This window comes from Mesorhizobium sp. L-2-11 (assembly GCF_016756595.1).
In the GTDB taxonomy this organism is placed as follows: domain Bacteria; phylum Pseudomonadota; class Alphaproteobacteria; order Rhizobiales; family Rhizobiaceae; genus Mesorhizobium.
The window spans coordinates 1,305,955-1,418,275 of record NZ_AP023257.1 but is presented as its reverse complement, the minus strand read 5'-3'; the positions used below and the strand labels follow the sequence as shown (position 1 = coordinate 1,418,275).

The 112,321-nt window shown below is 63.0% G+C and carries 112 protein-coding genes, 2 tRNA genes, 1 pseudogene and 1 riboswitch (1 of these 116 cut by a window edge); of the genes and pseudogenes, 56 read left to right on the top strand and 59 right to left on the bottom strand.

From position 1 onward, the window contains the following. From JG739_RS06850 to JG739_RS06825, 6 genes are all read left to right on the top strand, one after another. Positions 1-1,324: the 3' portion of a lipopolysaccharide biosynthesis protein gene (locus JG739_RS06850; protein WP_202365810.1), read on the top strand. 77 nt of this gene lie to the left of the window's left edge; only the last 1,324 of its 1,401 coding nucleotides appear in the window; its start codon lies beyond the left edge, outside the window; the stop codon is at positions 1,322-1,324. Then, the gene (locus tag JG739_RS06845) at positions 1,324-2,604 is read left to right on the top strand and encodes a GNAT family N-acetyltransferase (protein WP_202365809.1); all 1,281 of its coding nucleotides are present in this window, start codon (positions 1,324-1,326) and stop codon (positions 2,602-2,604) included. Before JG739_RS06850 ends, JG739_RS06845 begins: the two co-directional genes overlap by 1 nt. A 64-nt stretch (positions 2,605-2,668) precedes the next feature. Continuing rightward, the gene (locus JG739_RS06840) at positions 2,669-2,923 is read left to right on the top strand and encodes a type II toxin-antitoxin system Phd/YefM family antitoxin (protein ID WP_202365808.1); all 255 of its coding nucleotides are present in this window, start codon (positions 2,669-2,671) and stop codon (positions 2,921-2,923) included. Then, complete coding sequence (locus tag JG739_RS06835; protein ID WP_202365807.1) at positions 2,920-3,174, top strand: Txe/YoeB family addiction module toxin; 255 nt, start codon at positions 2,920-2,922, stop codon at positions 3,172-3,174. The genes JG739_RS06840 and JG739_RS06835 overlap by 4 nt, the downstream gene beginning before the upstream one ends. 70 nt (positions 3,175-3,244) lie before the next feature. After that, positions 3,245-3,424, top strand: coding sequence for a hypothetical protein (locus tag JG739_RS06830; protein ID WP_202365806.1), 180 nt, complete (start codon positions 3,245-3,247; stop codon positions 3,422-3,424). A gap of 205 nt (positions 3,425-3,629) precedes the next feature. Further along, positions 3,630-4,238 (top strand): hypothetical protein, encoded by a 609-nt coding sequence (locus JG739_RS06825; RefSeq protein ID WP_202365805.1) that lies wholly within the window; start codon positions 3,630-3,632, stop codon positions 4,236-4,238. Positions 4,239-4,350: 112 nt separating this feature from the next. Here JG739_RS06825 and JG739_RS06820 read toward each other — a convergent pair. After that, positions 4,351-4,435, bottom strand: a tRNA-Leu gene (locus JG739_RS06820). Between the two features lie 285 nt (positions 4,436-4,720). Between JG739_RS06820 and JG739_RS06815 the strand changes: the two genes are divergently transcribed. Then, on the top strand, positions 4,721-5,308 hold the full coding sequence (locus tag JG739_RS06815) for a YqaA family protein (protein WP_202365804.1): 588 nt from the start codon (positions 4,721-4,723) through the stop codon (positions 5,306-5,308). 146 nt (positions 5,309-5,454) lie between these two features. Beyond that, positions 5,455-5,973: a disulfide bond formation protein B gene (locus JG739_RS06810; protein ID WP_202367365.1), complete on the top strand. Its 519-nt coding sequence runs from the start codon at positions 5,455-5,457 to the stop codon at positions 5,971-5,973. A gap of 253 nt (positions 5,974-6,226) precedes the next feature. On the opposite strand, the gene JG739_RS06805 is transcribed toward JG739_RS06810, so the two are convergent. Together JG739_RS06805 and JG739_RS06800 are read right to left on the bottom strand one after the other, a co-directional pair. After that, positions 6,227-6,784, bottom strand: a complete 558-nt coding sequence (locus JG739_RS06805) for an HNH endonuclease (RefSeq protein ID WP_023797250.1) — start codon at positions 6,782-6,784, stop codon at positions 6,227-6,229. Between the two features lie 128 nt (positions 6,785-6,912). Beyond that, complete coding sequence (locus JG739_RS06800; RefSeq protein ID WP_202365803.1) at positions 6,913-7,554, bottom strand: DNA-3-methyladenine glycosylase family protein; 642 nt, start codon at positions 7,552-7,554, stop codon at positions 6,913-6,915. Positions 7,555-7,644: 90 nt separating this feature from the next. On the opposite strand from JG739_RS06800, the gene gluQRS reads away from it, so the two are divergent. Together gluQRS and JG739_RS06790 are read left to right on the top strand one after the other, a co-directional pair. After that, positions 7,645-8,520, top strand: coding sequence for a tRNA glutamyl-Q(34) synthetase GluQRS (gluQRS, locus tag JG739_RS06795; RefSeq protein WP_202365802.1), 876 nt, complete (start codon positions 7,645-7,647; stop codon positions 8,518-8,520). A 660-nt stretch (positions 8,521-9,180) separates the two neighbouring features. Further along, a complete protein-coding gene (locus JG739_RS06790; RefSeq protein ID WP_202365801.1) occupies positions 9,181-10,056 on the top strand; it encodes a DMT family transporter in 876 nt (291 codons plus the stop codon). A gap of 70 nt (positions 10,057-10,126) precedes the next feature. Here JG739_RS06790 and JG739_RS06785 read toward each other — a convergent pair whose 3' ends face one another. After that, positions 10,127-10,978, bottom strand: coding sequence for a YihY/virulence factor BrkB family protein (locus JG739_RS06785; RefSeq protein ID WP_202365800.1), 852 nt, complete (start codon positions 10,976-10,978; stop codon positions 10,127-10,129). A gap of 56 nt (positions 10,979-11,034) precedes the next feature. On the opposite strand from JG739_RS06785, the gene JG739_RS06780 reads away from it, so the two are divergent. The 7 genes from JG739_RS06780 (at position 11,035) to JG739_RS06750 (ending at position 16,560) form a co-directional block, all read left to right on the top strand. Then, a complete protein-coding gene (locus JG739_RS06780) occupies positions 11,035-11,901 on the top strand; it encodes an SDR family oxidoreductase (protein ID WP_202365799.1) in 867 nt (288 codons plus the stop codon). Positions 11,902-11,924: 23 nt separating this feature from the next. Beyond that, a complete protein-coding gene (locus JG739_RS06775) occupies positions 11,925-12,116 on the top strand; it encodes a twin transmembrane helix small protein (protein WP_023797244.1) in 192 nt (63 codons plus the stop codon). A 22-nt stretch (positions 12,117-12,138) separates the two neighbouring features. After that, positions 12,139-12,720 carry a cob(I)yrinic acid a,c-diamide adenosyltransferase gene (locus tag JG739_RS06770; protein WP_202365798.1) on the top strand — a complete coding sequence of 194 codons (582 nt, stop codon included), beginning with the start codon at positions 12,139-12,141 and terminating at the stop codon, positions 12,718-12,720. 24 nt (positions 12,721-12,744) lie between these two features. Beyond that, on the top strand, positions 12,745-13,548 hold the full coding sequence (locus JG739_RS06765; protein ID WP_202365797.1) for a rhomboid family intramembrane serine protease: 804 nt from the start codon (positions 12,745-12,747) through the stop codon (positions 13,546-13,548). Positions 13,549-13,866: 318 nt separating this feature from the next. After that, positions 13,867-14,616, top strand: coding sequence for an electron transfer flavoprotein subunit beta/FixA family protein (locus tag JG739_RS06760; RefSeq protein WP_202365796.1), 750 nt, complete (start codon positions 13,867-13,869; stop codon positions 14,614-14,616). A gap of 19 nt (positions 14,617-14,635) precedes the next feature. After that, complete coding sequence (locus tag JG739_RS06755) at positions 14,636-15,565, top strand: electron transfer flavoprotein subunit alpha/FixB family protein (protein ID WP_202365795.1); 930 nt, start codon at positions 14,636-14,638, stop codon at positions 15,563-15,565. A gap of 116 nt (positions 15,566-15,681) precedes the next feature. Next, on the top strand, positions 15,682-16,560 hold the full coding sequence (locus JG739_RS06750; protein ID WP_202365794.1) for a 3-hydroxybutyryl-CoA dehydrogenase: 879 nt from the start codon (positions 15,682-15,684) through the stop codon (positions 16,558-16,560). A gap of 132 nt (positions 16,561-16,692) precedes the next feature. Here the strand turns inward: JG739_RS06750 and JG739_RS06745 are convergent, their stop codons facing one another. From JG739_RS06745 to JG739_RS06720, 6 genes are all read right to left on the bottom strand, one after another. Then, entirely contained in the window at positions 16,693-16,896 is a 204-nt protein-coding gene (locus JG739_RS06745; protein WP_202365793.1) for a hypothetical protein, read from the bottom strand. Positions 16,897-17,001: 105 nt separating this feature from the next. Beyond that, positions 17,002-18,501, bottom strand: a complete 1,500-nt coding sequence (locus JG739_RS06740; RefSeq protein WP_202367364.1) for an ABC transporter substrate-binding protein — start codon at positions 18,499-18,501, stop codon at positions 17,002-17,004. A 48-nt stretch (positions 18,502-18,549) separates the two neighbouring features. Beyond that, the gene (locus tag JG739_RS06735; protein ID WP_202365792.1) at positions 18,550-20,226 is read right to left on the bottom strand and encodes a dipeptide ABC transporter ATP-binding protein; all 1,677 of its coding nucleotides are present in this window, start codon (positions 20,224-20,226) and stop codon (positions 18,550-18,552) included. Continuing rightward, a complete protein-coding gene (locus JG739_RS06730) occupies positions 20,223-21,071 on the bottom strand; it encodes an ABC transporter permease (RefSeq protein ID WP_202365791.1) in 849 nt (282 codons plus the stop codon). The genes JG739_RS06735 and JG739_RS06730 overlap by 4 nt, the downstream gene beginning before the upstream one ends. Beyond that, positions 21,068-22,006, bottom strand: coding sequence for an ABC transporter permease (locus tag JG739_RS06725; protein WP_202365790.1), 939 nt, complete (start codon positions 22,004-22,006; stop codon positions 21,068-21,070). Before JG739_RS06725 ends, JG739_RS06730 begins: the two co-directional genes overlap by 4 nt. Before the next feature lie 51 nt (positions 22,007-22,057). Next, entirely contained in the window at positions 22,058-22,948 is an 891-nt protein-coding gene (locus JG739_RS06720) for a proline iminopeptidase-family hydrolase (RefSeq protein WP_202365789.1), read from the bottom strand. Between the two features lie 115 nt (positions 22,949-23,063). Between JG739_RS06720 and JG739_RS06715 the strand changes: the two genes are divergently transcribed. From JG739_RS06715 to JG739_RS06705, 3 genes are all read left to right on the top strand, one after another. Continuing rightward, positions 23,064-23,825, top strand: a complete 762-nt coding sequence (locus JG739_RS06715; RefSeq protein ID WP_202365788.1) for a LuxR family transcriptional regulator — start codon at positions 23,064-23,066, stop codon at positions 23,823-23,825. 34 nt (positions 23,826-23,859) lie between these two features. Next, entirely contained in the window at positions 23,860-27,057 is a 3,198-nt protein-coding gene (locus JG739_RS06710; protein WP_202365787.1) for an ATP-binding protein, read from the top strand. Positions 27,058-27,339: 282 nt separating this feature from the next. Further along, on the top strand, positions 27,340-29,184 hold the full coding sequence (locus tag JG739_RS06705) for a peroxidase family protein (RefSeq protein ID WP_202365786.1): 1,845 nt from the start codon (positions 27,340-27,342) through the stop codon (positions 29,182-29,184). A gap of 226 nt (positions 29,185-29,410) precedes the next feature. Here JG739_RS06705 and JG739_RS06700 read toward each other — a convergent pair whose 3' ends face one another. From JG739_RS06700 to JG739_RS36000, 4 genes are all read right to left on the bottom strand, one after another. Continuing rightward, positions 29,411-29,593: a hypothetical protein gene (locus JG739_RS06700; protein ID WP_027151090.1), complete on the bottom strand. Its 183-nt coding sequence runs from the start codon at positions 29,591-29,593 to the stop codon at positions 29,411-29,413. Between the two features lie 868 nt (positions 29,594-30,461). Further along, positions 30,462-31,100 carry an NrsF family protein gene (locus tag JG739_RS06695; RefSeq protein WP_202365785.1) on the bottom strand — a complete coding sequence of 213 codons (639 nt, stop codon included), beginning with the start codon at positions 31,098-31,100 and terminating at the stop codon, positions 30,462-30,464. 2 nt (positions 31,101-31,102) lie between these two features. Next, positions 31,103-31,654, bottom strand: coding sequence for a sigma-70 family RNA polymerase sigma factor (locus JG739_RS06690; RefSeq protein ID WP_202365784.1), 552 nt, complete (start codon positions 31,652-31,654; stop codon positions 31,103-31,105). 84 nt (positions 31,655-31,738) lie between these two features. Beyond that, the gene (locus tag JG739_RS36000; protein WP_274609426.1) at positions 31,739-31,861 is read right to left on the bottom strand and encodes a hypothetical protein; all 123 of its coding nucleotides are present in this window, start codon (positions 31,859-31,861) and stop codon (positions 31,739-31,741) included. Between JG739_RS36000 and JG739_RS06685 the strand changes: the two genes are divergently transcribed. The 3 genes from JG739_RS06685 to JG739_RS06675 all read left to right on the top strand — a co-directional run bounded on the left by JG739_RS06685 (position 31,860) and on the right by JG739_RS06675 (position 35,705). Continuing rightward, positions 31,860-32,867 (top strand): iron ABC transporter substrate-binding protein, encoded by a 1,008-nt coding sequence (locus JG739_RS06685; protein WP_202365783.1) that lies wholly within the window; start codon positions 31,860-31,862, stop codon positions 32,865-32,867. The two genes, JG739_RS36000 and JG739_RS06685, sit on opposite strands and share 2 nt — an antisense overlap. A gap of 178 nt (positions 32,868-33,045) precedes the next feature. After that, entirely contained in the window at positions 33,046-34,626 is a 1,581-nt protein-coding gene (locus tag JG739_RS06680; protein WP_202365782.1) for an ABC transporter permease, read from the top strand. Beyond that, positions 34,623-35,705 (top strand): ABC transporter ATP-binding protein, encoded by a 1,083-nt coding sequence (locus JG739_RS06675; RefSeq protein WP_202365781.1) that lies wholly within the window; start codon positions 34,623-34,625, stop codon positions 35,703-35,705. Before JG739_RS06680 ends, JG739_RS06675 begins: the two co-directional genes overlap by 4 nt. A gap of 48 nt (positions 35,706-35,753) precedes the next feature. Here JG739_RS06675 and ugpC read toward each other — a convergent pair whose 3' ends face one another. The 5 genes from ugpC to tlpA all read right to left on the bottom strand — a co-directional run bounded on the left by ugpC (position 35,754) and on the right by tlpA (position 40,886). Further along, the gene (ugpC, locus tag JG739_RS06670; RefSeq protein ID WP_202365780.1) at positions 35,754-36,821 is read right to left on the bottom strand and encodes a sn-glycerol-3-phosphate ABC transporter ATP-binding protein UgpC; all 1,068 of its coding nucleotides are present in this window, start codon (positions 36,819-36,821) and stop codon (positions 35,754-35,756) included. Positions 36,822-36,828: 7 nt separating this feature from the next. Then, positions 36,829-37,677 carry a sn-glycerol-3-phosphate ABC transporter permease UgpE gene (gene ugpE, locus JG739_RS06665; RefSeq protein WP_202365779.1) on the bottom strand — a complete coding sequence of 283 codons (849 nt, stop codon included), beginning with the start codon at positions 37,675-37,677 and terminating at the stop codon, positions 36,829-36,831. An 8-nt stretch (positions 37,678-37,685) separates the two neighbouring features. Continuing rightward, the gene (gene ugpA, locus JG739_RS06660) at positions 37,686-38,570 is read right to left on the bottom strand and encodes a sn-glycerol-3-phosphate ABC transporter permease UgpA (RefSeq protein ID WP_123148644.1); all 885 of its coding nucleotides are present in this window, start codon (positions 38,568-38,570) and stop codon (positions 37,686-37,688) included. Positions 38,571-38,653: 83 nt separating this feature from the next. Continuing rightward, positions 38,654-39,961: a sn-glycerol-3-phosphate ABC transporter substrate-binding protein UgpB gene (ugpB, locus tag JG739_RS06655; RefSeq protein WP_202365778.1), complete on the bottom strand. Its 1,308-nt coding sequence runs from the start codon at positions 39,959-39,961 to the stop codon at positions 38,654-38,656. Positions 39,962-40,199: 238 nt separating this feature from the next. Further along, complete coding sequence (gene tlpA, locus JG739_RS06650; RefSeq protein ID WP_202365777.1) at positions 40,200-40,886, bottom strand: thiol:disulfide interchange protein TlpA; 687 nt, start codon at positions 40,884-40,886, stop codon at positions 40,200-40,202. A gap of 33 nt (positions 40,887-40,919) precedes the next feature. On the opposite strand from tlpA, the gene argH reads away from it, so the two are divergent. The 3 genes from argH to lysA all read left to right on the top strand — a co-directional run bounded on the left by argH (position 40,920) and on the right by lysA (position 43,915). Further along, positions 40,920-42,320: an argininosuccinate lyase gene (gene argH, locus JG739_RS06645; protein ID WP_202365776.1), complete on the top strand. Its 1,401-nt coding sequence runs from the start codon at positions 40,920-40,922 to the stop codon at positions 42,318-42,320. A gap of 67 nt (positions 42,321-42,387) precedes the next feature. Continuing rightward, entirely contained in the window at positions 42,388-42,594 is a 207-nt protein-coding gene (locus tag JG739_RS06640; RefSeq protein ID WP_095493413.1) for a lipoprotein, read from the top strand. 52 nt (positions 42,595-42,646) lie between these two features. Further along, complete coding sequence (lysA, locus tag JG739_RS06635; protein WP_202365775.1) at positions 42,647-43,915, top strand: diaminopimelate decarboxylase; 1,269 nt, start codon at positions 42,647-42,649, stop codon at positions 43,913-43,915. Positions 43,916-43,946: 31 nt separating this feature from the next. Here lysA and JG739_RS06630 read toward each other — a convergent pair whose 3' ends face one another. Continuing rightward, the gene (locus JG739_RS06630; RefSeq protein WP_202365774.1) at positions 43,947-44,249 is read right to left on the bottom strand and encodes an ArsR/SmtB family transcription factor; all 303 of its coding nucleotides are present in this window, start codon (positions 44,247-44,249) and stop codon (positions 43,947-43,949) included. A 50-nt stretch (positions 44,250-44,299) separates the two neighbouring features. On the opposite strand from JG739_RS06630, the gene JG739_RS06625 reads away from it, so the two are divergent. Next, positions 44,300-45,241: a threonine/serine dehydratase gene (locus tag JG739_RS06625; protein ID WP_202365773.1), complete on the top strand. Its 942-nt coding sequence runs from the start codon at positions 44,300-44,302 to the stop codon at positions 45,239-45,241. A gap of 190 nt (positions 45,242-45,431) precedes the next feature. After that, the gene (locus JG739_RS06620) at positions 45,432-48,104 is read left to right on the top strand and encodes a TIGR02302 family protein (RefSeq protein ID WP_202365772.1); all 2,673 of its coding nucleotides are present in this window, start codon (positions 45,432-45,434) and stop codon (positions 48,102-48,104) included. Positions 48,105-48,491: 387 nt separating this feature from the next. On the opposite strand, the gene JG739_RS06615 is transcribed toward JG739_RS06620, so the two are convergent. Further along, positions 48,492-50,237, bottom strand: coding sequence for an adenylate/guanylate cyclase domain-containing protein (locus JG739_RS06615; RefSeq protein WP_202365771.1), 1,746 nt, complete (start codon positions 50,235-50,237; stop codon positions 48,492-48,494). Between the two features lie 536 nt (positions 50,238-50,773). Continuing rightward, a complete protein-coding gene (locus JG739_RS06610) occupies positions 50,774-51,631 on the bottom strand; it encodes a LysR family transcriptional regulator (RefSeq protein WP_202365770.1) in 858 nt (285 codons plus the stop codon). A gap of 266 nt (positions 51,632-51,897) precedes the next feature. Between JG739_RS06610 and JG739_RS06605 the strand changes: the two genes are divergently transcribed. Beyond that, complete coding sequence (locus JG739_RS06605) at positions 51,898-52,848, top strand: DMT family transporter (RefSeq protein ID WP_202367363.1); 951 nt, start codon at positions 51,898-51,900, stop codon at positions 52,846-52,848. A 124-nt stretch (positions 52,849-52,972) separates the two neighbouring features. Here JG739_RS06605 and JG739_RS06600 read toward each other — a convergent pair whose 3' ends face one another. The 3 genes from JG739_RS06600 to JG739_RS06590 form a co-directional block, all read right to left on the bottom strand. Beyond that, positions 52,973-53,344 carry a response regulator gene (locus JG739_RS06600; RefSeq protein ID WP_202365769.1) on the bottom strand — a complete coding sequence of 124 codons (372 nt, stop codon included), beginning with the start codon at positions 53,342-53,344 and terminating at the stop codon, positions 52,973-52,975. A gap of 325 nt (positions 53,345-53,669) precedes the next feature. Then, a complete protein-coding gene (gene hpt, locus JG739_RS06595; protein WP_128181711.1) occupies positions 53,670-54,212 on the bottom strand; it encodes a hypoxanthine phosphoribosyltransferase in 543 nt (180 codons plus the stop codon). A gap of 27 nt (positions 54,213-54,239) precedes the next feature. Then, entirely contained in the window at positions 54,240-54,887 is a 648-nt protein-coding gene (locus tag JG739_RS06590; RefSeq protein WP_202365768.1) for a hypothetical protein, read from the bottom strand. A gap of 195 nt (positions 54,888-55,082) precedes the next feature. On the opposite strand from JG739_RS06590, the gene ftsE reads away from it, so the two are divergent. The 3 genes from ftsE to JG739_RS06575 all read left to right on the top strand — a co-directional run bounded on the left by ftsE (position 55,083) and on the right by JG739_RS06575 (position 57,522). After that, positions 55,083-55,742 (top strand): cell division ATP-binding protein FtsE, encoded by a 660-nt coding sequence (gene ftsE / locus JG739_RS06585; protein ID WP_202365767.1) that lies wholly within the window; start codon positions 55,083-55,085, stop codon positions 55,740-55,742. Continuing rightward, positions 55,735-56,721, top strand: a complete 987-nt coding sequence (locus JG739_RS06580) for a cell division protein FtsX (RefSeq protein ID WP_202365766.1) — start codon at positions 55,735-55,737, stop codon at positions 56,719-56,721. The genes ftsE and JG739_RS06580 overlap by 8 nt, the downstream gene beginning before the upstream one ends. Before the next feature lie 81 nt (positions 56,722-56,802). Beyond that, entirely contained in the window at positions 56,803-57,522 is a 720-nt protein-coding gene (locus tag JG739_RS06575; protein WP_202365765.1) for a YdcF family protein, read from the top strand. An 18-nt stretch (positions 57,523-57,540) separates the two neighbouring features. On the opposite strand, the gene JG739_RS06570 is transcribed toward JG739_RS06575, so the two are convergent. From JG739_RS06570 to JG739_RS06560, 3 genes are read right to left on the bottom strand one after another with little or no spacing between them, the layout of a single operon-like run. Next, positions 57,541-58,164 carry a pyridoxamine 5'-phosphate oxidase family protein gene (locus JG739_RS06570; RefSeq protein ID WP_202365764.1) on the bottom strand — a complete coding sequence of 208 codons (624 nt, stop codon included), beginning with the start codon at positions 58,162-58,164 and terminating at the stop codon, positions 57,541-57,543. A 12-nt stretch (positions 58,165-58,176) separates the two neighbouring features. After that, the gene (locus JG739_RS06565; protein ID WP_202365763.1) at positions 58,177-58,647 is read right to left on the bottom strand and encodes a nuclear transport factor 2 family protein; all 471 of its coding nucleotides are present in this window, start codon (positions 58,645-58,647) and stop codon (positions 58,177-58,179) included. A 36-nt stretch (positions 58,648-58,683) separates the two neighbouring features. Then, positions 58,684-59,235, bottom strand: coding sequence for a carboxymuconolactone decarboxylase family protein (locus tag JG739_RS06560; protein WP_202365762.1), 552 nt, complete (start codon positions 59,233-59,235; stop codon positions 58,684-58,686). Positions 59,236-59,342: 107 nt separating this feature from the next. Between JG739_RS06560 and JG739_RS06555 the strand changes: the two genes are divergently transcribed. Both JG739_RS06555 and JG739_RS06550 read left to right on the top strand, forming a co-directional pair. Next, positions 59,343-60,254 (top strand): LysR family transcriptional regulator, encoded by a 912-nt coding sequence (locus tag JG739_RS06555; protein ID WP_202365761.1) that lies wholly within the window; start codon positions 59,343-59,345, stop codon positions 60,252-60,254. 79 nt (positions 60,255-60,333) lie between these two features. Next, positions 60,334-61,128 (top strand): lysophospholipid acyltransferase family protein, encoded by a 795-nt coding sequence (locus JG739_RS06550; RefSeq protein ID WP_202365760.1) that lies wholly within the window; start codon positions 60,334-60,336, stop codon positions 61,126-61,128. Positions 61,129-61,154: 26 nt separating this feature from the next. On the opposite strand, the gene JG739_RS06545 is transcribed toward JG739_RS06550, so the two are convergent. The 3 genes from JG739_RS06545 to JG739_RS06535 all read right to left on the bottom strand — a co-directional run bounded on the left by JG739_RS06545 (position 61,155) and on the right by JG739_RS06535 (position 63,536). Further along, positions 61,155-61,772, bottom strand: a complete 618-nt coding sequence (locus tag JG739_RS06545; RefSeq protein ID WP_202365759.1) for a LysE family translocator — start codon at positions 61,770-61,772, stop codon at positions 61,155-61,157. A gap of 148 nt (positions 61,773-61,920) precedes the next feature. Then, positions 61,921-62,868 (bottom strand): aldo/keto reductase, encoded by a 948-nt coding sequence (locus tag JG739_RS06540; protein WP_202365758.1) that lies wholly within the window; start codon positions 62,866-62,868, stop codon positions 61,921-61,923. 116 nt (positions 62,869-62,984) lie between these two features. Beyond that, positions 62,985-63,536: a gamma-glutamylcyclotransferase gene (locus JG739_RS06535; protein WP_202365757.1), complete on the bottom strand. Its 552-nt coding sequence runs from the start codon at positions 63,534-63,536 to the stop codon at positions 62,985-62,987. Positions 63,537-63,656: 120 nt separating this feature from the next. Between JG739_RS06535 and JG739_RS06530 the strand changes: the two genes are divergently transcribed. Both JG739_RS06530 and JG739_RS06525 read left to right on the top strand, forming a co-directional pair. Further along, complete coding sequence (locus JG739_RS06530; protein WP_202365756.1) at positions 63,657-64,655, top strand: DUF2125 domain-containing protein; 999 nt, start codon at positions 63,657-63,659, stop codon at positions 64,653-64,655. Between the two features lie 53 nt (positions 64,656-64,708). Continuing rightward, positions 64,709-65,635, top strand: coding sequence for a PfkB family carbohydrate kinase (locus JG739_RS06525; protein WP_202365755.1), 927 nt, complete (start codon positions 64,709-64,711; stop codon positions 65,633-65,635). 21 nt (positions 65,636-65,656) lie between these two features. Here JG739_RS06525 and JG739_RS06520 read toward each other — a convergent pair whose 3' ends face one another. Next, positions 65,657-66,592, bottom strand: a complete 936-nt coding sequence (locus tag JG739_RS06520) for a prephenate/arogenate dehydrogenase family protein (RefSeq protein WP_202365754.1) — start codon at positions 66,590-66,592, stop codon at positions 65,657-65,659. 6 nt (positions 66,593-66,598) lie between these two features. Continuing rightward, positions 66,599-67,708 (bottom strand): histidinol-phosphate transaminase, encoded by a 1,110-nt coding sequence (gene hisC / locus JG739_RS06515; RefSeq protein ID WP_202365753.1) that lies wholly within the window; start codon positions 67,706-67,708, stop codon positions 66,599-66,601. A 173-nt stretch (positions 67,709-67,881) separates the two neighbouring features. Then, positions 67,882-67,959, top strand: a riboswitch (SAM riboswitch). Positions 67,960-68,079: 120 nt separating this feature from the next. Between hisC and metX the strand changes: the two genes are divergently transcribed. Then, positions 68,080-69,249, top strand: a complete 1,170-nt coding sequence (metX, locus tag JG739_RS06510; RefSeq protein ID WP_077372941.1) for a homoserine O-acetyltransferase MetX — start codon at positions 68,080-68,082, stop codon at positions 69,247-69,249. A gap of 58 nt (positions 69,250-69,307) precedes the next feature. Further along, positions 69,308-69,922, top strand: a complete 615-nt coding sequence (gene metW / locus JG739_RS06505) for a methionine biosynthesis protein MetW (RefSeq protein ID WP_202367362.1) — start codon at positions 69,308-69,310, stop codon at positions 69,920-69,922. Positions 69,923-70,010: 88 nt separating this feature from the next. Here metW and JG739_RS06500 read toward each other — a convergent pair. The 4 genes and pseudogenes from JG739_RS06500 to JG739_RS06485 form a co-directional block, all read right to left on the bottom strand. After that, a protein-coding gene (locus JG739_RS06500; RefSeq protein ID WP_446720497.1) for an IS630 family transposase occupies positions 70,011-70,954 on the bottom strand; the annotation gives its coding sequence in 2 pieces (ribosomal slippage) (positions 70,011-70,618 and positions 70,618-70,954; 945 coding nt in all). Positions 70,955-71,041: 87 nt separating this feature from the next. Next, positions 71,042-71,817: pseudogene (locus JG739_RS06495) on the bottom strand (DUF1194 domain-containing protein). 205 nt (positions 71,818-72,022) lie between these two features. Next, complete coding sequence (locus JG739_RS06490) at positions 72,023-73,849, bottom strand: ABC transporter ATP-binding protein/permease (RefSeq protein ID WP_202365752.1); 1,827 nt, start codon at positions 73,847-73,849, stop codon at positions 72,023-72,025. Between the two features lie 118 nt (positions 73,850-73,967). Next, on the bottom strand, positions 73,968-74,744 hold the full coding sequence (locus JG739_RS06485; protein ID WP_202367361.1) for a class I SAM-dependent methyltransferase: 777 nt from the start codon (positions 74,742-74,744) through the stop codon (positions 73,968-73,970). A gap of 220 nt (positions 74,745-74,964) precedes the next feature. Here JG739_RS06485 and gloB point away from each other — a divergent pair, with 220 nt between their 5' ends. Together gloB and JG739_RS06475 are read left to right on the top strand one after the other, a co-directional pair. Further along, positions 74,965-75,732, top strand: a complete 768-nt coding sequence (gene gloB, locus JG739_RS06480; protein ID WP_202365751.1) for a hydroxyacylglutathione hydrolase — start codon at positions 74,965-74,967, stop codon at positions 75,730-75,732. A gap of 39 nt (positions 75,733-75,771) precedes the next feature. Continuing rightward, positions 75,772-76,212, top strand: a complete 441-nt coding sequence (locus tag JG739_RS06475) for a cupin domain-containing protein (protein ID WP_202365750.1) — start codon at positions 75,772-75,774, stop codon at positions 76,210-76,212. Here the strand turns inward: JG739_RS06475 and JG739_RS06470 are convergent. The 3 genes from JG739_RS06470 to JG739_RS06460 are packed head-to-tail and all read right to left on the bottom strand — an operon-like array spanning position 76,187 to position 78,560. Further along, a complete protein-coding gene (locus JG739_RS06470; protein WP_202365749.1) occupies positions 76,187-76,858 on the bottom strand; it encodes a lysoplasmalogenase family protein in 672 nt (223 codons plus the stop codon). The two genes, JG739_RS06475 and JG739_RS06470, sit on opposite strands and share 26 nt — an antisense overlap. Next, positions 76,858-77,745, bottom strand: coding sequence for an aromatic amino acid exporter YddG (gene yddG / locus JG739_RS06465; RefSeq protein ID WP_202365748.1), 888 nt, complete (start codon positions 77,743-77,745; stop codon positions 76,858-76,860). Before yddG ends, JG739_RS06470 begins: the two co-directional genes overlap by 1 nt. A gap of 26 nt (positions 77,746-77,771) precedes the next feature. Further along, on the bottom strand, positions 77,772-78,560 hold the full coding sequence (locus tag JG739_RS06460) for a DUF3108 domain-containing protein (RefSeq protein WP_202365747.1): 789 nt from the start codon (positions 78,558-78,560) through the stop codon (positions 77,772-77,774). A gap of 255 nt (positions 78,561-78,815) precedes the next feature. Between JG739_RS06460 and rpmB the strand changes: the two genes are divergently transcribed. The 3 genes from rpmB (at position 78,816) to JG739_RS06445 (ending at position 80,608) form a co-directional block, all read left to right on the top strand. Beyond that, the gene (gene rpmB, locus JG739_RS06455) at positions 78,816-79,112 is read left to right on the top strand and encodes a 50S ribosomal protein L28 (protein ID WP_023797188.1); all 297 of its coding nucleotides are present in this window, start codon (positions 78,816-78,818) and stop codon (positions 79,110-79,112) included. Between the two features lie 83 nt (positions 79,113-79,195). Then, positions 79,196-79,876 (top strand): queuosine precursor transporter, encoded by a 681-nt coding sequence (locus JG739_RS06450; RefSeq protein ID WP_202365746.1) that lies wholly within the window; start codon positions 79,196-79,198, stop codon positions 79,874-79,876. Positions 79,877-79,906: 30 nt separating this feature from the next. Next, positions 79,907-80,608, top strand: a complete 702-nt coding sequence (locus JG739_RS06445; RefSeq protein ID WP_202365745.1) for a spermidine synthase — start codon at positions 79,907-79,909, stop codon at positions 80,606-80,608. A 31-nt stretch (positions 80,609-80,639) separates the two neighbouring features. Here the strand turns inward: JG739_RS06445 and JG739_RS06440 are convergent, their stop codons facing one another. The 4 genes from JG739_RS06440 to JG739_RS06425 all read right to left on the bottom strand — a co-directional run bounded on the left by JG739_RS06440 (position 80,640) and on the right by JG739_RS06425 (position 85,341). Then, positions 80,640-81,665 carry an esterase-like activity of phytase family protein gene (locus JG739_RS06440; protein ID WP_202365744.1) on the bottom strand — a complete coding sequence of 342 codons (1,026 nt, stop codon included), beginning with the start codon at positions 81,663-81,665 and terminating at the stop codon, positions 80,640-80,642. After that, positions 81,662-83,560 carry a cobaltochelatase subunit CobT gene (cobT, locus tag JG739_RS06435; RefSeq protein ID WP_202365743.1) on the bottom strand — a complete coding sequence of 633 codons (1,899 nt, stop codon included), beginning with the start codon at positions 83,558-83,560 and terminating at the stop codon, positions 81,662-81,664. The genes JG739_RS06440 and cobT overlap by 4 nt, the downstream gene beginning before the upstream one ends. A 47-nt stretch (positions 83,561-83,607) precedes the next feature. Continuing rightward, a complete protein-coding gene (gene cobS / locus JG739_RS06430; protein WP_202365742.1) occupies positions 83,608-84,594 on the bottom strand; it encodes a cobaltochelatase subunit CobS in 987 nt (328 codons plus the stop codon). Between the two features lie 117 nt (positions 84,595-84,711). After that, the gene (locus JG739_RS06425) at positions 84,712-85,341 is read right to left on the bottom strand and encodes a J domain-containing protein (protein ID WP_202365741.1); all 630 of its coding nucleotides are present in this window, start codon (positions 85,339-85,341) and stop codon (positions 84,712-84,714) included. 193 nt (positions 85,342-85,534) lie between these two features. Between JG739_RS06425 and JG739_RS06420 the strand changes: the two genes are divergently transcribed. Continuing rightward, complete coding sequence (locus JG739_RS06420; protein WP_202365740.1) at positions 85,535-85,837, top strand: BolA family protein; 303 nt, start codon at positions 85,535-85,537, stop codon at positions 85,835-85,837. 3 nt (positions 85,838-85,840) lie between these two features. Here the strand turns inward: JG739_RS06420 and JG739_RS06415 are convergent, their stop codons facing one another. The 4 genes from JG739_RS06415 to JG739_RS06400 form a co-directional block, all read right to left on the bottom strand. Beyond that, positions 85,841-86,644: an alpha/beta hydrolase gene (locus tag JG739_RS06415; protein ID WP_202365739.1), complete on the bottom strand. Its 804-nt coding sequence runs from the start codon at positions 86,642-86,644 to the stop codon at positions 85,841-85,843. Positions 86,645-86,744: 100 nt separating this feature from the next. Further along, the gene (locus tag JG739_RS06410; protein WP_202365738.1) at positions 86,745-87,638 is read right to left on the bottom strand and encodes an HlyC/CorC family transporter; all 894 of its coding nucleotides are present in this window, start codon (positions 87,636-87,638) and stop codon (positions 86,745-86,747) included. Beyond that, positions 87,635-88,798: a 3-dehydroquinate synthase gene (gene aroB / locus JG739_RS06405; protein ID WP_202365737.1), complete on the bottom strand. Its 1,164-nt coding sequence runs from the start codon at positions 88,796-88,798 to the stop codon at positions 87,635-87,637. Before aroB ends, JG739_RS06410 begins: the two co-directional genes overlap by 4 nt. Then, complete coding sequence (locus tag JG739_RS06400; protein WP_202365736.1) at positions 88,795-89,400, bottom strand: shikimate kinase; 606 nt, start codon at positions 89,398-89,400, stop codon at positions 88,795-88,797. The genes aroB and JG739_RS06400 overlap by 4 nt, the downstream gene beginning before the upstream one ends. 268 nt (positions 89,401-89,668) lie before the next feature. On the opposite strand from JG739_RS06400, the gene JG739_RS06395 reads away from it, so the two are divergent. The 5 genes from JG739_RS06395 (at position 89,669) to JG739_RS06375 (ending at position 93,615) form a co-directional block, all read left to right on the top strand. Continuing rightward, entirely contained in the window at positions 89,669-89,821 is a 153-nt protein-coding gene (locus JG739_RS06395) for a histidine kinase (RefSeq protein ID WP_202365735.1), read from the top strand. A 21-nt stretch (positions 89,822-89,842) separates the two neighbouring features. Further along, complete coding sequence (locus JG739_RS06390) at positions 89,843-90,760, top strand: site-specific tyrosine recombinase XerD (protein WP_202365734.1); 918 nt, start codon at positions 89,843-89,845, stop codon at positions 90,758-90,760. 99 nt (positions 90,761-90,859) lie between these two features. Beyond that, on the top strand, positions 90,860-91,810 hold the full coding sequence (locus JG739_RS06385) for an acetyl-CoA carboxylase carboxyltransferase subunit alpha (protein ID WP_202365733.1): 951 nt from the start codon (positions 90,860-90,862) through the stop codon (positions 91,808-91,810). Between the two features lie 195 nt (positions 91,811-92,005). After that, entirely contained in the window at positions 92,006-93,334 is a 1,329-nt protein-coding gene (locus JG739_RS06380) for a L,D-transpeptidase family protein (protein ID WP_202365732.1), read from the top strand. Positions 93,335-93,339: 5 nt separating this feature from the next. Continuing rightward, positions 93,340-93,615 (top strand): sulfurtransferase TusA family protein, encoded by a 276-nt coding sequence (locus JG739_RS06375; protein ID WP_202365731.1) that lies wholly within the window; start codon positions 93,340-93,342, stop codon positions 93,613-93,615. 181 nt (positions 93,616-93,796) lie between these two features. Here JG739_RS06375 and JG739_RS06370 read toward each other — a convergent pair whose 3' ends face one another. Then, a complete protein-coding gene (locus JG739_RS06370; RefSeq protein WP_202365730.1) occupies positions 93,797-94,891 on the bottom strand; it encodes a CobW family GTP-binding protein in 1,095 nt (364 codons plus the stop codon). A 4-nt stretch (positions 94,892-94,895) separates the two neighbouring features. Then, positions 94,896-96,080: a D-alanyl-D-alanine carboxypeptidase family protein gene (locus tag JG739_RS06365; RefSeq protein WP_202367360.1), complete on the bottom strand. Its 1,185-nt coding sequence runs from the start codon at positions 96,078-96,080 to the stop codon at positions 94,896-94,898. A 305-nt stretch (positions 96,081-96,385) separates the two neighbouring features. Between JG739_RS06365 and JG739_RS06360 the strand changes: the two genes are divergently transcribed. Next, positions 96,386-97,549, top strand: coding sequence for a M20 aminoacylase family protein (locus JG739_RS06360; protein WP_202365729.1), 1,164 nt, complete (start codon positions 96,386-96,388; stop codon positions 97,547-97,549). A gap of 185 nt (positions 97,550-97,734) precedes the next feature. Here JG739_RS06360 and JG739_RS06355 read toward each other — a convergent pair whose 3' ends face one another. Continuing rightward, entirely contained in the window at positions 97,735-98,034 is a 300-nt protein-coding gene (locus JG739_RS06355) for a DUF768 domain-containing protein (protein ID WP_202365728.1), read from the bottom strand. 149 nt (positions 98,035-98,183) lie between these two features. On the opposite strand from JG739_RS06355, the gene JG739_RS06350 reads away from it, so the two are divergent. The 4 genes from JG739_RS06350 (at position 98,184) to JG739_RS06335 (ending at position 99,931) form a co-directional block, all read left to right on the top strand. Beyond that, a tRNA-Arg gene (locus JG739_RS06350) sits at positions 98,184-98,260 on the top strand. Positions 98,261-98,636: 376 nt separating this feature from the next. After that, a complete protein-coding gene (locus JG739_RS06345) occupies positions 98,637-98,834 on the top strand; it encodes a hypothetical protein (RefSeq protein WP_202365727.1) in 198 nt (65 codons plus the stop codon). Positions 98,835-99,356: 522 nt separating this feature from the next. Further along, positions 99,357-99,578: a hypothetical protein gene (locus JG739_RS06340; protein WP_202365726.1), complete on the top strand. Its 222-nt coding sequence runs from the start codon at positions 99,357-99,359 to the stop codon at positions 99,576-99,578. Beyond that, entirely contained in the window at positions 99,575-99,931 is a 357-nt protein-coding gene (locus JG739_RS06335) for a hypothetical protein (RefSeq protein ID WP_202367733.1), read from the top strand. The genes JG739_RS06340 and JG739_RS06335 overlap by 4 nt, the downstream gene beginning before the upstream one ends. A 221-nt stretch (positions 99,932-100,152) precedes the next feature. On the opposite strand, the gene JG739_RS06330 is transcribed toward JG739_RS06335, so the two are convergent. Further along, entirely contained in the window at positions 100,153-100,386 is a 234-nt protein-coding gene (locus tag JG739_RS06330) for a hypothetical protein (protein ID WP_202365725.1), read from the bottom strand. 220 nt (positions 100,387-100,606) lie between these two features. On the opposite strand from JG739_RS06330, the gene JG739_RS06325 reads away from it, so the two are divergent. Further along, positions 100,607-100,777, top strand: a complete 171-nt coding sequence (locus JG739_RS06325) for a hypothetical protein (protein ID WP_202365724.1) — start codon at positions 100,607-100,609, stop codon at positions 100,775-100,777. A gap of 129 nt (positions 100,778-100,906) precedes the next feature. Beyond that, complete coding sequence (locus tag JG739_RS06320) at positions 100,907-102,517, top strand: alpha/beta hydrolase (protein ID WP_202365723.1); 1,611 nt, start codon at positions 100,907-100,909, stop codon at positions 102,515-102,517. 284 nt (positions 102,518-102,801) lie between these two features. Here JG739_RS06320 and JG739_RS06315 read toward each other — a convergent pair whose 3' ends face one another. The 7 genes from JG739_RS06315 to JG739_RS06290 all read right to left on the bottom strand — a co-directional run bounded on the left by JG739_RS06315 (position 102,802) and on the right by JG739_RS06290 (position 112,248). Next, a complete protein-coding gene (locus JG739_RS06315; RefSeq protein ID WP_202365722.1) occupies positions 102,802-104,061 on the bottom strand; it encodes an HlyD family type I secretion periplasmic adaptor subunit in 1,260 nt (419 codons plus the stop codon). A 59-nt stretch (positions 104,062-104,120) separates the two neighbouring features. Continuing rightward, on the bottom strand, positions 104,121-105,878 hold the full coding sequence (locus JG739_RS06310; RefSeq protein ID WP_202365721.1) for a type I secretion system permease/ATPase: 1,758 nt from the start codon (positions 105,876-105,878) through the stop codon (positions 104,121-104,123). 88 nt (positions 105,879-105,966) lie between these two features. After that, positions 105,967-109,578: a discoidin domain-containing protein gene (locus JG739_RS06305; protein WP_202365720.1), complete on the bottom strand. Its 3,612-nt coding sequence runs from the start codon at positions 109,576-109,578 to the stop codon at positions 105,967-105,969. 151 nt (positions 109,579-109,729) lie between these two features. Then, the gene (locus tag JG739_RS06300; protein WP_202365719.1) at positions 109,730-111,427 is read right to left on the bottom strand and encodes a calcium-binding protein; all 1,698 of its coding nucleotides are present in this window, start codon (positions 111,425-111,427) and stop codon (positions 109,730-109,732) included. Next, positions 111,387-111,926, bottom strand: a complete 540-nt coding sequence (locus JG739_RS36330; protein ID WP_446720560.1) for a hypothetical protein — start codon at positions 111,924-111,926, stop codon at positions 111,387-111,389. The genes JG739_RS06300 and JG739_RS36330 overlap by 41 nt, the downstream gene beginning before the upstream one ends. Next, positions 111,872-112,132: a hypothetical protein gene (locus tag JG739_RS36325; RefSeq protein ID WP_446720559.1), complete on the bottom strand. Its 261-nt coding sequence runs from the start codon at positions 112,130-112,132 to the stop codon at positions 111,872-111,874. Before JG739_RS36325 ends, JG739_RS36330 begins: the two co-directional genes overlap by 55 nt. Continuing rightward, entirely contained in the window at positions 112,075-112,248 is a 174-nt protein-coding gene (locus tag JG739_RS06290; protein WP_202365718.1) for a hypothetical protein, read from the bottom strand. Before JG739_RS06290 ends, JG739_RS36325 begins: the two co-directional genes overlap by 58 nt. Between the last annotated feature and the right edge of the window lie 73 nt (positions 112,249-112,321).

The following is a 112,321-nucleotide window of genomic DNA, read 5'->3' as shown; positions in this document are numbered from 1 at the left end:
CCGCATCGATGCTGTGCTGTTCACCGCCGACGAGCGCGGCGAAGCCAGCCGCATGTCGCTGATCGCCTTTTCCATCCGCATCGTCAGCGCCGTCATCGCCTTCGTCAGCCAGGTACTGATGGCGCGCTGGATGGGCTCGTTCGAATACGGCATTTTTGTCCTTGTCTGGGTGACGATGGTCATCGTCGGCAATCTCGCCTGCCTCGGCTTCCACACCTCGGTCATCCGCTTCATTCCCGAATATCGCGAGCGCAACATGCTGGCCGAACTGCGCGGCATCGTGCTGACCAGCCGCCTGTTCGTGCTGGTCGCCTCGACCGCGATCGCCGGGCTGGGCGCGCTCGGCGTCTGGCTGCTGTCGCCGTTTATTGAATACTACTATGTCGTGCCGTTCATTCTCGGCCTCATCTGCATGCCGATGATCGCCATGTCCGATCTGCTGCAGGGGCTGGCGCGGGCCAACTCGTGGGCGCTGTTTGCGCTGGCGCCGACTTATCTGGTGCGGCCGGTGCTGATCCTGGCGCTGATGGCGCTGATGCTTCTGGTCGGCTTTGCGCCCGATGCCAGGACGGCGATCTTCGCCTCGATCGCCGCCGCCTATGCCACCACGCTCGGCCAGCTCATCGGCATCACCGCGCGGATGAACAGGAATATTTCGGCCGGGCCGAGGAAGCTGCATTTCGCGCAATGGTTCTTCGTGTCGCTGCCGATCTTCTTGGTCGAAGGCTTCTTCTTCCTGCTCACCAATGCCGACGTGCTGATGGTCGGCGCCTATATGAATCCCAACGACGTCGCCGTCTATTTCGCCACGGTCAAGACGCTGGCGCTGGTGCATTTCGTCTATTTCGCGGTCAAGGCAGGCGTTGCCCAGCGCTACGCGCAATTCACCCATGGCGAGCCCGAAAAGCTCGCCGCCTTCGCCCGCGAAACCGTGTCGTGGACGTTCTGGCCATCGCTGTTGATGGCGCTGCTGGTGCTGGTGCTGGGCGAGCCGATGCTGAGCTTGTTCGGGCCTGAATTCGTTGCCGGCTACCCGCTGTTGTTCCTGCTGGTCTTCGGCGTCGTCGCCCGCGCCGCCGTCGGCCCCTGCGAAAGCCTGCTCACCATGAGCGGCAACCAGAACATCTGCGCCGCCGTCTACGCCATAACGCTGGCCTTCAACATCGGCCTCAATCTGGTGCTGATCCCGCTTTTCGGCCTGTGGGGCGCGGCGATGGCCACCGCCTTCGCGATGATCTTCGAGGCCGGCGCGCTGGCCTTCACGGTCTGGCGCAGGCTCGGCATCGTCATGGTCATTTTCGCAGCCGCCAAAGGAGCCGCGTGATGGCTGCCATCCCGTTGCTCGAGGAAACCAGCGGCGGCCCGGCCGGCGCCATGGTGTCCGGCCTCGCCGGGCTCGCCCGCGAAGCCGATCCCGCCCAAATCGAATTGTTGGCCAACCACCGGCCCCAGCGTAAGCTGGCTATTTACGCCGCCTCCGCCGGCTTCGACCTGGTCGAGGAACTGGACTATCTCTGCACCCGCACGATCGAGCCCAACGTGTTCTTCAACCCACGCTTCCTGGCGCCCGCCATGCCACGGCTGGAAGACCGCGAGGTGCGGCTGGCGGTCATCCGCGACGGCAACGAATACCGCAATCGGCTGCGCCTGCTGGTACCGTTCTCGGTGGAGCGGCCGGCGGTGCCGCTCGGGGTGCGGGTGATGCGCACATGGTCGAGTCCGTTCGGGCCGATCGGCACGCCGCTGGTCGACCGCGACGATCCCGTCGGCGTCATCGAGGATTTTTTCGCCATGCTGTCACGGCCGCATCTCAAGCTGCCGAAAGTCCTCGTGCTTCCCGACATCCGGCTCGACGGCCCGGTGGCCAGCCTGCTGGCCACCGTCGCCGAGACGCGTGGGCTGACGCTGGTCATCACCGGCAAGGCCGAACGCCCGATGCTCGAAAGCGAGATCGACGGCAATGAGTATCTAAAGGCCTCGCTGCGCTCGCACCATTATCGCGAGTTCCGCCGCCTGAAGCGCCGCCTCGCCGACCTCGGTAGGCTGGAGCATCAGGTGGCGCGCGGACCGGAAAACATCCGCCATGCCATCGAGCGTTTTTTGACGCTCGAGGCCGCCGGCTGGAAAGGCCGCGAGCGCACCGCCATGGCCATCGACCGCTACCGCGCCGCCTTTGCCCGCGAGGCCGTGCACCGGTTGGCCGAACGGGATCTGTGCCGCATCCATTCACTGACGCTCGATGACCGCACCATCGCCAGCCTGATCGTCTTCGTCGAGGCCGGCGTCGCCTACACCTGGAAGACGGCCTATGACGAGACGCTCGCCGCCTATTCGCCGGGCACGCTGCTGATGATCGAGGTGACCAGGCAACATCTCGACGATCCCAACATCATGATGACCGATTCCTGCGCCGTGCCCGACCATCCGGTGATGAGCCGGCTATGGATGGAGCGCCGGCCGATCGGCACGCTGGTGATCGGCCTGACGCCGGACGCCGACCGCCTCGCCCGCCAGGCGGCGTCGCAGCTTCACCTCTACAGCGAAACCCGCAACATGGCGCGCCTTCTGCGCAACCGGATGAAGAACTTGCTGGGACGGCGGTAGGGCAAAGGACACTCTGGGCGCAAAGAAACTTGCGATATTGTACGCAATCAGGTACAAGCACGCCATGCGTACCACATCCTACAGTGACCTGCGGCGCAATCTCGCCGCCATGATCGACCGCGTTAACGCGGACCATGAACCGGTTGTCATCACGCGCGACCGCGGCAAGCCAGCGGCAGTGCTGATGTCGGTCGAAGACTTCGCCTCTTACGAGGAGACGCGCTATCTGCTGAGAAGCCCAGGCAACGCCGCGCGGCTGCTCGAAGCGACGGTGGAGTTGGACCAGGGCGGCGGCAGCGAGCACGAGCTTGCCGAGTGAAGCTCGTCTTCCACGAGCGCGCCTGGGAGGATTATCTGCACTGGCAAGCAACCGACCCGAAGCTGCTCTTGCGCATCAATACACTCATCAAGGAATGCAGTCGCACCCCGCTAAGCGGCACCGGCAAGCCGGAGCCATTACGCGGCCCTCTGTCGGGCTGGTGGTCGCGGCGCATCACGCAGGAGCATCGCCTGGTCTACCGCGCCACCGAGGACAGCCTGCTCATTGCGCAGTGCCGCTATCATTATTGAAAGTAGCGTCACGCGAATGTGTCGCATTGTCCAAACAGAAAGATGGTTGGGTGAGGGAACACACACGAATGTGTTTCTGGCCGAAGGCGAATATGCGTCCGAACGAGTTGTCGTACCGGCGCTGAGACCGGACGCCGGCCGCCTCGCCTGCCAGGCGGCGTCGCAGCTTCATCTCTATCGCGAAACCCGCAACATGGCGCGCCTGCTGCGCAACCGGATGAAGAGTTTGTTAGGGGGCAGTAGATCGTGAATTCATCCATCTGATCGAAATGATGCGACGCTGAATGGGAAGCTGATCCGGTTGGGCTCTTCCCTGACCGGGGCCGCTCGGGGCCTAGGTCATCAGGATTAATTCTCCCAACCAGCGGAAAGGACTAGCATCGGCGACAATCTCGGCCGCGCAACCAGCATCATTGCCGCCTTGCACGGCCAGAACAAAAATCTGGGAGGAATGCATGACGAAAACAACTCACTTCAGGCGTCGCAGTATTCTCGCTTTGACTGCCCTCATCGGCGCCTGCCTGACGGCGGCCGCAGGTCAGGCCGCCGAGCCCGGCAAGGCCGAGATCGATACCCTGAAAGAATCGTTATCTAAGTACCAAGATTACAAGGCCGCCATTCGTGACCTCTATCTGTCGACGGTCGGATGCGTTTATTACAGCGGCGAAAAAGTGGCTGGAGCTATGGATTACCCTAAGGGCGCGATGGGCATTCATTTCGTCAACGTCGCGAGCGTCAGCCCGACACCAGATCCGACGCGCCCCAATGTCCTTATATATGAGCCGGTCGACGGCGGCTTGCGTCTGGTGGCCGTGGAATGGCTTGTTCCGCTGACGCCCGACACCAAGGAGCCGCCGAAACTGTTTGGACAGACATTCCAGGGGCCGATGGAGGGGCATTATCCGCTTATCCCGGTGGAGTTCTACCATTACGATCTTCACGTTTGGCTGTTCAAGGACAACCCGCTTGGAATGTTCAGCCCGACGAACCCCGACGTGAAATGCGACAATTACGCGTTTCCAATGCCAGAGCAGCCGACCAAGATGGTGCCGGGGCCGATGTAATGGCGAATTAGGCTAAGGAGGGCGAAGAACTGGCCTGGACCTTCAATTGGGTTATCCCAGGTGCGCCCGGGATAACGTCCCACCGAGCTCTCAATGTGTCTCGGGTGGAAAATGGTGCCCCTAGCCGGGATCGAACCAGCACTCCTTGCGGAACTCGATTTTGAGTCGAGCGCGTCTACCAATTCCGCCATAGGGGCTCAGGCCGGGCGGCCTGGATGGGCGCGGACTATACGGTTGGAGGCCGGTTCGTCAACTGGCCAATTCGGGGTGGCCAATTCCGGCATGTGGCCTTCGTTCGGCCGCGGCCTTTCGATGTCGTGAAGCTACGGCCATTGTGCGGCGCGAAAAATCTTTCTAGACAGGCAGCGCATTGAAGCGCGTCGCGTCTGGAGAGATCGATCTGGCGCGCTTTTGGTCTTGGTTTTTATGCATTGTTGTCCCAAAGCGCTGTGCTTTTTGGGCGACGTGCATCAGGAGTGCCGATGCTTCGCGGACTTTACGACTGGACCTTGTCGCTGGCGGCGAAGAAATCCGCCGAATGGTGGCTGGCCTTCATCGCTTTCGTCGAAAGTTCGGTGTTCCTGGTGCCGGCCGACGTGCTCTATCTGCCGATGGCGCTGTCGCGGCCGGATCGCGCCTATCGCTACGCGCTGGTCGCCACGCTGGCCTCCGTTCTGGGTGGCATAGCCGGCTGGTACATCGGCCACTACGCCTATGACACGGTGGCGCGGCCGATCCTTGAATTCTACGGCAAGTACGACGACTTCGAGACACTGCGCGTCTCGGCGGGCACCGGATTTATCGTCCTGATGCTGATCACCTCCGGCCTCGCCCATCTACCGCCGATCAAGGTGGTGACGATCCTGTCCGGCGTCATCGGCACGCCTTTGCTCCTGTTCATCGTGCTGGCGATCGTGGCGCGCGGCGCCCGCTTCCTGTTCCTTGCCTGGCTGCTGCGCCGCTATGGCGAACCGATCCGCGAGTTCATCGAAAAGCGCCTCGGGCTGATCGCCGGCGCTGGCGCCGCTGCCCTGATTTCGCTCTATATCGTCGTCAAATACGCGTTTTAGAGCATGATCCCGAACCGAAGGTCAGCGTAGCAAAAAGTCGGGACCGGTTTTCGGAGAAGATCATGCTCAACAAGAAGCATGATCCCGAAAAGTAGGAACCGGTTTTCGGAAACATCATGCTCAACAAGAAGGCGAACGGCAGATCGATGACAGCGACCGTGAATGCCGACACTGGACGCCAGCGCATGCGGACGGCGTTGTTCCTCGCCGCCGCCATGGCCGCCACCGTCGGTTCGGCGCTGGCCTTCCAGCATCTCGGCGGCTACATCCCCTGCAAGCTCTGCCTGGAGCAACGCACCCCCTATTACATCGGCGTGCCGCTGATGCTGCTGGCGGCGGCCGCGTCGACGTTGCGCGCCCCCGCATGGCTGACACGCGGACTGCTGGCCGTCGGCGGCCTGCTGATGGTCTACGGCGTCTATCTCGGCGTCTATCACTCCGGCGTCGAATGGGCATGGTGGCCGGGGCCGACCGACTGTGCAGCGGCTGCCGGACCGGTCGATACCGGCGGCAAGGGCGTGCTCGATGCGCTCGACAGGTTCGTCCCGCCCTCCTGCGACAAGGCGGCTGTACGCATCCTCGGCCTGTCGCTGGCCGGCTGGAACGCCATCGCCAGTTTGGTCCTGGCCGTCATCGCCTTCCGCGGCGCCTTGGCCCGGGGTTAATCTGTGCGGCGCGAGATCATCCAAGAATTCGGCAGGCTGAGTCGTATGGAGTGATTGTCGAGAACCGAAGCGCAGCGGACATTAGAGCGCTGCGTGTCCAGTTGGACGCGCAAAGGACGCTCTAACACTTTGCATTTGCGCATGATCCTTTCCGGAAACCGAAATCGGTTTCCGGGGTCATGCGCTGGTCCGTGAGCATCGGAAGCGCAGACAATCGCTTCAGACGGCCAGCCTCCCGAATTATCGGATGATCTCAAGGCTCCAGTTCGACATCCCAGTAGAGATAATCCATCCAGCTTTCATGCAGATGGTTGGGCGGGAACAGACGGCCATTGTTGTGCAAATCGTGCACCGTCGGCTGAAAAGGTTTCTGCAGCGGCCACATCTTGGCATGCGCCGGCATCATGCCGCCCTTCCTCAGATTGCAGGGCGAGCAGGCGGCGACGACATTCTCCCAAGTCGTTGCGCCGCCGCGATGGCGGGGAACGACATGGTCGAAGGTCAGATCCTCCGGCGTGCCGCAATACTGGCACTGGAAACGGTCGCGCAGGAAGACGTTGAAGCGGGTGAAGGCCGGATGCCGCGATGGCTTCACATAGGCTTTCAGGCTGACGACGCTCGGCAGTTTCATCGAGAAGGTCGGCGACGACACCGCGTGCTCGTATTCGGCGACGATGTTGACCCGCTCGAGGAACACCGCCTTGATGGCGTCCTGCCACGACCAGAGCGACAGGGGGTAATAGCTGAGCGGACGGTAATCCGCATTCAGCACCAGTGCTGGAAGCCCATCCGGAGATACGGCAACCGTCACGTCAATGACCTCCTTGGTTCTTAACCTGTCGGCGCGGATACTGTAAGCCCGACATGACAGGGATGTGAAGCGGCTTGTCGATTAAACGGAGCGCTAAAAGCGCCTGATTTCAATGCTTTTTTGCGAACTCAGGCCGGAGGCGTGGCGTCCCTGCCCTTCAATTCACGATAATACGCCCAAAAAAGCCGTGATGCGACACCGCGCCACGGGCTCCATGATTCGGCGAGCTGGATCAGCGTTTTCTCGGGCGGACGCGGGTCGATGCCGAGCGCGTGACCGACCGCGCTCTGCAGGGCAACGTCGCGTGCCGGGAAGACGTCGGGGTGGCCGGCGGCGAACAGAAGATAGACTTCCGCCGTCCATGGGCCGATGCCTGACACCCTGGTCATCGCCGTGATCGCCTGCGTGGCGTCGAGCAAGCAGAGTTGATCGAGGTCGAGGCCATCGACCACCGCCTGGGCGACGGCGATCAGCCCGCGCTGCTTCGGCCGCGACAGCCCGGCCTCGCGAAAAATGGCTTCGTCGGCGGCAAGGATGGCTTGCGGCGTCAGCGGATCGACGAGTTTTGTCAGCCGCCCGAAGATGGCGTCGGCGCTGGCGCGGGATACCTGCTGCGAGACGATGATCGAGGCAAGGCTTCTGAACCCCGGCTCGGACAGCCGAAGCGGCACCTGGCCGGCCATGCCGCGAACCTTTTCCAGACGCGGGTCGAGCAGGCAGAGCGCGTCGAGCCCTTGCGAGATGTCGTCGAGCGTGGCGATGCGTTGCATGTCTGCTTGTTCCCGGCGCAAATGGCAGATGTAATCAGGCGCAAATTAGCAACTGGCGAAAGCGCCGCACAACCCGATTGCCGCCGAACGATGACACTCCTGACATTCCGCTTCGCGCCGAGCCCTAATGGCGACCTGCATCTCGGCCATGCCTATTCGGCGCTGCTCAATCAAAAATTGGCCAGCGCAACCGGCGGGCGGCTGTTGCTACGCATCGAGGACATCGACACGACGCGCTGCACGCCGGAATTCGAGGCCGGCATTTTTCGCGACCTGGAATGGCTCGGGCTTGGCTGGGAACAACCGGTGCGCCGTCAGTCCGACCATTTTTCGGACTATCAGGCGGTGCTCGATCGGCTGATCAGGGAAGAACTCGTCTACCCGGCGTTCATGAGCCGTGGCGAAATCCGCGCCTTCATTGCCGACCGCGAAAGGCGCGGCCGCGACTGGCCGCGCGACCCGGACGGGGTGCCGCTCTATCCCGCCGTCGACAAGGCGTTGCCGATGAAGGAACGCCAGCGACGGATGGCCGAGAACGCACCCTTCGCCTGGCGGCTCGACGTCGATGCTGCGATGGCGCGCGTCGGTACGGGTCTGTCCTGGCTGGAATCTTCCGATGAAAGCCTTTCCGCGACACGCACGATAGAAGCCCGGCCGCAGGACTGGGGCGACGTGATCGTGGCGCGCCGTGAAATCCCGACCAGCTATCATCTCGCCGTCGTCGTCGACGACGCGCTGCAAGGCGTCAGCCACGTGGTGCGCGGCCAGGACCTCTATTCCGCCACCGGCGTGCAGCGCCTGCTCCAGGAGATCCTCGGCCTGCCGCAACCAGGCTACTTCCACCATCGTCTGGTCCTCGGCCCGGACGGACGAAAGCTGTCAAAAAGTCTTCAGGATACCGGCCTTGCCGCCTTGCGCGAGGCCGGCGCATCACCGGAAGACGTCCGGCGGCTGATTGGGATTTAGGGCCTCTGCACAGTAGATTTGACAGGTCGAGCCGATCGGCAGCGAGCGTCGACAATTCCGTCCAGTGGCAAATCACCAACCTTCGAGATTAGCCGAACCATCCCTCCACTTCGTCATCCCAGGGCGGAGCAAGGAGCGAAGCGACGCGGCGCAGACCCTGGGATCCATGCCGTTGCCTTGCGGCAGTGCTCCAGCGGACCAGAACCGAACGCCCACCACCCGCTGGCGAAGCGCGAGCCGTCGTCGGATTTAAGCTCCGTAATGCGGCGGCCGGCACCGTCGCGGATGCAAGCGCCGTTCTGAGCCGCTGCATTCCTCGGCTGATATCACGGAATGGATCCCAGGGTCTGCGCCGCGTCGCTTCGCTCCTTGCTCCGCCCTAGGATGACGAAGGTGTAGTGGCCTGTAGCAAACCGCCAGCGTCAGAGATGGTAGCTGGAGGCCGGCCGACAGCGATCGTCCACAGTCCCCTTCAGGCTCAGTCCAGAACCACATACTCTGTGCAGAGGAACTGGATCATGTTTCGATCCTCCCTGACCAGCGCCTCCTTCAATTCGGGTGAGCCCATGGATCAACCGTTTGGTTTTGCTTGCCAGGTTGAACCACATTAGAGCAGTCGCGACAGTCAACCCTCACCGACCACGCGGCAGCCTCCGGAACATGCGCAGTATCAAGCGGTTCATCCCCGCCTCCTTTGTCGTCCTGTGGGCGACCGGCTTCATTGGTGCGCGATATGCCATGCCGTGGGCCGAGCCTTTCACCTTCCTGGCCGCGCGCTTCGTGCTGGCCGCCGTCCTGTTGGCCGCCTTGATGGCAGCACTCGGCTCCAAGCGGGCGACGCGCAAGGAGGCGCTGCACGCGACCGGCGCCGGCATCCTGATGCATGGCGTCTATCTCGGCGGCGTGTTCTGGGCCATCCACAGGGGCATGCCGGCCGGGTTATCGGCCTTGATCGTCGGGCTGCAGCCGCTGATCACCGCGGTGATGGCCGGCCGGTTTCTCGGCGAGGCGATCCTGCCGCGCCATTGGGCCGGCCTCGGCGTCGGTCTGGTCGGCGTGGTCATCGTGCTTTGGCCGAAGCTCGGGACGCTCGGCGGCGGCGTGACGGCCGAGACGCTGGCTGCCTCGCTTGTCTCGGTGCTTGGCATGAGCGCCGGCACGATCTGGCAGAAGCGCTTCGCCTCCGGCGGCGATCTCGTGGCGGCCACCACTTGGCAATATGTCGGCGGCGCATCGGTGATGGCTTTGGCCTCGCTCGCTTTCGAAACGCGAACCGTCATCGTCAATGGCGAGTTGATCTTCGCCATGGCATGGCTGGTGCTGGTGCTGTCGATCGGCGCTATCTTCCTGTTGATGGTGATGATCCGCGACGGCGAGATGTCGAAAGTCGCTTCGCTATTCTATCTGGTCCCAGCCGTCACCGCGGTCATCGCCTGGCTATTGTTCGGCGAACAGTTGAACCTGGTCCAGATCGTCGGCATGGCGATCGCGACGCTCGGCGTCGGACTGGCAACCGCTCAGCCGACGAAAGCATGATCCCGAACCGAAGGTCAGCGAAGCAAAAAGTTGCGACCGGTTTTCGGAAAAGATCATGCTCAACCCAGCATCAGCCAACTCGGGCGCGTGCCTCCAGATAGCGGCTGATCGCGGCATTGAGTTCACCGCCGAGAATGAAGATCGCCGAGACCATATAGAGGAAGACGACCGCGACCATGATCGAGGCAAGGCCGGCATAGGTCGTCACATAGGACGAGAAACGGTCGAGATAGGCGGCGAAGATGGTCGACCCGATAAGCCAGGCAATCAGCGTGAAGATGATGCCCGGTATGATCGAGACGAAGCGGCGCTTGCCCGCAGGCAGCCAGTAATGCACCGCGAAGAGTCCGCCGACGATGACGATCGAGGCGATGATGTAACGCCACAGCGTGATCGTTCCCATATAGGGTTTTACCCATTCGAAATTGGCCTCGGCCAGCCGCGCCAGCAACGGCGCAAACACCAGAAGCACGCTGATCACCAGAAAGCCTGCGGTGGCGATCAGCACGAAGGCGATGCTTTGCACCCGGCGGTAGATGATGCCGCGCGTTTCGGAAACGCGGTAGGCGCGGTTGAGCGAGGTGCGCAGCGCCTCGATGCCGTTCGAGGCGAAGAAGGCGGCAAGCAGCACGCCATAGGTCAACAGGTCGGTGCGCTGCACGGTGAGCACGTTGAGCACTTCGCGCGCGATCGGCTCGGCGATCTGCTCGGGCCAGGTGTCGAAGACGATATGCACGGCGGTGTCGGCAAAAGCCTGTGCGCCGAGGAAGCTGGCCAGCGTCGTGGCGAAAATCAGAAACGGGAATAGCGCCATCAGCGCCGTGATCGCCAGATGGCTGGCCATCGCCCAGCCATCGTCTGCATCGAAATGGCCGAACGCGTCATAGAGCACGCGCTTGACGGCTACGATCTTCCGCAACAAGAACCGCGTCCCTTCGATTGTATCGACGCCGCGAATATGGGAAGGGATTGCGGCAAATGGCAAGCCTGGGTCAAACAACGCTTCCTCCCGGAGAAAAGTTGCGCACCATCATCGTCACCGGTGCTTCTTCCGGGATAGGCGCCCATTGCGCTCGGGCGCTGAACAGTGAAGGCTGGCGGGTGTTTGCGACGGCGCGCAAGCCGGAGGACATCGCCGCCCTCGAGGCCGATGGAATCGAGGCTTTCTATCTGGACTATCGCGAGCCGGGATCCATCGAGACGCTGGTGGCGTCGGTGCTGGATCGGACCGGCGGACGGCTCGATGCCCTGTTCAACAACGGCGCCTTCGCCCAGCCCGGCGCCGTCGAGGACCTGCCGGTGGCAGCGCTCAGGGAGCAATTCGAGGCGAATGTCTTTGGCTGGCATGATCTCACCCGCCGTGTCGTGCCGGTGATGCGCCGCCAGGGCCATGGCCGTCTTGTCCACTGCTCCTCGATCCTCGGCCTGGCGCCGCTGCCCTTTCGCGGCGCCTATTCGGCCTCGAAGCACGCGGTCGAAGGGCTGATGCTGTGCATGCATCAGGAACTCCAGGGCAGCGGCATCCATGTCTCGCTGATCGAGCCGGGGCCGGTGACATCGAAGATCGCCAGCAACGGCCTTGTCTGGTTTCTCAGGAATATCGACCGTGAGAATTCCGTCCACCGCCTCGCCTACGAGGCGCAGCTGCAACGGCTGCAGGCCGGCGGTAGCACGTCACGGCTGAAGCCCGGGCCGGAGGTGGTTCATGCCGCCTTGCGCCATGCGCTTCTGTCGCGGCGCCCGCGTCCGCATTATGTGGTAACGGTGCCGGCCAGGATCGGCGTTGTCCTCAAACGCATCCTGCCGGCATCAATGCTCTACCGCCTCCTTGCCAAACGCGCCTGAACGCAATCGACTGGAAACACACTATGGCAACCGTCTTCAACATCCTCGCTGTCCTCGTCATGGTCGCCGTGGTGATCGTGCTGATCCGCGGCCTCATCAACATGATGCGCGGCGGCTCCGGCATGACCTCCAACAAGCTGATGCAGACGCGCGTGCTGCTGCAGTTCGTGGCATTGGTGCTGATCATGCTGGCGGTGTATTTCACCCGCAAGTGACGGCGATTTCGGGAGGCGGAGCGTGGTCAAGCTCAACAAGATCTACACCCGCACCGGCGACGACGGCACCACCGGCCTCGGCAATGGTGAACGGCGGCTGAAATCCGATCTGCGCATCGACGCCTATGGCACGGTCGACGAAGCCAACGCCTGCATCGGCATGGCCCGCATCCACACCGCGGCAGCACACCCGGCGATCGACGCGATGCTCGGCCGCATTCAGAACGATCTTTTCGACCTCGGCGCCGATCTGGCCGTGCCCGACGACGGCAAGCCGCTCGGCTATGAGCCGCTGCGCATCACCGCTGTGCAGACCGACCGTGTCGAAAAGGACATCGACCTGCTCAACAAGGATCTGCAGCCGCTCAAATCCTTCGTGCTCAACGGCGGCACTCCGGCGGCGGCTGCGCTTCACCTCGCCCGCACGGTGGCGCGGCGGGCCGAGCGCATCATGGTGGCGTTGACGCAGGACCCGGGCGAGCATGTCAACCGCGAGACGATAAGATACATCAACCGCGTATCGGACTTTCTGTTCGTCGCCGCACGCGCGGTCAATGACAATGGAAACGCCGACGTGCTATGGATTCCGGGCAAGAACCGCTGAATCTGCCGAGGCGGAGAGGGGCCGATGTTCATCCCGCTTTATGACAGCAACCGGCTGCGCCACATCAAGCAGCAATATGTCACGATCGGCCTGATCGCGTTCAATACGCTCATCTACTTCGCCACCGCGCTCGGCGGCGAGCAGTTCACCAACGCCGCTGTGCTGGGCCTCGGCTTCATCCCGTCGGTCGTCCACGACAGCGCCGAACTGGCTCCGCAGTTTGTCGTGATCCCGGAGAGCCTGAGCTACGTCACCTATTCCTTCCTGCATGCCGATATTTTCCATCTCGGCGGCAACATGCTGTTCCTGTGGGTGTTCGGCGACAATGTCGAGGACGCGCTCGGTCATATCCGCTTTCTCGCCTTCTACCTGCTCTGCGCCATCGCCGGCGCTTTCTTCCAGGGCCTGATCGCGTGGGACTCGCAGGTTCCGCTGATCGGCGCCTCAGGCGCCATTGCCGGCGTGGTCGCCGCCTATCTGATCCTCTATCCCAGAGTGAAGGTATGGGTGCTGGCCTTCGCCCGCATTCCGCTGCGCATCCCGGCCTTCATCCCGCTCATCCTGTGGATCCTGTTCCAGATCGTGATGTTCGCCGCCGGTGGCGAGGATCAGATCTCCTGGGCCTGCCATGTCGGCGGCATCATCGCCGGGGCCGTGCTGGTGCTCATCTTGCGCAACCGTGCCGTACCGCTGCTTGCCGGTGCTGAGGAAGAGACCGCGCTGGTAGTCGGCCCGGCACCCGCTGTTGCAGAACCCACGGCAAGCGAACCGCTGCCGGCGCAGTCGGCGCCGCGCTGGGGACGGGGAACCGCCTCCGCTCCGGACTGAACCGATTTGAGTGCGGTCGCGGATGATTTGGGCGCAACCCGGATATTGACGTGCGGGGTCGCCGCAACTACGGAAGCTTTCCCACACCAATGCATGTCGCGCAAAACTGTGCAGCGGTTTTGCGGGTAACGACATGCATGAAACAAACAACCTGAAGCGCGTCGCGTGAGGTTGGTCAAATGCGACGCGCTTTAGGCGGTCGGAGACTAGAATTCCGTCCGGAATGTCGGCTTTCGACAATTCTGAAGAGGCGCACACTGCTATAGCGCGCCCGACTATCTTGAAAGAGGTGGCTATCGTGAAAGAGGTGACAGGCAAATGAAGATCCTTGTGCCCGTGAAGCGGGTTGTGGATGCGAATGTGAAGGTTCGTGTGAAGGCTGACGGTTCGGCGGTTGAACTCGCCAACGTCAAGATGGCGATGAACCCGTTCGACGAGATCGCCGTCGAAGAGGCGATCCGGCTGAAGGAGGCCGGCAAGGCGGAGGAGATCATCGTTGTCTCGATCGGGCCGCAGCAGGCGCAGGAGACCTTGCGCACCGCGCTGGCCATGGGTGCCGACCGCGCCATCCTGGTCAAGACCGACGAGCAGACCGAGCCGCTGGGCGTCGCCAAGGTGCTGAAGGGCGTGGTCGAGGCAGAAAAGCCCGGTCTCGTCATTCTCGGCAAGCAGGCGATCGACGACGATTCGAACCAGACCGGCCAGATGCTGGCCGCACTTCTGGGCTGGGCGCAAGGCACTTTTGCCTCCAAGGTCGTTATCGATGGCGACAAGGCCAAGGTAACGCGCGAGGTCGATGGCGGCCTGCAGACGGTGGAGCTGAAGATGCCGGCGATCGTCACCGCGGATCTTCGCCTCAACCAGCCGCGCTATGCCTCGCTGCCCAACATCATGAAGGCCAAGAAGAAGCCCCTCGACGAGAAATCTCCCGCCGATTACGGCGCCGACGTCAAGCCGCGGCTGAAGGTGATCAAGACCGAGGAGCCGGGCGGCCGCAAGGCCGGCGTCAAGCTCAAGAGCGTCGCCGAATTGGTCGACAAGCTGAAGAACGAAGCCGGCGTGCTGTAAGGCTGAGAAGGGAAAAAAGATGACAATTCTTCTGATTGCCGAACATGACAATGCGACGCTTTCCGACCAGACCGCCAAGGCGCTTTCGGCTGCACTGCAGATCGGCTCCGACGTGCATGTGCTGGTCGCCGGCAACGGCGCCAGGCCCGCAGCGGACGCCGCCACCAGGCTCAAGGGGGTAAGCAAGGTGCTGCTCGCCGAAGCCGACGAACTCACCGAGCGTCTCGCCGAACCGCTGGCGGCGCTCGTCGTCAACATGGCCGATGCCTATGACACGATCATCGCGCCGGCGACCTCGTCGGGCAAGAATGTCGCGCCGCGCGTGGCAGCCCTGCTCGATGTCGCGCAGGTATCGGAGATCATCGAAGTGGTATCGCCCGACACCTTCAAGCGGCCGATCTATGCCGGCAACGCCATCCAGACGGTGCAGTCGAGCGACGCCAAGAAGGTGATCACCGTGCGCACCGCCTCCTTCCAGGCCGCAGCCGAGGGCGGTTCAGCCCCGGTCGAGACGGTTCAGGCAGCTGTCAATCCCGGCGTGTCGAGCTTCGTCGAGAACAAGCTTTCAGAGACCGATCGTCCGGAGCTGACTTCGGCCAAGATCATCATCTCGGGCGGCCGCGCGCTGGGCTCCTCGGAGAAGTTCCAGGAAGTCATCCTGCCGATCGCCGATAAGCTCGGCGCCGCCGTCGGCGCCTCTCGTGCCGCAGTCGATGCCGGCTATGCGCCGAACGACTGGCAGGTCGGCCAGACCGGCAAGGTGGTCGCCCCCGATCTCTACATCGCCGTCGGCATCTCCGGCGCCATCCAGCATCTTGCCGGCATGAAGGATTCGAAGGTTATCGTCGCCATCAACAAGGACGAGGAAGCGCCGATCTTCCAGGTCGCCGACTACGGTCTCGTCGGCGACCTTTTCGTCATTCTGCCGGAACTGCAAAAGGCGCTTTGACGGCTTCTGCCAATGCGTATTAAATTGTGAGGGCGGGGTAGACGAAGTCGCCCCGCCCTTTTAGTTTGCACCGCACAAAAAAGCAGGCCGCAAAGGCCTTTGACGGGATCGGTGTAATGAACAAGATCGAGACGATCGGCATTATCGGCGCGGGCCAGATGGGCGGCGGCATCGCCCATGTGTCCGCGCTTGCGGGCTACAAGGTGCTGGTCTACGACATCTCGCCCGAGCGCATCGAAAAAGGCATCGCCACGATCAGCGGCAACATGGCCCGCCAGGTCGGCTCCGGCAAGCTTGAGGAAAAACTGCGCAACGAGGCGATGGCCCGCATTTCGGCAGCACCGACCATGGCCGACCTTGCCGGTGCCGATCTGGTGATCGAAGCAGCGACCGAGGACGAGACCGTCAAGCGCAAGATCTACGCCCAGCTCTGTCCGCAGCTCAATCCGGAAGCCATCCTGGCGACGAACACCTCATCGATCTCGATCACGCGTCTGGCCGCGCAGACCGACAGGCCGGAACGTTTCATCGGCATCCATTTCATGAATCCGGTTCCAGTGATGAAGCTGGTCGAACTGGTGCGCGGCATCGCCACCGAGGACCAGACCTTCGAAGCGGCAAAGGCCTATGTGAACCATCTCGAGAAGACGATCACCGTCTCGGAGGATTTTCCGGCCTTCATCGTCAACCGCATCCTGCTGCCGATGATCAACGAGGCGATCTACACGCTCTATGAAGGCGTCGGCTCGGTCGATGCGATCGACACCGCCATGCGGCTCGGCGCCAACCATCCGATGGGACCGCTGCAGCTTGCCGATTTCATCGGTCTCGACACCTGCCTTTCGATCATGCAGGTGCTGCATGACGGCCTGTCGGATTCGAAATACCGGCCCTGCCCGCTGCTGGTGAAATATGTCGAGGCCGGCTGGCTCGGCCGCAAGACCGGACGCGGCTTCTACGACTATCGCGGCGAGCATCCCGTTCCGACGCGCTGACCGGCGATACGAGCCAACGGCCGCGGTCGCGCTGAGTGAAGACCATGCGGCCACTTGGCGTCGCACAAATGCGGCCAAAACAAAAAGATAGAGCGGAATGCCGGTTCAATCCAACCGCATTCCGCTTTAGGGTCAAAACTCAATCAGCGGGATGCCGCCAATGGCGAGATGGGTGGAACGTTGCCGTTTGAGCCGTATGCCTGAACAGGTTGTTCGCGCCAGGAGCGGAGGCTTGGCACCGATGTGCCAAATGTCTTGATTGGCACGAGCGCGACCGTCCGCAATCAGCGCGGAACTGCCAGAAAGCGGAAGTAGCGACAGCAGCAGATCGTTCACCTTTCCCAACAAACAACGCGAGGTGAAAACGGGCGGCACGCCAAACGTGCTGTCAGGGCTGGGCGGAACGCCGCAGAGCGGCGTCCCGTGGCTTCGTTCACAAGTCTAGTTCTTGACCACGTCTTCCAGAAAGAACCGGCCCAGCGGATTCTGGTAGAAGTTCTGGATGTTATTACGCGAGACGTTGATGAACGGGCTGTAGTACAGATCAATCCAGTTGACGTCCTCTTTGGCCATCTTCTGCAGATCGATGTACATTTGCTCGCGATTGGCCGGATCCATCTCGATGCGCGCCGCCACGACCAGCTCCTTTACCTTCTCGTTGTTGTAGCGGGTCATGTAATTCATGTTCGCATCGTGGCCGAGAACGAAGGTGGTCTTCTGGTCTGGGTCGAGGATGTCATTGGTCCAGTAGTTGACACAGATGTCATAGTCGCCGGCCACCAGCATGTCCCATTCCTGGCTCGGGTCGACCTTCTGGATGTTGACGGTGACTCCGGCTTTGGCGAGCTGCTGCTGCAGCAGCACGGCCGTCTGCTCGACGATCTCGTCGCCGGCCCGCACGACGTAGTTGAGCGTCAGGTCCGAGGCCCCGGCGTCGGCCAGCATCTGCTTGGCCTTTTCCGGATCGTAGGGCCGCTTCAGATTGTCGGCGTAGTAATAGAGCGCGCCCTTCGGGATGTAGGAGTTTGCGACCTCGCCGTAGCCGAACGTCACCGTGTCGACCACAGCCTGCTCGTCGATGGCGATGTCGAGGGCCTGCCGCACCTCCTTCTTCGCCAGCGCGCCATGCTCGTGGTTAATCAGCAGGTGATCCTCGCGGGTCGACGGGTCGAGATGGACGGTGAGGTTGGAATCCTTCTGCAGTTCGGCGACGCGTGAGAACGGCACAAAGATCGCGGTATCGAGCTGGCCGGCCTGCACGTTCAGCATGCGGGTGTTATCGTCCGGCACGGAGATCCACTCGACGCCGTCGAGGCTGACACGATCGGCCTCCCAGAAATGCGGGTTTTTCGCCAGGATGACACGGTCGCCGCGCCTCCATTCCGTGATGGTGAAGGCGCCAGAGCCGATGGGTGTTTCGGCATATTTCTCCGGACCGAGCGTCTCGAAGCCCTTCTTCGAAAGAACCGAGGCGATCGGGAAGGCCAGCGTCGCCAGGAACGGCGCGGTCGCCTGCTTGAGTTTGATCGTGACGGTCTTTGGATCGGTTGCCTCGACCGTATCCATCACCTTGAAAGGATCCGCCCACAGCGAGCCCTCGTCATCCCTGATGCGGGTGAGGCTGAACACCACGTCGTCGGCCGTCAGGTCGGAGCCGTCCGAGAACTTCGCGTCGCGCAGCTTGAGCGTATAGGTGAGGCCGTCCGGGCTGACCTCCCAACTCTCGGCGAGACCGGGCTCCAGCTTGGTGCCCGTCTTGTCGACGCGGATCAGCACGTCATAGACGTTGGCGAACACCCACAGGTCGATGTTCTGGGCGGTCTTGATCGGATCGAAGGTGGTCGAGTCTTCGCGCCGGCCAATCGTGAGTACGCCGGCGGCTTCTGCGATCGTCGCCCCCAGGGACAGGCTGGTCATAACGGTGACCAAGCCGATGCGCATCCATTTGCTTCTTAACATCGGTATTCCCCTTCTGGTTTGCCTTTGGTTTCAGTTTGCGACCCCGTCGGCCTGCGGGGTCGCCATCTTCGAGGGAGCAAGCAGCGGCTTGTCCGGATCGATATGCGGAACGGCGGCAATCAGCGCGGCGGTGTAGGCATGCTTCGGCCGGGAGAACACTTCCTCCGACCGACCTTCCTCGACGATCACGCCGCGGTGCATCACCACAACACGCTGGCAGAGATTGCAAACGATTGCGAGATCGTGGGCGATAAATATCAGCGTGAGCGACATACGTTCCACCAGTTCGCGGAACAACTCCACGATCTGCGCCTGGATGGTGACGTCGAGGGCGGCCACGCACTCGTCCGCAATGATAAGTTTCGGGTCGACGGCGAGCGCGCGAGCTATGCCGGCCCGCTGGCATTGGCCGCCGCTCATCGAGCGCGGCTTGCGGTCGAGGAACGCGCGCCCCAAGCCGACCAGGTCGAGCAGTTCGCCGCAGCGTGCCGGGATTTGCGCGGTCTCGATCTTGCCCTGTACCCGCAGGACCTCCGCCAGCATCTTGCCAACGGTAAGATGAGGATTGAGGGCGTTGTAGGGGTCCTGAAAAACCATGGCGGTTTGACGTCGCAGCATGCCGAGGACTGCGCGACCCGATGCGATGTCCATACCATCGAACCGTATCGTGCCTGACGAGACCGGCGTAAGTCCAAGAACTGCGCGCGCCAGAGTGCTCTTGCCGCTTCCGGATTCGCCGACAATGCCGACCGTTTCGCCCGGCATGACACGGAGTGTGACCCCATTGACGGCATCGACCGCGCCTCGCCGGAAGAGGCCGCCCGTGGCGAAGCGCACGTGCAGCTTCTCGATGTCGACCACCGGCACCGCTCCGGGTGCCCGGAGCTTCTCAGCCTTTGCCGGCATGTCCTCCTCCGGCAGCGAGGGATGACTGGTGATCAGCGAACGGGTGTAGGCATGCGCCGGCGCCGCAAGCAGACCCCGCTTCTCTCCAATCTCCACCAGTCGACCTTGCCACATCACCGCGATGCGGTCGCAGACTTGGGCGACGATGCCGAGATCGTGGGTGACCAGGATCACCGAGAGTCCACGCCTGGCGCGAATGTCCATCAGAAGCCGCAGGATCTGCGCCTGTATCGTCACGTCGAGTGCCGTCGTCGGCTCGTCGGCGATCAGGATCCTGGGATTGCTCGATAGCGCCGCGCCGATCAGGGCGCGCTGGCGCATGCCGCCGGAGAATTCGTGCGGGTAGCTATCGTATTGCCGAGCCGGATCCGGAAACCCGACCTGGGCGAGGATATCCACCGCCGCGGCACGCGCCGCCTTGGCGTCCAGCCGCTGGTGAAAGCGGATGCCCTCGGTGATCTGGTCGCCGATCCTCATGACCGGGTCGAGATGGCTGCTCGGATTCTGAAAGATCATGCCGATTTCACCGCCGCGCACCGCGAGCATCTCGGCTTCCGGCGCGGTCGTCAGCTCACGCCCCGAAAGTGTGATCGAGCCACCGCTGATCCTGAGCCGGCTCGATGGCAGCAGCCTAACGAGTGAGCGGCAGAGCAGGCTCTTGCCCGACCCGCTCTCGCCGACCAGCCCGAGCACTTCTCCCGGGGCGAGATCGAGTGACACGGCATCAAGCAGCGTGCGCTCCCCGCCGTCACCGTCATGGACGACCGTCAGGTCGGCGACCTTGAGCAGCGCCGCGATCACTCGTGAACCCCGAACAAATCGGCCAGCCCGTCGCCGATCATGCTGAAGGCGAAGGCGAGCGTCACGATCGCCAGCCCCGGGAACAGTGTAATCCACCACGCGGAGGTGACGAAGGCTTGGCCTTCCGCCACCATCACGCCCCACTCCGCGACTGGCGGCTGCACGCCCAGCCCGAGATAGCTAATGGCCGCGCCGTTCAGCAGGACGAGGACTGCGTCGGACATCGCGAAGACGACCGAGCCGGCAGCGGCATTGGGCAGGAGGTGACGGAACATGATGCGCATGCGGCTGAAGCCGAGGCTGACCGCCGCGACCGCGTAGTCATGGTTCTTGAGCACGAGCATCTGAGCGCGGATGAGCCGCGCGTAGGAAACCCAGCCGACGAGGGCCATGGCGATGTAAAAATTGGCCAGGCCAGGCCCGAGGATCGCAATGATCGACAGCATCAATACCAGGAACGGGAAGGCCAAGATGACGTCGACCAGCCGCATGAAGATGGCGTCGACTATCCCGCCGAAGAACCCCGCTACCGTGCCAAGCGTGGTGCCGATGAGAAAGGGGAAGATAACGCCGATGACGGCGATCATCAGATCGATGCGCGTACCCCAGATGACGCGCGAGAAGATGTCGCGGCCAAAATTGTCGGTCCCGAACGGGTGCAGCCAGGCCGGCCCCTGGAGCCGTGCTGTCGCGTCCTGGGCGATCGGATCGTAGGGCGCGATCAGCGGCGCGCCGAGTGCGAGGACGACGAACGCCCCAAGCAGGAAGACGCCGGCCGCCAGCGTACCGCGGCGGCGAAAGCGGCCGTTCCTGCCGAGCGCGGGCGCGGCCAAGGGCTCGCTCACAGCTTCACCCTCGGATCGAGAGCCACCGTGACGATGTCAGCCAGGAAGTTGATCAGCACGGTGGCGCAGGCGAAGACCATCGCCACGCCCTGCACGACCATGTAGTCGCGCGAGAAGATGGCGCGCACCAGCAGCTGGCCCATGCCGGGCAGCGCGAAAACGGTCTCCACCACGACGGTGCCGCCTAGCAGCCAACCTATGTTTACGGCGAGAAGGTTGACGGTCGGCACCAACGAATTTGGCAGCACGTGGCGCCAGAACACGATGCTCTCCGGCATGCCGCGCGCGCGCGCGGCAGTCGCCACGTCGGACTTCAAGCCTTCGACCATCGCCGCACGCAAGCTGCGCGCCAGAACGGTCGACAGCGACAGCGAGACAGTGAGGCTCGGCAGCACGAGATGTGCAAGCTTTTCAGAAAGCGTGTTGCCGTAACCGGACACCGGGAGAATGGCGAGTTCGACGCTGAACAGGATGATCAGCATCAGGCCGAGCCAGAAGGGCGGGAAACCGATGCCGAAGGTGGAAACGATGCGGATAGCTTGGTCGGCCAGCCTGCCCTGATTGCGCGCCGCGATCGCCGCCACCGGCACGGCAATCAATACCGACAGCACAACGCTGCAAAGCACCAGCGTCAGAGTGGGCTCGATGCGCGTGGCGATCAGCTTCAGCACATCGATCTTGTAGAGGATCGAGCGCCCCATCTCGCCGTCCGCGAGGTTGCGCAGGAAATAGAAATACTGGACGAGCATGGGCTCATCGAGGCCGTACTGCGCGCGGATGCGGGCGATCGCTTCGGGGGTGGCGCGGGCGCCGAGCAGAACGCGAGCGGGGTCGCCGGGGATCAGCCGGACAAGGATGAACGTGATCACGCTGATGCCGAACAGCACCGGCAGGAACTGAAGCGGACGGTATAGAACGAACTTATAGCGGTGCATGGCCCTGAGGTGTTTCCCCGTCCGCTCCCTTTCCCCTGCATTCCGCCTGCATCAGCCTGCCTTGTTGCGCGAGAGGAACCCTAAAAGGATCGGATAGTATGCAGCTGGGTTCTCGTAGAAGGGCATGTGACTCGCATTCGGGATGATGTGCAACTCCGACTGCGGCAGGCCAAGCTTCATGCGCAGGCCACAGGCTGGTGTCAGTTCGTCGTGCTCGCCATGCGTGATCAGCACCGGCACCTTGATCCTCGGCAGGTCGGGCACCCGGTTCCAGTCCTTCAGATTACCGATGTAGAGAAACTCGTTCGGACCTTGCATGGTCGCGTAGGGTCCCATGTTCCAGTCGTCGAGCGAGCGGCGCACCGGCGCCGGCCATTCGGGCAGGCGGCAGACATGGCGGTAGTTGAGGATCGTCACCGCCGCCACGTATTCCGGATGATCGTAGGTTCCCTGCGCCTCGTGCTTCTGCATCATCGATACGGTTTCGGGTCCCAGCGAAGCGCGCAGGCGTTCCAGTTCCAGAACAAGATGCGGCATGTCGGCGACGGTATCCTCGAGGATCAACGTCTGCAGGTTCTCCTGGTAGGCAAGCGCATATTCGATCGCCAGCCAGCCGCCCCAGGAATGACCCAGCATGTGTACATTGCCGAGTCCCAGCGTCTTGCGAACCGTCTCGGTCTCCTCGACGTAGCGCGCTATAGTCCAGAGCGAGGTGTCCGTCGGCCGGTCGGAGGCGCCGGTGCCAAGCTGGTCGAACGCCACGACCCTGTATCCCTGGTCTACCAGGCAGGAGTGCGATTCACGAAGGTAGTCGCAGGCCAGGCCAGGCCCGCCGTTGAGGCAGAACACCGTCTCGGTGCTGGAGCCGAAGCTATAGGCGACGACCTTAAAGCCGTCGACATTTACCTCGATGCGATCGTCGGCCGCCATCTCACGCCACATGATACGCTCCGAATGCACAGATTTTAGGCATGCTCATATATTAAGCGAAACGTTGGGAGTGCGTCAGCTATAAGAAGTGATAGGGTGGTCCGGGAGGATGTCGGCGGAAGATCTCATGCTGGACGAAATCACAACGATCAGGCGGCGTTTCACTCGCCATGGCACCTTGGACGAATGCATCGACGAGGCGTTTACCGCCCTGTCCGGTCTAGGCTACGACGCGTTGGTCTACGACTACACGCCCATCCCGTACGATCTCGACGGCGCTATCATGATCCCGTCGATGCTCAAGCTGCGTAACATCGATGACGACATGCGCGACTATTGGTGCGATCGAGGTTACTTCCGCATCGATCCGGTGCAGATCGTGGCGGCGCGCAGCTCCACCCCCTTCGCCTGGAGCTACAACAAGGCGATCGACACCGAGATAGGCGCGCTCCTCGACGAGACTACGGAACCCGTTGCGCGCTACCTGCGCGAGCGCGACCTCACTAGCGGCGTCACGATCCCTATCCACATGCCGCGCGGCGGCTATGCCACGGTTACCGGCATCCGCCTCGGCGCGGACGAGATGGTAGATCGGGATGCGGGAACCATCGCGCGATTTAGCTTGCTGGCGCATGTCTTCCACGACACGGCCTACGCCCTCTACGACCGATCGGCTCTCAGTCCGCTCGTGCCGTCCTTGACTGAGCGCGAGCGCGAGTGTCTCCGCCATTCGGCACATGGGCTCTCTGCCAAGGAGATCTCGCGCGTCATCGGGCGCTCGATTCCTACGGTCGTCATGCACCTCACCGCCGCCGCCAGGAAGCTGGGCGCCAGGAACCGCACGCAGGCCGTCGTTCGCGCCGCGCATTTCCGCCTGCTCGACAACTGACGGAGAGACCCTATCTAAGACACGGAGTCGTGCCATGTCATCGGACAACCATCTCCGGCCGAATCCGAAGCGGAGGCCCAAGGTGGCTTCCTCGGCTCCAGCTAAGCCGGCAGCGCCGGCCGCGCGGCAGCCCGGGCCGGACGCCCGCAAGACGGTCACCATCCTCTTCGCCGACATCGTCGATTCCTCGCGGCTTAGCCTCTCCCTCGATCCCGAAGCGCTCCGGAACCTGCTCTCCCGGTACTTCGGCGAGTTGAGCGCCGTCGTTCAACGGCACGGCGGAATCGTGAACAACTATATCGGGGACGCGATCATGGCTGTGTTCGGCATGCCGTTCGTCCACGAAGACGACGCGCTGCGCGCGGTGCGCGCAGCGGTGGAGATGCGCGAAACACTTGCCATCCTTAACCACGAACTCGAAGCCGGTTGGGGCGTCCGCCTTATGAACCGAATCGGCATCAACACCGGCGAGGTGATCGCGGGCGACCAAACGCAGGGATATTTGTCAGTCGCCGGAGAGGCCGTCATTGTCGCGAAGCGGCTTGAGGAGGCAGCGACGGCGAATGAGATCCTGATAGGGGAGCCGACGCACAAGCTCGTGCGCGATGCGGTCGTCGTCGAGCCGAGCGGGCCGCGCGCACTCAAGCGCGGCGCGACCATCCGCGCCCTCGCCGTGTTAGAAGTCCTCGCCCACGCCCCCGGCGTTGCGCGCCGCTTCGACTCGCCTTTCGTCGGGCGCGAACGCCAACGAGCCTTGCTTGAGACCGTCTTCCGCAACGCGGTCGGCGATAGGACCTGCCACCTGGTCACCATTCTCGCCGACGCGGGTGTGGGAAAGTCGCGGCTCGTACGGGAGTTCACGAGCGGCCTTGCCGAGGATGTCACAGTCTTGCACGGCCGCTGTCTGCCCTATGGCGAGGGCATCACCTATTGGCCGCTGGCCGAGATCGTCCGGGAGCTTACCCGCGCGGAGGGACCGGACTCCGGCAGGCAGCTCGCAGCGGTGATCGAGGCGCGGCTCGCAGGCGACGAGAAGGCCCGGCTGATTGCCGAGCGTGTGACCGGGGCGCTCGGGCTTGGCGCGGGACAAGGGACGACCGAGGAGACCGCCTGGGCCGTCCGGAGGCTGTTTGAGGCGCTCGCGCGAGCGGGGCCGCTCGTCGTTGTGGTGGACGACGTCCATTGGGCCGAGTCGACATTCCTCGACTTAGTCGAGCACGTCGCCGACTTCTCACGCGATTTCCCGATCCTGCTCATCTGCATCGCGCGGCCGGAGCACTTCGACTCGCGTCCTGGCTGGGGGGCCGGCAAACGCAACGCGACGTCGATCGTCCTCGAGCGGCTCAGCGACGCGGAATGCCGCGAGCTGATCTCCAACCTGCTTGGCCCCGCGCCGCTGCCGCCCGCTGCCGAGTCGAGGATCGCGAGCGCGGCCGAGGGCAATGCGCTCTTCGCTGAGGAACTCGTGGCGATGCTCGTCGACGACGCGTTGCTCAGGCAGGCGCCCGACAGCTGGGTCGCCGCGTCGGACCTCGTTGAGCTGCCCGTCCCCGCGACTATCAACGCGCTTCTCACTGCCCGTCTCGAGGGCCTCCCGCCTATCGAGCGCGCCATCCTGACGGCCGCAGCGGTCGAGGGCTCAGTATTCCATCGGAGCGCCGTCAGCGAGCTCGCCGGCCCGGTGCTCGACACATTCGAGGACGGCTTGCTCGCGCTCGTCCGCCGGGACATGATCCGCCCGGAGGCACCGTTGTTCGCCGGCGAAAAGGCCTATCGCTTCCGTCACGTCCTGATCCGCGACGCCGCGTATCGCTCCCTGCCGAAGAATGCGCGCGCCGACCTGCACGAGCGCTTCGCCGCCTGGCTCGAGCTAGCGGCCGCGGACCGGCTACGCGAGTTTGAGGAGATTGTCGGCTATCACCTCGAACAGGCCTTTCAGTACCGTGTCGCGCTCGGTCCGCGCGACGTGCGCGCGGCCTCGCTTGCCGCCCGGGCGTGCGAACGGCTCGAGGCAGCCGGGCGGCGGGCGCTTGTCCGCAGTGACCTGCCGGCGGCGATCAGCCTGCTTGAGAGGGTTTCCCGGCTGCTTCCCACCGATGACACACGGCGGATCGTGCTGCTCGCCGACTTGAGCGGCGCGCTGATCGAAAGCGGCCGGCTGGACGAGGCCGGGCGCGCGCTGGACGAGGCGGAGCGCTTGGCCGCTGCCGCTGACGACCAGCGCTTGGCAGCGCACGTGCTCGTTCAGCGGCAGTTCCTCCGGATCTTCCACGGCGAAGAGGGCGGGCTGGAGGAGGCGGCACGCGCGGCAGCTGCGGTGATCCCGGTCTTCGAGCGCCTCGGGGACGACCTCGGCCTCTGCCGCGCACGGCGGCTCGAGGCCTGGCTATCCTTCACCGCGGCCCGCGGCGAGGCCGCCATTGCAGCTTGGGAGCAAGCTGCTGATCACGCGCGACGTGCGGGGGATTGGCATGAGTACTACGAAATCCTCACGTGGATCGCTTCCTCCTTGTGGTTCGGGCCCACCCCGGCAGCCGAAGGCATCCGCCGTTGCGAGGCGATGCGCGTGCAGGTGGGCGAAAGCCCCGAGTCCGAGGCAGCGATCCTCCGCCAACTCGCGTGCCTCAACGCGATTGTCGGCCGCTTCGCGATTGCCCGCGAGCTGATCGCGACGAGCAACGCCACCTACGCCGACCTCGGCCTTACGCTCTACGTGGCGTCCTCGGAACACGAGGCCGTCATCGAGCTGCTCGCCGGGAACCCCGCTGCGGCCGAGAGGAGCGCGCGCGCGGCGTATCGCGCGCTTGAGGAGATGGGCGAGCGCGCGTTCCGTTCGACGATGGCCGCTTCCCTCGCCGTGGTGATCCTCGAACAGGGACGCGACGAAGAGGCGGAGGACTTTGCTAAACTCAGCGCCCAGCTGGCTGCGAGCGGAGACCTGGTGACGCAGGTCCGTTGGCGCCGCGTGCGCGCTCGCGTGCATGCGCGGCGGGCAGAGCTCCGGGCGGCGGAGGCGCTCGCGCGCGAAGCTGTCACGATCGCCGAAGCGACCGACTTCGTCAACGACCGGGCGGATGCACTGGTCGACCTGTCGCACGTGCTCGAGGCCGCCCGCCGAGGCGACGAGGCGGTCGCCGCTGTGTCCGGAGCGCTGCATCTCTACGAGCTGAAGGGAAACGTGGTCGCCGCGGCCGCGACCCAGCTCCGCCTAGGCAAACTCGTCAAAATGTGACACCGTCGGGAGGCGGCAAGGGGCACCGCCCGCACCTCCGTGAACCGCTCTGGATCGGAGGTGATGTGATGCCACCGAACTTCGATACGATCGACGAGCTTAAATATGGCTCCACCGCTGGCCCCCTGGAGTTAGACCGGGCGAGACAGTGCTGAGGCTCGATAGTTGGTCTTCCAGCCGGGTGGCGCCTGCATGGGCCTTTCTGCCTAATCCCAACTTGTTGAAGGCCCCTTTCCCATTGGGTGAGAGTGCTGCTTCCTGAATCATTTCCAGAGGTCAAGCATGGTCACGAAAAAGAAAGCCGCAGCGAAACAGACACCCAAGCGACTCGGCGCGACGAAGCCTACGAAGCGAAATGCTGAGACAGCGAACCCAGCCGCAACTTCCGAAATTGCCGAGCCAGTCCGCGAATTTCTCAAGAAGACATCGATCCCTACAGGATTCGTTAACCCAAAGCCGATCGTGCTGTCGGAGTTGCGAAAGCGCGTGACCGAAACGAATCTGAGGCCCACCGTTTCGCTGGAGCAACTGTTGGCCAGCGCGAATCGCATCAAGCCGGCGGACCTTCCCGTCGAGAAGTTACCGGACGACGTCAAAGAGTCTATCCTCGCACTAAAGCCAGGGATTCGACGTTTTCACGGCGCTAAAATTCCGCTCTACTGGTTCCCGTTTCCCTGGCTGAGTTCTGCCTGTGCAGATCGCTTCGGATACATGTCGTCCGCGGTCACCCGTGCGGCAACGAAGTTGCCATTCAATGTCGCGACGCAAAAACTCCTCGGCCAACTCGGTAACATGATGGGAGACCCCGGTCGTGATCCCAATCCTGCGTCTCACAATCCCGCTGATGCGGGCGTGTCTTCGATACCAGCAGGCTTCACTTATTTTGGTCAGTTTGTCGACCATGACATCACGTTCGACGTCTCGTCGACTCTCGACGCCGCTACCGATGCGAATACAATCAGTAACATGCGAAGCCCGGCGCTCGATCTGGATTCCATTTACGGCCGCGGGCCTGGCTTGGATCCATTTCTCTACGTTTTTCCTACATCTGGTCCAGCTACCGCAATCAAGCTGCACAGGGGCTTGAACACTCCTATTGGCCCGGGCGGACCCAGCAACAACGGTGACAAATCGGGCATGGTCCAGCAGACGAACTGGGATGTGCCCCGCATGCAGGGTACGAATACTGCTGCGATCGGCGATCCGCGCAACGACGAAAGTCTGATCATCGTACAGTTGCAGCACGCTATGCTGCGTTTCCATAACGCCGTCGTTGATCTGCTGGTGGCAGTAGCGTTTGCAGGCGACATCTTCGCAGAGGCCAAACGAATCGTGACCCATCACTACCAATGGGCCGTGGTGCACGACTTTCTGGAAAGAATCTGCGGAGCGGCTACCGTGAACAACGCGATGGCGAGCGTGTCAGCTCCCATCGGCAGCTCGTTCCGAATGCCCGTCGAGTTCGCCGTGGCAGCGTACCGGTTCGGCCACAGTATGATCCGTGATACGTACTGGGTGAATTTCAACTTCCCGAACGCCACACTCGGGCAGGTGTTTGAGTTCAGCCGCGATCCACGGCTGCCGGTCTTTTCCAACTGGGTCGTTGACTTCAACGCGTTCTTTGACACCGGAGTGCCAGTACCGGTTCACAACAAGGCCCGGAAAATCGATAGCTTCATGGCTAACGGATTGGAATCGTTGCCCGGATTCTCTGGAATGATGGCGATTCTGGCAACGCGTAACCTCCGGCGCGCTCTTGCTCTCGGTCTGCCGAGTGGACAGGGCATGGCCAACTCATTCAGCATGGCGCCGATGACCGCGGCGCAGTTGACATCTGGGCTGCCGGCGGCCGAAATGGCTGTGCTGAATTCCAGCGGCGGTTTACTGCTGAACAAGACGCCATTGTGGTATTACGTCCTTCGCGAGGCTGCGGTCCTCGCCGGCGGAAATCAGTTAGGCCCGGTCGGCGGCAGGATCGTGGCAGAGACGTTTGTCAGGATCTTGAAGCGAGATGCGTCATCCTATCTGAACGTCGCCGGCGGGTTCACACCTATGCTTCCTTCGTCCACGCCTGGAAACTTCACGGTGGCGGATTTGGTGGCCTTCGCCGGGGTAACGCAACCATAGAGATCGCGTTGCGAACGCCGATGACGGACCTTCAGCCGCGCTGACTTCAACTTCGATTCGGTCCAGAACCAGTTCACCTGTCCCGTTAGCAAACCGCTCATACAAGTATCGTCGCAACTTGACGGTCCCGCGAATTTTTCCGCTCGCCTCTGTTCGATGAATAGCCGCTTTTTGACCCGTGTTGGTCATTCCGAACCAACACCGACTGCCTTGAGCCGCCGGACCTTTACTTTTTTTTAAAAACGTCCTCTATAGCTTCCTTAGTAGATTTCCCCTCGTTAACTTGCTGCTCAACTTCCGCGAGCCGTTTTTGGGCCCTGCCGATCGCAGCCTCAATCCCCGTCTTCATGTTCTCAAGGACCTGGACCTGATTTTGGAAACTCTTCATATAAACATCGTCGATGGGCATTTCATTCCTCCATCTATGCCGCGCTCGATAGTTAGCGGCCGTTATGCAAGCCAGACTATGTCATACCACCATTCGAATTCAGTGGTATTGGGATTTGTGGCGGTATCCCGATAAGCCAAGAGCGCGATCCCCAGTGCGAATCCGCTCGTGAATTTTCCGTATGCCCACCCCGGGTCGTCTGCCTTCCACATAGTATACGGCCCCGCCCCCCAACCTGACCAATGTGGAGTGTGGCCTGAGCTTTGACTGGGGCCCACATATTTAATCCCTTCGGACGGGTACCCGGCTCCAGCGCCAGCCTGCACAACCCAGGCGTCGACCCACCTGGGTTCTTCGGAGGGGTTGAGGCCTGTGATCGGACCCGTCGGCCACTCGACCCGACCATTGTTAAGTGTCTGCATAAGGTCCCAATTGGCTGCCATGACATATCTCCAATCGCTGGCGGGCGACTCGCCCGGATTCATGAACAAGAGATCATATGCACCTCAACTATGTCCCATTTCTTCGAAATCAGCTAGGTTATCTATTAGGTGTAGATAATGCGCCGTAGGCACTCGCGGACGAACCTCTGGAACGGGTCCGACTGCTACCGTTCATCGGGGATGCCTCGAACTTCCGCAGTTGGCGCAACCGCGGCCTCCAGAATGGTCGCCAGCAATGCCTGCTTTTCAGGCACTGGCAACGGTCACCTCAACGGCCGAGATCAAGCGCAGAGCTGCCATTCAGAATCTGATGTGGGTCGTCGCATTCGGGTCAAGGGCGTGAATTCGGCACGGGCGAACGAACTTCCGCAACGGGTCGAACCAGATCGTTCAGAATGAACGACTTTTGACGTTAGAGCGTTACGATCTCCGATCGCGAACCATCGCTACCAGCGCACGAAAAGCCGCCCGCCGAGCGCGCCGAGCGCGGCGAGGATGGCAATCGCGATCGTATACCAGGTGGCGACGAACAGCGGCGAATCGTCGAAGCAGTGTGCGGCATAAAAAGTTGCCGCCAGCCCGCCGGCGAGCAGGCCCGCCACGGCTCCGGCAAGCACCGGCCGCGTCGGCGCGCCATAGCGCAGCACCGCCAGGAAGACAGCAAGCGGACCGATGCCGATCAGCGGAATGAAGGTCAGGCAGATAACCATGTTGCTGCCGACCAGCCGCCTGCCCCATTCGGCCGCAGGCACCGAAAGGAGTTCCAGGCCCACCGCTACGGCCACCAGCAGCGGTGCGGCAACCATCCAGGCCGCCGCCCTGCTCGTCGCTGCACCGGGTGTCGACAGGGCGCGGATCAAGGCGAAGGCGCTGGCCGCCAGAGCCATCGTGAACACGAACTTGGCAACGAAACGCGCCGTATACATGGCGGTGGCGATGTCAGTGCGTGGACCGATCGCCAGCCAGAACACGACCGCCGCGATCAGCGTAGCCGCACCTGCGCCTATCCACCAGGCCGAGCCAAGCGGCATTGCCGTGCTGCGGGCATCGGCGTCGAGCGCCTTGATGAGATCGTCGGTCCTCATTGTCATTCCCGCTTGAACTGTTTGGCCCCGAAGCGTTTGGCAATGGCTGCGAGACCGCGATGCAGCGACACCCGCACCGCCGTCTCGCTGATGCCGAACCTCACCGCCGTCTCGCCGATGGAACGGCCTTCGACCGACACCGACGAAACCACCGAACGTTGCGCCGGCGGCAGGCCGTCCAGGGCCCGGGTGATGTCGCGCCCGCTGACGGTCTCGGCCTCCGGTTCGGCGAAGGTTTCGGCGATCTCGTCGATCTCGATCTCGATGCGCCGCCCGCGCCGTCGAAAAGCGTCGATCAGCTTGAAGCGCGCTATGGCGTAGACCCAGGGCAGCACAGGTAAACCCTGGCGCCAGGTATGCCGCTTTACATGAATGGCCAGCAAGGTTTCCTGCACGACATCCTCGGGATCGACCCCGCCTTGAACGATCTTGCGCCTGATGAAGCCGCGAACCAGAGCAGCCGTCCGGCGCAGAAAGTCGGCGTAAGCCCTTTCATCTCCCGCGATCGCGGCCCGCATCAGCCGGGAAAGCTCGGCCTCGTCCTTGCCGGTCACAAGAGTTAACTCCCCAGTATTCGCGCCTCGGCCCGATTTGTTACGTGGCCGGCAAAATAATGTCCAAGCCAAAGTAAAGGAATATCACGAAGGTTTCACCTCCGGCGCCCGATTACGCAGCTCACCAATCTTGACTACACCGATCAGGAATTGGTAGTGCAGCCATGCTAAGTCAAGACCATCACCATCGAGCGGGATGACGCCCATGAAACATGCTCTTGCCGCCCTTGCCGGAGCCATGGCACTTGCAATCAGCCTGATCGCCAGCCCGGTGATGGCCCAGGACGGCGGCATCGTCGTCTACAATGCCCAGCATGAGAGCCTGACCAATGCCTGGGTGGAAGGTTTCACCGAGGAAACCGGCATCAAGGTTACCGTTCGCCACGGCGGTGACAGCGACTTTTCCAACCAGATCGTCGCCGAAGGCGCCGCTTCGCCGGCCGATGTGTTCCTGACGGAAAACTCACCTGCCATGGCGCTGGTCGAGTCATCCGGCCTGTTCGCGACGGTCGACGCCGACACGCTTGCACAGGTTCCCAAGGAATACCAGCCGGCCAGCGGCAAGTGGGTGGGCATCGCCGCGCGCAGCACCGTCTTTGCTTACAACCAGACCAGGCTGACCGCCGAGCAGTTGCCCAAGTCGCTGCTTGAACTCGCCGATTCGAGCTGGAAGGGACGCTGGGCCACCTCGCCGGCCGGCGCCGATTTCCAGGCGATCGTCAGCGCGCTTTTGCAGCTCAAAGGTGAGGCCGCAACGGCCGACTGGCTGAAGGCGATGAAGGAGAATTTTACCGCTTACAAGGGCAACAGCACGGTGATGAAGGCGGTCAATGCCGGGGAGGTCGATGGCGGCGTGATCTACCACTATTACTATTACGGCGACCAGGCCAAGACCGGCGAGAACAGCAGGAATGTCGGGCTGCATTATTTCAAGAACCAGGATCCGGGCGCGTTCGTCTCGGTTTCCGGCGGCGGCGTGCTGGCCTCCAGCAAGCACCCGCGGGAAGCTCAGGCCTTTCTGAAATGGGTGACCGGCAAGGCTGGTCAGGACGTGGTGAAGACCGGCAATTCCTTTGAATACGCGGTCGGCAAGGGCGCGGAGTCCAATCCGGCGCTGGTGCCGCTGGCCGATCTGCAGGCGCCGAAGGTCGATGCGACGACGCTGAACTCCAGGAAGGTGACCGACCTGATGACGGCAGCCGGCTTGCTTTAGTTCGCGTTCGTCCTAAAACGGCAACCGACTGCGCTTCTGCGGGAATTTCGCTTTCCGCAGGAGCGCTGTGTTTTTCCGAGGTGGCATTCGTCGATGACGACAAGCTGCGTTTTTGGCCGTGCTTGCGGCCGCTCGATCGTTTCCGCCAGCGGGCGGCAACGGCTCGGCGTCTGAGCAGATGCAGTCCGCCGCCGAACTTGCACGTTCACCGACCGGCATAGCGGCTGGGGAATGGAAGTGCCGGCGGCCGATATCCTGGATTTCGCTCGCCGCTATCCTGGTTTCATTGTTCTCGCTGCTGCCGCTCGCCTTTATCATCTGGATTGCCGTGCAGACCGGCTGGGAAGCCGTATCGGCACTGGTGTTCCGGCCGCGCGTCGGTGAACTTCTGGTCAACACCCTGCTTTTGGTGGTGCTGGCGGTGCCGATCTGCATTGTGCTCTCGGTGACGCTGGCCTGGCTGACCGAACGCAGCAGCCTTCCCGGTGTCCGCCTGTGGGCCTGGCTGTCGGTGGCGCCGCTCGCCATCCCGGCCTTCGTCCACAGCTACGCCTGGATCACCCTGGTGCCGGGACTGCATGGACTGTGGGCCGGCGTCCTGGTTTCCGTCGTCGCCTATTTCCCGTTCCTCTATCTGCCGGTGGCGGCAGCCTTGCGCCGGCTCGATCCCGCTCTTGAAGATGCTGCGGCAGCCGTCGGCCTCGGGCCGTGGCGCGTGTTCCGGCGGGTCGTGCTGCCGCAGCTCAGGCTCGCCATCTGCGGCGGCTCCCTGCTGGTCGGCCTGCACCTCCTCGCCGAATATGGCCTCTACGTGTTCATCCGCTTCGACACCTTCACCACGGCGATCGTCGATCAGTTCCAGTCGACCTTCAACGGCCCCGCCGCCAACATGCTGGCAGCGGTGCTGGTGACATGCTGTTTCGTGCTGCTTGGGATCGAAGTGCTGGTGCGCGGCGAGGAGCGCTATGCGCGCGTCGGCTCGGGCGCCGCGCGCCAGCAGCAACGCACAAGGCTCGGCCGCGCCACCATCCCGTGCCTGGCTCTGCCGGTCGTCACCGCGCTGCTGGCGCTCGGCGTGCCGTTCGTCACCATTGGCCGCTGGCTTGTGGCCGGCGGCGCCGATGTCTGGCGCCTCGATGAGATCGGCCTGGCGCTCGGCCAGACCCTCTTCCTGGCGCTTGCCGGCGCCCTGCTCGCCACGGTTGCCGCCATGCCGATGGCCTGGATCTCGATCCGCGCGCCGGGACGGCTGCAGCGCCTTCTGGAGGGCTGCAACTACATCGTCGGCTCTCTGCCCGGCGTCGTCGTGGCGCTGGCGCTGGTCACCATCACCGTGCGCATCGCGCTGCCGCTCTACCAGACCCTGTTCACGATCCTCGTGGCCTATGCGCTGATGTTCCTGCCGCGCGCCCTGATCAGCCTGCGGGCGTCGATCGCGCAGGCGCCGGTCGAGCTCGAACGCGCCGCCGCCAGTCTCGGCCGGTCACCGCTCAAGGCGCTGTGGTCGACGACGATCCGCCTGTCGGCGCCCGGTGCCGCGGCAGGCATGGCGCTGGTGGCGCTCGGCATCATGAACGAATTGACCGCCACGCAGATGTTGGCGCCCAACGGCACCCGCACGCTGGCGATGGCGTTCTGGGCCCACAGCGGCGAGATCGACTATGCGTCCGCCGCACCCTACGCGCTCATCATGGTGGCGATGTCGCTGCCGCTGACCTGGCTGCTCTATGTCCAGTCGAAGCGGATGGCCGGACGATGAGCTTCCTCGAACTCACCGATGTGCACAAGCACTACGGCCCGGTGGCCGCGCTGGCCGGCGTCGACCTCAGCGTGGCCAGCGGCAGCCGCACCGCGATCGTCGGGCCGTCCGGCTGCGGCAAGACGACCTTGCTGCGGCTGATCGCCGGTTTTGAGGCGCCGGACCGGGGTCGCATCGTGCTCGACGGCGAGGTGCTGGCCAATGGCGGCGCCGCCGTGCCGGCATATCGGCGCGGCATCGGCGTGGTGGCGCAGGACGGCGCCCTGTTCCCGCATCTGAGTATCGCCGCCAATATCGGTTTCGGCATGCGACATCACCAGGACAAGCGCAGCGAGCGTATCGTCGAGCTCGCCTACATCGTCGGGCTCGACAAGGCGATCCTGAAACGGCGGCCGCACGAGCTCTCAGGCGGCCAGCAGCAGCGTGTGGCGCTGGCCCGCGCCATGGCCATGAAGCCGCGGCTGATGCTGCTCGACGAGCCGTTCTCGGCGCTCGACACCGGCCTGCGCGCCTCGATGCGCAAGGCGGTGGCCGAGCTTCTGGAGACCGCCGGCATCACCACGATCCTGGTCACGCACGACCAGGCCGAGGCGCTGTCCTTTGCCAGCCAGGTCGCGGTGATGCGCGACGGCAAATTCTCGCAGGTCGGATCGCCGCACGAGCTTTATCTCAAGCCGAAAGACCGGATGGTCGCCGAATTCCTCGGCGACGCCATCATCCTGCCGGCCAAGATCGCGGACGGCTTCGCCACTTCGCCGCTGGGTCGGATCGCCGTCGACAGCACCGAGCGGCGTGATCTCGTCCGCATCATGCTGCGGCCGGAACAGGTGCTTTTGAAACGGACATCCCGCGAAGGCATGTCGGGCACGCCGGACATGCTGTTCGGCGAAGTCACGGAGTCCGAATTCGCCGGCTCGATGTGCACCATCGCGGTGCGGCTCTTGAACAGTCCCGACCCGCCGGACGCGGCCGCGATCGGCAACACGCCACTGGTCCTGCGCAAGCCAGGCATGGACACACCGGTGGTTGGCGAGATCGTCCGGCTGACGGTGTCGGGCAAGGCGCATGTGTTCGCCTGAACGGTCTTGCGTCTGGCGCAGTTCGCCAGTCAGGCCGACAGGCCGGCTTCAATCGACCCGCTTGCCGGCCTGATCGAACCAGTGCAGCTTTTCTGCCTTGGCCACGACTCGCAACTGGTCGCCGGGCCTGGCGGTGGCGCGACCTGAGACGCGCACGATGATACGGCTGCCAGCTGCGGCGCAGTGAAGAAGGCTTTCGGCACCGACCGGCTCGACCGCTTCGACTGCCGCCGGCAGGACGAGCGCACCGGGCAGCGCCTCCGCATCGAAGGTGACGTCGGCATCTTCAGGGCGAAACCCCAGCGTCACGGCCTGTGTTTCGCGAGCCGCAAAGCCGATCACCGTGCCGTCAGCCAGCATCGGTCCTGAGGAACTTCCGGTCAGCGCCAGGAGATTCATCGGCGGCGCGCCGATGAAGGAAGCGACGAAGATCGACGCCGGCTTTTCGTAGATGTCGAGCGGCGCGCCGGTTTGCTCGACCAGGCCGGCGTTCATGACAACAAGGATGTCGGCCAGCGTCATCGCCTCGAGCTGGTCGTGGGTGACATAGACCGAGGTGACGCCGAGCGTGCGCTGCAAATTCTTGATCTCGACCCGCATCTGGCCGCGCAATTTGGCATCGAGGTTGCTGAGCGGCTCGTCGAACAGGAAGACTTTCGGATTGCGCACGATGGCGCGGCCCATGGCGACTCGCTGGCGCTGGCCGCCGGAAAGCTCGCGCGGCCGCCGGTCGAGCAGCGCCGAAAGCTCCAGCACCTTGGCGGTCGAGCGCACCCTGCTGTCGATCTCGTCCTTCGGCGTGCCGCGATTGCGCAGGCCATAGGCCATGTTGTCATAGACTTTCATATGCGGGTAAAGCGCGTAGTTCTGGAACACCATGGCGATGTCGCGCTCGGTCGGGCCGATGGCGTTGACCACCTTGCCGTCGATGGCGACTGTGCCGGCGGAAATGGTCTCCAAACCGGCGATCATCCTAAGCAGCGTGGACTTGCCGCAGCCGGAGGGGCCGACCAGCACGCAAAGCTCCTTGTCGGGAATGGCGATGGAGACCCCCTTCACGGCTTCGACGCCGCTGGGATAGACCTTCTTCACGTCCTTCAGATCGACGGTCGCCATCGGCTTCTCACTTTTCGGATTCGACCAGGCCGCGCACGAACCAGCGCTGCATCAGCACCACCACCAGGATCGGCGGCACGATGGCCAGCATCGCCGTGACCATGACCAGGTGCCATTCGGTATCGGCATCGGCAAAGGAAACCATCTTTCTCAACGCGATGACGATGGTGTTCATGTCGTTGCTGTTGGTGACCAGCAGCGGCCACAGATACTGCGTCCAGCCATAGATGAAGAGGATCACGAACAGCGCCGCGATGTTGGTGCGCGACAATGGCAACAGGATATCGAAGAAGAAGCGCCATGGCCCGGCGCCGTCGACGCGCGCCGCCTCGATCAATTCGCCCGGTATGGTCATGAAGAACTGGCGGAACAGCAGCGTCGCGGTGGCCGAGGCGATCAACGGGATGATCAGGCCGGCATAGGTGTCGATCATGCCGAGATCGACCATCACCTTGTAGGTCGGCAGGATGCGCACCTCCACGGGAAGCATCAAGGTGATGAAGATCAGCCAGAAGAAGGTCATGCGCAGCGGAAAGCGGAAGAACACGATCGCATAGGCCGACAGGATCGAGATGAAGATCTTTCCCACCGCAACGCCGAGCGCCATGATCGTGGTGTTGAGGAGCAGTTGGCCGACGCTGACGCCGCCGATGCGGCCAATGCCGCCGAACAGCGCCTCGCTGTAATTGTTCCATAGCTGGCCGCCGGGCAAGAGCGGGAGTGGCGGCCTGAGGATCGTTTGCAGCGTGTGTGTCGAGGCAACGAAGGTGTAGTAGATCGGAAAAGCCACGATCAATATGCCGAGGATGAGCACGGCATGGGCGATGAAGGTGCGGAGCGGGGATTGGCCGATCATCGCTGCCCTCAACCGTAATGGACTTTGCGTTCCACGTAGCGGAACTGGATAGCTGTGAGCGCAATGACGATGGCCATCAGGATGACCGATTGCGCCGCCGAGTCGCCGAGGATCAGATTGACGAAGCCGTCATTGTAGACCTTGTAGACCAGCGTCTCGGTCGTCTTGCCCGGCCCGCCGCCGGTGACGGCATGAACGATGCCGAAAGTGTCGAACAGGGCATAGACGGTGTTGACGACCAGCAGGAAAAAGGTCGTCGGCGCGAGCAGCGGGAAGACGATGGTCCAGAAGCGCTTGGTCTCGCCGGCGCCATCCATGGCCGCCGCCTCGATCAGCGTTTTCGGCACCGCCTGCAGGCCGGCGACGAAGAACAGGAAATTGTAGCTGATCTGCTTCCAGGCAGCCGCCGACACCAGCAGGATCATGGCGTGGGTGCCGTTGAGCAGCGGGTCCCATGCAATGCCCAGGCTTCTCAGCAAATAGGCCAACGAGCCGATCGAAGGATTGAACAGAAAAAGCCACAGCATGCCGGCAATCGCCGGCGCCACGGCATAAGGCCATATCAACAGTGTGCGGTAGAGGCCTTTGCCGCGCACTGCCTTCTCGGCCATGACCGCAAGCAGGAGGGCCACACCCATGGCGACGATCGCCGTCGCAAGCGAAAACACCACCGTGACCTTGATCGAGTTGAGGTAGGCCGGATCGGCCAGCACCTTGCGGAAATTGGCGAACCAGACGAACTTGGTCCTCAGCCCGAACGGGTCTTGCCTGAGCATCGACTGGTAAAGCGCCTGACCGGCCGGCCAGTAGAAGAAAACCAGTGTTATGGCGAGTTGTGGCGCCACCAGCAGGAAGGGCAGGATCTTGTTGGGAAAGACGATGCGTGGAGACAGACTGATTTCCCTCGCTATTCAGGGGTCGCCCACGCGAACTCGCGTGGGCGATATTCAAACCGACACTAACCGAGATAATCTCGTCAGTTCTCCAGCGCTTCCTCGATCGCGGCGTTGCCGCGCGTGACCGCATTGTCAAGCGCCTGCTGAGCGGTTTGCTGGCCGGCCAGCATCTTCTCCAACTCCTCGTTCTGGATATCGCGCACCTGCGGCAGATTCGGCAGGCGCACGCCCTTCGAGTTGTCGGTCGGCGCCTTGCCCGTCATCTGCAGGATGGGTGTCTCGCGGCCGGGGTTCTTTTCATAGAAGCCCGATTTCTTGGTCGCCTCGTAGGCGGCGAGCGTCACCGGCAAGTATCCCGACTTCTGGTGCAGATATTCCTGCACATCGGTCTTGGACAGGTAGGCGAAGAAGGCCGCGACGCCCTTGTATTGCTCGTCGGACTTGTTGCCGAACACCCACAGGCTGGCGCCGCCCGGCGTGGTGTTCTGCGGCGCGCCCTTGGCGTCGGTATCGTAGGGAAGCTGGCCGATGCCATAGTTCATGCCGGACTTGACGATGTCGCCGAGACCGCCCGACGATTCCGTGAAGATGCCGCATTCGCCGGCAAGGAATATCTGCTTGGCTTCGGAGGTGCGCCCGCCATATTTGAAGGTGCCGTCCTTGGCGAGATCCGCGAGCGCCTGGAAGTGGTTGACGAAAATCGGCGCGTTGATCTTGAGTTCGACATCACCGCCGGCCAGGCCGTTCTGCTGGGTGGCCCACGACACGTCATTCCATGCCGCAAAATTCTCCAGATGGATCCAGGTCAGCCAGGTCGAGGTATAGCCACAAGGGGCGGCGCCGCTCGTCTTGATCTTCTTGGCGGCTTCCCACACCTCGTTCCAGGTCTTGGGCGGGTTCACGTCGAGGCCGGCCTTCTGGAAGATGTCCTTGTTGTAGTAGAGGATCGGCGAGGAGGAGTTGTAGGGGAAGGACAGCATGGTGCCGTCCGGCTTCGAATAATAGCCGACGATGCCGGGCAGATACTGGCTCTTGTCGAAGGTCATCCCGGCACCGGTCATCACCTCGGCCACCGGCTTGATCGCACCCTCGGCCGCCATCATCACGCCGGTGCCGACGTCGAACACCTGGAGGATGTCGGGCGCCTGGCCGGCGCGGAAGGCGGCGATGCCGGCGTTCAGCGTCTCCGGATAGGTGCCCTTGAACACCGGAACCAGTTCATAGTCGCTCTGGCTGGCGTTGAAATCCTTGGAGATCTTGTCGACGACCTCGGCGTTGGCGCCGGTCATGGCGTGCCACCAGCTGATCTGCGTGGCGGCGAAGGCGGAGGTGGTGGAAAGCAGGGTCAAGGTGGCGGCAACACCGGCCGCGAAGCCGAAGAACTTCATGTTTCATCTCCCGTTTTGTCATTGGCGAAAGGGCACTCTCGCAAAGGCAATATGTGCCGCTCGTGACAATTGGACAACGGTTTTGTTGCGGATCGATGAACTTGATTTCCACTTAACGTGGCGCATGCTTCGAAATGAGAGCCGATGGAAAGCAATTGAAAAGCCGGCTTACCAATCGAACAACGACGACGACCGGTAATAGCCGGCGCCTAAAGAGCGCACTCTTGCGCGACATGCATTAGTCCGACTTGCCGAGCGCCGTCTCGACCAGCCGCTTGGCGTCCGGGCTCGACCATTCGGCCGGGCCGTTCATGTGGGCGATCAGGCAGCCTTCCGCGTCGATCAGCATGGTGACCGGCAGGCCGAGCGCCAGACCGCGCGTCTTGAGATCGTTGAACAGCGCCATCGTCGAATCGCGGTAGTAGCCGAGCGCCTCGACGCCGGTTTCCTCGAGGAACTTCTTCGGCTTACTGTCGTCGCCGGCATCAACGTTGACCGCGACGACCTCGAAGGCGTCGCTGCCCATTTCTTTCTGCAGCGCGTCGAACGCCGGCATTTCGGCGCGGCAGGGCGCGCACCATGTCGCCCACAGATTGAGCAGCACCGTCTTGCCGGCATGGTCGGCGAGCGTCATCGGCTTGCCGTCGGGGCTGTTGAAGGCAAGGCCCTTCAGCGATTGCGGCGGATCGGCCGGCAAAAGTGCTGCAACCTGGCCGGTGGCAGCCGCCGCCACCGTCCTGGCGCGGTCGGCCTTGGCGGCGCAGGCGACATCGTCCTTGCTGTCGCCAACCGCGACTTGAGCGGGGGCGTTGTTGCCAGAACCGCTTTCGCTGACATATACCGCGACCGCGCCGGCCAGCACGCCTGCCACCAAAGCGGCAAGGATGAGGCGCGGGGCCGGGAAAAATCGATTGCCGTCTGACATTTCTTAAACTGCTCCGGAGCACGGGTTATAGCGATGAACGACAAGAAGGCCAGCAACCAGATGTGGGGCGGACGTTTTGCCTCGGGTCCGGCCGCGATCATGGAAGCGATCAACGCGTCGATCTCGTTCGACCGCAAACTCTATGCGCAGGATATCAGAGGCTCGATCGCCCACAGCGAGATGCTGGCGCAAACCGGCATTATTTCGGCGGCCGATCAAGAAAAAATCGCTCACGGGCTGAACACGATCCTGGCAGAGATCGAAGCCGGCACGTTCGCGTTCTCGACCAGACTGGAAGACATCCACATGAATGTCGAGGCCCGCCTTGCCGAGCTGATCGGCTCGGCTGCCGGCCGCCTGCATACCGCCCGTTCGCGCAACGACCAGGTGGCGGTCGATCTCAGGCTGTGGGTCAAGGACGAGTGCCTTCGCGTCGCCGAGGCGCTGAAGGGCCTGATCACGGCGTTCCTGGAACGGGCCGAGGAGCATGCGGCAACGGTGATGCCGGGCTTCACCCACATGCAGGCGGCGCAACCGGTGACCTTCGGCCATCACTGCATGGCCTATGTCGAGATGTTCTCGCGCGACCTGTCACGTGTTCGCGACGCCATCGAGCGGATGGACGAAAGCCCGCTCGGTGCGGCCGCGCTTGCCGGCACCAGCTTTCCGATCGACCGGCACCAGACGGCCAGGGCGCTCGGCTTCCGCGAGCCGATGCGCAATTCCCTCGACAGCGTTTCTGACCGCGATTTCGCGCTCGAGTTTTTAGGGCTGGCGGCGATCTGCGCGACACATCTGTCGCGACTGGCCGAAGAAATCATCATCTGGTCGACGCCGCAATTCGGCTTCGTCAGGCTGTCGGACTCATTCTCCACCGGCTCCTCGATCATGCCGCAGAAGAAGAACCCCGACGCCGCCGAGCTGGTGCGCGGCAAGACCGGCCGCGTCACCGGCCATCTGGTTGGCCTGCTGACTGTCATGAAGGGCATTCCGCTGACCTACGGCAAGGACATGCAGGAAGACAAGGAATCAGTGTTCGACACCGCCGAGACGCTTGACCTGATGCTGGCGGCGATGACCGGCATGGTGCGTGACATGACGGTGAATGCCGCCGCCATGAAGAGGGCCGCCGGATCAGGCTATGCGACCGCGACCGATCTCGCCGATTGGCTGGTGCGTAGTCTCGGCCTGCCATTCCGCGAGGCGCACCACGTCACCGGCCGCGCCGTGGCGCTGGCCGAAGAGAGGAAGATCGGGCTCGACAGGCTGCCGCTGGAGGACTTGCAGTCCATTCACCCCGGCATCACGACGGACGTGTTTTCCGTGCTTGCCGTGCAGAACTCGGTGAAGAGCCGCACGAGCTTCGGCGGCACCGCGCCGTCCGAAGTGAGGAAGCAGATCCGATACTGGAAAAAGCACATCGCCAAGGCGTGATGCCGGGGTGCAAAGCCAGAAAAACTCGGCTAAAAGCGGCGGGCAAAAGTTTCGGACGGATGGATCGATGACCGCAAGCAGGATTTTGGTGACGCTCGCGCTGCTGGCGGCGCTGGCAACCGTAACGGCCTGCGGCAGGAAAGCCGGCCTCGAGACGCCCTATGAGGCGGCCGTGCAGGCGCGCAAGGACGCACAAAAGGCCGAGCAGCCCGTGCCGCCCGAGCCGGAAAAACCGGTCAAGGACAAGAAGTTCATTCTCGACCCGTTGATCTAGAGCCGATGAGATCGGCCGATCTCATCGTGCTCCAACTTCCGGAATCTCTGTTGTGAACCATTTCGACTACCGCGACGGCGTGCTGCATGCCGAGGACGTGGCGATATCAGATATCGCCGCAAGCGTCGGCACACCGTTCTATTGTTATTCGACGGCGACGCTGACCAGGCATTTCCGCGTGTTTGCGCAGGCCTTTGCCGGGCTCGACGCGCTGGTCTGCTATGCCATGAAGGCGAATTCCAACCAGGCGGTGCTGAAGATCCTGGCAAAACTCGGCGCCGGCGCCGACGTGGTCTCGGAAGGCGAATTGCGCCGCGCGCTGGCCGCCGGCATTCCGGCCAACAAGATCCTGTTTTCGGGCGTCGGCAAGACCGCGCGCGAAATGGATTTTGCGCTCTCGGCCGGCATTCTCTGCTTCAACGTCGAATCCGAGCCGGAATTGGAATTGCTGTCGACCCGCGCCACGGCGCTGGGCAAGGTGGCGCCGATCTCGCTGCGCATCAACCCGGATGTCGATGCCAAGACCCACAAGAAGATCTCCACCGGCAGGGCCGAGAACAAGTTCGGCATTCCTTGGCAGAAGGCGCGCCAGGTCTATGCCCGCGCGGCTGAACTGCCTGGCATCAAGGTCACCGGTATCGACACCCATATCGGCAGCCAGATCACCGAATTGCAGCCCTTCGACGACGCCTTCGCGCTGCTGATTGAACTGGTCGGAGTGCTGCGTGCCGACGGGCACGCCATCGAGCATATCGATCTCGGCGGCGGTCTCGGTATCCCCTACCGCGTCGACAACAGCCCGCCTCCCTTGCCCGACGCTTATGCCCAGATCGTCAGGAAGCACGTCGCCAAGCTCGGGCTGAAGGTGATGTTCGAGCCGGGCCGGCTGATATCAGGCAATGCCGGTGTCCTCGTCTCGCAAGTGATCTTCGTGAAGGAGGGCGACGCCAAGAACTTCCTGGTCGTCGACGCCGCGATGAACGATCTGATCCGGCCGACACTCTATGACGCCTTCCATGACATCAAGCCGGTGGTGCAGCAGCCGGCCGCGGCGCCGCGCATGACGGTCGACGTGGTCGGCCCGGTCTGCGAGACCGGCGATTATCTCGGCCTCGACCGCGACCTGCCGCGGCTGAAGGCCGGCGACCTGATCTCCGTCGCCACCGCCGGCGCCTATGGCGCGGTGCAGGCCGGCACTTACAACACCAGGCCGCTGGTGCCCGAAGTGCTGGTCGACGGCGACCGTTTCCATGTCGTGCGCCCGCGCCAGACTTATGACGAGCTGATCGGGCTGGATTCGCTGCCTGATTGGCTGGAATAGAGCGCCTGCGGCGTCACAGCCGGAGCTGAAGCTACAGCCGGTGCTGAATCAGCGCCCTGGTCTCGGCGATCCTGTCCTCGTCGCGGCGATAGAATATCCACTGCTTGATGCGTTTGCTGCGCAGAAGGCCCGCTTGGGTGAGCACCCGCATATGCTCGCTAAGCGTCGCCTGGGTGATGCCTAGCTTTTCGGCGATCAGCAGCGCGCAGACGCCATCCTCGACCAGATCGCCATCCGCTTGGCGTGGGAAATGCGCGCGCGGATCCTTCAGCCAATCGAGGATTTGCAGCCTGCGCGCGTTGGCGATCGCCTTAAAAACATCGACCTCTTGCATTTAGCCATTTTGCTAAGTTACTAAGTGAAGTCAACCCTCGGGAGCAGACCATGCTGAACGGCAATATGATCACCCGCGAGCGCATCGCCGCAATGGAACCGCGCATTCGGCCATTCGTGCGCCACACGCCGGTGCTGCGCATCGACATGGCCGATTTCGGCCGTCCGCCTCTTGCCGTCGACCTGAAGCTCGAATGTCTGCAGCATTCCGGCTCGTTCAAGGCGCGCGGCGCGTTCACCAATCTTCTCGAACGGCCGGTTCCCGCGGCTGGCGTCGTCGCCGCATCCGGCGGCAATCATGGTGCCGCGGTCGCCTATGCCGCCATGCGGCTCGGCCACAAGGCGACGATCTTTGTTCCCGAAGTGAGCCCGCCGGCCAAGCTGGAACGCATCCGCGGCTACGGCGCCGAGCTGGTCGTCGGCGGCGCGCGCTATGCCGAGGCACTGGCAGCCAGCGAAGACTTTGCCGAAAGGTCCGGGGCGCTGCAGATCCATGCTTTCAACCAGGAGGAAACGCTGGTCGGGCAAGGCACGCTCGGCCTCGAGATCGAGGCCGACCTGCCTGAGCTCGACACGCTGCTGGTCGCCGTCGGCGGCGGCGGCCTGATCGGCGGCATCGCCGCCTGGTTTGCCGGCCGCATCAGGATCATCGCCGTCGAGCCGGAGGGCGCGCCGACGCTTCATCGCGCCTTCGAAGCCGGCCGGCCTGTCGATGCGCCGACTGAGGGCATCGCCGCCGATTCGCTGGCGCCGAAGCGCGTCGGCGAAGTGATGTTTCCGATCGCCGAGGCCTTCGTCGAGCGTTCCATACTGGTCAGCGACGACGAGATCATCGCCGCGCAGGCGGCGCTTTGGGACCGGGTGCGAATCATCTCCGAGCCGGGCGGCGCCGCGGCCTTCGCGGCGCTCCTGTCCGGCCGCTACGCGCCCGCTGCGGGCGAGCGCATCGCCGTGCTGGTCTGCGGTGCAAACGCCAATCCGGCTAAATTCTGACGATAGCGGGGGCAGTCCTGTTCACGTTTTAGGGAACTGCCTCGCCTTCGCCGTGTTTCTTGGTATCTTTGGTGCGACGTGCATCTAAGATGTTGAGTCCTTCGCATCCGATTTTCGGGGCGCATCCGATTTTCGGGCCGGTGCGATAAATTTGTGAGGTTCGGGTTATCCGCCCGAACAGGAAGGGCCGATGACGCAACGACCCACCTTCACCAGCGATCGCAGCCTGGCCGGGCGCCTTGCCCTGAGCCGGCTGGCGACGCGGGTTTCGATGACGGTCGAGCGTGGCTGGCCGTTGCTGCTGCCGCTCGTCATCGTCGCCAGCCTGTTCCTCAGCGTCTCGTGGCTCGGGCTCTTCCTTCTGCTGCCCGACACCGCGCGCATCGGTCTTGTGGCTGTGTTCGCCATCGCAGCCCTTGCCGCGCTCTATCCCTTGCGTTTCTTCCGGGTGCCGTCCAGTGCCGAGATCGACCGGCGCATCGAGGCGGCCAACCTCTTGCTGCACAGCCCGGTGCTGGTGCAGACGGACCGGCCGAGCGGCAGGGAAAGCATTTTTTCGCAAGCGCTGTGGCGCGAGCACCAAAAACGCATGGCCGAAAAACTCGGCAACCTCGGCGGCGATCTGCCGCGCACCCGGGTGCCGGAGCGCGACCCATGGGGGCTGCGCGCCGTGGCGGCGCTTGTGTTGGTCACCGCTTTCGCCTTCTCGTTCGGGCCGTCGGGCGGCCGCATCGCAGACGGGTTCAGTGCCCACGCGGCGCGCGACACTGTCCCGCCGCGCATTGACGCCTGGGTGACGCCGCCGGCCTACACCGGCAGGGCACCGGTCTTCCTCACTTCCCCAGCCCTCGCCAACCCGGCCCTCGCCAGCAATGCCAATCAGGCGCCGTCCACCTTCACCGTTCCCGAAGGCAGCGATGTGTCGCTGCGCGTCACCGGCGGTTCGGGCGAGGAAACGCTGAGCTTTGCCGACGCCGACGGCAACGCCCGCACCATCGAGCCGGCCGGACAGCAGGCCGACGCGGCCCAGTCGGCTGCGGGCCAGTCGGCTGTGGGCAAGCCGGCTGCGGCCAAGTCGGCTGCGGCACCCCTCTCCACAGTGCGCCAGTTCACCGGAAAGCTGACGGCCAACGGCACGCTGACGCTGAACTCGGGCGGCGACGAACTCGGCAGCTGGGCCTTCGCGGTGATCCCGGACAAGCCGCCGCAGATCCGCTTCGTCGGCGAGCCGAAACGCGCCGTCAACGGCTCCTTCGAGCTCAACTACCAGATCGACGACGACTATGGCGCAGCCTCCGCCAAGGCGGATTTCGTACCGGCCGACCCACCGGCGCCGAATGCGCATCCGCTCTATGGCCCGCCCGAAATGCCGCTGACGCTGCCGCGCCGCGGCGTTAAGGGGAATGCCGCCAAAACCACGAAGGACCTGACCGAGCATGTCTGGGCCGGCGGCAATATCAGGCTCAGGCTTGTCGCCACCGACGATGCCGGACATACGGCAACCAGCGAAACCAAGACGCTGGTGATGCCGGAGCGGCCTTTCTCCAACCCGCTGGCCAGGGCCGTGATCGAGCAGCGCCGGGTGCTGGCACTCGACGCCAACGCCAAGAGCCGCGTGCTCGACCTGATGGATGCGATCACGCTCAGGCCCGAAGATACGTTCGACAATATGGCGCATTACCTCGCCATCATGAGCGCCCGCACCCGGCTGAAGATGGCCGACAACGACGACAAATTGCGCGACGAAGTCGCCTATCTCTGGGAGATCGCGCTCGGCATTGAAGAAGGCAACCTTTCGGACGCCGAGCGGCGGCTGCGCCAGGCGCAGCAGGCGTTGCAGGACGCGATCAAGAACGGCGCCAGCGACGAGGAGATCGACAAGGCGATGAAGGAACTGCGCGAGGCGATGAACCAGTTCCTGCAGGAATTCGCCCAACGTGCGCAGCGGAATCCGAACGCGCCGCAGATGCAGCAGAACGGCCAGGAACTGCGCCAGAGTGATATCGAACGGATGATGGACCAGATCGAGAATCTGGCGAAGTCCGGCGATCGCGACAGCGCGCAGCAATTGCTTTCGCAACTGCAGGACATGATGAACAACCTGCAGGCCGGACGTCAGCAGCAGGGCGGCCAGCAGAACAGCGAAATGCGACAGCAGATGGACAAGCTCGGCGAGATCATGCGGCGCCAGCAGGAGATGATGAACGAAACCTTCCGCATGGACCAGATGCAGCGCGGCCAGCAACAGCGCGGGCAGAACCGCGACGAGCAGTTCGGCGAGAACGGCGAGCAGGGCCAAATGGGTGAACAAGGCGAGCAGCCCGGCCCAGGCGAAGACCGCGATCCGCTCGGCCGGCCGATGACGCCGGAGGAATTCGCCGACGCGCTGAAGCAGTTGCAGGAAGGCCAGGGCAAACTGCAAAGCGAGCTCGACCAGTTGAGAAAGGGTCTCGAAGGCATGGGGCTCGAGCCCAATGAGGGATTTGGCGAGGCCGGCAAATCGATGGGCGATGCCGAACAGGCGCTTGGCGACAGCGATGGCGATCAGGCGGTCGGTCACCAGGGCCGAGCGCTGGAAGCGTTGCGCAAGGGTGCCAAGGACATGATGAAGCAATTGCAGGCCATGCAGGGCGACGAGGGCGATGGCCAGCGCGGCGGCCGCCAGCAGAATGCCGACCGCGATCCGCTCGGCCGGCCACGCGCCACCGAGGGTCCAGATTTCGGCGATTCGGTGAAGGTGCCGGACGAGATCGACGTGCAGCGCGCCCGTCAGATCCTCGAAGCGATCCGCAAGCGGCTCGGCAACGCGCTCAGCCCCGACATCGAGCGCAGCTATCTGGAGCGGCTGCTGGAGCTGAAATAAAGCCGTCCTCTATATCAGGATGATCGCCTGCGCGGATCCAGGCTGCCATCGCCGGCTGCACAGTTTTTGGCGATATGCTCCAGTGTCAAACCCCAATCACTCTGAACGACCGAATTCGACCCTTTTCTGGCGTTCCATCGGAGATGGTTGAAGGGGAAACCATAACCCAACGGCGACATTTGTCTGGACCGTCGGTAGCTCTCGTCAGGGTGGAACCGGAGTTCGACGCGAACAGAGAGCTCGCCGGCTGTTCACGGCTGCTCTACGCGCTCAGTCCCCGGCAGCAAGCCGGCCAGAGAACTACCCTTCCAGAAGCGACGCGGGATGAAGGGACGTCGCCTGGCCGGACGTGACGCGCAGGAGAGGTCATCTTTGCAACCACGACGATCACTCCGGCACGCCGGAGATGCCAAGCGCCTCGACGTAACTCTCGGCGAACCCCTTGTCCCGCCACGGGTTGATCTGTCTCTGCAGGGTGAGCGTGTAGGTCGGGAATGCCTCCATCAGCCGCCGCGCCGCCGCCTTCGCCTCGTCCAGCCGGTTGAGTTTGACCAGCGCCATGATCACCACCCGGTGCGAGGAGCCGTAGTTCGGCATCTCGTGCAGCGCGCGTTCTCCCCATGCCAGCGCTTCTTCGTAGCGCTCGAGCATCAGGTAGCTCATCCCGATGCCGGAGAGCGCGATGCCCTTCTCGGGGTCGACGGGGCTCAGCCGCATTGCCCTGTGAAAGTGCTCGATCGCGACGAGCGGGCGGCTGGAATGTGCGTTCACCCAGCCGCTGCCCGTATGGCCCTGCGCCGAATTGGGGTTGAGCAGCAGGGATCGTTCGATCGTGCCCAGCGCCATCTCGTAGTCCTTCGCGCTGTAGGCGATCACCTGCGCGGCGAAGCGTAGGCTCGTGGGGTCGTCGCGCGCTTCCGCCAGTACCTCGCGCGCCATGCGCGCGGCGACCCGGATATCGTCGGGCTCGTGCCAGCACTGGCTCACGGATAGGCTGCGGATATAGGCGCCGAGTGCCTTCGCCAAGTTGAAGCTAGGATCGATGCTGAGCGCCTCGTTGGTGAGCCGGCGCACGTCGGCAAAGCCTTCGCGCGTCATGCTGTAGAAGCGCGGCAACGCGCGAAGGTAGAGGTCGTAGGCGCTGATGTAGTCGGTCGGCTTCATGCGCGCCTGCTTGATCTCCTGCAGCCGGATGCTCGGCTCGACGGCGCCGACGACGCTCTCGGTCACCTTGTCCTGCAGGTCGAAGATGTCGCTCATGTCGCCCTCGAAGCGGTCGGCCCAGACATGGTGTCCGCTGATCGCGTCCACCAACTGCCCACTGATGCGCACCCGCGATCCTGCTCTGCGGATGCTGCCTTCGAGCACGTAGCGGACGCCCAGTTCGCGCCCGACCTGGCGCAGGTCCACCGCCCGGCCCTTATAGGTGAAGGACGAGTTGCGGGCGATCACGAAGAAGGAGTTCACCCGGCTCAATCCCGTGATGATGTCCTCCACCAGCCCGTCGGCGAAGTATTCCTGGTCGGGATCGCCGCTCATGTTGGTGAAAGGCAGAACCGCGATCGAGGGTTTGTCGGGCAGGGAAGGCAGTGCAGCCACCGAGGCGCTGGCATCGGTCTCGACGCGGTAGGCGCGCACAGGCCGCTCGATGTTCTTGAGGCGCAGGACACCGAGCGGCGTGAAGCCGCAGTCGAGCTTGCCCTGAAGGTGGTCGTAGGCGGTGCCCGAGACGACCACGGTGCCGGGATCGGCGATGCTTTCGAGGCGGGCGGCGATGTTGACCCCGTCGCCGTAGAGGTCGCCGTCCTCCTCGCAGACCACGTCGCCGAGATTGACGCCAATGCGGAAGCGAATCCGCTCTTCCTCGGGCGCCTCCGCCTCGTGTTCTGCCAGGGCCTGCTGGATCGCCATCGCCGAGGTCACCGCGTTTACGACGCTCGCGAACTCGCACAGCATGCCGTCGCCGGTGAGCTTGACGATCCGACCCTGGTGCTCGGAAACCAGCGGTTCGAGGAGGTCCTTGCGGTAGATCTTCAGCCGCTCGAGCGTGCCGCGCTCGTCGCGCTCCGTCAGGCGCGAATAGCCGACCACGTCGCAAGCCAGGATCGCTGCGAGGCGGCGCTGCATGGTCATTGCACCGCTCAGCCAAGCGCCTGCACGCGGGCCGCCCCGCGTCCATGTCCCGCCAACGTCCGGACGCCCTACCTGCATGGTATCCATCTCTCCCAGTCGCCGCCCGTCGCCGATACAGAACGGAGAACGCGGCTCGACCTTGCCTTCACGAGACTTCGCTATCCCCGCTCGCGAGGCGTGGAGCGTTCCAGTCGCCGCGCGAACAGCCAACCGACGACACGCCCACGCAGCCTCTGGGGACGCTGACCACTCCCAGAAGGCCGGAGATGTTTCCTGCTCTGTGTAACCGGTTAACGCCACCGTGGTGGTGCTTTTGTCACCGCGATGTAACAGCGAGATGCCCTACGAACGCCGCACCGGGCATCGCACCAGACGTTCGCGCCTAGAGGTGGCGCTACCTACGCCTTCCGTTAGTCGGCTCAGACGACAAGAGTCCACCCTTCCACGACCTTCTTCTGGAGACGTTGAAGGGAAAAACTGACTCAAAGAGAACATGGCGACTGGACGTCTGCTACGACACACTGTCGAAAGCCCGTCTACCTGTTGGTGAACGCCTCGCGGATCGCCTCTTCCATGCCGTCTATGGCCTCGCCGGAAGCGTTCGGATTGCGCCGCAGCACCACGTTCGAGGAATCGATATCGCCGAACCCGTCGGCGGCGGTAAGTTCGCGGCAGCCGGCCGGGATGTTGCTGCGTGAGATCGGCGCAATCGCCAGCCCGGAGGTGACGGCAAGCCGCAGGCCGCCATTGGTATCGCTGGTATAGGCGACACGATAGGCGAGACCACGCTGTTCCAGCGACTTAATCGCGAAATCCTTGCACCAGCCGGCGCGGTTATAGAGCGCGATCGGCACCGGCCGCTCCTCATGCATGTGATGCAGCTCCGACGTCACCCACACGGTCGGATCATGCATCAGCACTTCACCGCCGGAGAGGTCCTGCCATTCGAACACCACCGCCAGATCGAGCTCGCCGGCGGCGAGCGCCGCGATCTGCGCACCGGAATGGGCGTAACGGACAGTGATATCGACCTGAGGATGGCGCTTGGCAAAGGCGCTGAGCGCGCGCGACAGGATCGCGTGGCCATATTCCTCCGGAATGCCGATGCGCACCGGTCCGCCAAGCGGCGCCGCGACCATCGATGCCGCCGTCTCGTCCAGCAGCGACACGATGCGGCGGGCGTTGACGATGAGTTCGCCGCCGCGGCGCGTCAGCGCCACACCCCGCGAGCCGCGCTCGAACAGGCTGTCGCCTACCATATCTTCGAGCTTCTTCATCTGCATCGAAACCGCCGACTGGGTACGGCCGGCCTGCACCGCAGCCTTGGTGAAATTGCCGGCGTCGGCGACCGCGACGAAGGTGCGCAGCAGATCGCTGTCGAGCGTGGGCTTCATTTGTCCGCCATAAGAAAATCTGATTGCTGGCATCATCCCAATTCGTTTGCAACATGTCAAACGGGGGATAATATTCGCTTCACCCATTGGATATGCGGCTGCGAAATCGGCTGCGGACCAAAAAAGTCCTCACTCGTACCCGCTGCCCGAAACGGTGGCGGGTTCTTTTTGATGCATGACGTGCGCAGCGGTTTTGCGACGACGACATGCCAAAAATTACGCAGCCCCAGCTCACGGGCCGCGCACGCAAGGAGCCGTCGAACGACATGCAGAACCGGATCGTCCTCGGCATGGCAAGCCTTTGCCTCGGCGTTCTGGTGTTCTCGCTCCAGGATCCGCTGATCAAGGCCGTATCGAGCACCTATCCGGTGACCGAGGTGATGGCGATCCGCTCGATCGTCGCCCTGCCCATTCTTCTCGTGCTCGTTCATGCCGATGTCGGGCTTAGGGCGATCTTTTCGAAGCGGATTCGCATGCTGACGATGCGCGCCATGATCCTGTTCACCTCCTACACGCTCTACTACCTGGCGATCGCCGCCCTGCCGCTTGCCGACGCGGTGGCGCTCTATTTCATGGCACCGCTATTCATCATGGCGCTTGCCGGCCCCTATCTCGGCGAACGGGTGGCGTGGCAAACGCTGGTCACCGTCATGGTCGGGATGCTCGGCGTGCTGGTGATGCTGCGACCCGGCGCCGGGCTGTTCGACTGGGCTGCGCTGCTGTCGCTGGCCTCGGCGGTGCTGTACGGTTTTTCGCAGTTGATGGCCCGCAAGATCGGCGACACCGAATCATCCACGGTCATGGCGTTCTATCAAAACGGCGTCTATCTCCTGGGCGCTGCAGCGGTCGCCGGGCTGTTCTGGCTGGCAGGAATAGCTCATGCCACGCATCCGAGCCTCGAATTCCTGGTCAGGCCATGGGTCTGGCCGACGTCAATCGACTTCATGACGATGGCCGCCTGCGGCGTCGTCGCTTCGGCCGGGATGATCCTGTTGTCGCAGGCCTACCGGCTGGCGCCCGCCAACAGCGTCGCCACCTTCGAATACACCGGCATCATCTGGTCGCCGCTGTGGGGCTTCCTGTTCTTTGCCGAAGTGCCGCGATCGACCACCGTCATCGGCGCCGCCCTCATCATCGGCGCCGGTCTGTTCGCGCTCAGCGCCAGCCGGCGCCGGAGCAGCGCGCCGGCAATCGCGGCGACCTGCGATCCGGCCTGACCGCGGTTAGAGCGACGTGCGTCCACTTGGACGCACAAAGTACGCTCTAACACTTTGAATCGACGCATCATGCTTTCCGAAAATCGATTCCGATTTTCGGGCCTATGCGGTAGGCCTTAGGCTTTTAAGCGAAACAGGCGAGCGCCCGTTCGACGCGCGCGCGGATTTCGGCCAGCGTGAACGGCTTCTGCACGACGTCCACAATGACGCCGTTCAATTCCTCGGCGCGCTCGCGCTGGTCGGCATAGCCGGTCATCAGCAATATCTTCATTGCCGGGAAAAGCGATGCAGCCGCCTTGGCCATTTGGATGCCGTCCATCCCCGGCATCCGGATATCCGAGACGACAAGGTCGTAGCCACCACGTGCAGCGCGGATCAAGGCAAGCCCCTGCGCGCCGTCGGCGGCGATGTCGATCATATGCCCGGCGCGTTCGAGCGCGCGAGCGGCGAGGGTGCGGACGGACTCATCGTCCTCAACGATCAGGAGCTTTGCCATAGCGCAAAGTTTGGCGAGGAAAAGTTGACTTTTCCTGAACCGCAACCGCAGTCAGGGAGAAATCCGGAGCGCGCCGCGAGCATCGGGTGTGTTGAAATTCAGGTCAGGCCGAGTCGAAAACAGCGGCTTCCGAGAACCGGAGCGGAGCGTACTTTTGGTACGTGAGCCCGCGCATGATTTCGAAATCGAATTTGATTTCGGAAAGGTCATGCGCAAAATCAGAGTTCTACAGCGTCCTTTGCGCGCCCAAGAAGGCGCGCGGCGCTGTAGTAAGCGCAGGAATCCGCTGTTTGCAGGCCGTGCCTCACCTGAATATCAGCACACCCTAGGCGTCGCCCTTGACGACGCCCACAAACGGCAGTTCACGAAAGGCGTGGGCGACATCCATGCCGTAGCCGACGACGAAATAGTCGGGGCAGTCGAAGCCGACATAGTCGGCGTTGAGCGCGGTCTGGCGGCGCATGCGCTTGTCGAGCAGCACGGCGATGGCACAGCTTTTGGCGCCGCGCGACAGCATCAGGTCGCGGGTGAACGACAGCGTCTTGCCAGATTCGAGGATGTCGTCGATCAACAGCACGTCTCGGCCGGCGACTTCATTGTCGATATCTCGCAGCACCCTAACCTCGCCGCTGGTGGTGCCGGCGCCGTAGCTGGAGATGAAGATGAATTCGACCTCGGGCGACAGGCCGACATCGTGCATGGCGCGGATGAGGTCGGCGGCGAAGATGAACGATCCTTTCAGCACCGAAATCACCAGAAGGTCGTGATAGTCGTGCCCGGCGATCTCCTTGGCGAGCTCCAGATTGCGGCGGGCGATCGCCGACGCCGAAAACAGGACCTCGATATCCTTGCCGCGCACGATTGGCATTGGCTGCCTTTCCAGAAATGATCGCCGCTAATTGGCGAAGGTGACCGAGACGGCCTTAACCCCGTTTCTAGGCACGTCGAGCCGGCTGGAAAAGCCAAATCTTTCGCCGGGCGCCAGCGAACGGTTAAATGTCGCCAGCCTGTAACGGGTTGTGCGCCTGTCATTGCCGGTGACCCGGACTTCCAGCGGTGGCAATGGCGACGGGCTGGCGCCGTCATTCGCGGCCTCGCCACCGACGAACAGGACAGGTTGCGGCCCGGACGCATCGATACGCGACGTAACGCCTGAAATGGTCAGGGCAGCGCCCGCTTGTTGCGCCGCCAGAAGAAGCGGCGTCTGGCGCACCAGCGCGTGGCCGCCCGAGATCCAGAAGGCTGCAAACGCGGCACTGAGGCCGGCTATCCAGAAGATCGGCCCGCCGCGCGACGCCCGCAGCCGTTCCATCGCCGCTACCGGCTTGCGCAGCATGTCCATGCCTTTGATCGATGGCGTGGTGATCACGCGCAAAAGCGGCAGCGAAACGCCCGTGCCGGCGGTTAAGCGCGGCAGCACCTCGTAGTCGGCGTCGAGGATGTCACCGGCTGGATCACGCACGATGCGTTCCGGCGCAGGATTTGCGGCCGTATCGGTCATGATTTCGCCGGAAACCGGGCGCGCGGTTCGATCGTCAGCCATCGCGGCCCCAGCACTTCGCACTTGTTCGCTCTTCGTTTCTTTTGCGTAAACGGAAATGGTTAACGCTTCCCCACCCGAAACCCTTGTGACGCGCCCAAAGAATCCCAAAATTAACCGAGGGTTAACCATGCCGGCCGATGGTCCTTTCTCAGAGAAGGTTGGCTCGTCGCCGCCGCAAGTTTCAGGTCGTCGAACGTGATCCGCTTCGAAAATGTCGGCCTCCGCTATGGCATGGGTCCGGAAATCCTCCGCGACATTTCCTTGCACATACCGGAGCGCTCCTTCCAGTTCCTGAGCGGCCCTTCGGGCGCCGGCAAGACGACGCTGCTGCGGCTTTTGTTCATGTCGCTCAAGCCGACGCGCGGGCTGATCACCATCTTCGGCAAGGACCGTTCGCGCATCTCGCGCGCCGAGCTGCCGCTTCTGCGGCGGCGCATCGGTGTGGTGTTCCAGGACTTTCGCCTGCTCGATCACATGACGACCTATGAGAATGTGGCCTTGCCGCTGCGCGTGCGCGGGCGCGAGGAGGCCAGTTACCGCACCGACGTGACCGAACTCTTGAAATGGGTCGGCCTTGGCGAGCGCATGCATGTGCTGCCGCCGGTGCTTTCGGGTGGCGAGAAGCAGCGCGCCGCAATCGCCAGGGCGCTGATCGAGCAGCCGGAAATCCTGCTTGCCGACGAGCCGACCGGCAATGTCGATCCGCCGCTGGCGCGACGCCTGTTGCGGCTGTTCATCGAACTCAACCGGTTGGGCACCGCCGTGGTGATCGCAACGCACGACCTCGGCCTGATGGAACAGGTCGACGCACGCCGCATGATCCTGTCCGGCGGAAGGCTGGATATCTATGACTGACCCGTCCGCTCGCCATGTCGAAGACCAACGCGCTGAGAGGGCTGCGACCCAGCGCGTTCAGCGCAAGATGGCGCCGATCGTGCCGGCGCAGAACATCGCCGGCCGGGCGCTGGTCCTGGTCATCGCCATCATGACGTTTCTCTCCTGCCTGACCTTCGGCGCGGTGACGCTGGTGCGCGACACCGCCTCGGTCTGGGAGAACCAGATCTCACGCGAGGCGACGATCCAGATCAAGCCGTTGGACGGCCTCGACATCGAGGCAGCCCTTGCCAAGGCCTCGCAGATCGCCGGCGAATTTCCTGGCGTGAAGAGCACCAGGATCGTCGACCGCGATGCCACGGCGCGGCTTTTGGAACCCTGGCTGGGGTCGGGCCTCAACATCGACGAGCTGCCGGTGCCGCGTCTGATCATCGTCACCATAGACGAGAGCAACCCGCCCGATTTCGCCGCAATGCGCGCCGCGATCACGCCGAAACTGCCCAGTGCCTCGCTTGACGACCATCGCACCTGGGTCGACCGGCTCGTCGCCATGGCCCGCACCACGGTGACCATCGGCATCGCCGTGCTGGCGCTGATGCTGGCGGCAACCGTGCTGACCGTGGTGTTCGCGACGCGCGGCGCCATGGCCGGCAACGGCCACATCATCGAGGTGCTGCATTTCGTCGGCGCCGAAGCGCGCTTCATCGCGCGCGAATTCCGCCACCACTTTCTCGTCACCGGCATGAAGGGCGCCGCCGCCGGGGGTGCGGCGGCGGTGTTCGTCTTCATCGTCTTCTCGTGGTGGTCGTCGCGCAACATGGCAACGCCTGAGGCCGATCAGGCGACCGCCCTGTTCGGCAATTTCGCCATCGGTTCGGCGGGCTATCTCGGCGTTGTTCTCATGGTGCTGGTCATCGGTGCGCTGACCGCGGCAACCTCCCATGTCACCGTCGTCACCTATCTCAGCGACATCGATGTCCGCCAGCCGGACGCCGGGTGATCACGGATAGAGAATTAGCGTAACGAAATTTGTGCTTTCCGACCTACTAAACGCCGCATTTCGGAGTTAACGATAAGGACGATGGACGCGCGCGACTCGACCGGAATGGCTGGACAGTTGCCCTTGGTGATTACGCGTTCAAGCGAGCGCGTCAAGCCCGGCCGATTGGCGAGCGCGCTACGCATCTCCGTTTTCTTTCTGCTCGTACTGGCAACGCTCTTTGCCGGCGGCTTCGGCTGGTTCGCCAACACCGTCAGCCGTCTCGCAACGCCCGTCAATCCGGCAAGGGCTGATGCCATCATCGTGCTGACCGGCGGCCATTCGCGTCTCGACGCGGCCATGGGTCTGCTTGCGTCCGGCAAGGGCGAGCGGCTACTGATCAGCGGCGTGCATCCTTCCGCCAGCCGCCGCCAGCTACAGGTCGCGACCCGCGGCGACAAGAAATTGTTTTCCTGCTGCGTCGACATCGACCGTGCCGCGCTCGACACGATCGGCAATGCCGAGGAAAGTGCCAAGTGGGTGGAAGACCACGCCTATGGCAGCGTGATCCTCGTCACCAACAACTATCACATGCCGCGCAGCCTGCTGGAAATGGGCCGGCTGCTGCACAACGCCAAGCTCGAGCCCTATCCGGTGGTCAACAGCAATCTTGGCAATGGCGGCTGGCTGACCAAGCCGAGAGCCTTGCGCGTGCTGTTCACCGAATACAACAAATATCTGCTGGCGCTGGCGCGCGGCATCGTGCCGGTCAAGCCAACGCCAACCGGCATCGCGCTGGCCGAGGCTGTTGCGCCGAACTGAGCCGATCTGGAACCGGTACTATTCCTTGACCGTGGCGCTGCGCAGCCGCGCGACCTCGTGTTCGAGAAGTTCGATACGCTTGTCCCGCTCGGCCAGCGCCGCCGCCACATCGGCAGCTTCAAAACGCTGTGGAATGTGCTGCGGGCAATTGGAATCCCACGCCGAAACCGTGAACATGATGATCTGCTCCGGGCGCGCCTTGTAGCCTTCAGGCATCAGCTTCGCCATCAGTTCGGCGTCCTGTTCGACGACCCGCGCGCTGCCCCAGATCTTGATGCGCTGCCGATGCGCATAGTCGATCAGGAACAGGAAAGCCCGCGGGTTGTCGTCCAGATTGCCCTGGGTGATGAATTGCCTGTTGCCGGAGAAATCGGCGAAGCCGATCGTCCGCTCGTCGAGCACCTTGAGGAAGCCGGCCGGCCCGCCGCGATGCTGGATGTAGGGCTGGCCCTCACCATTGGCCGTCGACAGGAAGACGCTGGTCTGCGCCTCGATGAAGGCGGCGAGGTCGGGCGTGATATCGGCTTGCCAGCCGCCGCGCTCCTCGACGCGGGCATAGGCCGCGCGTGAGCCTTTGCGGGCCTGGATCGCCTTGACGGTTGGCGTAAAGGCGACATCGCTGGTGAAGACGTGAGCATTCATGGAAAGCCTCCTTCAAAGGCCGAGTTCCGATAGAGAGGGATGACCGTCCGGCCGGCGGCCAAGCGGCCAATGATATTTGCGGTCGGCCTCGAGGATCGGCAGGTCGTTGATGCTGGCGATGCGCAAGCGCATCAACCCATGCTCATCGAACTCCCAGTTCTCGTTGCCGTAGCTGCGGAACCACGAGCCGCTGTGGTCGTGCCATTCATACGCGAAACGCACGGCGATACGGTTGTCGCGGAAGGCCCAGACCTCCTTGATGAGCCGGTAGTCGCATTCGCCAGTCCATTTGCGTGTGAGGAAGGTCTGGATGGCCTCGCGCCCTTGCAGGAACTCGGCCCGGTTGCGCCAGCGGCTGTCGATTGTGTAGGCAAGCGCGACCCGTGCCGGATCGCGGGAGTTCCAGACATCCTCCGCCATGCGTGCCTTCTGTGCGGCGGTCTCGGCGGTGAATGGCGGGAGCGGCGGGCGGCTTTCAGACATGGGAACTCCTTGCGACGGACTCAACGCTCGCTGAACTCAGGCTGCCCTGCGGGCAGAAACGACCGGAAAGTCGATTTCCGTCCCGGCAACCTCATTGACATAGTTGGTCCAGACATTGAGAGCGACATGCTGGACGATCTCGATGATCTGCGCATCGTCGTAGCCTGCGAGCCTGACGGCGCTGAGATCCTCGTCACCGATATGGCCGCGGTCGCGCGCAATCTTGGTGGCGAAACGCACGGCTGCGGCGGCCTTGGGATCGTTGGAGCTGCCCGCGCGATTGGCGGCCATTTCGGCATCATCAAGCTTGGCGAGATTCTTGCCGAGATAGCTGTGAGCGGAAAGGCAGTAGCTGCAGCCATTGACCTCGGCAACCGCCAGAGCAATGCGCTCGCGCGTCGGCGCGGGCAGGCGGCCTTTGGCAAGCGCTCCAGACAGGCTGAGATAGCCTTCAAGCGCAGCCGGGCTATTGGCAACAAGCCTGAAGAGGTTTGGCACGACGCCGAGTTGCTTCTCGACGGCATGTAGCATCGGCTGCGACGCAGCAAGCGCGGTCTCTATGGACGCGGGTGTAGGGATACGGGGCATCGGCATTCCTTCTCGTTGATCAGCTTCGCCGCCAAAACATGGTCCCTTCCATCATTCGGATGTAGATGCCATATTAGCAACCTATCCTTCCATTTTCCGGGAGAAATATGGATCGCCTCGAGGCCATGTCGCTTTTTGTCGCCGCGGTGGAGGCCGGCAGCCTTTCGGCCGCCGGGCGCCGTTTCGGCATCCCGCTGGCAACGGTCAGCCGCAAGGTCTCCGACCTGGAGCGGCATCTGAAGACGCGTCTTCTGAACCGCTCGACGCGGCAGCTGACGCTGACCGACGCAGGTCACGCCTACCTCGCTGCCTGCCATCGCATTCTCGACGAGGTCGGCGAGGCTGAGCGGACCGCCGCCGGCGAATACAGCGCCCCGACAGGCGAACTGATCATCACCGCACCGATCGTCTTTGGCCGCCTGCATGTGCTGCCGGTCGTCACCGGCTTCCTCGCTGCCTACCCCGACGTGGCTATTCGGCTAATGCTTGCGGACCGGATAACCCAGTTGACCGAGGAGCACATCGATCTCGCCGTCCGCATCGGCCAGCTTCCCGACTCCAGCCTTGTGGCCACCCGCATCGGCTCGATCCGGCGCGTTGTTTGCGCGAGCCCGGCCTATCTGGCCGAGCACGGCACGCCGGAGACGCCGAAAGACCTCGCGGCACACAGCTGCGTCACCTTCGAGGGGCTCACCGCTCCTGCCGCATGGACTTTTTCCACCGGCAAGAGCGACCTCACGGTTCCGATCCGCTCACGGCTTCGGGTCAACACCGCGGAAGCGGCGATCGATGCTGCGATTGCCGGCATCGGGTTGACGAGGGTGCTTTCCTACCAGATCGCAGCTTCAGTGCGGTCGGGCACCCTCCGCACCGTGCTGGAGGCATTCGAGCCGCAGCCATGGTCGGTCAGTCTCGTGCATGCCGGCCAGGGCCTGCTGCCGGTGAAACTGCGCGCGTTCCTCGACTTCGCCGCTCCACACCTGAAGAAGCGGCTGGTGCAAGAAACGTGGCAGGCCTGACGAACGGGCCATCGCGCCGTTTCCTTTTTGTCCGCGCTTGGTGTAACCAACGCACACCTCCTCACCGGGCACTTCCCACATGCTCCTTATTCGCTCGTTGGCGTTCAACCTCGTCTTCTACGTCAATCTGATCGTCCAGATGATCCTCTGGACCCCGTACTATTTCCTGTCGCCTCGTCACCGCGCCTGGTTCGTGCCGAAATTCTGGTCGCGCACCAGCATGTGGCTCTATGACAAGATCGCCGGCACCAAAAGCGAGATCACCGGCCAGGAAAACCTGCCCGAGGGTTCCTTCATCCTGGCACCGAAGCACCAATCCTTCTGGGACGCGATCGCCTTCTTCCCGTTCCTGCAGGATCCGATCTACATCCTCAAGCGGGAACTGACCTGGATCCCGTTCTTCGGCTGGTACATCCTGAAAATGCGGATGATCCCGGTCGACCGCGGCAGCCGCTCGAAGGCGCTGAAAGCGGTGGTCGCCGCGACCAGGCAGGAGCTGGCGCGCAATCCCCGCCAGCTGATCATCTATCCCGAGGGCACGCGCCGGGCGCCGGGCGACGAGCCGGCCTATAAATACGGCATCGTCGAGCTCTATACCCAGCTTGGCATTCCGGTGGTGCCGGTCGCCCATGTCGCCGGCCTCTATTGGCCGCGGCGGAAATTCCTGCGCTATCCAGGCACGATCAAGGCGCGCTTCCTGCCGCCGATCCCGGCGGGTTTGGGCAAGGAGGAATTCATGGAACGGCTGATCGGCGAGACAGAAGCCGCCTGCGACCAGCTGCTCATCGAGGCGTCCCAGGCGCCAAACCCGCCGCCAATGCCGCCGACGGCGGTAAAGCGGGTAAGGGAACTTGGCTCCGATATCCCGGCCTGAACCATCTGCCTGGTCGGCAGTATCCCCTAGGGAATCACAGCCAGCGCCGTTGTCAAAACCAGGGTTGCCGCGAACGTCAGATTGATGATCGGCGAGGCCAGCGGTTTGCGCAGGAAGCGCGCAAACGCTGCCCCGGCGAGAAGCCACAGGACATGGATGGCGATGATCATCGAAGCGAGGACCGCCAACTTGAGCCCTGCATCGAGCTCACCGGCAGAAGACGTGCCGGCAAATACGGCGGCAATCGCCACATAGGCTTTCGGGTTGGCGACGGCCAGAAGAAACCCGCCGAGGAATGTGGGACGTGACGCCCCGCCGGTACGCGCTGCCAGAGGCGGGGCCGTTGCTATCTTGAAGGCGAGGTAGAGGATGTAGGCTGCGGATGCCACCGCCAGCAGCGGTGTGAGCTTTGGCACTGAGGCGAGCATGGCCGTAATGCCCGTCGCCACGACCAAAAGCACGGCGACCGTACCAAGAATGATGCCCGAGGCGTAGCGGAGCGAATCGCGCAGGCCGAAGGCGGCGCCAACCGCGGTGACGCTTATCGTCGCCGGCCCCGGACTGCCCATCACGACCGCCGATGCCAGCACAAGCGCGAGCAATTGCTGCCATAGTTCCGGATGGGAAAAGACCAGTTCGGCCATCTGTATACCAGTATCCAGGCGCGGTGCCGGCAAATGGTATGGCAGGGCACACCAAGGCGTCTTGAATGATCGTGCAGGGAGCCTTCCGGCGCAGGCCGCGCACGGTCCTTGGCTGCTGTTTGATCAAGCCGCCGCTTCGCGCTGGCGTTTATGCGCTCGCGCTGTCGAGCTCGGCGATATCGTCGGGACGGAGCTCCAATGATGCGGCGCGGACGAGGCTGTCGACCTGGTCCAGCGTCGTGGCGCTGGCGATCGGCGCGGTGACGCCGGGCCGTGCGATCACCCAGGCGAGCGCCACTTCCGCCGGCTTGGCCGCGTGACGCCCCGATACGGCGTCGAGTGCCGCCAGGATGCGCATGCCGCGCCCGTTGAGATAATTCTTCACGTCGTCGCCACGCGCGCTTTTGCCGAGATCGGCTTCGCTGCGGTACTTGCCGCTCAAAAACCCTTTGGCGAGGCTGAAATAGCTGACGACGCCGATATCCTCGGCCATGCACAGATCGCGGAGCGCCCCATCGAAGGAGGCGCGGTCATAGAGATTGTATTCCGGCTGCAGCACCGCATAGCGCGGCAGGCCTCGCAGGCTTGCCACGTCGAGCGCGGCGCGCAACTGGCCGGCGTCGAGATTGGAGGCGCCGACATGGCGGATCTTGCCCTTGTCGAGCAGCTTTTGGTAGGCGCCGAGCGTTTCCTCGTAAGGGGTGGCCGGGTCCGGCCAGTGCGACAGATAGAGATCGACGACATCGGTCTGCAGCCGCTTCAGCGACGCATCGATGGCCTTTTCGATATAGGCGGCGGAGAGATCTTTCCTGCCCTGCCCCATGTCCGACCCGACCTTGGTGATCACCACGACCTTGTCGCGGTTGCCGCGGCTCTTCATCCATTTGCCGATGATCGTTTCGGATTCGCCGCCGTTGTTGCCGGGAGCCCAGCGCGAATAGGAATCGGCGGTGTCGATGGCGTTGAGGCCGGCGCCGACGAACCGGTCGAGCAGGTCGAAAGAGGTTTTCTCGTCGGCGGTCCAGCCAAAGACGTTGCCGCCCAGAACCAGCGGCGCGATGGATAGGTCGGTTTGACCGAGACGACGTTTCTGCAAGGCTGATCTCCGTGGGGAATGGAAAGAAGCGGGCGAAAAGCCCCGTGACCGGCTTAACCTATGGCGGGCCGCACCGACGTCAAAGGGCCGGCCGACTTTTGCAACCGACCAGCGCTTCACAAAGGCGCGAGCCGACACGCTACCTCTTCCAGCCAATGGTCGCGGATCCCCAGCGCCTCGAGGTGCTCCAGCGTGCTGGACACGTAGTCCTCATTTTTTCCCGACTGGCCGACGGCGCCGCGAACGACGCTCGCCGCATCGGCAGCATCGAGCGCACCGGCATATTGCTCGTGGGTACGGTCGACGACATAGGCGACAGCCTCGACCGTCTCGCCCCCACCCTTATCGGCCTCACGCGTGTTCCCCTTGTCGAGGCGAATGCTAAGCATGCGCTCGAGATAGACATTGGTGACCAGCTCGCGCTCGCGCAGATAGGTGATGACCTCGTTGCGCAGAGCGCCGGGGACGCGGAACGCCAGCCCGATGCAGGAGCCGCCACGGTCGAGGCCGAGCACCAGGCCGGGCCGTTCGCGCGTGCCGCGATGCACGAACGAGTAGACGCACAGCGAGCGGCGGTAGCCATGGAGGCGGGCGCGCCGCGTCTCGACATGCGCAAATCCCGGCCGCCAGATTAGCGAGCCGTAGCCAAAAACCCAAAAATCGCCCATATCGCCGAGCCTGGTTGCAGCACCGCACTGGAATCGGTGTTTTTTAAAATCCGTCTCCGTCTACCCGATCTTGCCGGAAACGACAGTCCCCTCCGAACACGCGCCAACGAGAGCCGCAGCATGACGTCAAATGGCGAACACCCGCCGAATTTTCTCCGCCGGCTGTTCTGGCTCGGCGTTTTCATCGTCGTGCTGTTCGGCCTCTACAGCGCCGGCTGGTTCTACCTGGCAGACAAGGTCAAGAGCGAAGCCGGCAAAGCGGTGGCCGAGCTCAACGGCAATGGCATCGAGGCGGACTGCGCCAATCTCACGGTCAGCGGCTATCCCTCGAGCTTCGCCGTTTCCTGCGACAGTCTGGCATATCAGGACGACACCAGGAACGTCGCCGCCTCGCTCGGCAGCCTCAAGGCAGTCACGCACATCACCCAGATCCTGTCGCCTGGCGCCGACCTGCGCGGGCCGCTCAGGACCTCCGTGCCGGGGATGGCGCCGCTGTGGATCGACTGGGATAATCTGCGAGCGAACGTCAGACTGTCCTGGCCGCTGCCCCGGCGCGTTTCACTGGAGGCAGAGGGCCTGTCAGCCCAGACCGATCCGGCCGATGGCACAGACCCGGTCGAGCTGTTCAGCGCTGGGACAGCGGCCGGAGAATTGCGTCCGAACGGCCAAGACATCGACTATGCCGGGAGTTTTACCGATCTCGAAATCGATCCGGGCGCAATCGATGGCCGCGTGCTGCCGCCGCTCGACGGCGGCGGCGACGTGACGCTGAAGAACGGCGTGGCGCTGATCAAGACACAAACAGAGAGCCTGCGCGGCCAGGCGGTGGATATCGGCAAGCTCGATCTGTCGTCGGGGAGCGCGCGCGTCACCGTTTCCGGACCGGTTTCGGTCGATGCCGACGGGCTGATCGACGCCGATTTGATGATCAGGCTCAGCGATCCGAAGGCGGTGGCGGAAATCCTTGGCAAGGCCATTCCCGAGCAGAAGAGCCAGATCAAAACCGGCTTTGCCGGGCTGGCGCTGCTTGGCAACGAACCGTCGATGCCGCTCAAGATCGTCAAGGGCAAGGCCTCGCTCGGTTTTATCCCGCTGGGCAGCATCGAGCCGGTCGATTAGGCGATGATTGCGAACCTCCAGTTCGGAAAGACCATGGCCAAACAGGAAGATAGATGAACCGCCCGGTAAAGCTCCTGAGCGTTGGCGCGCTGACGCTCGATACGATCCTTCGCGTCGACACGCTTCCGGCGCGTCAGGGCAAGTTCATCGCGTCCGACGGCGTCCAGATCGCCTCCGGGATGGCTTCGAGCGCTGCCTGCGCCGCACGCCGCCTCGGCGCGGACGTATCGCTGTGGGCGAGCGCGGGACACGACCTCGTCGGTGATCAGCTGGTCGCCGGCATTGAGGCCGAAGGCGTCGATTGCAGCTTTGTCCGGCGCGTCACCGGCGCGCGATCGGCACTGTCGGCCATCCTGGTCGACACGCATGGCGAGCGCATCATTGTTCCGTTCTATGACAAGCTAGCCCAGGCCGACCCCGAAGTGCTCCCCACTCAGGATCTCACCGCATTCGACGCCGTCCTGGTCGACGTGCGCTGGCCGGGCGCGGCAGCTCTGGCCCTGATGGCGGCGCGCGCAATCGGCCGTCCAGCCATACTCGACGCCGACACCGCGCCACGGGACGTGCTGGAACGGCTGTTTCCGCTCGCCTCGCACGTCGTCGCTTCGGAGCCGGCGGCGTTCATCCTCTGCGGTGAGGAGCAAGGCCCGCAGGAGGCCTGTGACGCGCTGGCCAGACGCACCGATGCATTCGTCGCGGTGACCTGCGGCGCAGCGGGAAGCTGGTGGTTCGACCGCTCGGTGGCGTCGGTGCGCCACGTCGCGGCGCCAAGCATCAAGGCAGTGGATACGCTTGCCGCCGGCGACGTGTTTCACGGCGCCTTTGCCGTCGGGCTGGCCGAGGCCATGCCGATCGAACGGACATTGCGCTTTGCCAGCGCCGCCGCCGCGCTCAAATGCCTGCGCTTTGGCGGCAGGCTGGGCGCGCCGGACAGGGCCGAGACGCTGGCGATGATGGCAGCTCACTGGCCGGCGGACTGACGGCCGGGTGGTCGAGACAGGCTACTGCTTGGCCGGGTGCTCGACTGCCTGCCGGCCAAAGTCCGGTACGTCGATGTCCTGGCCGGCCTCGATGATCGAGCGGCGCACGGCGCGGGTGCGGGTGAACAGGTCGAACAGCTTTTCGCCGTCGCCCCAGCGGATCGCCCGCTGCAGCGAGGCTAGATCCTCCGAGAACCGTGCCAGCATTTCGAGGATGGCATCCTTGTTGTGCAGGCAGACATCCCGCCACATCGTCGGGTCGGAAGCGGCAAGGCGCGTGAAGTCGCGAAAGCCGGAGGCCGAATATTTTATGACCTCGGACTTGGTCACCGACTCCAGATCGTCGGCGGTGCCGACGATGTTATAGGCGATGATGTGCGGCAGGTGCGAGACGATGGCCAATGTCATGTCGTGATGCTGGGGATCCATCGTATCGATGTTTGAGCCGCAGCGGCGCCAGAATTCCGAGAGTTTTTCCAATGCGGCCGTATCGGTGCCGGGCAACGGCGTGAAAATGCACCAGCGGTTCTCGAACAATTCGGCAAAGCCGGCGTCCGGACCCGATTTTTCAGTGCCGGCCAGTGGATGGCCGGGAATGAAATGCACGCCGGCAGGCACATACGGTTGCATCTGCGCAATGACCGAGGCCTTGGTCGAGCCGACATCGGTGAGGATGGCGCCCTGCTGCAGCGCCGGTGCGATTTCCTCGGCGACCTCGCCCGAAGAGCCGACCGGCACCGAAACGATGACCAGGTCGGCATCGCCGACCGCCTGTTTCGCGGCCGTCGTGTAGGAGGAGCCGAGGCCGAGTTCGCGCGCCCGCGCCAGCGTCGTTTCGCTGCGCGTCGAGATGGCGACGTGACCGGCAAGGCCTTCGCGATGGATGACGCGGGCCAGCGACGAGCCGATCAGGCCGATGCCGACCAGCGCGATCTTTTCGAACATCGGTGATGCCATGGTGTTCTAGCTTTTCAGAAATGTCGCCAGCGCCGCGATAACGCCGCGATTCGCCTCTTCGGTGCCGATGCTCATGCGCAGCGCATTCGGGAAGCCGTAACCGGAAACGCGCCGCAATATGTAGCCGCGCGCGGACAGGTAATCGTCAGCAGCTGCCGCCGAATGTTTTTTGTCGTCGGGAAAGTGGATGAGGACGAAATTGCCGACGCTCGGCGTCACCCGCAGTCCGAGCCTGGTCAATTCCTCGCTCACCCAGGTCAGCCAAGTCTGGTTATGCGCCACGCTGCGCTCGACATGGGCGCGGTCGCGGATCGCGGCAATGCCGGCCTCGATCGCCGTCGCGTTGACGTTGAAGGGACCCCGCACGCGGTTGATCGCATCGATGATATGCATCGGCGCGTACATCCAGCCGATCCGCGCGCCGCCGAGGCCGAGCTTGGAGAAGGTGCGGGTCATGACCACGTTTTCCGCGCCAGCCACCAGTTCGACGCCGGCTTCATAGTCGTTGCGGCGGACATATTCGGCATAGGCTGCATCCAGCACCAGAAGCACGTTTCGAGACAGGCCGGCATGCAGGCGGCGCACCTCCTGGAACGGCAAATAGGTGCCGGTCGGGTTGTTGGGATTGGCGAGGAAGATGATCCTGGTGCGCGGCGTCACCGCGGCGAGGATCGCATCGACGTCGGCGCGCTCATTGGTTTCCTTGACCGAGACCGGGACAGCACCTGCCGACTGGATGTAGATCTTGTAGACCATGAAGCCGTGTTCGGTGATCACAGCTTCATCGCCGGGCGCGAGATAGGTCTGCGCAAGCAGGCCGAGAATCTCGTCGGAACCATTGGAACAGACGATGTTCGCCGGGTTGAGGCCATGCACCTCGGCGATTGCCTCCCGCAGGCGCCTGGCGGTGCCGTCGGGATATATGTCGAGCTTGGCCGCGACGTCGCGCGCGGCTTCTATCGCATTTGGCGAGGGGCCGAGCGGGTTCTCGTTCGACGACAGTTTGTGGACCTTGACAACGCCGGCCGGCGCCGTGCTTTTGCCCGGCACATAGGCTTCGATCTCCATGATCCCCGGGCGGGGCGTTGGACGTGCCTGATCCGATGCCTGGTTCATACTGCAAAAATCCGTCGAGAACGCTTCTGCTGCTCCAATGCGATGCGAATTTCGGATCCGCCACACTGGAAGCCGCCGCGGAAATACAAGCCGTGGCCTGGAATGTCGAGAGGCGGCAATGATCGGTGCGTGACTGGCCGTTGACGCCGAGGCGCGCCGGTCCTAGAAGAAGGGCGAAATCCCGTGGTGATTTGGCCGGTCGGCTTGCAGCCACGTTAAACAACTCGCTAAAGGGCCGTTTGCATCCTGTAACCGGCTTTGCGAAGGCAATGCCGGTTTTTTTGTTGTCCGCAGCCGGCCGGACAGTCGCATCGATCCGAAAATCGCAATCGACTTTCGGAAAACGCGATGGGTTGATGTAAGAGGATGCGATGGTCGCGCTGCGCACGAAAAGAACCAACAACGAGGCCGACGAGCCGTCGAGCCCGGTGTTGCGTTTCGGTGCCGACAAGCCGCTCAAGCTCGATGCCGGCACACTGCTGTCGCCGTTCCAGATCGCCTACAAGACCTACGGCACGCTCAACGACGCCCGCTCCAACGCCATCCTCGTCTGCCATGCGCTGACCGGCGACCAGCATGTCGCCAGCACCAATCCGGTGACCGGCAAGCCGGGCTGGTGGGAAGTGCTGATCGGCCCCGGCAAAATCATCGACACCAGCCGCTTCTTCGTCATCTGCTCGAACGTCATCGGCGGCTGCCTCGGCTCGACCGGCCCCGCCTCGACCAATCCCGCCACCGGCAAGCCCTACGGGCTCGACCTGCCGATCATCACCATCCGCGACATGGTGCGGGCGCAGTTGATGCTGGTCGACCATTTCGGCATCGAAAAGCTGTTCTCGGTGCTCGGCGGCTCGATGGGCGGCATGCAGGTGCTGCAATGGGCGTCGAGCTATCCGGAGCGCGTTTTCTCTGCGCTGCCGATCGCCACCGGGGCGCGCCATTCCTCGCAGAACATCGCCTTCCATGAGGTCGGCCGGCAAGCGGTGATGGCCGATCCCGACTGGCATGGCGGCAAATATTTCGAACAGGGCAAGCGCCCGGAAAAGGGACTGGCTGTGGCGCGCATGGCCGCTCACATCACCTATCTGTCGGAGGCGGCCCTGCACCGGAAATTTGGCCGCAACCTGCAGGATCGTGAAGCGCTCACCTTCGGTTTCGACGCCGACTTCCAGATCGAGAGCTATCTGCGCCATCAGGGCATGACCTTCGTCGACCGCTTCGACGCCAACTCCTATCTCTACATGACCAGGGCGATGGATTATTTCGACCTCGCCGCCGACCATGGTGGCCGGCTCGCCGACGCCTTTGCCGGCACCAAGACCCGTTTCTGCCTGGTTTCATTCACCAGCGACTGGCTGTTCCCGACCGAGGAGAGCCGCTCGGTCGTTCATGCGCTGAACGCCGCCGGCGCCTCGGTGTCCTTCGTCGAGATCGAGACCGATCGCGGCCACGACGCCTTTCTGCTCGACGAACCGGAACTGTTTGCCGCCATCAACGGCTTCATCGCCTCGGCGGCCCGCGCCAGGGGGCTCAGCGCATGACCCCGAAAAGTTGCAGACTTTTCGGATCAAGGTCATGCGCCAGGAAAGAGCCACGATCATGAGTGTCAACCACGCCCAGCGCGTCGACCTCGAAGTCGTCGCCGATCTCATCCCGCCGCAGTCGCGGGTGCTGGACGTCGGCTCCGGCGATGGTCTGCTGCTCGAATTGCTGCAGGCGACGAAGCAGGTCGACGGCCGCGGGATGGAACTGTCGCAGCGCGGCGTCAACGAATGCGTGGCGCGCGGCCTGTCCGTCATCCAGGGCGACGCCGACAAGGACCTCAAATTCTATCCCGACAAGGGTTTTGATTTCGTCGTCCTGTCGCAGACCCTGCAGGCGACCCGCAACCCGAAGCTGGTGCTCGACGAATTGCTCAGGATCGGCAAGCACGCCATTGTCTCCTTCCCCAATTTCGGCCACTGGCGGGTGCGCCTTTCGCTGTTCATCGAAGGGCGGATGCCGGTGACCAAGGACCTGCCCTATTCCTGGTACGACACGCCCAACATCCATTTCTGCACCATCCGCGACTTCGTCAATCTCTGCGAGGAGCTTGGCGCAACGGTGGAAAAGGCAACCGCGCTCGACGCCAATGGCCAGAAAATCGGCCTGTCGATGCCATGGTGGTTCTGGAACTTCTTCGGCCAGCAGGCGGTGTTCCTGCTGAAGCGATAACGGCGACCCAGTCGCTTCGGCCAACCGGCCCGAGTCCGGAGACATCTGGGACTGATCGCCATTCGTCGAGGTCTAGAGCGGGATGAGATTACCTGCGGTCATAGCCTGAGTTTGCGAAGTAATTTGAGCACTCGAGCGGTGTGACGCGGTTGAGAATCTGGCCGATGGCGTTGCAGACCGTTTCAACGGTGCGCTTTGCGGCCTTTCGCAGCCAGTGCTTGAGCTTGGCGAAGAGCTGTTCGATCGGATTGAGGTCAGGCGAGTATTTCGGCAGGAAGAAGAGCCTCGCGCCGGCCTTTCGGATGGCGCGACGCACGGCCTTGCCTTTGTGGCTGCCGAGATTGTCCATCACAACGATGTCGCCCGGCTGGAGAGTGGGCACGAGAACCTTCTCGACATAGAGGAGGAACCTCTCGCCGTTGATCGGCCCGTCGATGAGCCAGGGCGCTTCGACGCGATCATGACGCAGCGCAGCCAGAAAGGTCATTGTCTTCCAGTGGCCATTGGGAACTTTGGCCTTGATCCGCTGTCCGACCGGTGCCCAACCCCTGAGCGGGGCCATGTTGGTCTTGGTCCAGGTCTCGTCGATGAACACCAGGCGGGCGGGGTCGATCCGGTCCTGATACAGAACCCATTGCCTCCGTCGGCGCGCAACATCGGGACGATCTTGCTCGGCGGCGATCAGCGTCTTTTTTTGTGAGACAGCTTCTCGGCGTGCACGAACTCCCACACCGAGCGGTAGTCAACCTTCAGGCCACGCTCGCCAAGTTCGGCCACAAGCCCGCGCAAGGTGAAGTCCTTCTCCCGGCAGCGCTCGACAAGCCAGTCGCGCCACGCTCCCGATATCTTCTTCGGCTTGTAGCCGCCCACTTGGCGGGGCGCCACGCTCCCCGTCTGTTCCACCCGCTTCAGCCACTCGATCGCCGCGCTGTAGCTGACGCCAAATCGAGCAGCCGCCGCGCGCCGCGAAAGCCCTTCAACCTTGACCGCCGCAACAACCCGTTCGCGCAGGTCCATTGAATATCCAACCATCAATGCTGGCCTCCTGCCCAGCAGCAAGGTTGAATCAGATCATCGCTGATTTGGGAATCCCACGACTCCCATAAATCTCATCCCGCTCTAGCGATCAAGTTCCGGAAAATACGGATCGGAGAAAAACCGCCGACCGCGCTCGCCTTGCAAACAGTCGACCGGTGCTGCCGCATCGACCGGGACGGACCCAGGGTCGGCATTGGGATCGGCAACACCGCTGACTTCGAGGACCAGCTTGCGGCGTATGGCTGTCACGAATTCCGAAGCGGCATAGACCGGCAGCACGAAGGAGCCTGGCCCGCCTGTGACGCACTCGGCATAGTATTGGTCGAGATGGCTGAAGCTGGGCGACGGGCTGATCAGGATCGGCAGGCCATTGATGACGATTCCCTTTGCTATCGCGGCGTCGCGTGTCGCGGTGACAGGCATCCCGATATTGTTGGGGCCATCGCCTGAGATGTCGATGACGCTGCGCGTCGCGTCGAAGGCGGCTCCATCCAAAAGCTTGGCGCCGAAGGCGAGCGCACCGGAAATCGAGGTGCCGCGAAAGCTCCTGAACGGGCGCGCCTCGATCTTGTCGGCGAATGCCTCGGCACTGTCGGCATTGTCGATGACCTGCCAGGCAATGACGGCGTCGTCGGGGACGGTGCCTGCGCAATGCGGCCGGTCACGCCCGAACGCACCGCATTGATGAAGTCGGGGTGGCGCAGCGCCTCGACATAGCCGGCGCGCTGCAGGGCGAATTCCTTTTGGTCCATCGAGTGCGAGATGTCGACCGCCAGCACCAGTTCGACGTCCACCGCAATGGTGTCGGCAGGCGCGGCCAAAGGTGCTGCCTGGGCACAGGCAAGGCAGGCAAGCAGGCTGACGCATGTCGCCCAAAAGCGCGCAGCGGTTTTGGGGTAACGACAAGCATCGAAGCAAAAACTCAAAGCGTGTCGCATGTTACTCTTCACCGGGACGCGCTTTCAGCGCGTCAAGCATCGGTTCCAACGCCGCAGGCTTCCGAACGATACCGGCAATCTTTCGCTGCGATCACGGCAAAATAAAGCTTGGCTGTACGGCCAGCTATGCCTCTTGGTGGGCTTTGGCGACGGCCGGGGGTGGTTCGATCGCGCCGGCCCTGACGCGGATTGGCTTCAGAGCCGGTCGCTCGACGTCTTTCACGATCGCCAATGAGCGCGGGAAGAATTCAATGTTGTGCTGGCCACGGCCGATATTTAGGATCGCGGCGTCGGCAAGACGCGCCTCCAGCATCGACAGCACCCGCTGCAGCGTCGCGCCGTCGAACGTGTCCAAAGCCTCGTCGATGATCACCCATTTCGGCTGCCGCAAGACCAGCCGGGCAAAGGCAAGCAGGCGCTGCTCGTCATCGCTCAATTCGCGCTCCCAGCGCGCCGACCGGTCGAGCGAGGATGACAGTCGCCCGAGGCCGACCTCGGCAAGCACCGCCGAGATCTCGGAGTCGCTGACCGCCGCATCGGCGTGGTCCAGCACCTCGCGCAGCGTGCCCAGCGGGAAATACGGTTTTCGGGGAACGAAGGTCGGCACCTCTCCGGCCGGCATGCCGATCCGCCCGCTTCCCCAAGGCCACAGACCGGCAATGGCGCGGAAGAACAGCGTCTTGCCGGCGCGCGGATCTCCGGTGATCATGACGCGCTCGCCGGCACGGATTTCGACATGCGGCTCGGCGAGCTTCGTACATCCATCCCGCGACGCAATTTCGAGCTTGTCGAATGTCAGCCTGCCGTCCGGATTTTCGCCGAACTCGATGCGCCTCTCGGTGTGGTGGAGCACATCCGTTTCAGCAAGCGCGATGCGGAAATCGGCGACGCGCATCAGCGTGGCGCGCCAATCGGCGATGCCGCCGATATTGTTGATGAACCAGCGCAACGAGGAATGCACCTGGTTGAAGGCGCCGACAGCCATCATCAGCCCGCCGAAGCTGATATCGCCGGCGAAATAGACCGGTGAGGCGACGAGGATCGGCGCGACGACAGTGATCCAGCCATAGGAATCGGTCACCCAGGAAAGATTGATCTGGGCGCTGTAGATGCGCCGCATCGCGCCCAGCACCGTGCCGAGGTCGAGCTCAAGCCGTCGTCGCGCGTCGGCCTCGCCGTGCGCAAGCGCGATGGCGTCGACATTCTCGTTGACGCGGACCACCGAGGAGCGCAACTCCGCCTCGCGCGTGTAGCGGTCGCTGTTAAAGCGGATGAGCGGCCGTCCGACCAGCCAGCTCAGCCAGGAGGCGGTGCCGGCATAGAGAATGGCGGCCCACACCATGTAGCCCGGAATCGCAAGCGAATAGCCGCCGACATGGAAGACGAAGCCGGAAGACAGCGACCACAGGACGCCGACGAACGAAACAAGCAGAATGAACGACTGCAATAGCCCTATGCCGAGACCGGTCGAAAGATCGGAGAGATGCCCGGCATCCTGCTGCAGGCGCTGGTCCGGGTTGACGCCGATGGCGCCGGCGTTGGCGAGCCGGAAAGCCCGCGCCGGCCGCATCCATTCACCGATCAGATCGACGGTTAACGCCTCACGCAGCTTCAGCCGGATCGTCTGGTCGAGCCAGGTCTGGCCGACATTGAGCACCACAAGCCCGCCGGCGATGGCGGCAAACACCAGAAGCTGGTGCAGGAAACCCTGCATGTCGCGCCGAGCCAGCGCGTCGTAAAAGGGTTCGTTCCAACGATTGAGCAGAACCTGCCCGATCGAGGTTGCCACAATGACGGCGACTATGCCGAGGCAGGCCCAGAGCAGTTGTTTGCGGATCGGCGACTTCGCCAGCGCCAGCCTGATTGTCGCCAGCTGGTCGCGCAGGCTGCTGGCCTCGACCGACGCGGCAATCGGCTTGGCGCTGACCTCGAAATCCGGATGATCAGCCATTGATGAAGACCCTTGAATTCGTGCGATGCTGAAACCGGTGAACAAGTCGACTCAATCGGGTATCAAACCCGCCCACGACAGATAGGTGGGGAAAGCGGGGATTCCGATCACGAAAACGTCATCGACGGCCCGACGACGGCGCATTCCCGGTCGGCGATATCCGGCCGAGCCTTGTGGCGCCATGCGGCGAGAAAACCGGCACGAAGACGCGGCGCGAGGCGCGCTGGACGACTGGCACACCCTGATAGAGCCGCTTCTGCGCCTCGACGACGATGACGCCTGAAAAGATCGGCCAGAATCTGCGGCCGGCGCGCTCCAGCACATTGTGGAACCGCATCATGAAGCGTCGCCGCGACGGCGGGAAGAACAGGGCGTCGGACCAGGCCGCGGGCGTGAAATTCGCTTCGCGCAGCAATTCGGTGAGCTGGCCGCGCGAGAAGGGCCGGCCGCTGCCGAACGGCGTATGCTCGAAACGGGCCCAGACACCGCGCCGGTTGGGCACGACGATGACGACGCGGCCGGCGGGCGACAGCACCCGCCAGATTTCGTTCAGCGTCTCGCGCGGGTTCTCGGCATGTTCGAGTGAATGGACGAGCAGCATGCGATCGATGGAGGCATCGACCAGCGGCAATTCCTCATCGAAGACCAGCGCGGTCGCGGTCGGCCCCGTGGCCGGCCAGACCACCGCGCCCTGCGTCGCCGGCATGAAGGCAAAGACACGTTCGGCATCGGTGCCGAACCGCTCCAGCCACGGCAAAGTGTAGCCGAGGCCGACCAGCCGCTCATTGGGCACAACAGCCCATATCGAGGACAACGCCATGGTGATCGAGCGTTCGGCCAATCGCCCGAGCGTGGTCGAATAAAAGGAGCGAAGGTCGACGATATCGGAATGCATGCGCGGCACGCTATCTTCGATGCTGTCCAAGTTCAACAAAGGCGCCAAGTTCTACAAAGGCGCCAAGTTCTACAAAGACGGATGACATGTGCGGGCAAGCGCCCTATGTCTGCGGCGACTGCTGCATCGCCCAGAAATCGGTTTCGATTTCGGAAAGCATGATGCAGCAGATAAAAAGTGTTAGAGCGTCCTTTTTGCGGCGCTCTCGTGGAGAGATGCGATGCCGGTTGAAATCGAACAATTCATGTGCCGCAGCGACAATTTCGGCGTGCTGGTGCATGACCCGAAAAGCGGCGAGACCGCGATCATCGACGCGCCCGAGGAGGCGCCGATCCTGGCCGCGATCGAGCGCACCGGCTGGACGCCGACGATGATCCTGATCACGCATCACCATGTCGACCATGTCGAGGCCAATCTGGCGTTGAAGCAACGGTATAAGCTACGCATCGTCGGACCGGAGGCGGAACAGGCCAAGATTCCCGGCATCGACGAAACCGTCGAGCAGGGTTCGGTCATCCACCTCGGCGAGGAGAGGATCGACGTGATCGCCACGCCCGGCCACACGGCGGGCCATGTCTCCTATCATCTGCCGGCGTCGAAAGTGGCGTTCACCGCCGATACGCTGTTTGCGCTCGGCTGCGGCCGGCTGTTCGAGTGCAAGCCGCCGGTGATGTTCGATTCGCTGAAGAAGCTCGCGGCGCTTCCGGCCGAGACGATCGTCTACTGCGGCCATGAATACACGCTGTCCAACGCCCGCTTCGCGCTGACCGTCGACCCGACCAATTCGGCGCTGAAGGAGCGCGCCGCGAAAATCGAGGCGCTGCGCGCCGGCGACAAGCCGACGCTGCCGACCACCATCGGTGAGGAACTGTCGACCAACCCGTTCCTGCGGTGGCACGATCCGGCAATCCGCAAGCATCTCGGCATGGAGAACGCCTCCGACGCCGAAGTGTTCGCCGAAATTCGCAAGCGCAAGGATAATTTCTGAGCACCATTGATGGTCTGGAACCATGAAGTTCTGGGGTAAATGACCAGTTCCGCCGAAATCATCGCGACGCTCGGCCTGAAACCGCATCCGGAAGGCGGCTGGTATGCCGAAACCTTCCGCGATGGCGCGGAAGGCGCTCGCGGCCATTCGACCGCGATCTATTTCCTTTTGGAGCAGGAGCAGGTGTCGGCCTGGCACCGCGTCAAGGACGCCGCCGAGGTCTGGCACTTTTATGCCGGCGCCCCGCTGGCGCTGTCGATACACAGGGAAAACGGGCCGGTGATCGAGCAGGTGCTCGGCACGGCACTGGCGGCAGGCGAGCGGCCGCAGATCGTGGTGCCGGCAGGCTGGTGGCAGTCGGCGCGCAGCCTGGGCGAATGGACGCTGGCCGGCTGCACCGTGGCGCCGGGTTTCGATTTCGCCGCATTCGAGCTGGCCGAACCGGGCTGGAGTCCTAACCCAGCAGGAAACCCATCGTGATCGCCATCTGGGCGGCGTAATACAGCATCCAGACCGCGTAGCGCGTCCAGTCGCGGTGCGGCGAGATGGCACTCAGCAGGAACTTTTCCGAGGCGAGCAGCCCGTCGGACGCCATGAACAGCACGGCGCCGCCGACGACCCAGAGATTGCTCAGAGTGAGGGCCGAAATTCCCATGGCAAGAATCGTCGCGATATAGACGCTGATCGGAAGGCGCAGGGCGGCGGGGCTGACACGGCGCCAGAGCGCAAAAAGCATGGCGAGCGCGAACACGGCCATTGCCCCGGCAATCGCCGCGCGCCACGGCTCGGCCAAAAACAGCCCGACGCCATCGCCGGAGCGCAGGAACAGCGCGATGTAAAACCCATGCGCAGCGAGAAAACTGGCCAGTCCGCCGAGAAAGGCCTTTTCACCGTCGCGCGACAGCAATGCATCGCCGATGGCGCTGAGCGCCAGCGCAGCGATGAGCAGCCACGGACCGCCCTGCAGCGATGCCAGCACGGCGAGCATTGCCACGGCCAGCGTCTTGACCGCGGAACGCGCAAGCATCTGTGGCATGTCGATGGTGAAGGCGTAGATCACCGCCGCGGCCAGCGAAAACAGCAGCGCCGCATTGGCGTTGGCGTCGATGCCGCCGGGAAACGGCATCACGCCCCTGCCTCGCCTGCTGCCCTCTTGCGCAAAAACAGCGATTTCGCCGCAAGCGCTGCGCCGCCGGTGATCAGCACGCAGGCGGCGAAGATGCGCAGGGACGGCTCGGCGAAACCGGCTGATATCAGCACCAGCGTCGACAGCAGCGGCGCGGCGTAGCTTGCCGCGCCCAGCACCTGGATGTTGCCGCGCTTGACGCCGATATCCCAGGCGTAGAAGGCCGCGCCCACTGGCATCAGGCCGAGGCCGAGCACGGCCAGCCACTGGCCGGCGCCGACAGGCAGGACTGTCTCTTCCAGCAGGAGATGGCAGACAAGCGAAAGCGCTGCCGTGGCCGCACAGAACCAGGTGACGATGCTGGTCGGCACCGACGGAAAGCGGCGCGACAACAGCGAATAGGACGCCCACAGCACGGCGCAGACGCCGGCCATCGCATAGCCGAATGCATAGCGCGCGTCGAAGGCAAGCCCGCCGCCCTTGGTGACGATCAGGAAAGTGCCGGCAAGGCCGAGCAGTGCGCCGACGACATGGTTCCAGGCCAGCCGCTCGCCCGGCATCAGCGCCGATCCGAGCACGATCAGCAGCGGCCACAGATAGGCGATGAGGCTCGCCTCCACCGCCGGCGCGTTGCGCAGCGCAGTGAAATAGAAGAAGTGATAGCCGAACAGGCCGGCAATGCCGATCACCCACACTTGCGGCGGTATTTTCTCGCTCCCGGCGGTGGCCGGCGTGAACAGCCGCGCGACGAGCCCGACGCCGGTGCCGATCGTGAAGGTGATCGCCGAAAGCAGGAATGGCGGCACCTTGCCGGAAGCGTCCGTAAGCAGCGCCAGCAGCGCCCACATGGCGACCGCCGAGAAGCCGATCAGTGTTGCGCGCTCCATGTCCGTCTCCGGCGGCGCGATCGCGCCTATTCTGTCGCTTCGAACCGCTCCGCGCTGACGGTGAGCGTGCCGATTTTCGTGCCGACCGTGGCGTGGATCGGCGCATATACGCCGGTTTGGCCGACCGGCGCAAACGTCACCGTGATGCGGCTGCGCTTTCTCAGGTAATCCAAGGATTTGCGGTTCTTGCGATAACCCGCCACCGGCTCAAAATCCAGCCGGCAAGTGACGGTATCGCCCTTGTAGCCGCGCACCGAGGTCGAGCCTTTCGACTCATAGGTCAGCCTCAGATTGGCGCGCATCTCGCCGTCATAGAGTTTCACCGTTCGCCCGCAGACCTTGTCGAGACTATCGGCATGGATGACGGTGGCGGCCATCGGATCGAGCACCGAGGCGAGATGGCTGGCAGCCACCGGTATCCAGTTTTTTGGATTGCGCTTCTTCGGCGCAGGCACGATCTTCGTCGCGACAACTGTGCCGTTGGCGAACCGGATATCGATCATCGATGCCTTGTCGCCCGATTTGTAGTCGGCGCGGAACGCTTGCGGCTGCAATTGCTTGCCCGAAATCTTGCCCTTCGACGAGACCGTGCCACGCGTGTCATCGAAGATTGTGGCGAGGCCGGCGCTGGAGACGCTGCCTTCGATCGAATAGGTATCGCCTTCGTAACTGCTGGAAAAGCTTGCCCTGGCCACCGAGAAGCCGTGAACCGAAACCGTATACTCGCCCTTGAAGGATTGTTGCGTGGCGGCAGACGTTGCCGTCGGCAGCGCCACGGCGAGCGAGGCAAGGAGAGCATGAGACGAACGAAGCATGGCGGGATCGAACCTCGATTTTCAGCAGAAGCGCGCAACTCCAGCCTGGCATCTCCTTGTGCGACCGCTTATAGACTGAATTTCGGCCTTTATGTGAAAGGCGTCGTCACAGCCGCGCGCAAGCCGAAGCTTGACGCATCGCCGAAATGCAACTATGGAACGCCAACTTTTTCCATGAGGCCGCCTGACCGAAACCGCGCGCCACCCGGCGCGGGTCGAATGTTTGGCCAGACCGAGAACTGAAGGTTTAGAACCATGTCCCGCACCTGCGAACTCACTGCCAAGGCAGTCATGTCCGGCAACAATGTGAGCCACGCCAACAACAAGAGCAAGCGTCGCTTCCTGCCCAATCTCGTCAATGTGACGCTGATCTCGGAAGCGCTGAACCAGAATGTGCGCCTGCGCATTTCGGCCAACGCGCTGCGTTCGGTCGAGCATCGCGGCGGCCTTGATGCGTTCCTGGCCAAGGCCGACGCCAAGGAGCTGTCGCAGCGCGCGCGGCTGCTGAAGAAGCAGATCGCCAAGAAGCTTGCCGAACAGCCGGCCGCTTAACCTTTTTCGGCAACCGCCTTCCAAGGAGTGTCGTCCGAACTCGGCATGACACCCCCGCTGGTTCCATTACCCAGGATAAAAAAATGAGCTTTTTCTCCCGATACCTGCCCTTTGTCGCGGCCATGGCGCTTGTCGTGGTGGCGTCGAACGTCCTCGTGCAGTTCCCGCTGCAGGGTGCGATCGGAGGCCTGTCGCTGGCCGACATTCTGACCTGGGGCGCCTTCACCTACCCGTTCTCCTTCCTGGTCACCGACCTTGCCAATCGCCGCTACGGTCCGGCTGTGGCGCGCCGGATCGTGTTCGTCGGCTTCACGGCGGCAGTGATCTGCTCGGTCGTCATCCCGCCCTTGCTATTCCGCTACGGCCTGATCGAATTCGAAACGGCTGCCGACCGGCTGGTGCGCATTGCGGCGGCTTCCGGCACCGCGTTCCTGATCGCGCAGCTGCTCGACGTGACCGTGTTCAACCGGTTGCGCCGGCAGAGCTGGTGGCGGGCGCCGATCGTCGGCACGCTGGTCGGCTCGGTGTTCGACACCGCGGTGTTCTTCACGATCGCCTTTTCGGCGGCTTTCGCCTTCGCTGGCCCGAACGATGGCTTTGCGCTCGAAACCGCGCCGCTGATCGGCGTGCTGCCGATCGAGGCGATGCGCTGGGTGTCATGGGCGCTCGGCGACCTCGGCGTGAAGCTGATCATCGCCGTGGTGGCGCTGATCCCCTACCGGCTGCTTGCCGCCCGCTGGAGCCAGCCGGCACTGGCGGCATAGAGAAAAGGTCATGCTCACAGGTTCTCGAGCATGATCCCATGGGTCCAACTCGACACCGCGAAAACGCCTGACGGCGACCACGAGCTCCGCCTGAAACGACGCGGTGCCGAATTCTCGATCATGCTCGGCTCGAACGAGCTGATGAACAGCCGCCTCAGCGGCTCCGAGCAAGCGCTGGCGAGGCTGTCCTGCCAAAGGATTTCCGGCCGCCGGCAGCCGAAAATCCTGATCGGCGGGCTGGGCATGGGTTTTACGCTGCGCGCCGCGCTTGCCGAGCTTGGCGCCGATGCCGGCATCGTTGTCGCCGAGTTGGTGCCCGCCGTGGTGGCGTGGGCGCGCGGCCCGATGGCCTCGCTGTTCGGCGGCTGTCTCGATGATCCGCGCCTGACCATTCGCGAGACGGATGTCGGGCAGGTCGTGCGATCGGAAGCCTCGGCCTGGGATGTCATCCTGCTCGACGTCGACAATGGGCCGGAAGGGATCGTCCACAAGGCAAACGATGCCCTTTACAGTATTGCCGGGCTGATCAGCGCGAGAGCAGCGCTCAAGCCCGGCGGCGTGCTGGCGGTCTGGTCGCAGGCATCCGACAGCGGTTTTACCCGCAGGCTCAAGCAGGCGGGCTTCGCCGTCGACGAAGTCAAGGTCCGCGCCAATGGCAAGCGCGGCGCACGCCACGTCATCTGGATCGCGACCGACGGACCCCGGCCTGCCGCAACCGGCGCCAGGCTGTAGCTTGTTATCGGCCGTCCTTGCCGACCGCCTCTCAATCCTCGTGCAGCACAAATTCCAGATAGAGATTGCGCTGCAGCATCGAGTGGTTGTCGTCCGAGACCAGCGACACCATCAGCGCGCCGTCGTCGCGGGTCCAGACGTCGAGACCTTCCATATTGTCGATCTGGTAGCCCATATCGGCTTCCATCAGCACCGGCCCGTCGGCAACGGCGCCCTTCTCGACGCTTTCGCCATAGATGCGCCGCAGCCGCATCTTGACGCCGCCGGCCATCGAAAAGCTGCGCTCCAAAAGCAAGAGGTCGCCGTCCGGCAGGAAGGCGCCGTCGGCAATGTCGAAATTGCCGTTGCGCTTGACAGTGAAGACGCCCTTGTGCGGCCCTTCGATAACAGCCGCATAGATGTTGCCTGATTTGTCGAGGCTCTTTTCCGACACCACGACCAGCCCGCCTTGGTGCTGGCCGTCAGGATTGGCGTGGGTGACGGTCTCAAAGCCGCGATTGCGGCGAAGCTCCCAGGGCGGAACCAGGAAGTCCAATTGCCTGAACTGCGGCTTCATGCCGTCCGGGTCGACCTCGAACTGGGCGACACGGTGGCTGCGCTCGAACCCGACCGTGGCGATCCCGTCCTTGACCGCAAGGCCTTCGGCGTCGACCTCCCATTTTTCGTCGATCGGCTGGTCCGCCTCGTCGGCCATCTGCTGCATATGGAAATTCCGGATGCCGGATGGGCGCTTGTCGGCATCATGGGTGACGGTGCCGAAGAACCAGAAACCGGTGTCGGCGACGCCGATGAAATCACTGCCGGGCTTGCGGAAGCGAAACGCCGACAGCGCGCCGAAATCGCGTGACGGCGAGGTCATTTCCAGTCCGCCGACGAATTCGAGCGGGCCGAACCGCTTTTCGTCACCGCCGATATGAAACCGGTCGATCAGCCGTGCCGAGATTTCGATCAGCTCGACCGAAACGGTGCCGGCAGCGGTGGGAGCCGACAAGGCGATGCTGGCAACGAACGTGGCGGCGAAAAGCGTCTGCCGAAAGCCGCCCCGCAAAAAAATCATCCGGCGCGCCGCATGCCGCCGCGTCGCGTGTCGCGCATGCTTTCCTCGCCAAACAGCGAGGCCAGCTGCTCGGTCATGGCCCCGGCCAGTTCCTCGGCATCGACGATGGTGACGGCGCGGCGATAGTAACGGGTAACGTCATGGCCGATGCCGATGGCCAACAGCTCGACCGGCGAGCGCGTCTCGATCAGTTCGATCACCGCGCGCAGATGCCGTTCGAGATAGTTGCCCGGATTGACCGACAGCGTCGAATCGTCGACCGGCGCGCCGTCCGAGATCATCATCAGGATCTTGCGCTGCTCCGGCCGCGCGATCAGGCGGTTGTGGGCCCACAGCAGCGCCTCGCCGTCGATGTTTTCCTTGAGCAGGCCCTCGCGCATCATCAGGCCGAGATTGCGCCGCGCCCGCCGCCACGGATGGTCGGCGGATTTGTAGATGATGTGGCGCAGATCGTTGAGCCGCCCAGGATTGGGCGGCTTGCCTTCCTTCAGCCATTTCTCGCGCGCCTGCCCGCCCTTCCAGGCGCGGGTGGTGAAACCGAGGATCTCGACCGAGACGCCGCAGCGTTCCAGCGTGCGCGCCAGAATGTCGGCGCAGGTGGCGGCGACCGTGATCGGCCGGCCGCGCATCGAGCCGGAATTGTCGAGCACCAGCGTCACCACCGTGTCGCGGAATTTGGTGTCGCGCTCCTGCTTGAAGGACAGCGGCTGCATCGGATCGATGACGACACGCACCAGCCGCGCCGGATCGAGATAACCCTCTTCGAGATCGAAATCCCAGGACCGGTTCTGCTGCGCCATGAGGCGGCGCTGCAGCCGGTTGGCCAGCCGCCCGACGACGCCGGACAGGTTGGCAAGCTGTTTGTCGAGGAAGGCGCGCAGCCGATCCAGCTCTTCCTCTTCGCACAGATCCTCCGCACCCACCGTCTCGTCGAAAGCGGTGGTGAAGACCTTGTAGTCGATCTCCTTCGACAGATTGGTGAAGGGATTGTCGTTGCGGCGCGCCTCGCCGGGTGTCTCGGCATCGGCGTCGTCATCGTCGGACAGGTCGTCGGCGGTGGCATCGGATGCCTCCGTCTCGGCCGCTTGCTCGTCGTCGGACGACGCCTCGGTGTCGTCGGACTGCGACTGCTCGGAGCCGGAATCGTCCTCGCCGCCCTCCTCGCTCTGCTCCTCGCCTTGCGGCTGGTTTTCATCATTGTCTTCGGAGTCTTCGGTCTCCTGGTCGTCGCCGAGTTCCTCGGCCATTTCCATGGAAGCCAGCATCTCGCGCACGACACGGGCGAAGGCCTGCTGGTCGTCGAGCTTTGCCGACAGCCCGTCGAGATCGGCGCTTGCCTTCTCCTCGACCCAGGGGCGCCAAAGGTCGACCAGCCGCTCGCCGCTTTTCGGCACGGCGCGGCCGGTCAGCTTTTCGCGGACCATCAGGGCCAATGCTTCCTCGATCGGCGCATCCGCCCTGTCCTTGACGTCGATGAGGTTGGCCCTGGCGTATTTATCCTCGAGCATCGATCCGATATTGTCGGCCACACCCTGCATGGCGCGGGAGCCGATCGCCTCGACGCGGGCCTGCTCGACCGCATCGTAGATGGCCCGGGCCTGCTTGCCCTCCGGCGCCAGCCTGGTGTGGATGCGCGTGTCGTGGCAGGCGCGCTTCAGCGCCATGGAATCGCCGAGCCCGCGGGTGATGGCGATGTCGGCCTTCGAGGCTTTTTTCGGCAGTTCAGGCAACCGGGCGCGGCTGCCGGCGAGCGCCGGCCGATCCTTGGCGAAACCGACTTCGAGGTCCTTGTCGCCGGCAATCGCGCGCATGCAGACGGTGACGGCGCGCTTGAAGCTGTCGGCTTCAGACCCCGTCTTCGACTTGTTGCGCGTGTTGTCGCCCGGACCCGCCATCGATCATTCCCCGCCGCATGACCCCGAAAAACGGAATCGAGCCATGCTTACCCCAGCACCACATTGGCGGCCGATTCCGGCAGGTCCTGGCCGAAAGCGCGCTGGTAGAACTCGGCGACAAGCGAGCGTTCCAGCTCGTCGCACTTGTTGAGGAAGGTCAGCCGGAACGCCATGCCGATATCGCCGAAGATCTCGGCATTCTCGGCCCAGGTGATGACCGTGCGCGGGCTCATGACGGTCGACAGGTCGCCATTGATGAAGGCCGAACGCGTCATGTCGGCGACACGCACCATCTTGTTGACGATCTCCTTGCCCTTGGCGTCGCGATAGTGCTTGGCCTTGGCCAGCACGATGTTCACCTCATTGTCGTGCGGCAGATAGTTCAGCGTGGTGACGATCGACCAGCGGTCCATCTGCGCCTGGTTGATCTGCTGGGTGCCGTGATAGAGGCCGGTGGTATCGCCGAGACCGACGGTGTTGGCGGTGGAAAACAGCCGGAACGCCGGATGCGGGCGGATGACCCGGCTCTGGTCGAGCAGCGTCAGCCGGCCCGACGATTCCAGCACGCGCTGGATGACGAACATCACGTCCGGACGGCCGGCATCGTACTCGTCGAAGCACAGCGCGACATTGTGCTGGTAGGCCCAGGGCAGGATGCCGTCGCGGAATTCGGTGATCTGCAGCCCTTCCTTGACGATGATGGCGTCCTTGCCGACGAGGTCGATACGGCTGACATGACTGTCGAGATTGACGCGCACCATAGGCCAGTTGAGGCGGGCGGCGACCTGCTCGATATGCGTCGACTTGCCGGTGCCGTGATAGCCCGCCACCATGACGCGGCGGTTGTAGGCAAAGCCGGCGAGGATCGCCATCGTCGTGTTCTTGTCGAACAGATAGTCGGGATCGATGTCGGGCACATGCTCGCTCGTCACCGAATAGGCCGGCACCACCATCTTGGACTCGAAGCCGAATTTCTCCTTCACCGGCACGGTGGTGTCGGGCAGGTTGGCGATGTCGCGATCGACCTTGTTCATCTTTATCAACGTCTCCACGGGCGAAGCGCCTGATTTCGCCGGCAATCGATTTTGTCCGGGGGCGGTCTTAGAGCCTTTTCCAACCTTATGAAAGTTGGAAAACGACACGGAGGTCGCTCAGCACAATCCTGCCTGCTTGAGCACGCGATAGGCCTGGAGCACATCGCGGAACCGGTCTTCCGAACCTCTGTCGCCGCCATTCGCATCCGGATGGTGGCGTTTCACCAGTTCCTTATACCGCGACTTGATATCCTTGCCAGTCGCCTTTGTATCAAGGCCAAGCGTTTCCAGCGCCTTGGCCTCAAGCGGCTTGGCCTTGCGCTCACGCGCCTCGCGCGGATCCTTCGGGCCTTTGAACAGGTCGAACGGATCGCGCATGCGGTTGTAGTAGCCGGCGCGGCCGGAACGCTGCTGCGCGAAATCGGGCGAGGAGCGCGTCGAGGCGCCGTTGACGCCCATCTTCCAGGTTGGCCGGTGGCCGGTCATCGCTTCCTTCTGGAAACGGGCGATCTCGGTATCGGGGACACCGGAGAAGTAATTGAAGCCCTTGTTGTACTCGCGCACATGATCGAAGCAGAACTGAAAATACTCGCCCTCCTTCATGCGCCCGACCGGCGCGCGATGGGTGCCGGCCTCCTTGCAACCGTCCCACTGGCAGATCGGCGAACGAGACTTCAGCTCCGCATCCTTCTCCGGGCGGATGCGAATTTTCTCGAAATATTTGGGGTACGGTTTCATCTCACCCATTTATGGGCTGTTCGCCGGTGCGAAACAAGAATTGACATTTTCGCGATGTTCGCCCTAACCGCTGAATCGCGGCACAAAGCGGGCGATCGGCGAATTTTGTCGCGGGCGGCGTCGCCGCGCGTCCTTCCGGACGCGCAAAGGCACCGATTTACGGGGGTCATGCGCCAGCCCTATGTGGTGAAGGGAAGTACGAATGTCCATACAATCGACGATGGAAGGCAAATTGAAGAAGGCGTTCTCGCCGGAGCGACTGGCCATCATCAACGAAAGCCATCTCCATGCCGGCCATCACCATCAGGACTCCGACCATCACGGCACCTATGACGGCACCGGCGAGACGCATTTCCGCGTCCGCATCGTCTCCTCAGCCTTTGCCGGCATGAGCCGCATCGAGCGCCACCGCGCGGTCAACGCATTGCTGGCCGACGAATTGAAGGCTGGCGTCCATGCGCTGGCGATCGAGCCGGCCGCGCCGGACGAAAAGACCAGATGGTAGCAACTAGCCGAGCGCTGCCTTCAGGAAAATCATCACCGCACCGGTCAAGGCGTCGCCTTCGTCGCCGAAATTGCGATTGATCGACATGTGCGAATAGGCGCTGCCGTCGAACAGTGTCACCTCCGTTCCGGTCGCCTGCAGGCGCTCGGCGAAGGCCCGTGAGGCTGAAGCACGACCCGCTGTGCGCGAATAGGCGATGAACGTCGGCGGATGCTTGCGGCTTCCGACATGGGTGGCAGGCGACAGCGCTCGCCACTGCGCCGGGTCGGGAAATGCCCGGGCATAGGCCGGTGTCATGCCGCCGCTCCTCGCAAGCGCCTCCAGGTCATAGGCCCTGGTATCGTTCAGAACCAGCGCCGCGACGCCGGGCAGACCGCCGCGCAGCCCGGTCAGTGCGGCGAGATGGCTGCCAGCCGAATGGCCCATCACCGCTATCCGGTTCGGATCGCCGCCATATCCGGCAATGTTGGCGCGCACATAACGATAGGCCTGCTCGACATCGTTGGCCTGGGTGGCGACATCAGCCTCAGGCAGCATCCGGTAGCCGATCGAGACGAAGCAGAACCCATTGTCGAGCAGGAAGCCCGGCTTGACGTCGACGTTGGTGCGATTGCCGGCTCGCCAGGCACCGCCATGGATGAAGAGGATCACAGGCAGGGAGTTTTCGCCAGCGAGCGTGTAGATGTCGAGCCTGGCCGGTCCGTAGTCGACGGTTTGCGGAGAGGGCGAAAGCCGGCGCGACGCCGCAGAAGCGCTGGCCGGCAACAACGCCATCGACATCAAAAGCAGGGTTCGCCGATCGATCAACGTCACCTCCAGACAGCCAGTCGAAGTGCACGCCGGCGCGGCGAGCGTCCAGTCAAGCATTGATTAGCCACGAAAGAACCTACCAGAACTACTACCAGAACTAAATGTCGCCGGCCGGCCTGATCCTCAGCCTTGCGATCCGGTTCTTGTCGCGCTTCATGACGACAAATCGCTTGCCGTGAAAGGTGAAAGCCTGCTTCTCGTCGGGGATCAATTTCGTCTCGTGGATGACGAGACCGGCAATGGTGGTGGCTTCTTCGTCCGGCAGCTTCCAGTCGAGCGCCCGGTTCAGGTCGCGGATCGACACAGTGCCGTCGACGACAACGGAGCCGTCGGCTTCCTGCTTGACGCCCTGCATGTCGATATCGTGCTCGTCGGCGATCTCGCCGACGATCTCCTCGATGATATCCTCCAGCGTCACCAGCCCCTCGACCTCACCATACTCGTCGACGACGATGGCGAAATGCGCCTTGCGCCGCAGGAAGGCGTTGAGTTGTTCCTGCAGCGTCGTGGTATCGGGCACGAACCACGGTTTTGTCGCGATCTTCATCACGTCGATCTGAGAAAAGTCGTTGCCGACATCGTTCAGCGCGCGCAGCAGGTCCTTGGCATGCAGCACGCCGACGATGTTGTCGAGCGAACCCTTCCACAAGGGCATGCGGGTATGCGGGCTCTGCAGGATCTCGCGCACCACCGCTTCCGGCGGATTGTCGGCATTGACCGAGCGCATGTTGGTGCGATGGACCATGACATCGGACACTTCGAGCTCATCGAGATCGGACAGGCGGCCGATGCGGGCGCGATCCTCGCCCACCGCCTGGCCGTCGCGTCGAAAATCGTCGACGGCGCTGCGCGCTTCATCATGGCTTGAATGCTGCGGCTCGATGCGCTGCAGTTGATAGCCGAAGGCAGCGAGCAGGCGCGCGCGAAAGGCCAAGGCGAGCAGGCCGAGCCCGGCAAGGACGGCAGCGACGATCCAGCCGGCCTCGTTCATCCCGGTCGGCCTCTTGGCCGACCCGGTCGGCCTTTCGGATGATCCGGATGATTCTCCCTCAGAAACGACAGCACTTCCGACGCTGGCACATCCCTGGCGATGAAGGCCTGGCCGATGCCGCGCGTCAGGATGAAGGTCAGCGCGCCGCGCGACACCTTCTTGTCCTGCGTGATGAAGGCGAGCAGCGCCTCGGCATCAGGCAGTTCACCCGGAATATCGGCCATCCGCCAAGGCAGGCCAACGGCGCGAAGATGCGCCTCGACGCGCGCCGCGTCGTCGGGACTTGCCAGGTTGAGGCGTGACGAAAAGCGATAAGCCAGCGCCATGCCGATGGCGACCCCCTCGCCGTGGACGAGACGGGCGCTGTCATATCGGGTGGCGGCCTCGAGCGCGTGGCCGAACGTGTGGCCGAGATTGAGCAGCGCGCGGTCGCCGGTTTCGAACTCGTCGCGGGCGACGACATCGGCCTTGGCGCGGCAGGCCCCGGCGATCGCCTCGGTCCGCTGCGGGCCGCCGGCGAACACTTTGCCCCAGTTTTCCTCCAGCCAGGCGAAGAAGTCGGGGCGATCGATGAGCCCGTACTTGGCGAGTTCGGCGTAACCCGCCCGGAATTCCCGGATCGGCAGCGTGTCGAGCACTTCGGTGTCGGCAAGCACCAGTTTCGGCTGATGGAAGACGCCGACGAGGTTCTTGCCGCGCGCACTGTTGATGCCGGTCTTGCCGCCGACGGAAGAGTCGACCTGCGCCAGCAGCGAAGTCGGGATCTGCACGAAATTCATGCCGCGGCGCACGATGCCGGCGGCGAATCCGGCCAGATCGCCGATGACCCCGCCACCGAGCGCGACAACGACATCGCCGCGTTCCAGTCTTGCGGCGAGCACGCCGTCCACCACCTCTTCGAGATGCGCGAAACTCTTGGTCTTTTCTCCCGCCGGCAGCGTGATGACTGCAGGCTGGATGCCCCCCTTTTCAAGGCCGGCCTTCAACGTCTCGAGGTGTGCGGCTGCGACATTGACGTCGGTGATAACAGCGGCGCGCGTGCCGGGCAGGCGGCGCGAAATCTCGATGCCGGCGCGCAACAGCAGGCCGGAGCCGATCAATATGTCATAGGCGCGATCGCCGAGCCCGACTTCGACAGTGACGGTCGCATCGATGCTCACGAGCGCACCTCACCTGTCGCGGCCGCCACGCCGAAATAGCCGCAAAGCGCGTTCACCACCTCGGCGGCGATGACCTCCTTGCGATCGTCGCGGGTCGGCACGGTAACATCGGCGGTTGCGTAGACCGGATAGCGCTCGGCCATCAACCTCTCGATCACGGCACGGGGATTGGCGCTTTTCAGCAGCGGCCGGTTCTGCTTCTTGGAAACGCGTTCCATCAACAGGTCGATCTCGGCCTTAAGCCATACCGACACGCCATGGCCGGCAATGGCCTCCCGCGTCTGCGCGCTCATGAAGGCGCCGCCGCCCGTCGACAGCACCTGCGGGCCATGTTCCAATATGCGCAGGATGACGCGCTGCTCCAGCGCCCGGAACTCGGGCTCGCCATAGCGTTCGAACAGTTCCGGGACGCTCATCCGCGACACGCTTTCGATTTCCTGGTCGCTGTCCATGAAAGGCAGTCCCAGCATCGCCGCCACCTTGCGGCCGATCGCCGTCTTGCCGGCGCCCATAAGGCCGACAAAGACAATGGAACGGCTGCCCAGCCGGCCGAGCAGCGCGGCATGGCTCTCATCGGGAGGATTGGCTGGCAACGCGTTCATGACACCATGATGTTTCTAAGCAAGGTTCCGCAAAAGTATCCCAGGTTTTGCGACGGAACCTGCGACAAGCCAAGGATCCAGGCAGGCTTTCGTAGGCCAGCCCACGAATGCCTGCTTAGGTCCTCTTGCCGGCGTATCGACATCAAAAGCCTGATTGCGTCAAGCGTGGCGCGGCGGCGGGTCCGAGCTTCGCCCTTGAATTGGCCGGATTGGCGTCTCATAAGGGCAAGGGTTTGGAAACGCAGAACAACAAGACGGGCGAGAATTGATGCCGACACTGTTCCGCTTTGTCGTGACGCTCACGATTCTGGCCGGCATTGTCTATGGCGCGATGTTCGCTCTGGCGATGTTCGTCGAGCCGAGAAAGGCCGAAATGAGCGTACGCATCCCTCCCGAAAAGCTCATTCCCAAGAAAAAGTAAGAAACAGAAAAACTGAGAGATATGAACAGCGCGGCCCGCATCGAAGCCTTTCTGGAAATGATGAGCGCCGAGCGCGGCGCTGCCGAAAACACGCTTTCCAGCTATCGCCGCGACCTCGAAGACGCGTCAGCCGGGATCGACGGCGGGCTCGCTGGTGCCGCCGCCGCCGATATCCGCAACTATCTCGACGAGATAGCCACACGCGGTTTTGCCGCCACCTCGCAGGCACGCAAGCTGTCGGCGATGCGCCAGTTCTTCAAGTTCCTCTACGCCGAGGGTCTGCGCAGCGATGACCCGACCGGAACCCTGGACAGTCCGAAGAAGGGCCGGCCGCTGCCGAAGACGATGAGCGAGGCAGACACCGGCCGGCTGATCGACCGTGCGGCGCAGGAGGCAGCTGACGCCTCGCTGAACGATGGCGACGGCCTGGCGGCGCTGCGCCTGCATGCGCTGGTCGAGGTGCTCTACGCCACCGGCTTGCGGGTTTCCGAACTGGTCGGCTTGCCGGTGACGGTGGCGCTGCGCGACGATCGTTTCTTCACGGTGCGCGGCAAGGGTGACAAGGAACGCATGGTGCCGCTGTCGGCAAAGGCGCGCGTGGCCATGCGGGCCTGGCTCGTTGCCCGGGCAACGGTGCCGGCTTTGGCGGATAGTCCGTTCCTGTTTCCGGCGGCAAGCGACAGCGGCTATCTCTCCAGGCAGGTCTTCGCCCGCGACCTGAAGGGCCTTGCTGCGCGGGCCGGCATCGCCTCGGCGAAAATATCGCCGCATGTGCTGCGCCATGCTTTCGCCAGCCATCTCCTGCAGAACGGCGCCGATCTCAGGGCCGTGCAGCAGTTGCTTGGCCATGCCGATATTTCGACGACGCAGATTTATACACATGTGCTGGAGGAGCGGCTGGTGCGGCTGGTCAACGATCATCATCCGCTTGCCGACTAGGCGTCATATCGCTATGTGAGGGCGACGTTCCACCGCCCGGAGCCTCTGTTTCCCAGGTTCCGTCAGTCATTGCCTCCCGGCTTATCGGTCCGCTCAAGAATGTACAATTACCTCGATTTCGAAAAGCCGGTCGCCGATCTCGAAGGCAAGATCCTTGAGTTGAAGAAGCTCGCCGAGAATGGGGAGGCGGTCGACGTCGGCGATGAGATCAGCCGTCTCGAGAAACGCGTGCGCGATGCATTGCGCGACACTTACAAGGCACTGACCCCGTGGCAGAAGGTGCAGGTGGCGCGCCATCCGGACAGGCCGCATTGCGTCGACTACATCAAGGGCCTGTTCAACGATTTCACGCCGCTTGCCGGCGACCGCAATTTCGGCGAGGACCAGGCGATCGTCGGCGGCTTCGCCCGCTTCCGCGGCGAGCCGGTGGCGATCATCGGCCAGGAGAAGGGCTCGGACACAGCTAGCCGGCTGAGGCATAATTTCGGCTCGGTGCGGCCGGAGGGCTATCGCAAGGCAGTGCGGCTGATGGAACTCGCCGACCGCTTCAATATCCCGTTGCTGACGCTGGTCGACACCGCCGGCGCCTATCCCGGCGTCAATGCCGAAGAGCGCGGCCAGGCCGAAGCCATCGCCCGCTCGACCTCGGCCTGTCTTCGCCTGAAGGTGCCGTCGATCTCGGTGGTCATCGGCGAAGGCGGCTCGGGCGGCGCCATCGCTATCGCCACCGCTAACCGCGTCTACATGCTCGAACACGCCATCTATTCGGTGATCTCGCCGGAGGGCGCTGCCTCGATCCTGTGGCGCGACACCACCCGCTCGAAGGATGCGGCGACCAACATGAAGATCACCGCCCAGGATCTGCTGGAGCTGAAGATCATCGATGCCATCGTTCCCGAACCGCTCGGCGGCGCCCATCGTGGCCCGGAAACGGTGATTGCCGCCACCGGCGATCTCATCGCCAAAACGATGAACGAATTCTCCGGCGCCAACACCGATTTTCGTGAGCAGCGCCGCGAGAAATACCTTTCTATGGGCCGAAACCTCTAGACCATGATCCCGAACCGAAGGTCAGCGTAGCAAATGTGGCGAGATTGAGCACCTTCGCCACAAAAATGCCGCTGCACTCGTTTCAATCGGATTGCCGTAAGGCCCGGCGCTTGCGGTAAGGAATTTTCAAGGTTAACGGGCTTACGGTTGGGCCCGACGCGCTGATGCCTGCGGTCCGAAAGAAAAGACGAAGCCATGTTTGCCAAGCTTGCCCGCACCGCACTTGTGATTGCCGCGATAGGCGTCGCCGGCTGCAATGATTCTTCGATGAAGGATTTTGCCCCCCACGCCAACAAGCCGCTACCCGACAAGATCCTGGCCAGCATGAAGGCCAAGGGCATGACCCGCACTTCGCCGGTGATGGCCCGCATCTTCAAGGAAGAGGGCAAGCTCGAAATCTGGAAGGCCAAGACCAACGGCCGCTATGACTTGGTCGCCAGCTACGACATCTGCAAATGGTCGGGCAAGCTGGGCCCCAAATACACCGAAGGCGACCGCCAGGCGCCGGAGGGCTTCTATACGGTCCGTCCGGCGCAGATGAATCCGCGCTCGAGCTACCACCTTGCCTTCAACATCGGCTACCCCAACGCCTACGACCGCGCCAATGGCCGCACCGGCTCCCATCTGATGGTCCATGGCGCCTGCTCGTCGTCGGGCTGTTATTCGATGACCGACGCGCAGATCGAGCAGATCTATGCCTTCGGCCGCGACGCCTTCCAGGGGGGGCAGACAGAGTTCCAGATCCAGGCCTTTCCGTTCCGCATGACCGCCGCCAACATGGCGCGCTATCGCAAAGACCCGAACTACGAATTCTGGAAGATGCTGAAGGTCGGCTACGACAATTTCGAGATCACGAAAGTGCCGCCGAAGGTCGATGTCTGCGAGAAGCGCTACGTCTTCAACCAGGTCGCGCCTGACGGCGAGACCTTCGATCCGACCGGCGCCTGCCCCGCGACGACGCAGCCGGATTCGCTGAAGAGCGCCTTCAATGCCTACCAGAGCACCTACGAGGCGGCTTTCAACGGCGCGGTCAAGGCCAGCGTGCCGGCGCCCAAGCCGACCATCGGCGGGATCAAGGAAGCCAGCATCGTCTCCGAGTGGTCGAAGAGGCGCGCCCGTGGCGAACGCGTGCCGATCGAGCCGCCTTCGCTTAACGCCGACGGCTCGTTGACGGCGACGGCGCGCATGGGCCGCATCGATTCGCCGGCGGGCCGCAAGATGGCCGCGCTCGACGCCGAGAAAGCCGCCAAGCAGAAGGCCGAGGAGCAAAGGCTAGCCGCGATAGAAGCGGCCAAGGCCGAGAAAGCGGCGGCCAGGGCTCAGGCTGCGGCCGAAAAGCAGACGGCCAGGATTAATTCGCTGGCCGAAGAGGGGGAGGCCATGGCCGCGGCCGAAACGCCTGTCGCTACCGCGACAATCGCATCGTCCCCCGATGCCGCCCCGGCAACAGCGCAGGCGGCGAATGCCGGCGAAAGCAGGACGACAAGGCTGAAGAAGAAGCTGCTCGGCATGTTCGGCGGCTGAGCTTCATGTCTGAACAAGCAGATGGGGCCCAAGAAGACGGGCCCTCAACCAGCCCCGCCGCCGTCTACGACCTCAAAGGTCTGAACTGCCCGTTGCCCGTGCTCAAGGCAAAAAAGCGGTTGGCCACAATGCAGCCGGGCAGCCGGCTGTGGCTCGAAACCACTGACCCCCTCGCCGTCATCGACATTCCCGCCTTCTGCGCCGAGAGCGGCCATCGAGTGATCGAAACGGCAGCGATATCAGGCGGCCATCGCTTTCTGGTCGACCGCGGAGCGAGGTAATCTCCCCCCTCGAGGTCCCTCGAGGGGGAGATGTCGCCGAAGGCGACAGAGGGGGTCGCTGCGCGCAAAGCGCCAACCTTGATCTGCCGCAGGAGGCCGCGCCCGGTCGCGCCGACCCCCTCTGGCCTGCCCTCTTTGCCACCACTTGGCATCTCCCCCTCAAGTGGGGAGATCAGCCGCTTCACCGCCCGGCGATGGCCAGCGGGTTGTTTTCCAGCGCCGCGCGGTCCGGTGTGTCGATCGACGGCCGGTTGGTGAAAGCGGCAAACAGCCGGCGGACGTAATCTTCCGGCATGTCGAGCGTGATCAGCACCAGCCTTGTGCCGCGTTGGCCGTCCGGCCAGGACGGCAGCCGCGCCGGCGGATGCAGGATCTTCTGGACGCCGTGGACGACCAGCGGCCGCGACGGGTCTTCCAGCAATTCTATGACGCCCTTCATGCGCAACAGGCGCTCGCCATGTGCTGATCGCAACAGGTCGAGGAACATCTCGATCGCCGAAAACGGCACCGGCCGGTCATGAACCAGCGAGTAGGAGCGCACACGGGAATCGTGCCGATGGTCGTGATCGTGGTCGTGATCGTGGTCATGGTCACCATGGGCGGCTTCCTCGCCCAGCCAGCGCCGCACGTCGGCGGACTTGGTGGCCGGGTTGTAGAGACCGCAATCGAACAGCGCCGCTGCATCGGTCCTGCTGTCACCGGCATCGAGCAGCTCGGCACCCGGATTGATCTGCCGCAGCCGGGCTCGCAAGGCCTCGACGTCGCGCGGATCGGTGGCCAGATCGGCTTTCGTCAGCACGATGCGGTCGGCGACCGCCGCCTGCTTCACGGCCTCGACATGGGCGTCGAGCGTCGCATCGCCGTTGACCGCGTCGACCAGCGTGATGACCCCGTCGAGCCGGAAGGCCTCGACCAGCGCCGGATGCGCCATGATCGACTGCAGCACCGGCGCCGGATCGGCGAGGCCGGTGGTTTCGATAACGACGCGGGCAAGCCGGGCGATGCGGCCGGTCTGCAGCCGGTCGACGAGATCGGCCAGCGTGTCGACCAGTTCGCCGCGCACCGTGCAGCAGAGACAGCCGTCGGAAAGCTGAATGATGCCGTCGGAAGCCTGTTCGACCAGGAGATGGTCGATCGCCACCTCGCCGAACTCGTTGATGATGACCGCGGTGTCGGCGAGCGCGGGATCCCTGAGCAGCCGGTTGAGCAGCGTCGTCTTGCCGGCGCCGAGAAAACCGGTCAGCACCGAGACGGCTATGGGAAAGCCGCTGCTCATCAGGTTAGTTCACGGCCTTGGTGGGCTCCTGGGCCACGGTGGCGGAACCGATCACTGCCGGCTCGGCGCCGGGCGGCGGCGGCAGGTCGGGCCGCCAGCTCGGCAGCGGCACGTCGGCATATTCCCGGCCCGCTGCATCGAGCATGGCCTTCGGTATCGGCCCGGTGGCGCCGCCAAGGCCGACCGCGACCAATGTTGGCGCGTCGAGCTTTTTCTGGTAGGGCGATTTCGGCGCTTTCTTGTCGCCGACGGGGACGGCAGCTTCCGACTGCTCCTTAGCCGGCTTCTTCCTGCAAATCTCGTCATTCATGTCGTTGACCGATGTGGTGTCGCCATAGGAAGGCAGCGCCGCCACCGTCAGCCAGCCCGGTGTCGGCGTGGCAAAGCCGTGGTCGAGCAGCCTGGCGACGGTCTCGGCGCGGGTGATGGCCGACTTCTCGCCAAGCACCACCGCCACCAGCGTGCGCCCGTCGCGTGTTGCCGAGCCGATCATGTTGAAGCCCGACGGACAGACGAAGCCAGTCTTCATGCCGTCGGCGCCGGGATAGCGGCCGATCAGAAGATTGTAATTCGGGATCTTCTTCTTGCCGACGGCCAGGCCCTCGATCGAGAACCATGCGGCATATTGTGGAAATTCCGTGCGGATCGCCATCACCAGCAAGCCGAGATCGCGCGCCGTCGTATACTGGTCCGGCGAAAACAGCCCGTTCGGATTGACGAAATGCGTTCCGGTCATGCCGAGCCGGCGCGCCTCGGCGTTCATGCGTTCGGCGAAAGCGGCCTGCGAACCGCCGATGTTCTCGCCGACGGCCATGGCGACGTCGTTGGCCGATTTGACCAGTATCATCTTCAGCGCGTTATCGAGCCGCATGACCGACCCCGGCTTGAAGCCCATCTTGCTCGGCGGCTCGCTGGCGGAACGCTTCGTCACCTTGATCGGCGAATCGAGCTGGACCTCGCCCGCGGCAATCGCACGAAATGCGACATAGGCGGTCATCAGCTTGGTCAGTGAGGCAGGATACCAGCGCTTGAAAGCCTCCTGGTGCTGGAGGATCTTGCCATTCTCCAGATCAAACACGATCGTCGGATTGGCGAGAGCCGGACCGGCCAGCGCCGGCAGCGCCACAGCGCCCGCCAGCAATACATGTCGCGCAAACGTGCGCAGCGGTTTTGCGATAACGACCTGCATAAAAACAACAACGCTAAAGCGCGTCGCCCGGTCAAACGCGACGCGCTTTAGCTTGATGAAATGCCTGTACCGCATGGTGGAATCCGAAATCGCCTCTTGCCGCAGTCGCCTCTGGCTCCGTAAGATTTGTTACGCGATCGCCAGCATGGTGATCCGGTCCCTCTATCCGGATCACTGTCTTGCGGTGCTATTTAGCCTATGTGACGTCAAGATGGCAAAGTGCCTGAATGACAATTCTAATACAGCAGGCACAATTGCAAAGCAGCAGGCTGCGCCCGTCTGCTCCAACAGCGAGATGGAACATCATGCCGATCCTGAACCGCGCCGCCGAAATGCAAGACGAGGTCGCCGGCTGGCGCCGCCATCTGCACCAGACACCAGAGCTGAATTTCGACGTCTTCGAGACCGCCACCTTCGTCACCGAGAAGCTCAAGGCCTTCGGTTGCGACGACGTGGTGACCGGCCTCGGCAAGACCGGTGTCGTCGGCATCATCCGCGGCCGCCTCGGCGAAGGCACGAGCATCGGCCTGCGCGCCGACATGGATGCGCTGCCGCTCAACGAGATCACCGGGAAACCCTACGCCTCGACCATTCCAGGCAGGATGCACGCCTGCGGCCATGACGGCCACACCGCGATGCTGCTCGGCGCTGCCAAATATCTTGCCGAGACGCGCAATTTCGCCGGCTCCGTCGCAGTGATCTTCCAGCCGGCCGAAGAAGGCGGCGGCGGCGGCAACGAGATGGTCAAAGACGGCATGATGGAGCGCTTCGGCATCTCCAAGGTGTTCGGCATGCACAACATGCCGGGCCTGCCGGTCGGACAATTCGCCATCAAGCCGGGCCCGATCATGGCGGCGACCGCCGAATTCACCATCACCGTCAAGGGCCGAGGCGGGCATGCGGCGATGCCGCACGGCACGATCGACCCGATCGTCATCACCAGCCAGTTGGTCGGCGCTCTGCAGACGATCGCCTCGCGCAGCACCGATCCGGTCGAGGCTGTCGTGGTGTCGGTGACGAAGTTCCACGCCGGCGACGCCTACAATGTCATTCCCGAGAGCGCCGAGATCGCCGGCACAGTGCGCACGCTGAAGAAGGAGGTCGCCAGGAAGGCTGAGCAGCGCGTGCGTACTATCTGCGAGGGCGTCGGCGCGGCCTTCGGCGCAACGATCGAGGTCGATTACAAGGCCAATTATCCCGTCACCTTCAACCATCCGGAAGAGACGGTGTTTGCCAGCGATGTCGCCGCTGAAATCGCCGGCGAGGCACAGGTGCACCGCGCCATCCAGCCGGTGATGGGCGGCGAGGACTTTTCCTACATGCTGGAAGCGCGGCCGGGCGCCTTCATCTTCATCGGCAATGGCGACACCGCCGGTCTCCACAACCCTGCCTACGACTTCAACGACGAGGTCATCCCGCACGGCATGAGCTATTGGGTGAAGCTCGCGGAGACGGCGCTGGCCGCCTGATGTATACGGCGCTGGCTCCTCTCCCCTTGGGGAGAGGTCGGATTGTCCCGAATTGCCCTTCGCAATTCGGTTGGCAATCCGGGTGAGGGGGTACTTACCAATATGCGATAGCCCTGGCACGTTGAGGGGAGCCGCAGCCGTCGGGAAGAGCCTATTCGGAAATCAATCGATGGTGCCTGGGATGGCTACGGCCCGCTCTTCGGGTCGTCGACCTTCAGCGCCTCCATGACCGGCGCCAGATCACTTTCTTCGGCCGGATCGTCAGCCTGCGGCTGTTCGCCTGCCCTGGCCTTGTTCAGGGCTTTCTCAATGGCCTCCTCGATGTCGCCGATCTCGTCTTCGCGCACCTCGTGACCAAAGCCGGCCGCGTCGGCATCCTCCTCGAATTGCTGAACCAGGACGGCCACGCTCACTTCGCTTTCCGCGGGCAGGTTACCGACGTTCTCCTGGAGCCAGGTTTCAAAGAACTCTTTCGTAGCACTCATGCGGCATCTCCTTCGGCACACTAAAGCGCGGCGGTGGTCCGAAGTTCCGCTGTTTCCGGCTGATCTTTGCGGCCCACTCGCGACCGGCCGCTTGCGTCAAGCTTGCCTCTTGGCGAAACGGTCCGAAGCGGGTATGTGTCGGGCCGCGTGGTCCCGTAGCTCAGTAGGATAGAGCGGCAGATTCCTAATCTGTAGGTCACAGGTTCGATTCCTGTCGGGATCACCAATAAAATCAGATACTTACGGTTGGTTTTCTGGCGCCAATGGCCAAGCGGCGCGCCACCTATTCTCAACCTGCTGCTGGGCCGCGAGAGCTTCGTGGTATGCCGCGGCGATTGCCGGCAGCTGAGCCGCTCTTCGGACAACTGGTAATCGTTGCGGAACATGGCGAGGGCCGTCTTCACGTTGATGCATTCCGCCCGAGGTATCCAAAGCGGCCGAAGGCGTTCTCCTGTTTCTGGCGCTGTTTTTCGCAGGGAGCGCATTGGTCATTCGGCCCATCGCACTTTTCTGCGGCCCGCCGTTTCGACCGAAATCAGGGAACGATATCGCCCCCCATGTATTAGAAACCCATGGACACTATGGAACCCCACGGCCACGGGATGGCGGCCGATATTTTGACATCGGAAGTTGCCAATGCCAGGCAGCGCATCCGCCGGACCGAGCTCGCGCTTCAACGCACTGAAGAAATGCTGGCCGAGAATCTCGCGCTGCGCGACAGGATACGAGCTGCGGTCAAGGCCGCAGACCGCTTGGTGAAGATCGATCACCCCAGCTTTGAAGGACGTCGCGCGGGTTGAATTGGCCGGCGTTTCATTCGGCGCGACCTTCTGACCAGCAATGAAACGCGCTGTTAACGCCGTTCGCGGGTGACAGGATGTCGGACGCAGTTCGAAAGTATAGTCTGCATCCCGCTGTCGGCCGCGGAGGCGGAAATGAATTTGCTTCGGATTGCGCTCTTGTGCACAGCCATGATCGGCCTTGGTATACCGGCCGTTCGCGCTGAGGATCAGCCCGTTCCGCCGAACAATGAAGCAGCCACAGAGCAGCCGCCAGTTCATTGCGAGGGGCAAAACTGTCTCCCGCCGGCGGATAACCCTGTGCAGGAATGCACCGGGCAAGATTGCACGCCAGCTCCGCCGACTGAACCAAGTCCGGAGATTGAGCAGGTCGACTGAGCAGCATCACCGGACGATCTCTCTTTTGGCAGGGATGGCGATCATTCTTCCCGCCCTTCCGACGCTGCACGCTCACGAACAGCCGGAACCAACGGCGACGACAAGCGGTTTACCAATGGAAGGGACTGCAATGGATCTGGGACAATGGAACTTTTGGATATGGAACTGGCGAGAGCCCGACAGCGGCTTAACCGAGCGGAGCTCTCCCTTGAACGTGCGAATGAAATGCTGGATGAACACTGCGGTGTCGGCATCAATATCGCCCTGTGCAGCAGGATACGGGCCGCGCAACGGCGCGTGGTCGAGGCGAAATCGCGGTTGACGAAGATCGATCCCGGCAGCGCGGATACAGTTCGCACGGGTTGAAAATCTTGCGGCCGAGCGACAGGTCGCCGGCGAAGATGGTGCGGGAGCGTTTAGGCCACAGTTCCATCACGCTGACCATGGACACCTATGGCCATCTATTTCCAAGGGCGGATGATACCGCCGAACTGGCATCTGCAGGACTGCATTACTTGGATAAGTGGTTCGCCAAGCGCAGAGGGCCTATTTCGGTCCGTGAACGAGTGATCGGATTGATCGTACCAACCGTGATAGCTGCAGGTTTTGGGCTGCTGATCTATTGGGGCGGAGGCGGATTCTCACTCTACATGTCGCTGTTTATTGGCTGCGTCGGCTCACTAATGGTCGGGCTTCTGATTCAGCGTCCTAAGGCATGAGGGCGCGACATAAATACGACATGGAATCCGCAAAGCCTTGCGTTACATGGATTGTGGGAAGTTTCCTAATCTGTAGGTCACAGGTTCGATTCCTGTCGGGATCACCAGATTTCAACCACTTGGTAAGGGACCGCCGTGCCTTTCGCGGCAGTTTGGTACGGCATGTTTTGGCAGCCGGCTCTGAGTCGTAGTGCTAATTGATACGCCGGTGGGGACAGTCGTTACTGGATCGCGAAGGCGTCCCCAACATCTATGCCTTCCCGCTCGGCGGCGGCAGGTACGGCATCGAAGCAGTCCGCGTGCTTGCCGACGATCTCGTCAGCATGCGCCAATCCGAATGCGACGGCGATCTCGTCACGATACCCCTCGATTGTTGCCGCGGCCCGAACGGAGTGAGTCGGCGCGCTCCTGGACGCTCGGGAGTAGGCCAACGGTGACAACTGCTCCGATGCCATCGTCGCCCATCATCCTCTACCCAAATGGGTCATGCGCGGCCAATGGAAACCACTCTATTGTCGAGACAATTGATAGCTATTTGGTGGGGTAGCGAAAACCACGATCATTCTACTGCGTGGGGAATACCCCTATGCGCCGTGTATTGCGAACCAACCGGTGGGGAGTGTTATGGGGAAGCATCTGTGGTTAGGCTTGGCGTTAGCCTGCTCGGGAATACTGTTGAACCCGCCGGTCGCCGAGGCAAAAGCTTTCAAAAATTTCCAGGGCAAGCAATGCAACCGTGACTACAAACGGCTCTGCCCAATGATGCCGATCGGCAAATGCGATCTCGAAAGCAAGATCGAGCAGTTGTCACTCCCCTGCAAGGCATTCGTAGAGGAGCACCGATAAAGTCGCTATTGCATTTGCCACACTGACCGCATTCATCCCGCCGGGTGCGGCGACGCCAGCTACGAACCGCGTCCAAGCTCAGCGGTGGCGAGAGAATGCCTCAGGGCCTGCTGCATGATGGAGGGCAACATGCACACTTCTTTCCGACGTATGTTCATCAATCTGGATCGAGTACTCTTTAAGCTCGCGTCAGCTGTATTTCTCTTTTGCGTGTGGAGCGGGGATATCCATGCGGAAGAGTTCAAGAAAACGAATTGCTGGTTCGAAGTTCCGCGCGACCGTGACATGACGTGCGGGACCCTCAATGTCCCTGAAAACCGCAAAAAAGCTTCTGGGACTGAAATCACTCTATCGGTGGTGGTCTTCGAACCCGACCGCGAGCGGCATGAGCCCATTGTGTTTCTCACCGGCGGGCCCGGCCAGCCCACCGATATTGGCGACAGGGAAGACATCGAGGCATGGTGGCAGTTCATAAGTGATCAAAATTGGATGATCGGGCGCCGAGTGGTCGTGGTCGACCAACGAGGGATAGGCAAGTCAGTTCCCAGGCTCAGCTGTTCGCGATACTTCAAGGCCGATCATTGGAACTCCATTTCGCTAAGCGTCGATGCTGAGATCAGCTTTGACAAGCTCATGAGAGATGAGGTGGTCGCGTGCCGAAGCGCGCTGATAGCAAAGGGCATTGACCTCTTCGCCTACAACACCGCCGAAAATGCAGCAGACGTCAACGACGTTCGCAAGGCTCTTGGCATAAAGAAGTGGGTGCTCTACGGCATCTCTTACGGCACAAGACTTGCCTTGGAAGTGATGAACGAGCATCCAGAGGGCATCTCGGCGAGCATTCTGGATTCCGTTCTTCCCCTTGATATCGACTACCTCAAGGAAGATGGGCGAAATCTGGATCGTTCTTTGCGACTGCTGGAACGAGATTGCCAAAAATCAAAAAATTGCATGCGCGGACTGGGAGACGCGGTGCGAGCGATCGTAAAGCAGTTGGACAAACAGCCGGTGCTTTTGCGCAGCGATGACAGGGAAAACGCTCCCGCTCAGTACAGATATGTCTCCGGCGCGGATTTTCTTGAGCTTATATTCGGGTTGCTATATGATCGTTACGCTATCGAAGATATTCCAAAGCTAGTCGAGAAAACATACGAAAACGATTTCAGACCGCTTGCGGACATGATCTTTGAACATGACGATACCGAGATTGCCCAGGGCATGGATTTTTCGGTCACTTGCTCTGAGACCAACATTTCCGAGCTGCCTGACAAGCGCCTCGAATACTGGACGAAGTGGATCGGAGAGGCCGACTATACCTGGGTTTGCCCGCTTTGGTTTCCTGAGGGAACGACGGTTTCGCAAAAGCATCCTCGCCGCTTGGATATCCCGACCCTGCTGTTGTCGGGCGAGTATGATCCGGCAACACCAACTCACTGGGCATATCGTGCGGCCAAAAGCCTTCCTTTTGGGCAGGTCGTCGTGCTTCGCGGGATTGGGCACGATGTGATCGATTCCGACCCTTGCGGATCGGAAATTGTCGCCGATTTCCTGGCGAACCCCAGACGCAAGCTGAAGACTGGGTGCATTGGGCAGATGCAGGCTCCGCAGTTCACCGCCGCGGCGGAGGAGCAGTGGCGAGGGCCAGCAACGCAGCGGGCTGCGGCGATAAGGTCGCCAAAGCAGATGAGGTCGCCGTTCCGGTTCAGGCATCGCTTTTCAACATCGCCCAAAAAACACTAGTTCCGGGCGGCAAGCACCGCCAAGCTGCATCACGATCGCGGGCGGCCCTGAGGGCGGCCCGACTCGCTATTCGAGATTCGCGTCGGCGAACCCGCCGCGCAGGCAGCGCCAATCACACACGCCGGCCGGTTTCGCGTCCAACAGGTGGGCGCATGCGCGATCTACCTCGATCGGTATCTGGGCGCCCAGCCGGTTCGGGAACGTGGCTTCGCTATGAGCCCGACGTGATGCCGCTGAAGATCACCCGAGGCCCCGCTGTGAGCATGCTGGGATCGGCATGCGCTTCAGTGCTCACGAAACGCCTTCCGAAAGCTGTCGCGCACCGGCTCGAGGAAATATCCCATCAGCGTCGACTGGCCGGTCACCACCAGCACGTCGGTCGGCATCCCCGGGTAGAGGTTTATGCCCGACATGCGATGCAGCTGCTCTTCCGGAAAGCTGATTTCGGCCAGGTAGTATCTTTCGCCGCTGCGCTGGTCGGTCAGGACGTCGGCGGACACCGACGCCACCTTGCCCAGCAGGATGGGAAGGCTCCGCTGGTTGAGGCCCAGCAGCCTGACTTCCGCATCGAGGCCCGAGCGCACGCTGTCAATGTCGAGCGGCGAGATGCGGGCCTCGACGACGAATTCCTCGCTGGTGGGGACCAGATCCAGGATGGCGTCACCGGGCCGGATGACGCCGCCGGTGGTGACATGACGAAGCTGGACGACCCGGCCGGCATGCGGCGCAAGAATCTCGGTCCGGTTCTGGACATCGCTCGCGGCGCTCAGCCGGTCCTCGAGCTCGTTCATCCTGGTCTGCACCTCACGCAGCTCGGCCTCGATCTCCTTGGATTGCGCGTTCCGCAGATCGGCGATCTGCAGGTGCGACTCGAGAATCTGCTGCTTGGCCCGGGCGATCATCCCGAGCTGTTCGCCCCGGTCCCCCTTCAACTGCGCGAGCTCCCGCTCCAGGCCCATCAGCCGGGGCCGTTTCTCGTAGCCGCGCTCGGTCAGGTCACGGACCGTGGCCACTTCCTCCTCGAGCAGGCGAATCTGGTCGTCGGAAGCAAGCAGCTGCGCTCGATGGGCGTCGATCTGGGACTCGAGCTGCGCCGCCCGCTGCTCCATTATCCCGACCTGATTGGCAAGGCTCGCTTTTCGACCCTCGAAGATCCTGTCCTGGCCGTCCAGCATGGCGCGGATCTGGGCCTCTGACCTCCGAGCCGCGAGGTTTATGGGGTAGACGACCTGGGCTGCTCCCTCGCGCTCGGCAAGAAGACGCGCCTCCTGGGCCTGCAGCGCCCAGTACTGCCGCTCGATCAGCTCCGAGCTCGATCGCGCCTGGACGTCCTCCAGCCGGACCATCACCTGGCCCTGCTCGACGATGTCACCCTCGCCGACCAGCAGCTCACGGATGATGCCGCCCTCGAGATGCTGGATCGTCTTTCGATAGGCGAGCGCCCGCACCTGCCCCGGCGCGCTGGCGGCGCTGGAGAGCGGCGCCAACGCCGCCCAGGCGCCGAAGCCGCCAAAAAACAGGCATATCGCGGAGAAGCCGAGCATGAGCGGGCGGAAAAGCCTCGGCCGCTGAGGGGCGGGTGCTGCAAAATCGCTTGCCATCGTCACATACCCTGCTGCAGGGAAACCACCACCTGGCCCGCCGGCGGGCGTGGAACCGTGGCCGGCGACGGCTGCCCGACCAGCCGGGCGATCACCTGCTGCCGGGGCCCGAAGGCCTCCACCTGGCCCTCCCGCATCAGCAGCATCTTGTCGACATGCTGCGCCAGCGCGATCCGATGCGTCACCACCACCACAGTGCACCCTGCCTGCTTGAGCGCGGCCATGCCTTTGGCCAGGGCGGTGTCGCCGTCGCTGTCGAGGTTCGAGTTCGGCTCATCGAGCACCACCAGCCGCGGATTGCCGAACAGCGCTCTGGCGAGCGCGATGCGCTGGCGCTGGCCACCCGACAGATACTGGCCGCCTTCGCCGATCTCGGTCTCGTAGCCCTGCGGCAGCCGCAGGATCATCTCGTGGACGTTGGCCATCTTCGCGGCGGCGACGACTGTCTCGGGGTCCGTGTCGCGCAGCCGGGAGATGTTCTGCGCAACCGTACCTGCAAATAGCTCGACGTCCTGGGGCAGATAGCCGACGAAGCCGCTCACCTGGTCCCTGTCCCACTGGAAGATGTCCGCATCGTCGAGGCGCACGACGCCCTGCGTGGGCGCGACGGCGCCGACCAGCAGGCGCGACAGGGTCGACTTTCCGGCTCCGGACGGCCCCACCACGGCGAGCGATTCGCCGGCATCGAGCGCGAAGCTCATGCCCTTGAGGACGGGCGGGGTCATCGGTTTTGCGCAATACACCAGGCCTTCGACCGACAGATTGCCTCGCGGCAGCGGCAGCGGCATGGCGCCGATGCGGTAGGCCGGCTCGGCGTCAAACGCCTTCAGCCGCGCGATCGCCGCGCGGGCCGTGACGATGCTCTTCCAGGCGCCGATGCTCTGCTCGATGGGCGCCACGGCCCTCGCCAGCAGGATGGAGGCGGCGATCATCATCCCGCCCGTCGCCTGCTGCTCGATCACCAGCCAGGCAGCCACCCCCAGCCCGAGGCTCTGCACCAGCAGGCGGACGAATTTTGTGGTCGAGGCAAGAAGCGTCGTGTGACGCAGTATCCTCGACTGCAGCCGCAATGTCTTGTTGTTGCCGTCGAGCCACTTCCGCGAGACGGCCGACATCATGCCCATGGCCTCGATCACCTCCGTATTGCGCGCGGTGGCCTCGAGCGCACGCCTGGAAGACATGCTGCCTTCGGCGGCGGACCGGATCAGGCTGCGCGTGAGGAACTCGCCGAGCAGGCCGAGCGAAAGCAGCAGGACGACCGCCCCGAGGCCGATATAGCCGAGCAGCGGATGCAGCAGGAAGGCGGCGGTGATGAAGATGGCCGTCCAGGGCAGGTCGAACATCGTCGTCATGCGCGGGCCGGAGACGAAGCTGCGCAGCGTCGCCAGGTCGCTCATCGCCTCGGGCCCGTATTTGGCGCCCCGCAACCGGCTCTGCACTGCCCGCTCGAACAGTCCCGGCGACAGCTTGTGTTCGAGCCAGGTGGAGATGGCCGCCAGCAGGCGGCTACGGGCAAGGTCGAGGACGCACAGAACGAGCAGCGCGAATGCCAGCACGAGGCTCAGATAGAGCAACGTATCGAGGCTGCGGCTTGCCAGCACCCGGTCGTAGACCTGCATCATGTAAAGCGGCGCGGCGAGCATCAGGAGATTCTCGCAGAAGCTGAAGACGGCGACGCCGGCCAGGCCGGCCTTGCAGGCGCGGATGGCTCCGGCGACGCCGCCGTCCGGCGATGCTCCCTTGCTCGTTCCTTTACTCATAGCCCCAGATCCGAGCAGCGAAAGCTGTATCGAACACCCATATTACTCTCTGCATCCGGTCTGCTTCCTGCCGACGCTTTCGGGATGGTCAGGCGGTGAGCACCAGGTCGTCCGGGGCTGCGGTTGCGTCCGGCTCGGAGGGGTCGGACTCGAAACCGAAAACGTCGAGCTCGGCGACCTGCAGGTACTGGCCGGCGGTGCCGTCGATATAGACGGAGGCTGCTGTGACCGCCTGGTCGAGGGAAAGGTTGAACACCTCGCCGTTGGTGGCGCCGCTGATCGGATCGAATGTGTGCACGACATTGCCCAGCGCGTCGCGCAGTTGCACCACCGCTCCGTCGAGCCGCTGCCCCGCAGCATTGCGGTTGGTCAGGCTGAGCGAGGTGATGTCGAAATTGCCGCCGAGATCGAGCTTGATCCATTCGTCGGCGCCGTTCTGGGTGACAACGGAGCTGCCGGTGTTGTCGTCGAGCAGCTTCGACCCGCCATAGGCGCTGCCGTAGAGCGAGCTGGTCGTCACGCTCATCTGCGATCCGAACGCATCCGTCACGTTGGCCGGGCCCGGGACTGCGGACTCGAAACCGAAAACGTCGAGCTCGGCGACCTGCAGGTACTGGCCGGCGGTGCCGTCGATATAGACGGAGGCTGCTGTGACCGCCTGGTCGAGGGAAAGGTTGAACACCTCGCCGTTGGTGGCGCCGCTGATCGGATCGAATGTGTGCACGACATTGCCCAGCGCGTCGCGCAGTTGCACCACCGCTCCGTCGAGCCGCTGCCCCGCAGCATTGCGGTTGGTCAGGCTGAGCGAGGTGATGTCGAAATTGCCGCCGAGATCGAGCTTGATCCATTCGTCGGCGCCGTTCTGGGTGACAACGGAGCTGCCGGTGTTGTCGTCGAGCAGCTTCGACCCGCCATAGGCGCTGCCGTAGAGCGAGCTGGTCGTCACGCTCATCTGCGATCCGAACGCATCCGTCACGTTGGCCGGGCCCGGGACTGCGGACTCGAAACCGAAAACGTCGAGCTCGGCGACCTGCAGGTACTGGCCGGCGGTGCCGTCGATATAGACGGAGGCTGCTGTGACCGCCTGGTCGAGGGAAAGGTTGAACACCTCGCCGTTGGTGGCGCCGCTGATCGGATCGAATGTGTGCACGACATTGCCCAGCGCGTCGCGCAGTTGCACCACCGCTCCGTCGAGCCGCTGCCCCGCAGCATTGCGGTTGGTCAGGCTGAGCGAGGTGATGTCGAAATTGCCGCCGAGATCGAGCTTGATCCATTCGTCGGCGCCGTTCTGGGTGACAACGGAGCTGCCGGTGTTGTCGTCGAGCAGATTCGACCCGCCATAGGCGCTGCCGTAGAGCGAGCTGGTCGTCACGCTCATCTGCGATCCGAACACGTCCGTCACGTTGGCCGGGCCCGGGACTGCGGACTCGAAACCGAAAACGTCGAGCTCGGCGACCTGCAGGTACTGGCCGGCGGTGCCGTCGATATAGACGGAGGCTGCTGTGACCGCCTGGTCGAGGGAAAGGTTGAACACCTCGCCATTGGTGGCGCCGCTGATCGGATCGAATGTGTGCACGACATTACCCAGCGCGTCGCGCAGCTGCACCACCGCCCCGTCGAGCCGCTGCCCCGCAGCATTGCGGTTGGTCAGGCTGAGCGAGGTGATGTCGAAATTGCCGCCGAGATCGAGCTTGATCCATTCGTCGGCGCCGTTCTGGGTGACAACGGAGCTGCCGGTGTTGTCGTCGAGCAGCTTCGACCCGCCATAGGCGCTGCCGTAGAGCGAGCTGGTCGTCACGCTCATCTGCGATCCGAACACGTCGGTCAGATTGGGCGCTGTTTCGGCCACATCGGTCACCGTGATGGCGGCCGCCTGGCCGGTGCTCAGCGTGCCGTCGGAGGCGGTGACGGTGATGTCGTAGACATTGTTGGCGCCTTGATCGAGCGGGTTCTCGAAGTCCGGCGCGTTCTGGAAGGTGACCACGCCGGTCGAGGCGTCGATGTCGAACAAGCCGGCGTCAGTGCCGGAAAGCATGTAGGTCAGCGCCCCGAGATTGTCGGCGTCGCCGGCATTGGCGTCGTAGACGGTGCTGGTGGCGTTCTCGGCGAAGGTTGCCGTCGTTCCGGAAGTGAATGCTGGCGCGGTGTCGTTTGCGTTTGTCACCGTCACCAAAAGCGTCTGGGTGTCGAAACCACCGTTTCCGTCGGCGACCTGGACTTGGACCTCATAGTCGTTGTTGCCATCAGCATCGGCCGGCGTTTCAAAATCAGGTGCCGAAATGAAGGCGAGCGCGCCTGTGGCAGCGTCGATCGTGAACAGATCTTCGTCGGCCCCGCCAAGTTTCGAGTAAGCCAGGGTGTCCCCTGCATTCGGGTCGCTGGCAGCGACTGTAGTCACCGCCGTCGTGTTCTCGGCGATCGACACTGCTGCCGTGTCACCGCCGCCGTCGGAGGATATTACGGGAGGATCCGAGGGGAGCAATTCCTCAACGGTGTACGTTCCGTCTGCAAACTGCACAAATTCGACCCCGAGAAGCGAATCCGTTCCGTCTGGGGAGCCATCTCGGCCATCTCGGATCACGACCGTTCCGTCGACCAGCCCAGCCACCGCGTAATCCGCACGCTGTCCTGATAAAGAGACGGTCTCCTCACCATCACCCCCGAACAGAAGATCATCCCCGGCACCCAGCACTGCTACAGTTTGGCCAACAGCGGGATCGACCAGTCCCCCCGTTGAAAGACCGGACACGACCTTGCTGATGACGATGTCATCCCCCGTGCCAGCCCTGATCGTCTTATCGCCAGTCCCATAGACGATGACATCGCCTTGAGCCGACCCAAGTACATCGAAATCACCGTCTCCCGCATCAGCGTAGTCGAAAGTTGGATCGACTAGAAACTCGGCTGAGCCCGTCCCTGGGGTTTGAACACTGGTGGGCGTTCCGTCCAAGTGCACCACGGGACCGTCAAGTTCGACAGACGCGGCAGCCACTGCAAGAGCATTCGGCTCAACCGGATCCTCGGCATCGAGTAGCCACCGCGGGAAAACAAGCGTCTCCACTCGGTCGAGAATCGCTGTTTTGTCGCCAGAGTAGCTCACCGTGAATGTATCGGCATCATCGGCTGCGATCTGGTAGTCGGACCGGGAGCCCTCCATCACCACCTTATCGGCATCCAGCCCGCCGTCGATCACTCGCTCACTCGCACCACGGCCCTTCATGTCGATGACATCACTTCCGTTTCCGGCAAGCACGAACTCGTCAAGGCGCGAGGCTACGAGCTTGTCGGCTCCCTCACGGCCCAGAACGATGTCATACCTGAACGAGACATCACCTGCCCCGCGTAGCTCTTCCGCCAGCAAGCTGTCATAGAACAACCCGCCCTCGTCATATGCTTCTGCAACAAGCTGTCCCGTGGACAGCACATAGGTATCCATCGAGTGGGGTTTGATAATATCGAACTGCTCCAAGACCACGTCAGCGAAGCTGTACTGCGCGATAGGGCTCTTGATCGCGACATGTCCCCCAACCGTGTTCCCGGGTAGGAAGGGGGCGATAATGGCCGGATCGTTCACATGGCCGAAGTTTGCGATCTGCTTGTTGGCAGGCGCCACCTCAGCCCCAATGGACCCGAAGGTGAAGCCCTGCACATCAGCTAAGCCTGAACCCTGCAGGTCCTCATTGATCAGGTGCTGAACCATGGCGCCGCCCAAGCTATGTCCCGTCACCAATACCTGCTGGACTCCATTCTCTGAATCGGCGAGGTAGCTCTTCAATGCGTCGACGAGCGGTTTGAATTGTCCATAGTGATCTGCCGGGTGTTGCCAGTCCTGCGCCTCAAGTGGCAGCTCGTCAGTACCTCGGAAAGCCACCTGCAGCGTGCGTACGCCACCTACAATTCCGGTCAGGACGAGCGCAACCGCATGTACGTCCGATGTTGTGTGCGCATCGAAGATGCCCGCTCTCGAATCGGTAAGGAAGGCCAGCGTAGTTCGAGGGCATCATCCCGAGTTCGAGAGCTGAGACGGCGTGCCAGCCTCGGCTTTCGGCAGCAGAGGCTCCCGCGTAAGCCTCGTTTGCAAGACTCGCCATCTCGAACACGAGGTTCCCTCGTGACAGGGTCACTGCGTTATCAACGGGCCGCTCGAACCGGGCGCGCTCGATCTCCATCGTCACGAGCGAGATGCCAGGGAATCCGCTGCTGTTATTTGGGTCTGTTGTGATGGTGGTGGCCGTTGCAGACCAATCGGGTCCGAAGCTGACGCCAAACTTATAATCATCGGCAGAGCCAGGCAGCTTGATGAGATCAGCCTTGCTCGCGTCGTCACCGGCGTTCGGATTGGGGCCGCCATCGAGTGTTTGCGCCGTGCTATTGGCATGATTTCCGAAACCCCGAAGCATGTAGTCGAAGGTATCGGTGCCCTCGCCGCCGAATAGGGTGTCGTTCCCAGGAGAGCCTATGATGATATCGTCCCCATCGAACCCGCTGAGCATATTGTCCTGGTCATCGCCGGCAATAATGTCGTTGCCCAAACCCCCGATTGCGTTTTCAATATTCGAGAGAGTCTGGTGCCCTCTGGAGAAGTCCGCCGTACCAGCATCGAGATCGATCGCGATTGCGTAGGGCGTGTCGAAAAATTGAACTGTGTCGTTGTCCCCTCCGCCGTCCAGGATATCGTCACCTCCTCCCCCATCGAGCGTATCGTTGCCCGCGCCGCCCTGGATGCGATCATTCCCATCTCGACCGAATACAAGATCATCCCCGGTGCCGCCGTTGAATGCTGTCTCCGAATTCCAAGCAAGATTTGGGGTAAGTTGTTGATGGAGGAGGTCAGGGAGAACGACGATGTCATTTCCGTCGAGCGCATCATTAATGTTTTCAGCCGTAAGGTGTTCTATGGCGTCAAGTTGACCTTCGGTTAGGCTATTAAACTCGACCACATCTGCGAATGGACTAAAGAAGATTTGCTCAAGCATTAATTCATGATTCCGTGTTTCTGATGTACCACCGTCTACTGTCTTAGCGTATTCAACTTGACCGCTTTCCAGCACTATTTTGCTAATTGTCGTTACGGCGGGCTCGTAAGTTTCGGTTTCATATAGAAGCCGACCATCTGCGAAGCGGAACGTCACCACGTTGTTCGCGACCTGGGTAAGTTCGTTGTCGACAACGTCGAAAAGAAAAAGTTCGGCTAGGGTTGAACCGTAAAAAGTACTGCTTCCCACGATTGGAATTCCGTCGAATGTATACCAAGACTTTGGGTCTTCAATGAAACTGTGAGTGTGCTCCACCCGTTGAGGTGGAAATGAATATATCGCTAAAGTGCCTGTTGCGGCCGAAAACTCGTAGGTTATATCATACCCGCTGAACACAGCTGTTCTCTGCCCGTCCCCCTTAGTGAGATATATGGTTTGGGGTGCACCAAAGTACACAGTCAGCTCGCCCGCGAGAGAGGTTCCAGACCACACTCCGCCTGAAAATGCGGTTGGATCGAACTCAAATTCAAGCTTAAGATCGGGGTACAAATACTCTGTGCGTGTCTCGATCATTTGAGGTCACTCCTGTATTTTGTGCGCTCAAAGAAGTTGTCCACCGGAACGAACTTTGAGCGGCGCTGTCGTTTGGCATCGCCCACTTGCAACTTGGCTGGAAGCAAATTGAGGAACGCCTGTCTTTCTGTGTGGCGCGGTTCAACCGGATTCGCTCTGGCCCAGGCACGACGAACAGCCATCCGAAGGCGTGCAGCCCCGCCGATCTTTCCATCCCCCTAAAGTGATTGGTGTTGATGCCGCCCAAGATCGTATCGTCAAACCATGTGCCGATGGCCCTGTCGGAGTTGCCGTAGGTGTCGATCGCGGTGTCCGGAGGCAGTCCCTCCTGAGGGGCATCGCCCAGAAGGTTCACTCGAACGCCGTTCGGCCCGCCCTCTGACCGGTAGTCGACGGTGTCAAGGCCTGATCCGCTGTCCAGCGCGTCGTATCCGGCCCCGCCGCTCAGCATGTCGTTGCCCTCGCCGCTGTCGAGATAGTTATCGCCATCACAGCCGATGAGAACGTCCCCGCCACGCGCCTGACCGCCGTCGGTCCCGGTGTCGAGTGTGTCGCTGCCCGCCTCACCGGAGACATAGTCGTAGCGCCTCCACTCAGCGTGTCGTCGTTGTCTCCGGCATAGAGCGTCTCATTGCCGTCTCCGTCAGTCAGCATGTCGCTGCCGCCAAGGCCAAGGATGGTGTCGTCGCCGCCATCGCCGTTGATCTCGTCGTCGCCGATCTCGAGTGCAGGGTCCCCGCTTCGGGTCCGCCAGAGAGGAAATCGTCGTCCGCCGTGCCATTGATGACGTCGTTGCCGTTCGTTCCAAACTTGTCGGCCATTTCATCCTCCCAACGACCTCAGCGGTCGGCTTGTACATTCGGGGTCATGCATGGCGCGGCGGAAGTCGACTCC

Excerpts from the sequence above, each read along its gene's own strand:
- cobS (WP_202365742.1), bottom strand. The coding sequence starts at position 84,594 with ATGAACAAGGTCGATCGCGACATCGCCAACCTGCCCGACACCACCGTG.
- JG739_RS06380 (WP_202365732.1), top strand. The coding sequence starts at position 92,006 with ATGTTTGCCAAGCTTGCCCGCACCGCACTTGTGATTGCCGCGATAGGC.
- JG739_RS06715 (WP_202365788.1), top strand. The coding sequence starts at position 23,064 with ATGCTGGACGAAATCACAACGATCAGGCGGCGTTTCACTCGCCATGGC.
- metX (WP_077372941.1), top strand. The coding sequence starts at position 68,080 with ATGGTCGCGCTGCGCACGAAAAGAACCAACAACGAGGCCGACGAGCCG.
- hisC (WP_202365753.1), bottom strand. The coding sequence starts at position 67,708 with ATGAACCAGGCATCGGATCAGGCACGTCCAACGCCCCGCCCGGGGATC.
- JG739_RS06370 (WP_202365730.1), bottom strand. The coding sequence starts at position 94,891 with ATGAGCAGCGGCTTTCCCATAGCCGTCTCGGTGCTGACCGGTTTTCTC.
- JG739_RS06620 (WP_202365772.1), top strand. The coding sequence starts at position 45,432 with ATGACGCAACGACCCACCTTCACCAGCGATCGCAGCCTGGCCGGGCGC.
- JG739_RS06345 (WP_202365727.1), top strand. The coding sequence starts at position 98,637 with ATGGCGGCCGATATTTTGACATCGGAAGTTGCCAATGCCAGGCAGCGC.
- JG739_RS06300 (WP_202365719.1), bottom strand. The coding sequence starts at position 111,427 with ATGATCGAGACACGCACAGAGTATTTGTACCCCGATCTTAAGCTTGAA.
- JG739_RS06725 (WP_202365790.1), bottom strand. The coding sequence starts at position 22,006 with ATGCACCGCTATAAGTTCGTTCTATACCGTCCGCTTCAGTTCCTGCCG.
- JG739_RS06530 (WP_202365756.1), top strand. The coding sequence starts at position 63,657 with ATGACGTCAAATGGCGAACACCCGCCGAATTTTCTCCGCCGGCTGTTC.
- metW (WP_202367362.1), top strand. The coding sequence starts at position 69,308 with ATGAGTGTCAACCACGCCCAGCGCGTCGACCTCGAAGTCGTCGCCGAT.
- JG739_RS06720 (WP_202365789.1), bottom strand. The coding sequence starts at position 22,948 with ATGTGGCGTGAGATGGCGGCCGACGATCGCATCGAGGTAAATGTCGAC.
- JG739_RS06320 (WP_202365723.1), top strand. The coding sequence starts at position 100,907 with ATGCACACTTCTTTCCGACGTATGTTCATCAATCTGGATCGAGTACTC.
- JG739_RS06580 (WP_202365766.1), top strand. The coding sequence starts at position 55,735 with ATGACTGACCCGTCCGCTCGCCATGTCGAAGACCAACGCGCTGAGAGG.
- JG739_RS06590 (WP_202365768.1), bottom strand. The coding sequence starts at position 54,887 with ATGGCTGACGATCGAACCGCGCGCCCGGTTTCCGGCGAAATCATGACC.
- JG739_RS06790 (WP_202365801.1), top strand. The coding sequence starts at position 9,181 with ATGCGCAGTATCAAGCGGTTCATCCCCGCCTCCTTTGTCGTCCTGTGG.
- JG739_RS06640 (WP_095493413.1), top strand. The coding sequence starts at position 42,388 with ATGACCGCAAGCAGGATTTTGGTGACGCTCGCGCTGCTGGCGGCGCTG.
- JG739_RS06800 (WP_202365803.1), bottom strand. The coding sequence starts at position 7,554 with ATGCAACGCATCGCCACGCTCGACGACATCTCGCAAGGGCTCGACGCG.
- JG739_RS06695 (WP_202365785.1), bottom strand. The coding sequence starts at position 31,100 with ATGAGGACCGACGATCTCATCAAGGCGCTCGACGCCGATGCCCGCAGC.
- JG739_RS06750 (WP_202365794.1), top strand. The coding sequence starts at position 15,682 with ATGAACAAGATCGAGACGATCGGCATTATCGGCGCGGGCCAGATGGGC.
- JG739_RS06490 (WP_202365752.1), bottom strand. The coding sequence starts at position 73,849 with ATGGCTGATCATCCGGATTTCGAGGTCAGCGCCAAGCCGATTGCCGCG.
- JG739_RS06410 (WP_202365738.1), bottom strand. The coding sequence starts at position 87,638 with ATGAACGAGGCCGGCTGGATCGTCGCTGCCGTCCTTGCCGGGCTCGGC.
- JG739_RS06310 (WP_202365721.1), bottom strand. The coding sequence starts at position 105,878 with ATGAGTAAAGGAACGAGCAAGGGAGCATCGCCGGACGGCGGCGTCGCC.
- JG739_RS06535 (WP_202365757.1), bottom strand. The coding sequence starts at position 63,536 with ATGGGCGATTTTTGGGTTTTTGGCTACGGCTCGCTAATCTGGCGGCCG.
- JG739_RS06755 (WP_202365795.1), top strand. The coding sequence starts at position 14,636 with ATGACAATTCTTCTGATTGCCGAACATGACAATGCGACGCTTTCCGAC.
- JG739_RS06685 (WP_202365783.1), top strand. The coding sequence starts at position 31,860 with ATGAAACATGCTCTTGCCGCCCTTGCCGGAGCCATGGCACTTGCAATC.
- JG739_RS06815 (WP_202365804.1), top strand. The coding sequence starts at position 4,721 with ATGCTTCGCGGACTTTACGACTGGACCTTGTCGCTGGCGGCGAAGAAA.
- JG739_RS06630 (WP_202365774.1), bottom strand. The coding sequence starts at position 44,249 with ATGCAAGAGGTCGATGTTTTTAAGGCGATCGCCAACGCGCGCAGGCTG.
- yddG (WP_202365748.1), bottom strand. The coding sequence starts at position 77,745 with ATGGAGCGCGCAACACTGATCGGCTTCTCGGCGGTCGCCATGTGGGCG.
- JG739_RS36000 (WP_274609426.1), bottom strand. The coding sequence starts at position 31,861 with ATGGGCGTCATCCCGCTCGATGGTGATGGTCTTGACTTAGCATGGCTG.
- JG739_RS06740 (WP_202367364.1), bottom strand. The coding sequence starts at position 18,501 with ATGCGCATCGGCTTGGTCACCGTTATGACCAGCCTGTCCCTGGGGGCG.
- JG739_RS06290 (WP_202365718.1), bottom strand. The coding sequence starts at position 112,248 with ATGGCCGACAAGTTTGGAACGAACGGCAACGACGTCATCAATGGCACG.
- JG739_RS06780 (WP_202365799.1), top strand. The coding sequence starts at position 11,035 with ATGGCAAGCCTGGGTCAAACAACGCTTCCTCCCGGAGAAAAGTTGCGC.
- JG739_RS06305 (WP_202365720.1), bottom strand. The coding sequence starts at position 109,578 with ATGGTTCAGCACCTGATCAATGAGGACCTGCAGGGTTCAGGCTTAGCT.
- JG739_RS06365 (WP_202367360.1), bottom strand. The coding sequence starts at position 96,080 with ATGCAGGTCGTTATCGCAAAACCGCTGCGCACGTTTGCGCGACATGTA.
- JG739_RS06570 (WP_202365764.1), bottom strand. The coding sequence starts at position 58,164 with ATGAATGCTCACGTCTTCACCAGCGATGTCGCCTTTACGCCAACCGTC.
- JG739_RS06825 (WP_202365805.1), top strand. The coding sequence starts at position 3,630 with ATGACGAAAACAACTCACTTCAGGCGTCGCAGTATTCTCGCTTTGACT.
- JG739_RS06390 (WP_202365734.1), top strand. The coding sequence starts at position 89,843 with ATGAACAGCGCGGCCCGCATCGAAGCCTTTCTGGAAATGATGAGCGCC.
- JG739_RS06440 (WP_202365744.1), bottom strand. The coding sequence starts at position 81,665 with ATGATTTTTTTGCGGGGCGGCTTTCGGCAGACGCTTTTCGCCGCCACG.
- JG739_RS06680 (WP_202365782.1), top strand. The coding sequence starts at position 33,046 with ATGCAGTCCGCCGCCGAACTTGCACGTTCACCGACCGGCATAGCGGCT.
- JG739_RS06710 (WP_202365787.1), top strand. The coding sequence starts at position 23,860 with ATGTCATCGGACAACCATCTCCGGCCGAATCCGAAGCGGAGGCCCAAG.
- JG739_RS06565 (WP_202365763.1), bottom strand. The coding sequence starts at position 58,647 with ATGTCTGAAAGCCGCCCGCCGCTCCCGCCATTCACCGCCGAGACCGCC.
- JG739_RS06625 (WP_202365773.1), top strand. The coding sequence starts at position 44,300 with ATGCTGAACGGCAATATGATCACCCGCGAGCGCATCGCCGCAATGGAA.
- cobT (WP_202365743.1), bottom strand. The coding sequence starts at position 83,560 with ATGGCGGGTCCGGGCGACAACACGCGCAACAAGTCGAAGACGGGGTCT.
- JG739_RS06700 (WP_027151090.1), bottom strand. The coding sequence starts at position 29,593 with ATGCCCATCGACGATGTTTATATGAAGAGTTTCCAAAATCAGGTCCAG.
- JG739_RS06550 (WP_202365760.1), top strand. The coding sequence starts at position 60,334 with ATGCTCCTTATTCGCTCGTTGGCGTTCAACCTCGTCTTCTACGTCAAT.
- JG739_RS06615 (WP_202365771.1), bottom strand. The coding sequence starts at position 50,237 with ATGACCATGCAGCGCCGCCTCGCAGCGATCCTGGCTTGCGACGTGGTC.
- tlpA (WP_202365777.1), bottom strand. The coding sequence starts at position 40,886 with ATGTCAGACGGCAATCGATTTTTCCCGGCCCCGCGCCTCATCCTTGCC.
- JG739_RS06760 (WP_202365796.1), top strand. The coding sequence starts at position 13,867 with ATGAAGATCCTTGTGCCCGTGAAGCGGGTTGTGGATGCGAATGTGAAG.
- JG739_RS06445 (WP_202365745.1), top strand. The coding sequence starts at position 79,907 with ATGATCCCATGGGTCCAACTCGACACCGCGAAAACGCCTGACGGCGAC.
- JG739_RS06425 (WP_202365741.1), bottom strand. The coding sequence starts at position 85,341 with ATGGGTGAGATGAAACCGTACCCCAAATATTTCGAGAAAATTCGCATC.
- JG739_RS06525 (WP_202365755.1), top strand. The coding sequence starts at position 64,709 with ATGAACCGCCCGGTAAAGCTCCTGAGCGTTGGCGCGCTGACGCTCGAT.
- JG739_RS06520 (WP_202365754.1), bottom strand. The coding sequence starts at position 66,592 with ATGGCATCACCGATGTTCGAAAAGATCGCGCTGGTCGGCATCGGCCTG.
- JG739_RS06485 (WP_202367361.1), bottom strand. The coding sequence starts at position 74,744 with ATGCATTCCGATATCGTCGACCTTCGCTCCTTTTATTCGACCACGCTC.
- JG739_RS06610 (WP_202365770.1), bottom strand. The coding sequence starts at position 51,631 with ATGAAGCCCACGCTCGACAGCGATCTGCTGCGCACCTTCGTCGCGGTC.
- JG739_RS06400 (WP_202365736.1), bottom strand. The coding sequence starts at position 89,400 with ATGAACGCGTTGCCAGCCAATCCTCCCGATGAGAGCCATGCCGCGCTG.
- JG739_RS06675 (WP_202365781.1), top strand. The coding sequence starts at position 34,623 with ATGAGCTTCCTCGAACTCACCGATGTGCACAAGCACTACGGCCCGGTG.
- ugpE (WP_202365779.1), bottom strand. The coding sequence starts at position 37,677 with ATGATCGGCCAATCCCCGCTCCGCACCTTCATCGCCCATGCCGTGCTC.
- JG739_RS06375 (WP_202365731.1), top strand. The coding sequence starts at position 93,340 with ATGTCTGAACAAGCAGATGGGGCCCAAGAAGACGGGCCCTCAACCAGC.
- JG739_RS06560 (WP_202365762.1), bottom strand. The coding sequence starts at position 59,235 with ATGCCCCGTATCCCTACACCCGCGTCCATAGAGACCGCGCTTGCTGCG.
- ugpB (WP_202365778.1), bottom strand. The coding sequence starts at position 39,961 with ATGAAGTTCTTCGGCTTCGCGGCCGGTGTTGCCGCCACCTTGACCCTG.
- JG739_RS06705 (WP_202365786.1), top strand. The coding sequence starts at position 27,340 with ATGGTCACGAAAAAGAAAGCCGCAGCGAAACAGACACCCAAGCGACTC.
- JG739_RS06395 (WP_202365735.1), top strand. The coding sequence starts at position 89,669 with ATGCCGACACTGTTCCGCTTTGTCGTGACGCTCACGATTCTGGCCGGC.
- argH (WP_202365776.1), top strand. The coding sequence starts at position 40,920 with ATGAACGACAAGAAGGCCAGCAACCAGATGTGGGGCGGACGTTTTGCC.
- JG739_RS06360 (WP_202365729.1), top strand. The coding sequence starts at position 96,386 with ATGCCGATCCTGAACCGCGCCGCCGAAATGCAAGACGAGGTCGCCGGC.
- JG739_RS06555 (WP_202365761.1), top strand. The coding sequence starts at position 59,343 with ATGGATCGCCTCGAGGCCATGTCGCTTTTTGTCGCCGCGGTGGAGGCC.
- JG739_RS06600 (WP_202365769.1), bottom strand. The coding sequence starts at position 53,344 with ATGGCAAAGCTCCTGATCGTTGAGGACGATGAGTCCGTCCGCACCCTC.
- gluQRS (WP_202365802.1), top strand. The coding sequence starts at position 7,645 with ATGACACTCCTGACATTCCGCTTCGCGCCGAGCCCTAATGGCGACCTG.
- JG739_RS06840 (WP_202365808.1), top strand. The coding sequence starts at position 2,669 with ATGCGTACCACATCCTACAGTGACCTGCGGCGCAATCTCGCCGCCATG.
- JG739_RS06775 (WP_023797244.1), top strand. The coding sequence starts at position 11,925 with ATGGCAACCGTCTTCAACATCCTCGCTGTCCTCGTCATGGTCGCCGTG.
- ugpC (WP_202365780.1), bottom strand. The coding sequence starts at position 36,821 with ATGGCGACCGTCGATCTGAAGGACGTGAAGAAGGTCTATCCCAGCGGC.
- JG739_RS06340 (WP_202365726.1), top strand. The coding sequence starts at position 99,357 with ATGGAACTTTTGGATATGGAACTGGCGAGAGCCCGACAGCGGCTTAAC.
- JG739_RS06460 (WP_202365747.1), bottom strand. The coding sequence starts at position 78,560 with ATGCTTCGTTCGTCTCATGCTCTCCTTGCCTCGCTCGCCGTGGCGCTG.
- rpmB (WP_023797188.1), top strand. The coding sequence starts at position 78,816 with ATGTCCCGCACCTGCGAACTCACTGCCAAGGCAGTCATGTCCGGCAAC.
- JG739_RS06475 (WP_202365750.1), top strand. The coding sequence starts at position 75,772 with ATGACCAGTTCCGCCGAAATCATCGCGACGCTCGGCCTGAAACCGCAT.
- JG739_RS06845 (WP_202365809.1), top strand. The coding sequence starts at position 1,324 with ATGGCTGCCATCCCGTTGCTCGAGGAAACCAGCGGCGGCCCGGCCGGC.
- JG739_RS06385 (WP_202365733.1), top strand. The coding sequence starts at position 90,860 with ATGTACAATTACCTCGATTTCGAAAAGCCGGTCGCCGATCTCGAAGGC.
- JG739_RS06545 (WP_202365759.1), bottom strand. The coding sequence starts at position 61,772 with ATGGCCGAACTGGTCTTTTCCCATCCGGAACTATGGCAGCAATTGCTC.
- JG739_RS06450 (WP_202365746.1), top strand. The coding sequence starts at position 79,196 with ATGAGCTTTTTCTCCCGATACCTGCCCTTTGTCGCGGCCATGGCGCTT.
- JG739_RS06765 (WP_202365797.1), top strand. The coding sequence starts at position 12,745 with ATGTTCATCCCGCTTTATGACAGCAACCGGCTGCGCCACATCAAGCAG.
- JG739_RS06605 (WP_202367363.1), top strand. The coding sequence starts at position 51,898 with ATGCAGAACCGGATCGTCCTCGGCATGGCAAGCCTTTGCCTCGGCGTT.
- JG739_RS06470 (WP_202365749.1), bottom strand. The coding sequence starts at position 76,858 with ATGCCGTTTCCCGGCGGCATCGACGCCAACGCCAATGCGGCGCTGCTG.
- JG739_RS06355 (WP_202365728.1), bottom strand. The coding sequence starts at position 98,034 with ATGAGTGCTACGAAAGAGTTCTTTGAAACCTGGCTCCAGGAGAACGTC.
- gloB (WP_202365751.1), top strand. The coding sequence starts at position 74,965 with ATGCCGGTTGAAATCGAACAATTCATGTGCCGCAGCGACAATTTCGGC.
- JG739_RS06315 (WP_202365722.1), bottom strand. The coding sequence starts at position 104,061 with ATGCTCGGCTTCTCCGCGATATGCCTGTTTTTTGGCGGCTTCGGCGCC.
- JG739_RS06420 (WP_202365740.1), top strand. The coding sequence starts at position 85,535 with ATGTCCATACAATCGACGATGGAAGGCAAATTGAAGAAGGCGTTCTCG.
- JG739_RS06575 (WP_202365765.1), top strand. The coding sequence starts at position 56,803 with ATGGACGCGCGCGACTCGACCGGAATGGCTGGACAGTTGCCCTTGGTG.
- JG739_RS06330 (WP_202365725.1), bottom strand. The coding sequence starts at position 100,386 with ATGGCATCGGAGCAGTTGTCACCGTTGGCCTACTCCCGAGCGTCCAGG.
- JG739_RS06810 (WP_202367365.1), top strand. The coding sequence starts at position 5,455 with ATGACAGCGACCGTGAATGCCGACACTGGACGCCAGCGCATGCGGACG.
- hpt (WP_128181711.1), bottom strand. The coding sequence starts at position 54,212 with ATGCCAATCGTGCGCGGCAAGGATATCGAGGTCCTGTTTTCGGCGTCG.